This is a genomic window from Halomonas sp. R57-5 (assembly GCF_900070345.1).
Lineage (GTDB): Bacteria > Pseudomonadota > Gammaproteobacteria > Pseudomonadales > Halomonadaceae > Vreelandella > Vreelandella ventosae_B.
The window spans coordinates 2248108-2363450 of record NZ_LN813019.1; the positions used below are offsets into that span (position 1 = coordinate 2248108).

Genomic DNA, 115343 nt, shown 5'->3' on the forward strand with positions numbered 1-115343 from the left:
CGAGGGTTGATTGTGGCGCCGCCGGGCTCTGGCAAAACGACGATGTTAAAACATATCTGTCAGGCCGTAGCAGAAGCTCATCCTGACATAAAGCTGTATGCCTTGCTGATTGATGAGCGCCCGGAAGAAGTGACCGATTTTAAGCGCAGTGTATCGGCAGAAGTACATGCATCGTCTTCAGATGAAAGCTACACACACCATGTGCGTATGGCCGATAAGCTTCTTGAGACGGCGCGTAGGCAAGCAGGCGACGGCCATAATGTGATGATTGTGATCGATTCTTTGACCAGACTCTCGCGCGTTCATAATGCCGAGCAGCGAGGTAATGGTCGCACTATGTCGGGTGGGCTGGATAGCCGAGCGATGGAAATACCCCGGAAATTGTTTGGCGCCGCGAGAAAGATCGAAAACGGCGGATCGCTCACCATTCTGGCCACCGTGCTGGTGGATACGGGAAGCCGTATGGATCAGGTGATTTTCGAGGAGTTCAAGGGCACGGGCAATATGGAACTGGTGTTATCCCGGGATGTGGCCAATCAACGGATTTTCCCTGCAATCGATATTGCCAAAAGCAGTACCCGTCGCGAAGAGCTTTTGATTGATGCAAAAGATATTGAAAAAGTAAGAACATTGCGTAGAGGTTTGACAACGCTTAAGCCAGTAGAAGGCGCGCAGAAGTTACTTGAGTTATTGGATAAATATCCCACTAATGCCGAGCTATTAGATGCGTTTTTGCCAGATTCGTGAAATATAGATAATAAAGAAGCCCACCCTTTTAAAAGGTGAGCTTCTTGGGTAAGTTTTAACGATTACTTTTTACTGAAATTCAAGTTTGATTCAGGCACTGCTTTTCGAACCGGAAAACCTGCAATCTCTTTGCGCTCAATAATACTTTTTAAGCGCCTTTCAATGGCACAAAGGTTTTTAAAGTCACTCATGTCGACTAAAGAGATGGCTTCCCCTGAGGCGCCCGCGCGGCCGGTTCGGCCAATGCGGTGGATGTACTCTTCTGGCTTAAAGGGTAAATCATAATTCACCACACGGCTCAGTTCGCCAATATCCAAACCTCGCGCGGCAACCCCCGTGGCGACCAAGTACTTTAATTCGCCGGTTTTGAACTGAGCCAGAATCTTTTCGCGCATCGCTTGGCTTCTATCGCCATGAATGGAATCCGCAGTGATGCCGCGTTTTTCCAGTTGAGCAACAAGCTTGGCTGCATTGTGTTTTTTCTCGGTAAAAATAAGCGCCTGATCCCACTTTTGTTCGTTGATCAAGTGGCTCAACAAGGCGGATTTCGTGTCTTTATCGACGGTGATGAGCCATTGTTTGACATTAGCGGCGGCGCGGACGTTGGGAGAAATGGATATTTCAGCCGCCAGATCGGTCATCTGACGATCCGAAAAATCGTAGGCGAGGGCGCGAACGTCGTCTGTGATGGTGGCCGAAAACAGTAGGTTCTGACGGTCTTCAGGCAGGCGATCTATGATTTTATGGATATCGTCGGCAAACCCCATGTCGACCATTCTGTCCGCTTCGTCCAGTACCATGACTTTAAGTTCGTCAAAATGCAGCGCACGCTGATGCGCCAAATCGAGCAATCTGCCCGGGGTGGCGACCAGAATATCCACCCCTTTGATCAGGCGTTCTTTTTGAGCTTCGGTATCCACACCGCCATACACCGCCATCGAGGTTAGGTGCGTGTGTTTAGCGTATTGAGCCACATTGGCTTCGMCCTGAACCGCTAGCTCACGGGKCGGCACGAGAATCAGCGCACGTATCCGCTTGCCACGTAACGTGCCCGCGTTACTGAATCGCTCTAGCAGAGGAAGAACAAATGCAGCGGTTTTACCTGTGCCTGTTTGTGCGGTGGCGATTAAGTCGTTACCCGAGAGAATGGCAGGAATCGCTTGTTCCTGAATGGGCGTTGGCGTGTTGTAACCTAGTTCGGTAATCGCTTGAACAAGAGGACTGGATAATCCTAGTTTTGAAAATGGCATTAGGAGCTCTGACCGATGGTCGTAAGGTGTGTCGAAAATGAAAAATGATGCAGTATAGCGTAAAAGCAGCCGCTCGTTGCTCGAACAGGGCAATTAGCTTCATAGTGCTGAGGCGGCTTTTGTGATGAAATTAAAGGCATTCATTAAATGAATGGTAAGTGATGCTTTATAGTACGCTAATATTGGTCAGAATTAGCTTTAAAATTGGAGAGATAACATGGGCGATATAGGATTCATTTTTGGAATTATGGGAATGTCGATGGGCATCTTGGGGTTTGTTTTTGGCATCATTTCATTTTCTAAAGTTGTTAAGCTAGAGAAGAAATTGGCGAAAGTGGAGTCTCAGGGTAATTGAAGTTAGATCGTGAGTGAGCGAAATAAAAATTCAATTAAATTCAATTATTTAGGTCGTTTCGCGCTTGTTCCTTGCACCATTTATAGCAAACGTTAATCAATATGCAAATGAACCCCGTCATTCAAGAAGAAAGATCCGGCTGTGGCATCGCATCATGCGCTGCTCTTGCGGGCATTAGCTATGCACAGGCGAAAGAGACAGCCAACGCCATGGGTATCTATGCCGAAGACACAGCGCTTTGGTCAGACACCGAGTACGTCCGTAAGCTCTTGCGTGCTTTGGGGATCACGGCTGCCCCTACGGAGACGCCATTTGATACCTGGGAGAGCCTTCCAGATAAAGCACTGTTGGCGATCAAATGGCGCATGGAGCAGGGCAGACCTTTCTGGCATTGGGTGGTGTTTGCTAGAAGCGAGCGGGAAACCGTGGTGTTGGATTCCAAGAAAGCCTTGAAAACAAACACCCGTCGTGACTTCGGGCGCATCAAGCCCAAGTGGTTCATCCGTGTAGTTTAAGGCTCGACAGCTATTATTGAGGACTACTCTTAAGGTCTATGAGCTAGCGCTTGGATCTTGCTGGGCTCTCGCTTTCTGTTCTGCCTGATCGAGAAGCACCGGGCCGCTACCTGATTCCGCCAGCTTGTCGTCCGGGTTGTAGAGCGGGCAACTGGTCATGCTCAGGCAGCCACAGCCTATACAGCCTGCCAGGTTATTACGGAGCTTTTGCAGATAAGCAATCCGGCCATCGAGCATCTGCTGCCAGTTTTTTGAAAGCTGTTGCCAGTCTTCAACCGTCGGTGTGCGGTTATTGGGCAGTGATTCAAAAGCTCGCTTGATCTCTTCCAGGCTCACGCCGACTTTCTGCGCGGCTTTGATCACCGAAATCCGCCTTAGTACTTCTGGTTTATAGCGGCGCTGATTGCCCGCATTACGCCAGCTATGGATCAGACCTTGCTGCTCATAAAAGTGCAAGGTACTGACGTTAATGCCGCAGCGCTTTGCCACCTTGCCAACACTCCAAATTGCCTCTGCCATCACGCACTCCTGAATCTTTTTTGCTATTTTTTTCCAAAAACAGCTTTACCTCAAGTGAAGTTGAGGTTTTATCCTGCCATTTCACTTAACGCAAGGAGACTCTTATGTACTTGGAACACGTTAATCTGGTCGTTGATGATATGGATGCCATGTTGGATTTTTACCGCGCCGTATTCCCGCATTGGCGGGTACGCGATGAAGGCCATGGCGAGTGGTATGGCAAACCGCGTAAATGGGTGCACTTTGGTGACGACGAACACTACCTGGCGCTAAGCGATCATGGCGAAGGGGCGAATCGCGATTTGAAAGGCCACAGCGTTGGCTTAGCCCATTTTGCCTATGTGACCGATAACCTTGACGCCGTTGTGGCCAGGTTAAATAACGCGGGTTATGCCATTGCGAAACCAGGAGCTGTAGAGCCGTTTCGCAAGAATGTTTATTTTGTCGATCCGGCTGGGTTTGAGGTGGAGTTTGTCGAGTATCTAAGCGATATCCCGGCCGAGCGGAATTTAAATCAAGATGCCACTTAATAAGCAGTTCAGCACCTTCCGGGGTGCTGAACCGTAATAGTTTAGCTTTGATGCATCATGAAATATCTTTAGAATAACCTGTTAAAATTCCTGGATCTTTCAGTGGGACTTGGAAGCAAAAAGGCTTTCAGGAAGTGATGAGAGCTAATTACTCCTATGGAAGGAACGGATTGACCCTAAGGAAGACAAAGCATACCGGCCTAAATTTATGAAGCTGCCTAGCGCTGGTTCAGGTGCAACCTTATCCAGGGCTAGGCAGCTTTTCAGTACCGCCTTTGGCGCCATTGACCATCGTTAGGAACATTTAGATGATTCGTAAATACCGCGAGGCGGATATTGAACAAATTTTGGATATCTGGCTTTCAGCTTCGATTAAAGCCCACTCCTTTGTTGGTTCTGAATTTTGGCAGTCAAAAGTTAGCGATATGCGGGATATATACATCCCTGCATCAGAGACCTTTGTATTTGAGGCTGATGAGCAGATTACAGGGTTTTATTGCCTCTATGGAAATACGTTAGCAGCAGTTTTTGTGCTACCAAGCCTGCAGGGAAATGGTATAGGGTCAGCGTTGATTGAAGATGCTAAGAGCAGAAGGGCGTGTTTACAGCTAAGTGTCTATAGACAGAACGCTTCCAGCATCAGTTTTTATCAAAAACATGGCTTCATTGCATTAAGTGAGCAGATTGACGAACAAACTGGCCATCCTGAATTCATCATGGAGCACTACTGTTAACAGCGTGTAGCTATTAGCTGCTGTTTGTAATCGATGGTGTAAAGCATTAAGGAATATTCGGTGAACGGTGAATGTCTGTGTGGGGAGATTAAGTTCGAAATCGAAGGGGAGATACCGAGCTTCTATCAATGTCACTGCTCTTTGTGTCGCAAAGCGACAGGGTCTGCGTCAAATACGGCCACTTTTGTAAAAGCGGATAGCTTCTGCTGGCTTTCCGGCCAATCCAAAATCAGTACTTTTCAGAAGCCAACCGGCTATCGGAATGATTTTTGTGCGGTCTGCGGCAGTCTGGTACCCAATCAACTGAGAGACTCTGGGTTGGTGTGGGTTCCCGCTGGTTTGCTGAATAATGTGACTGCGTCGCAAATATCTATTCATCTTCACCTTTCTTCATCGGCTTCTTGGGCGTCAGAATCAGAGGGTTGTGTTCGTTTAGATGGTGGCCTTGATAGTTTGGAATCGCTTAACCAGGCATTGCAGAAGCCAAGTTGTTGAATGCAGGTCGAATTTTTTGCCATTGATAGCTGAAATGTCCTCCAATACCTCTAAGGAGTGGTCTGATGGCGCGAGCCGCTAGGACGACCACTCAACCAACACCCCAGCATAAAAACCGTAAAATGATCGCCCGTAGAGCCATCCCCAAAGGGTATAATGCCACTGGTAACGGTGGGGTGGCTTCGTTACATACGTTGATTTTCAGCAGGTTTGTTTACTTGTTACTATATTTTAAATAGAGAAAAGGCAGTCGTTCATGATTAACACCAAAATATACAAGGCGGTTTACGAACTCGCCGAAAAGCTCATGAAGGCTGCCGATAAAGAGGATAGAGAGGCTTTTGATGCGCTCTATGCGGAGCTGGAAGCTATTTGCACCGAGAATGAGAGCACCGATAAAGATCATCCAGAGCAGTGGGAAACATTGGCTGACTTCACGGAAGAGCTGGATGAGGCGCTGGCCGTCTACGAAAAAGCCTTTGAAAAGGCCGTCGCCGTTAACTCGAAGGATCACATGTCATCTATCGCGTTCTCCATGGCGAAGTTGCAGGTCGAACTGGGCCAAACCGACGCGGCTATCAGTAATCTTAAAAATGCCCAAGTCACCGCCAATAAAATTGAAGATGGCGAGCTGAAAGACGAAATTGACGAGCTGCTTGGAAAGCTGACAACAGGTTAGGGTTTGTACGAAAAGACGGCTAGCGCAGGCAGTTTTCGTACAAAGCCTAGTTTATTTAAGCTGCTGGTTTTAATCATATTCACGATAAACGTAGATGCACATAAAGCCTGATTGTGCTGGGTTTGCCTAAGACTAGGGACACTATTTTGACCAATAACGATATTTTTCGCCGCATACGTTACACCTTTGATTTAAAAGACAGCMCCATCGTGGATATCTTCGCCTTGGCAGAGGTCAGCGTGGCTCAAGAGCAGGTAACTGCCTGGCTGAAAAAGGATGAAGACGACGCCTTTGTCACCATGAAGAACAAAGAGCTGGCGGCTTTTTTGAACGGCTTTATTAGCTTTAAGCGTGGTAAGCGCGAAGGGCCGCAGCCCGTGCCAGAATCGCAGTTGAACAACAATATGGTGTTTCAGAAGCTGCGTATTGCGCTGAATTTAAAGGCTGAAGATATTTTGGCTGCTTTTGAACTGGCTGGCTTCAACCTAAGTAACCATGAATTAAGTGCGTTTTTCCGCAAGCCCAGCCATAAGAATTATCGAGAGTGCAAAGATCAGGTGCTGCGAAATTTCTTACTCGGTATGCAGCTTCAATTGCGGCCAAATCAGGATACTCCAAGCACCGAGTCCTGAGCTCATAGGGTTGGAAGCGTCGCTGCTCAAATGGCTTTAGCAAATGCGGGTTTTATATTCACGACAAGAACTGAAAAGTTTTATCAGGCCCCGCAATTGAACGTCGAGTATAGGGACGTTTTCCACTACGAGTTCAGGGCTTGATAAGGCTAGCCCCGGACTACGCTCGCGCTGAGTTAGCCTTCGCAAAAATACTTCGATGTCACCAGTACTGAGTCATACGGGAGCCTTTCCAGTGATCAAGCAAGTGGGCGGAGTTAACATTCAACCTAGGCACAGGGCTACATGCCACTGCTGCGGCATGGTGGAGCTCGAACTCGATCTGCCTGATGGTCTTGTTGACCCGAAAAGGTGTAACTGCTCTATTTGTAGGCGCAAAGGCGCTGTTATGGCCTATGTGTCATTGAGTGGTCTTCACATTCTTCGCGGTACTGAGCATCTAAAGCTATATCAGTTCAATTCAGGTGTCGCAAAGCATTACTTCTGTTCAAACTGCGGCATCTACACCCACCACCAAACGCGCTCGAACCCCACTGTGTATGGATTCAATGTCGGGTGCTTGGAAGGCGTTAACCCCTGTGATTTGGATGGTGTACCGGTTAGCGACGGTATCAAACATGAATCTGATCTGTAGCATCAGGGATAGGGGAGCTATAACGTGTCCAGCATTGGATGGTTCAGCACCACCCAGCAATTCAAAATAGGCGCATTGGTAAGGTATTGAGATGGAGCATGAAGCGCTGGTAAAAAAATGGCTAATGAGTGATCCGGCCCGTATTGAGGCGCTGACAATAGCGGCTGCGCAGAAGCTGCCGGGGTGGTGTCTCGCTGCTGGATTCGTTAGAAACTTGGTGTGGGACAAGCTGCATGACTTTTCATCGAATACGGCCCTCAACGACATCGATTTAATTTACTTCGATCCTGACGACATAAACGATTCCCACGATCATGATATCGAGCAAGGATTAAGGGAAGTCTCAACGTTTCCCTGGTCAGTAAAGAATCAGGCAAGAATGCACGAGAGAAATAATGACTGTCCGTATACATCCACTGAAGATGCCATGAGTTTCTGGATAGAGCTAGAAACTGCCGTAGGCGCTGCTTTGGATGACGATGGAGAGGTTATCCTTGTCGCTCCCTTTGATGTTAAGCCACTGTTTGACTATACCATTACATTAAATCCCAAACGGCCAAAACGAACGGATTTTGAAGCCCGAATATGCGCTAAGCGATGGCTACAAACCTGGCCAAGGTTGGTGGTAAATGCCTAATCAGGCATCCCAATGGTAGCTTTTACGACGTCAGCTCCCATTAGCTTAATGGTTTAGAGGAGATGGATTTCGGCTATCGGGTTTTGCTGGATACCGAAAGATTGAGTGCTAATGTCATTAATTTTTCATTGAAGTAATTTTCGCCGCATTAATTCTTATAGCCGCTAGGTAACTTAAACCCAGCGGCTATATCAATGTCGAACGTCGACTCAATTAAATGCGCTTCTTACCAGTATTTTTCATACTCATCACGTAAATAATGAACATGATGAGTGAGCCCATTACAAAACACCATACGCCTACGGTTGCGTAGCTCGCAAAAGCGGGAAGAAACAAAAGACTGCCAAAGAAGAAAAATAAGCTTGATAAGAGACCGAGTAGGTTGGGTAGCTGTTGATGCTGCGCTATCTCACTGTTCATTTTATTTCCTTATCTGAACTATTACTTTCAAGAGCCTCACAGTGCTTAAATACTGATGTCCGGTGCAAACTGAAAGCCCACCGATACTCGATTCCAACTGTTGATTTGGACAATAATGGCGGTGAGGTCAATTAGCCCCTGCTCACCAAACGCAGCTAGGGCGTTTTGATAGTCGTTGTCACTCACAGTTTGCTGGCTGACCAGTGTTAGTGTTTCGGCCCAGGCGAGTGCGGCGCGTTCTTGTGTGCTGAAGCAGGGCGCTTCACGCCAAGCAGGCAATACGTCTAAGCGAACCTGGTGTTCGCCATCGTCTCTGGCCTCTTGCGAATGCATGTGCTGACAAAAGCAGCAGTGATTAATTTGCGAAACACGTAGGTTGACCAAGTGGATTATCGAGCGATTAACCGTTGAGTCTGGGGCAACGTCGCCTAGTGCCGTAAGGTGCTTAGCTAGGCGGGGGTAAAGGCGATACACAGACTGTTGAGACATACGAGTAGACATGTGGGGAACCTCGGTGAGTAAGTTGAGAACTCAGCTTAACGTCGAGGTTTTTTTACGCCTTGTAAATTTGCGACAGTTTGCGCTTGCGATAGGCGGCGGGTGTTTCATAGGCGAGTGATTGGAAGGCATGGGTGAAGTGAGCTTGGTCATAGTAGCCGCATTGTAGGGCTATTTCCGTTAAGGGCAGCGTGGTTGCAAGCAGTCCATGGCGGGCTCGGTTCAGTCGGGCATAGGCTACTAATTGGCCTGGGGTAACGCCCACTTCACGTTTTAATTTGCGCTCCAGGGTACGTCGGGTAAACCCGAGCGTGGCGCCTAACTGTTGGGGCGGAAGCTGTAGTTCTCCAATGGCTTKAACAATCGTAGTGATACGGCTATTGGCGGGTGACTGGCTTTCTAGTCGATGTAACAACCATGTTTCCAGCAGGCGTAAACCCTGTTGCGAGTCCGACTGGTAGAGGCGCTCTACCACGGGCATTAATCCTTGCAATCCTAATGGTTCAAGCTCGTTCTCCAAACGGTAGTGTGTATCTGTGAATGCTTCGGGTAGCAAACCCAGCAAGCAGTGGGTGCCGGCTGCCTTAAAACGAATGCCCAGACAGGGCGCGGTGGTGTCGAGTGTCTCTATCAACGTGGTTTTGTTGAAACAGAGCGTGATAATGGGGTGGGGGCTGGTGAGCTTGATGCTGAGGCTAGCACCGGCATCTGGGTAGAACTTTTCGGTTCGGGGATCGGTGAGATGCCCTGGGCGACCCATTGACCAAAGGCACTGCACCCACGGGGCTAAGCGTTTATCAGGCAGGCGATGCCGAAAATTAAGATAGTTGGCGTTGCTTGGCAAGATGAATTCGGTCATGGCGTCAACCAATGGTATGTTTTTTAATGATGGCTCACATTAACTCAATCACGCAGCGTCTGGGAGCTGGCCCGGCGCCATACACTAGGCGGCGCTTTTTCCTGGCGAGCCCAGTTGCGCCTTAGCTGCCGCTCATCCCCGAATCCGGATGCTTCGGCGATGCGTGCTAGCGTCCATGTCGTTTCGGTCATTAACGCTTTGGCTCGCTGCAGGCGCAACCCCATAATGTAGTCGCCGACCAGCATGCCGGTGAGGCTTTTGAATTGGCGCCGAAAATGACGCTCGCTCATGGCTGCCTGAGCCGCTAATGTCTCGATACGCCAGGTTTGCGAAGGGGCGGCGCAAATTGCATCTTGAACGCGATGCAGCCGTTCATCCACATGATTGCGGCCCTCAAGCCAGGCGCCCAGCTGAGGCTCCTGACCACTACGGCGAAGATACAGCACCATCTCCCGCGCTACCGCTAGAGCCAGCGAGTGGCCGCAAGCGCGGGTTAGCCAGTACAGCATGGTATCAATGCCGGTCGAAATCCCCGCGCTGGTTAAATAGCGCCCGTCCTCGGTAAAGATACAATCACGTTGTACCTTTGCTTGTGGGGCTTTGGCTTGTAGCTGTTCAATTAGCGTGTGGTGGGTGGTACAGCGTCGCCCCTCTAACAGGCCAGCATCCGCCAGTAATAGCGTGCCCGAGCAAACGGTCATCAGCGTATCTGCATAGTGGGCATTCTCCTTGAGCCAAGCGACACATTCTTGCTGCACCAATGGCTCAAGGCTATTGCGGTACTGCCCCGGAATAAGCAGTAAATCTTGAGTAGGAAGCTGTTCAGGCAAGGGATCGATGCCGCTAAGAGTAAGCGGCCCTAGCCACTGCATGGCCGCTTGGGGGCCGAGATAGCGCACCTGAACGTCTATCGAAAGTCGGTCTGCACACTGCAAGACCTGTAGCGGGCCAATCAAATCAAGCGGCACCTGGCCGGGCATCATCAATACCGCCACACGCAAGGTGGTGGCTCTTGCGGATGGCGGCTGGCTATGTTGTTGCTCTTCACTCACGCGTGTTTTGCCATTCGTTGATCATGTCTTGTGTACTGATAATACGCGCAAAGCGGTCTTCAAGTACCAGTTCGGTGCGTGCCTTAATATCCTCAGCTGACCAAGTGGTGCCATGGCGCGTCATGGGGAACGTTAGGGTAGCATCACTGATAAAGTCGACGCTAAACCCTAAATCCGACGCCACGCGTGCGGTGGTTTCGCAGCATTGCTCGGTACGAATACCGCTAATCGCCAGCCGTTCAATGTCTCGCTCCCGTAACCAGCTTTCTAGTGAGGTATCGCTGAACGCGTTATGCGCACGTTTATGGAAGGTCACCGCCACTTCATCGTTAAAGTCATCGAGCGGACGAATAAGGCCATTATCAGGGTCGAAAGCCCCTTGGCTGCCAGGTTCTTCATGCAGAACGCGCACAACCGGTATAGCGTTGGCCTGGGCTGCATTTAGCACTGCACGCTGCTTGGGGCACCACGCCTGAGCCAGTGATTCTACCCAGTAATCGCGGGCGGGAAAGGAGGCTTGAACATCAATTAATAACAATGCGGTTTTAGGCTGGGCCATGGCTAATCTCATCGTGGTGAAGTGAGGCTACAGATTAGCTGTTACGCATTCAGCCAACGATGCGTTGACCGGTCACAAAGGGGACAATTTCGGCCATGTATGGCCAACGTTTTCTGACGGACAGCACGGGAGATGGTGATTTTCAGGGGCAAGCAGGGTTTATTTCTTCACACAGACAAAAATAGAGTTTCCTGAGGCGTTATCCCAGGGGATGATCTTTTCATAGTTGTGCTCAAACACATGAACCTCAAAGTGAGGCGCTAAGAGTGCGCTTAACTCTGCAAAGCTGACGGCTACCATGGGGTGTTCGTCGTTCCATAGCAGTGTTCCTTCAGCGTTGGCTTTTTCAATGCTGAGTCTAAGCGACTGCTTTTCGCCTTGGCCGCTGTAGTGCCATCCGGAGCGGAAGGTGAATAAATCGTTTGCTTGTTTGGCGCTGTGCTTAACAGATAAAGCGTTATCGATTTTGTCTTTATCGACGGCGTTAAAACAGAAAATGCCATCAGACTTGAGTGCACGATAAACACTGGATATACACGCTTTGAGCTTTTCAATGCCATCGCTGTAGTGGATTGAGTATAAAAAACAGGTGATTAAGTCTTGAGGTTCGTTGGCTTTGAAGTCGCTCATGTCTTGCAACGTGAAGAGCGCTTCTGGGCAGCGTGTGGCGGCGATATCCAGCATGGGTTGGTTGATATCCAACCCGCTGCTGGCGTATCCAAGATCAATGAAATGGCGCACGTGTGGGCCGGTGCCACAGGCTAAATCTAGGTGTGTCGTACCGCCGTTACCGAAAATCTGATGCAGCCTGCGAATGGCGTGACTTTGCGCTTGATAGTCGATATCTACGCACATCAAATCGTAGTAGCCAGAAAGGTCGGTATAGAGGACGTTGACGGGCATGGTGACCTAAATAGTGGCAACTGAAAGATTGTGGGTGGCGCATAGTAAACGAGCGGGTAGGGTTTGAGAAGCAGAGCCATAGCTAGGAGCGTTGGTGTTCATCAAATACCTTCTGGGACCCTAAAGAAATCCTGACGTTTACCGATATATAGCAAAGGCCATGAAGATTTCTCTGGTCGTTGTTAAATGCCAAGAGACCCTGCTATGCCCAAAAACCTGATCTTTATCTTTGCCACCTTGTTTCTCTCGCTATCCTCCCAAGCTCATGCAAACAGCAGTGATGCAGAGGCGGCGGCGTTGGCGTGGCTAGAAGCCATCGATAGCGGTCAGTATGAGCAGGCATGGGAAACTTCGTCTTCATTACTAAAAAAGCCGCTTTCACCGCACATGTTAGAACGGACGATTGGTGCAGCGCGCCGTGACTTTGGTGCGGTTCAATCCCGTCGGCAAGTAAGCGTCGTTCGCGAAACCTCTATGCCAGGGGCTCCAAGAGATGACTACGCGGTTTTGACGTTCCAAACAAGTTTTGAAAACAGGCCGCAGATTACGGAAACCATCACCCCTCACTTGGAAGAGGGGACGTGGAAAGTGAGTGGTTATTACTTGAACTAACCGATTCCTCAAAATATTTCGACCACCTCTGGCCTTCAAAATCGCTAACTTGGTTCAGGCTCTTTTTACCCACGAAGCTTGCCTTCACGTTGTTCATGACGAAGCTCAAAGTGGCTGCTACGTTGAGTAGATAGCCTTGTGTATGTTGCTATGGATAAGCTTCAGATTCAGAGGGGAATGTTCAGGCGTTGAATGCGAGGAGTGGGTATGCAAACCCTTTCTCTCAAACCGCACTGGCTCTGGTTGATAGTTGCCGGTTTGCTAATGGCTACCATGTCGTTGACCTGGCAGGCCATGGCGCAGTCCTCTTCTTCCAGCGCGCTGGTGCTCAATATCGAAGGCGCGATCGGCCCGGCGACCAAGGATTACTTCGAGCGCGGCTTGGATAAAGCCCGCGAGCAGGGCAGCGAAGTGGTGATCGTCGAGCTCGATACCCCCGGCGGRCTGGKCGACACTACCCGCGACATGATTCGCGAGATGCTCAACGCTGATGTCCCCGTCGTCATGTACGTATCCCCCAGCGGTGCGCGCGCGGCAAGCGCGGGCACCTATCTGCTTTACGGCAGCCATGTGGCCGCCATGGCCCCCTCGACGCATCTCGGTTCGGCCACGCCCATTCAGATGGGCGGCGGGCTGCCCGGCAGCAATGAAGGCGACGATGACAGCGCGGCTGACGAGTCGGAAGGCGAGGGTAGCGCCATGGAACGCAAGGTGATGGAAGACGCGGTGAGCTTTATCCGCAGCCTGGCGGAACGCCATGATCGCAATGCCGATTGGGCAGAAGACGCGGTGCGTGATGCCGTCAACCTCACCGCCAGCGAGGCGCTGGAGCAGAACGTCATCGAAGTGGTGGCGCGCGATCTCACCGATCTACTTGAACAGATCGACGGCATCAGCGTGGTTATGCAAAGCGGTGATGCCACCCTCGAGACCGCCGACCTCACTATCGAGCGCTTCGATCCGGATTGGCGCACCCAGGTGCTGTCGCTGATTACCAACCCCAACATCGCCTTCTTTTTGATGATCATCGGCTTCTACGGGCTGGTTTTCGAGCTTGCCAGTCCCGGTAGCTTGTTTCCCGGCACCATTGGCGTGATTTGCCTGTTGCTCGCCCTGTTTGCATTTCAGGTGCTGCCGATCAACTACGCTGGTCTGGCGCTGATTGTCGTCGGGCTTGCCTTGATGGTGGGCGAGGCTCTGATGCCCAGCTTTGGTGTGCTGGGGCTCGGCGGCATTATTGCTTTTGTACTCGGGTCGATCATGCTCATGGATGCCGAGTACATGGCGATTTCATTACCGCTGATTGGCGGCGTGGCGCTGGTATCCGGCGGCCTGATGCTGTGGACGTTGACGCGCTTTGCCACGCTGCGCCGTCGCCCGGCGCATACCGGTATCGAGCAGATGATAGGTGCTAGTGCCGTTGCCCTGGAAGATTTTGAAACCAACGGCCACGTTTGGCTGCACAGCGAACGTTGGAATGCGGTGAGCGATGCTCCCGTCAAGCAGGGTGAGGAGCTGAAGGTAGTGCGTCTTGAAGGCTTGACGGTCTATGTCTCACATCCCTAGCGACCCTGGCCTTGGTGGCTGTCGTTGGGTAATTGATCATCCGCTAAACGAGGTGCCCCATGATTCTTTCGTATCTTGTCCCAGTCGTATTAGTGGTGCTACTAATCGCCGCCTCCATTCGCATACTGCCGGAGTACAAACGCGGCGTAGTGTTCTTTCTGGGCCGCTATCAGAAGGTGAAAGGGCCGGGCCTGGTCATCGTGATCCCCGCGATTCAAAAGATGCAGGTGGTCGACCTGCGCGTCATCACCATGGACGTGCCCGAGCAGGACGTGATCTCCCAGGATAACGTCACGGTGAAGGTCAACGCCGTGCTTTACTTCCGCGTGGTGGATCCGGAAAAAGCGATTATTCAGGTGGAGAATTTTACCCAGGCCACCAGTCAACTGGCCCAGACCACGCTGCGTTCGGTGCTGGGTAAGCATGACTTGGATGAAATGCTCTCCGAGCGCGACAAGCTCAACGACGATATCCAGGAAATCCTCGACGCCCAGACGGACTCCTGGGGCATCAAGGTGGCGAACGTCGAAATCAAGCACGTGGATCTTGACGAGAGCATGATCCGCGCCATTGCCCGCCAGGCCGAGGCGGAGCGCGAACGTCGCGCCAAGGTCATCCATGCCGAGGGTGAACTGCAGGCTTCCAAGAAGCTGGTCGAAGCGGCCAATGTGATGCAGGAAAACTCCGCCGCGCTGCAGTTACGCTATCTGCAGACCATGAGCGACATGAGCAACAAGAACGCGTCGACGATCGTCTTCCCGCTGCCCATGGACATTATGGAAGCCTTCAAGGATATGAAAGCCAAGCATACGGCAGCACCGCCTGGTAAGGCGCAGGATGACGCCTAGGCTAGCTCTTCCCACTGCCTGTGGTACGGTTTGGCGGCAGCTGGCAGTGGGCTCCCTGAATACATTTTTTGTTTCATGGGATATGCTTCGAAGCCCCTGATCCAAGAAACCCGGTGATGCCATGTCCATGATTGCCACTACCCCCGAACCGCCTTACTACGCCGTTATTTTTACTTCACTACGCACAGAGGTCGATAACGGCTATGACGAGATGGCGGCAAGAATGGTTGAGCTTGCAGCGCAGCAGCCGGGATTTTTAGGAGTGGAGTCTGCCCGCAATGAAGTGGGTGTAACAGTTTCTTACTGGGCCGACTTGGCGTCTATTAAAGCGTGGAAAGCCCATGCTGAGCATCAAGAGGCTCAGCGGCTAGGCCATCAGCAGTGGTACCAACACTTCAAAACCCGTATCGCTAAAGTCGAGCGAGATTACGGTATTTAGCTGGTTGGCATCGATTCACGGCTTACACCACCAGCCCAGCCAGTGCCTGCATTCCTAGAGCCACCGCAAGTACAACAACCCCTGCCACCAAACTGGTTACCAAGGCATGGCGTTTCCACAGTACCAGAACACGGTGGCCAAAGCGGTGAACCAGCCAGGCAAGGCCGAAGTAGCGCAAGCCACGGGCGATTAATGTCGCTACTACAAACATTACGATTGGGTAGCCGGAAAGCCCGGCGGTAATCATCGCCACCTGGAAGGGAATCGGTAGTATTCCAATGGCCAAAATAGCGGCAAAACCGTACTGATCGAAAAATGTTTGAAATGCCTGGTAGCTATTCTGCATCCCCATAGACTCAATAAACCAGGTGCCCACCGACTCATAAAGCACTAAGCCAATGCTGTAGCCCACCAGCGACGCGACGAGGCAGCCCGCAGTAGTGACCAAAGCCAGTAACCACAGCCGCTGCCTATTAACGGCCATCAGCGGTATCAACACCAGCTCAAGAGGAATGGGCAGAATAATAGTCTCCAAAAAGGAGAGGGTGGCGAGTAGCCACAGCATATTCTTCGAGCCGTTAATACGCTCAAACCACTGCTTAGTGCGTTTGGATGCTATGGCCATGCAGGTCTCTACACTTCGGGATTAATGCGGCGATAGACAGCCGCTAATAGGCTGTAGAGACCAAACGCGAAGAGTCCCAGTGCGACAAACCCAAGTAGCCACTGACCGAAAGGCTGGCTTCGCAGCGTGCTAAACACTTCGCCCATACCGCCAGCTTCATTGGGATTGATTTGATAAGCGGCGATGATAAAAAAGCTACCCACGATCACAAATACAAGACCACGAATCACTAAGCCAAAACGGCAGATAGGATAGGCCCATTGTTGAGTTTTGGGTGGCATAGCAAAGTGTTTGTCGAATTTGGCTTTGTAGCCTTTAAGCGCGTGGGCGATACCTACGCCAATCATGATGAGGCCGACCCCGCCTACCAGCCAGCGCCCGAAAGGCTGCTGCATCAGCCAACCTGCGACGCCTTGTGAGCCGCCACCTGAATCACCTGAAGAGCCCGCAAATTGCAAGATGAGCGTGGCGGCAAAAAAAGCCAACAACGTGTGGGTAATGGCGCTGGCCAATAAGCCCGCACGAATTGCCAGCCCCTTGGCACCGTTGCCGTGATGGTCGGTGTCTTTAACTGCTTGGATGATCCGCCACATCGCGTAGCCCACCAAGCCGATGGCCATAATGGCTAACAAGACTTTTCCGAAGGGAGCAGTGAGCACGCGTTCTAAGGCGCCCCGACTGCCTTCTGTTTGGCCGCCTTGCCCAAAAGCTGCCAGCGCTGCAAGGCCGCCTACTAATACATACACAATGCCCCGAGAGGCGTAACCCATGCGGGCGAAAAGGGTAATCGCATCACGGTGGTCGGGGTTATTCATACTATTGGCCATGGTGTCCTCCTGACATATTAGGCGTTGCGCATCCCTATGCAATCTAGTTCATATAGCGCTTATCAGTGGCCCATACTGGGCGTGTGCTGTGCTATTGTCCAGCCTAGGCCAAGCCGAAGCGTCAAAGGCTATTTTTGAATAACAAGAGCAGAACATGAGTACAATTTCGTCACCTATCTTCTGGCGGGATACGCGTATGTCCTATGTGGAGCTGCGCAAGATTAGCGATGCGCGACAAGTTTGCTATGCGCCGCACAGCCATACGCATTGGTCGCTGGGGGCCGTTACCGCAGGTAAAAGCACTTTTTGCTATCGTGATGCGACGCATCAGATTAGTACGGGAGACATCGTTATGATGAACCCCCACTGGGTGCACGCCTGCAACCCCATTGAGAACCAGCCCTGGGCGTATATGATGCTCTACGTCGATACCGAGTGGCTGACTGAATTGCGTTACCAATTGGGTCTGCTAAATACGCCTTACTGGCAAGATATCGCCACCGCCGTCATTACCCAGCCAGCGCTTTATGCCGGGTACTGCGATATGGCTGCTTGTTTGCTGGATGGGCACCGCGACATTAGCGATAAGCAAACGGCGCTAGTCGAGTACTTGTCTACCATGCTGCAAGTGCTTGCTCAAGAATCCCCCGCGGTATTGCCCCAAGCGCCCAGTGCGCTAGAACAGGTCGCGGCCTATTTGCGTGCCAACTGTAGCGCTGATATATCGCTAGAGCGCCTATGTGAGCAGTCCGGCTATAGCGCTGGGCACTTGATTCGCGCCTTTAAACAGCACTTCGGACTAACGCCTCATGCTTACCTGATTAATCAGCGCATTCAGATGGGGCAGCAAGCGTTAAAACAAGGGCAACCTATCGTTGAGGCGGCTTTGAACGCTGGCTTTAATGACCAGCCCCACTTTCAAAGAACGTTTAAGCGGCTGGTAGCAGCGACACCCAACCAGTACCGCTATCCGTTACTCAACCAGTAAGACAATAGCGCTAGCCGCCAGGCAGATAGCGAGTGCGCGGTTAATCGTCAGTAAGATGATAGGACGATGAACATAGCGTTTCAGAAAAGCGCCTGCATATACCCAACTGGCCAGCGATAGCCAGCAAATAGGCAGATAGAGGCCGGCGAACAGCCATAGCAGATGGGGCTCATTAGCAGTGGTGTAGGCGCCAATGCCAGCGGCAGACGCCAGCCACGCCTTGGGGTTGAGCCACTGCATCATGGCGCCTGTCATAAACCCTGGCGCTTTAACGCCGCCTCGCTCCTGCAAGCGCCCGTCGTGCTGTAGCAGTTGATAGCTGAGGTAGAGTAAAAACAGAATACCTGCCCAGCGTAAAACCGTTTCCAGCAGCGGCGCCACACTCAGCAAAGAGTAAAGGCCAGCGCCGATGGCTAAAAATAGCGCGATAAACCCCAGCGTAGCGCCGGTTACAAAAACAAGCCCTTTAGCGATAGGGTAGTGCGTACCGCTACTCAAACAAACGATGTTGACCGGTCCCGGCGAAATAGATGCGGCAAGCGCAAATGCGGACATGGGCAGAAGTGTAGGCAGCAGTAGTGTAGCGCTCATTGTCATCCTCCTCGGTAGTGCAAGGAGTTTGCAATGGCCACTGGTGGCGGTATTGCACAAAATTGAGGTCGTTGCTTAAAGCGTTGCCCTGCTAATGGCCAAACACCGACCAGCCGGTGCGCTGCACAAACATTTCGAGCGCCTGGGTGCCCAGCAAACTATTGCCATAGGCATCCAGCCCCGGCGACCAAACGGCTATGGAGCCATGGCCGGGTGCAATGGCCAGAATGCCGCCGCCCACGCCACTTTTACCAGGCAGGCCGACGCGAAAGGCGAACTCCCCCGAGGCGTCGTAGTGTCCGCACATCATCATTAATGAGTTGATCCGGCGGGCCCGCTGGGGGGCTACCACGCGAATGCCGCTGGGTTTGTTGATACCATCCGAGGCCAAAAACAGCCCGGCATGGGCCAACTGCTCACAGCTCATGGCGATAGCGCACTGGTGAAAATAGGTGCCTAGCACCTTATCGACATCATGGCGTAAGCGGCCAAAGGCTTTCATAAAGTGAGCCAACGAGGCGTTGCGGTCGCGGTGGGCCATTTCTGAAGCGGCCACTGCGTGGTCGAAGTAAATGCTGTCATCATTGGCGATATAGCGCACAAAGCTAAGAATTTCGCCCAGCGTCTCTTTGGGCTCGTGGCCCATCATGATCGCATCGACCACCGCAATGGCCCCGGCATTGATAAACGGGTTACGCGGTTTGCCGCTTTCATGCTCTAGTTGCACGATGGAGTTGAAGGGATCACCTGAGGGCTCGCGGCCTACTTTTGACCACAGCGAATCACCCACTTGCCCTAGTGCAATGGTCAGCGTAAATACTTTAGAGATACTCTGAATCGAGAAGGGCGTGGTAGCGCAACCCGCCGAGTACACTTTGCCATCCACCGTGGCGAGCGAAATGGCGAACTGCTGTGGGTCAACATGGCCAAGCTCGGGAATATAGTCTGCGACCTTACCGCGTTCTTCGGCGTTTGCCATGGCTGCGGCAATGTCATTGATCAAGTCTTGCATGGGCGTATCGTGTACCGTCAATGGAGGCGGGGCATTACCCTAGCGAAAACGAGGGGAAATGTCTGTTAAACATAGCGTCTCTTTTAAACATAAACTGTCTGAGTACCCGCCAGTGCGCAAGATTCGGGTCGGCAACTCGCCCTTAAAAGCTTAGGCTGAAAGGAACTAAGCAGCCCCGCTAGAGAGATTACCCAATGAATGACTATGAGCGTATCGAAAAAGCCATGGCCTATATGGTGGCTCATGCGGCGGAACAGCCCAACCTGGAAACGGTAGCTGCTCATGTTCATTTGAGTGCCTTCCACTTCCAGCGGCTGTTTTGTCGCTATGCGGGGATTAGTCCCAAACGCTTTTTGCAGGCACTCACCTTAGAGCGCGGCAAGCAGTTGATGCATTCGTCCACTTCTTTGTTGGATATCGCCCATACCCTTGGGCTGAGCGGTGGCTCGCGGCTTTACGACCACTTTGTTCAGTTAGAGGCGGTCACTCCCGGCGAGTATAAGCGCCAGGGCGAAGGAGTGGAGATCGCTTATGGCGTTCACGAAACACCTTTAGGTCGCCTATTCGTCGCGGTAACGCCCCGGGGTATCTGCCGAATGGGGTTTGTCGATACGACTAATTCGGAGGAGTTACTGGCAAGATTGGCCAAAGAGTGGCCGCGCAGCACCTTTCAACATAGCACTGAGGCCACCCGCTACGCGGTGGAGAGGCTGTTCTCTCAGTCCGAAGAGGGAGCCGCCGCTGTGTCCCTACACGTGACCGGCACCAACTTCCAAATAGCGGTTTGGCGAGCGCTGCTGACGATTCCCGAGGGGCAGTTTGCCAGCTATTCCCATATTGCCCAGGCGCTAGGGGCACCTAAATCGTCCCGTGCAGTGGGCAATGCGGTGGGGGCTAATCCCATCGCGCTATGGATCCCCTGCCACCGGGTGATTCAACAAAGCGGCGCACTCGGCGGTTACCGCTGGGGATTAGAGAAAAAGCAGATGGTACAAGCTTGGGAACTGGCGCTGGCTCACACAGACAACACATCGCCCGCTCCCAGTCTAGCGACTTAATCAATCAACCCATTAGCATCATAAAACGGGAAAGGGCCAGGGTAGCGCTCAATAAACCCTTGGTGAGTCACCATACCGTTAGTCGCCGACCACTGGTGTAGCAGGTAACCGGGGGGCTCTAGCTGAAAGCTGGAGGGGCCGTCTGGGCTTAGATCCAAACTCACCTGATGGGAAACCCCAGGGCAGCTAATCGCCAAAGTGTTAGCAAAGCGGGCCTGGATTGAACGGTGCAGATGCCCACAGAGCACGCGCTCGACCTGGGCATGTTTGCCAATGACGTCGGCTAGCGCGTCTGGTCGCTTAAGCGGCTGGCGATCCATATGGTCGATGCCACTAACGAAAGGGTGGTGATGCACCATGACGAGAGTCGGTTTCTCGGGCTGCTCTGCCAGCGTAGTGTCTAGCCMCTGCAGGCTTTCATCGCTTAACTCACCGTGGGGCTTACCGGGCACTGATGAGTCGAGCCCCACTAGGCGCACCGGATAATCCTCTATCACCCACTGCAGATAGTCGCGGTGCTGAAACAGATAACGGTGCTCGGGAAAGGCGGCGCGCAGATGATCGCGGTCATCATGATTGCCAGGAATCACGTACACGGGCAGCGTTAATTCAGCCAGGATCTGCTTAAAGGTGGCGTACTCGTCAGAATGGCCAAAATCGACCAAGTCACCGCTAATCAGCACCAGGTCGGGCCGCGGCGCTAGCTGATTGAGCGTGCTAATTGCTTGGCGCAGAGCACTAGCGGTATCTACCTGGCGGTAAGAGAGTTTACCGCCCGCCTTGATATGCGGATCGCTAATCTGGGCGATAAGGCATTGCTGGGCATGCGGGGCTTTCTGAATGTTGAAACCTTGATCAGCCATTGGCCATCTCCTTGGCATTAACAGGGGCGGTGGGCTTATCTGGGTGAAAAAGCACCCTGGAGGGGAGTGCCAAACCAATCGCGGTGCCGTTTGGCCAGCGCTGGCGGGAGGGTGCCTCAATCTGGAGCGGCGAAGCGCCGCCCGTGTCCACCATCAGGCGCTGGGTCTGGCCCAGGAAAATGCTTTGTACCACTTTCCCCTTTACATCGGCTTGGTCAACGGAAACCACCTGGATATCTTCTGGACGGCAGTAGACAGTGGATACTCCCTGCAAATGGGCAGCGATGAGTTCACCTCCATGGACGACCAATCCTCCATCGGCGCGTGTGCTGATCACGTCCAGGCAGTTAACCGCACCAATAAAATCGGCCACAAAGGCATTAGCCGGCTGATGATAAATCTCTTGGGGGGTGCCCAACTGCGCGATGCGTCCGGCTTGCATGACCGCGATGCGGTCACCCAGGGCCATCGCCTCGTCTTGATCATGGGTGACATAAACCGCCGTGGTGCCTAGCTCCCGTAGAAGCTGGCCAATTTCGATGCGTAAGCGGTCGCGCAGTTTGGCGTCGAGGGCTGCTAACGGCTCATCAAACAGCAGCACCTTGGGGCGAACAGCAATGGCGCGGGCGAGGGCGACGCGCTGCTTTTGCCCACCTGAAAGGGCGTCGATGCGCCGGTCACCAAAGCCTTGTAAGTCGACCATATGCATGACTTCGTCAAGCCGATGGGCGATCTCGGCACGTGGCAAACGCTGTATTTTTAAGCCGTAGGCAATATTGTCGGCAACGCTCATATTGGGAAATAGCGCGTAGTTTTGAAACACCATTCCCACGTCGCGCTGCTCAATCGGCAGAGCGGTGACATCACGCTCGCCAAACAGTACTTGCCCGCCTTTGTCGGGGCTTTCCAGGCCGCTAATAATGCGCAGGGTGGTGGTTTTGCCGCAGCCGGAAGGGCCCAGCAGTACCAGGGTTTCGCCCGCATTAACTTGCAAATCAAGCGGCTGGAGCGCTGTGTTGCCGCCTGCGAAGGTGCGGCTGCATTGGTGTAGCGTAATGCTGACAGATGAACTCATAACGGATTCTCAAATAAAGCAATCGAATGTTTTGAAAGCGCAAGGCGCTTAGCGACGCTGCTCGGTGAGTCGTCCCGCCCACTGAATCGCCACCAGCAAGGGCACCACCATCACCAGAAATATCAGCGTGTAGGCTGAGCCAATTTCCAGTCGCATCGAGGCGTAGCTGTCGGCTAAACCGACCGGTAGCGTTTTGGTCAAGGGGGTATGCAGCATCCAGGTAATGTTGAATTCACCGATCGATAGGGTGACCACCACCAGCGCTCCTGCCAAAATGCCGCTCATACAGTTGGGGATGACCACCCCGAAAAAGCGTTGCCTAAAGCTGGCACCTAAGCTGGCGGCGGCTTCTTCCAGTTGGGGAAGCTTGGCGGTTTGCATCACGGAGAGCACCGCGCGCACCATAAAGGGCAAGGTAAACAGCACATGGCCAACCAGAATAAATASCCAGCTGCCGCGAAATTCACGGTAGCTGCCATAGGCGAGCAGTAGGGCAAGCGCGGTGGCCAGCCCAGGCACGGCAACCGGCAGCAGCAGGAGTTCTTCAATCGCATTGGCCCAGCGGCGACGGCTGCGCAGCAGGCCATAGGCGGCGGGTACGCCAATCAGGATAGTGATCAATAAACAGGCGAGCGCCAGTTTAATCGACAGCCAGATGGTATCGGCGTAGAGCTGCCACACCTCATTTACCCAGCGCAGCGTTAAGCCACTCTGCAGGCCAACAAAGTAGTTCTCGGTTAGCCCCGCCATGACTGACATTGCGACAGGCACGATCATGAACAGGCACACCAGCAGGGTGAAGCCCAATTGCAGCGTAAAGCGTAGACGCGATTTCATACGGAGGCTCCCAAGTTGCCGCCTGCCAGCCTGCGGGCAAGGCTCAATGCCATCCACGTAATCACACCCAGCACCACCGAAAGCGCGGCGGCCATGGCGAAGTTAGCGTAGTTGGTGAATTCGCCGTAGATATTGAGCGGTAGAATGCTCAATCGCGTGCCCAGGGTAAACGCCGTACCAAAGGCGCCCATGCTGGTAGCAAAGCAGATGGCACCGGTTGAGAGCAGCGCGGGTGCAATGCCGGGTACGATGACATCCTTGGTGACCTGCCAGGTGTTAGCACCTAACGAGCGAGCTGCCTCTTCAAGACTTTGATCCAGGTTGTCGCAGGCTGCCATCACCGTGGTAATGACGCGAGGAATGGAGAAGTAGAGGTAGCCAATAAATAGCCCGGCCAGTGAGTAAGCGAACATCCAGCGCTCGCCAAACAGCCACAGGCTGGTCTGCGCCAAGGCACCTTGACGCCCTCCCAGCATGATGACCAAAAAGCCCACCACCACACCTGGAAAAGCCAGCGGAAAGGTGAGGATAGCTACGAGTATGGACTTGCCAAAAAAACGCTGGCGGGCGAGAAAAAATCCGGCAACGCCCGCAATGGCAACCGCTACCAGTGACACTACCAGCGAGAGACAAACGGTGGTGGCCAGGCTGATTAAGTACTGACGATGGGTAAGAATGGTCAGGTAGGCGCTAATACCGCTGCTTGGATCAGCCTCTGCGCCCATCATGATTAGACGCGAAAAAGGCAGTAGCCAAAAGGCGCAGAAAACCACCAGAGCTGGCAGTAAGGCGAACATTGCTATAAGGCTTTTTCGACGCGCGGGCCCAACCTTTATCTGACGGCTATTAACGTAAGAAGCAGCCCCGGAGGGCTGCTTGGATGCTGCTGTCATGATTAACGAACCTCCGACAGATACCGCTCAGAGAAGCTACGCTGAGCAGCCGCCATAGCGGGGTAGTCAAGTGCCTCGGCACGGGCGTACTCGCTATCGGGCAGAAAGACTTCGCGCGCTTCAGGGGAAATGGCGTTGGCGCGCACGGGACGTAGGTAAGCATCTGCCCATACCGCTTGGCCTTGGTCAGAGAGCACGAAATCAAGCACTTGCTGGCCGTTCTCAGGGTTCGGGCCATCTTTTACCAGGCTCATAACATAAGGCACTACTACGCTGCCCTCTGCGGGAATCACAAACTCTACATTGGCACCATCGCTATGGCGTGCGCGGTAAGCGTTGAAGTCGTAATCGAGAAGAATCGGGATCTCACCAGAAAGTACTCGAGCGTAGCTGGTTTGCTTGGGCACAATTGGGTCGTTTTCGGCGAGCTGATTGAAGTAGTCGATCGCCGGGGTGAAGTCATTAAGATCGCCACCCATGGCTAGATTGACCGCCACGGCACCGACGTAGCCGACAAAGGCGCTGGCTGGGTCAAGGTAGCCCACCATGCCGCGGTACTCGGGCTTGAGCAGATCTTCCCAGGAAGTGGGCACCGGCGCGCCATCCAAGGCGTCGACGTTGACCATAAAGCCGAGGGTGCCGGAGTGAATGGCAAACCAGTTGCCTTCGGGGTCTTTTAGACCTTCAGGAATCTCATCCCAGTGTTCGGGCTGGTAGGGCGTCACTACGTCCTCTTCCATGGCTTGAATGCCGAAGGTCACCCCGTAGTAAACGACATCGGCCACCGGGCTACTGGCTTCGGCAACCAATTGGGCTAAGGATTGGCCGGAGTTTTTGTTGTCTTGCGGCACGCGAATGCCGGTCTCCTGTTCGATCAAACGCAACTGAGTGCCCCAGTCCGCCCACTCAGGCGGGCAGTTGTAGCAGATAGCGTTGTCGCTTGACTGGGCAGTAGCGACCCCTGACGCACTGATAACCGCCGTGGCCAGTAACGCTTGATAAAGACGCTTAAGGTTCATGCGTTTAAGACTCATACCAAGTTCCTCTATAAAGTGCTTAACGTGGACTTGCGGGATGCCGGGATTCCGACACTTTCGCCCTTACGCAATGCGTGGGGCAGGGGAGCGGGTGTGCATTTTTCTCCCCGAATCATGGCTAACAAGGTGTGAACCGCGGTGCGCCCAATGTCGGCGCGAGGCTGCTCAATAGTGCATAGCGATGGGTAGAGGTGCTTGCCTAAGGCAATGCCATCAAAGCCCATCACAGAAAGGTCGCCAGGCACGTTAAAACCTGCGCGTTGTAATTCGCCCATCAGGCTGATGGCGAGCAGATCATTGGTACAGATCACCGCGCTGAGAGCCTCTGGCCCTTGCAGTGCAGGTGTTAGGCTTTTCAGGTCAGCTTGGGTATGGCGGGTCATCTCAACCAACGGGCGTGCGATCAGGCCTGCCTCGCGCATAGCGTGGCAGTAACCGTCAAAGCGCTGCCGGGCGCGGTCTGACTGGAGCAACGGGCCAGCAACCATGCCAATTCGCTGGTGCCCTAGAGTGATTAAATATCGCGTGGCATCAGCGCTGGCGGCACGGTTATCGACGCCGATTGAGGGGAAACCACTATTACCGGGTGGGTTGTAGACCAGTAAGCAGGGCGTCTTTTCCAAACGCAGCTTCTCTAGCACGGCGCTGCTATCCGCTTCAGCCACGGTCAGCACCAAGCCGTCCACGCGCTGGCGCAGCATCTCCTCAACAATGTCACCCTCGCGGCTGGGCGAGTATTCGCTGGTGGTCACGATCAGTGAGTAACCAGACGCACGGGCAGCCACTTCCATGGCTTGTAGCTGCTCGGCAAACACCGGGTTATCAAGGCTGGGCACCATCACGCCAATCATCTGGGTGGCTTGCGAGCGCAGCTGCTGTGCGACTTTATTCGGCCTAAACGCCAACTGCTGTGCAGCGTTAAAAACGCGTTCTCGGGTAGCGGGTCGTACCAAGTCGGGGTTTGAAAAAGCCCGCGCCGCGGTTGCCCGGGAAACCCCGGCGAGTTTGGCGACACTAAGTAAATCAGCCATGCGAATACCTGTTGTAGATGCAATGAGATCGATCTCATTTATTAGGTATCAGCCTAGAGATGGCATATGACGAATTGATGGCGATAAAAAGTATTTTTGATTATTAAAGGAATTAGGGTGCTTGAGCGGAGACTGAACACATTGCGCCACTTAGCGCCTCCCGCTAAAGTCTTGCTCTTGTTCACCTGGGCGAGACCACTTTATGGCCACACTGATGATTCAAGGCACCACCTCGGATGCGGGTAAAAGCACCGTGGTGGCAGCCCTTTGCCGCGCGCTGGCAAGGCGTGGGATATCAGTGGCGCCATTTAAACCTCAGAATATGGCGCTGAATAGCGCCGTGACTGAGGACGGCGGCGAGATTGGCCGTTCCACTGCGTTACAGGCGCAAGCCTGCTATTTAGCGCCCCACAGTGATATGAATCCGGTACTGTTAAAGCCAGAAACCGATCGTGGCGCTCAGGTGATTTTGCGTGGCAAGGTACATGGTCATATGGATGCTCTGGATTACCACGCTTTTAAACGCACCGCTAAAGAGAGTGTAATGGCCGCGTGGCATGCGTTAGAAAGCCGCTTTGATGTGATTATTGCCGAAGGCGCGGGCAGCCCGGCTGAAATCAATTTGCGTAAAGGCGATATCGCCAATATGGGGTTTGCCGAAGCGGTAGATTGCCCGGTATTACTGGTGGGTGATATTGACCGCGGTGGTGTCTTTGCCCAACTGGTAGGTACGTTGGCGCTGTTAAGCGAGAGCGAACAGGCTCGCACCAAGGGTTTTATTATCAACCGCTTTCGGGGTGATATTGCACTGCTCAATCCTGGGCTCGAATGGTTGGAGGAGCGCACTGGAAAACCAGTGTTTGGAACATTGCCTTATCTGCAGGGGCTGGTACTCGATGCCGAAGACAGCATTGGTTTAACCCACGCTGAAAAAGCCAGCCAGACGCTCAAGGTGATCGTGCCCGCGCTACCGCGCATCAGTAATCACACTGACTTTGACCCCCTGCGGTTACATCCCCAGGYCTCGTTGTCGTTTATCCGGGCCGACCAGCCGATTCCTGCCGCCGATGTGATTATGCTGCCCGGTAGTAAAAGTACCGCAAGCGATCTGGCGTGGTTAAAACGCCAGGGCTGGGATATCGCCATTCAGCGTCATCTGCGCTATGGCGGCACGGTGCTAGGTATTTGCGGTGGCTTCCAAATGCTGGGCGAATGGGTGGATGACCCGGAGGGCCTGGAGGGGAAACCTGAAAAAGTAGCGGGGTTAGGACTGCTTCCCCTGACCACGCGCATGGTGGCGGGTAAGCAACTGCGCAATGTGAGTGGTTTAACGGTGGCGGAGGGCGCTACCGTTACCGGCTATGAAATCCATAACGGTGTAAGCGACGGGGCAGCGCTTAGTTCACCGCTATTTGAAATAGACGGACGTCCAGAAGGCGCCGTTAGCAAAGATGGCCAAATTATCGGCACCTACCTGCATGGGTTGTTTGACCACCCCGAAGCCTGCCAAGCATTGTTAAAACAGCTGGGCCTCGTGAATGGGGAGGAGAGTGATTATCAAGCCCACCGTGAACGCGAGCTCGATCGCTTAGCCGATATGCTGGAGGAGCACATTGATATTGAGGCGGTTATTGCGCTGATTGATGCTGGCGTGATGAAAGCCGTTAAGTAGATTCTTTGACCCAGTGCTCCAGCAGTAAATCAATAAATAACTGAGCGGTACTGGAGAGGCTGTGGGTATTGCTGCGTACAAGACCAATGGAACGCTGAATGCGTGGCTCAGGCAGATCTCTTGAGCACAGTGTGTCGTGATCTGGGCCAGGCATGGTCATACGCGGCAAAATAGCCACCCCTAAGCCTGACTCTACTAAACCCAAAGAGGTCGACAAGTGCTGAACCTCGTAAAAGCTGTTGAGGTGGATGCCCTCTGCCGAAAGCGCATTATCCAGCAACGTGCGGTTACCACTATCGCGGCTCACGGTGATGAGTCGCACATCTTCTAGATCGCTCCACTCAATCTGCTTTTTGCTGGCGAGCGGATGATCCGAGCGTAGTGCCAATACAAAGGGGTCGCGCAGCAGCGGGGTAAATCGCACCTCCGAGCTTTGCGCGCTGATCATGTTGATACCGAAGTCTGCCTCGCCATTAATGACTTTTTCCAGCCCCTCGTTGGCGCTGACATCCAAAATTCGGATGCGAATGCCCGGCCAAGCCTCGCTAAACACACGAATGACACTAGGCAAAAAGTAGAATGCCGCCGTCGGCAAGCAGGCAATCGTCACGGTTCCTTTTTGGTGCGTGACCAACTCCCGAATCCCCAAGATAGAGGACTCGTACTCCTCAAGCATTCGCCTGGCCCGGGGCAAAAAATCGGCCCCAATAGGCGTCAGTCGAGTACGCCTAGTGGTTCTCTCAAGTAGTTCAACTTCAAGGAGTTCTTCCAGCTTTTGGATACGGCGAGTGAGGGCCGGTTGCGACAAATGCAAGCGCTGCGCCGCCTCATGAAAGGTGCCCAATTCAGCGACCAAAATGAAGGCCTGGAGGTCAAGAAATTCGAGTCTATGCAGCATAGGATTGTTGCGCTAAGAAGGTGGATTAATAATCAAAACACATTAATGCAAAAAACGGATTTATAACAACCTATATTTGCATTTGAGACATTAAAGATTGGCTGACATTCTCCGTGCATACAGTCATCGCGAACTATGGCGGAACGATATGAACAGCATTCCTTGTGTCATTATGCGGGGCGGAACCTCTCGAGGCCCCTTTATTCGCATGAAAGACCTGCCCAGTGATCAGGCCCAGCAGGCTGATATCTTGCTGAGTTTGATGGGCTCCGGCCACGCGTTACAGATCGATGGTATTGGGGGCGGCGACCCGCTCACCAGTAAAGTGGCTATTGTAGAGCGCTCATCGCACCCTGGCGCCGATGTTGACTATCTGTTTGCTCAAGTGGATGTAGTGAACAAGCGTGTCGACTTTAACCCTAACTGCGGCAATATGCTCTCTGCCGTAGGGCCATATGCTATAGAAACGGGGCTGGTAGAACCGCAAGACGGTACCACCGTGGTAAAAGTCCATAACTTAAACACCCAGCGGTTGATCGAATGCCATGTCCCAACACCGGGGAAGCAGGTGCAGTACGAAGGCAGTGTCACCATTAGCGGCGTTCCGGGAAGTGCTGCGGGTATCCAGCTTAGCTTTTTAGACATCATGGGCAGTAAAACGGGTCAGCTGTTACCCACGGGAAACGCATGCGATGAGATAGCAGGGGTTGAGGTGAGCTGTATTGATGCGGCTACCCCGATTATGCTGCTGCGCGCTGAGTCGGTCGGATTAACCGGCCATGAATCGCCTGCCGAATTGGATGATAATGCGCCGTTGTTAACACGTTTAGAAAACCTGCGCCGCGCAGCGGGGCTACGGATGGGAATGGGTGATGTTAGTCAGAGCGTTCTTCCCAAGGTCGTGCTGATTTCAGCAGCTGAAGCGGAATTGAGCACGCTGAATGTTCGCTATTTTGTGCCTCATCGCTGCCACAAAGCCATTGCCGTCACCGGGGCGATGGCCGTTGCCGCCGCGATTAATTTACCCGGTTCTGTTGCCAATGATATGGCCATCAGCCATCAAAAGCTTTCGGCTGGGCAGCTTCTATCACAGATCGTCCTGGAGCATCCTTCTGGCTCTATTGAGCTGACGGCAGAGTATCGCCAGCAGAATGCGTTTGACCTGGCACGTGTGTCGCTTATCCGAACGGCCCGCAAAATTATGAGCGGGCAAATTTTCTACGCGACCCCTTTAAAGGCAGCGGGTAATCACGCCATCGAAACCATTGATTGAATCACGCTACCACTATTAACAACCGACAATAATCAATAACAGGAGTATCGCCATGACTACCTCGAAGCACACACCGCTTAACAAGTTCAAAAAAGCGCTACTTGTCGTTGCTTGTTCCACGCTGGGCGCCATCAGTGTGAATGCCCAAGCGAACGATGTGAACGTGCCCGACACGATCCACTGGACCATTCCTTTTGGTGTAGGCGGTGGAACCGATGTATGGGCACGCTTCTTCTCTACCTGGATGAGTGACCATATTCAAGGTAACCCTACGCTGGTCATCGATAACGTGCCCGGCGGTGGCTCCATTAATGGCAGTAACCTGTTCGCTATGCGTGCGGACTCAGATGGCAGCCAATGGATAGGCACGTCTGCTTCCACCCAGTACCCCGCCATGCTGCAAGACCGGCGTGTACGTTATAGCTACGACGATTGGACACCGATTTTAGCGACCCCCACAGGCGGTGTGGTGTATGCCCAACCTAGCCTGGGCGATAGCGCAGAAGAGGTGCTGAGCGCGGTGACCAACCAGCGCGTTAAATTTGCCGTGCAAAGCCATACAGGGCTGGAGCTGCCGGTATTGATTGCGCTTGATCTGCTGGGTGCTGATGTACAGGCCGTCTCTGGCATGCGTAGCCGTGGAGAAGGGCGGTTAGCCTTTGAGCGCGGCGAGGCGGATATCGACTTTCAAACTACTTCTGCCTATTTCAGCAGCGTAGAACCTCTGGTAGAGAGCGGCCGAGCGGTGCCGCTGTTTTCGCTAGGTGTGCTTAACGACAGCGGCGAGATCGTGCGTGACCCTGCCTTCCCTGACTTGCCAACCTTCAATGAAGTTTACGAAACCTTGCATGGTGAAGCGCCTAGCGGCCCTGCCGCTGAGGCGTATCGCAAGTTCTTTGCCTCCGGGTTCACACTTCAAAAGTTGATCCTGCTACCCAGTGACGCGCCAGATGAACTCATTCAAGAGTATCGCGAAGCGGCACAGCGTTTTGTGGATACAGAAGCGTTTAAAGACGCGGCGGAGGCCCAGCTTGGCCCCTACACGCCGGTGGTGGGTGAGGTCGTCGAGCAGCATCTGCAGGAGGCCATGTCACTTGATGATGCCACGCGACAGTGGTTGGTCGAGTGGCTGCTAGAGCAGCACGGTGCCCGTATTTAACACGCCAGTTAACACAAAAAAGCACTGCTTAAGCGGTGCTTTTGGGCTCCCTTACACTAAACAACATAAGAGCCATGACAATGATAGATGTCTTATTTTCCAGTTTGGGGCAGTTGTTTACTGTTCCCCATATGCTGTACATGGTTATCGGTGTCCTGATTGGGCTGATTGTGGGCATCATCCCTGGACTTGGCGGTATTGCCGGTATGTCGCTTCTGCTGCCTTTCCTCTATGGTATGGAGCCTTCTGTCGCCCTGGGTATGTTGATGGGGTTAGTGGCGGTGATCCCCACTGGCGATACGTTTGCCTCTGTACTGCTTGGGATACCAGGCTCGAGTGCTTCCCAGGCCACCGTGGTGGATGGCTTTGCATTGGCTAAGAAAGGGCAGGCTGCACGAGCGCTCTCTAGTGCATTTCTGTCGTCAATGATTGGCGGCCTGTTCGGTGCGGTGGTGCTCACGGCCTTTATTCTCATCGCCAGGCCTGTTGTGCTGTCATTTTCATCGTCAGAGCTATTTATGTTGACGCTGCTGGGGCTCTCCATGGTGGCGGTTTTGTCTGGTAAGGATGTCTTTAAAGGCATTGCTGCCTGCGGCGTTGGCTTACTGGTTGGCACCATTGGCATGGCGCCAGCTACCGGAGAGTTTCGGCTGCCGTTTGAAATTGACTACCTCTATGACGGTTTGCCGTTAGTGGTGGTAGGTTTAGGTATTTTCGCACTGCCTGAAATCATTGATCTATTGGTGAAGCGTGGCGCGATTGCCGAACAGCCCTGCCAATTGGGCAAAGGCTGGAAAGAGGGTGTAAAGGATGTGGCCAGGAGGCCTGGATTAGTGGCTCGCTGCGCGGGGATTGGCAGCTTGATGGGGACTATCCCAGGCTTGGCGGGCTCGGTGGTGGATTGGCTCMCCTACGGCCACGCGGTGCAGAGCGCCAAGGACAAATCGCAGTTTGGTAAAGGCGATATTCGCGGCGTGATTGCGCCGGAGTCTGCTAATAACGCATGTGCCTGCGGGGCGATGGTGCCTACTTTACTGTTTGGGATACCCGGTTCGGGTACGGCGGCGGTGTTTTTAGGTGGTTTGCTTCTGCTTGGCCTGCAGCCCGGTGTCAGTATGTTAGAGACGAACCTCGATCTGACGTACACCATTATTTGGTCATTAGCGCTGGCTAATATTTTAGGCGCGGCGCTTTGTTTAGGGTTAGCTAGGCCCGTGGCCAGCTTAACCCGGGTGCCATTCGTGATTTTAGCGCCGCTGATTACCATCTTGATCCTCTTCGCCGCCTATCAAGCGACGCGTTCGCTGGGTGATCTATTTGCACTCGGCATTATTGGCGCAATTGGCGTGCTGTTTAAGCAGGCAAACTGGTCTCGCCCCGCCTTTTTGATTGGCTTTGTGCTAGCTCCCGGTGCAGAAGCCTACTTCTATCAAGCCGCTCAGTTTCAAGGTGCAGAAGCCTTTATGCGGCCTGGGGTACTGATCATTGGTGCACTGATTGCGGCATCACTGATTGTCCCCCCTTTACGCAGCTACTTGCACAAGCGCCGCCCAACCGAGAACTCTGCTAAACATGCGCTTCAAGAAGAGGTGGCGCCGCTGTCGCTGGGTGTGATCGATGTGGCATTGCTTGGCAGCCTGTTAGCGGTGGCTGGATATATGTGGTGGGCGTTTGCTGACCTTTCCATGCTAGGGGGCATTATGCCGAGGCTGGCGATTGCCATTATCGTGGCGGCGTGCGTACTGGAAATTATCAGAACGGTCATAAAACCGATGAAGTGGCAAATTCAGACATTAAGCCAGCAGTTGCTCTGGGTAGCCGGTTTCTTTGCCTTGATCGCAAGCGTTATGGTGCTCGGCTTCCTATTTGCCGCCGCGCTATTTTGCCTTGGGTTCTTACTGGTGGTAGCGCGTATGAAGCCCGTTGCTGCCGTGGGTTTAGCGGCTGGCGTGACACTCTTCTTAATGGGGATGGCGAATCTGTTAACGCTTACCTATCCCACAGGGATGTTGGCTGGGTTATAAAATTGACTGCCTCTAAACAAACACAAAAAGCCATTAAATTGGCTTTTTGTGTTTAAAGAAACTAATGATTTGCGCGCTTCGCCATCACAGTGATTTCAATACTGCTTCCGCCGTAGAGGTTAGGGGATTCGGTGCAGGTGCGGGCAGGGTAGCGGCCAGGTTCAAAGTACTCCGCGTAAACAGTGTCCATGTCTTGGATAGCGTGTAGATCCGTGAGGTGGATATCAACCCGCACTATATCCGCTAAGCTGCCGCCTTCCATTTCAAGCATGCGCGAGAGTGCGCGCATCACGAGGCGAGTCTCCTCTTTAACGTCGCCCCGGGTTGCGTGGCCGTTAGAGAGATCGCCAACGGTCAGTCCTGAAATAAACACATAGTGATCATCGACTACCATGTGGCTACCGGGGAAGCTTGGTGTGGGCATGGTAGGGTCATTCATAAAGGTGGGCATACTAGCTCCTTCTAAGTGATGTTCACGCTTACAGTTCTCTTCGACAGATAGTTAACAGTAGTGTTCAGTATCAGTAAAAATGAATGGACGTCGTGGTGAGGCACGTCGCGCTGTCAAAACGGTGATGTTTGCTCTAGGCTTGCGGGTTTTTAGTCGCTGAGGATGATTCAAATGAAGGTCGTACACGTTAACGCAGAGGCCCAGCGCAACGCCTGTCTGGCGCGATTATGCGCTGAGGTTTACGGACAAGAGGCTGGTCTTACGCCGCTGGTTGTATTCACCGGCACCTGCAGTGTGTTTTTTCCGCAAGAAGCAGCGCGGCTGTTTGCTGCTGTTGATAGACAGGGTAAACCTCAAGCGCTGGCACTACTAGTGCTGGACGAGGAGGGCGAGGGCATGACGGTGACTCACGCCTGCGCGCTTGACCAGGCAGATGCCCCGCAGCGTTTGATCAGCGAACTTACTTTGAAAGCCCCACTACGTGTCGAAGTGGATAACGCCGAACAAGAAGCGTTCTATCAAAAAAGTGGCATTAAGCGCTGGTTCGGCGGGGTGGATGGAAAGCGTATTGGCTTGGGCGCTCGCCACCCTGCCAAGAGTATTCGCGAATTAGCGCCTACCCTGGTGTTGGATGAAGCGCTTATCCTGCGTCGCTTTAAACATGACCCTAAGGCGTTTGAAACGGCCAAACAGGCATTTTTGAAGGGCTTAAACGATTTCCCGCAGTCGCTTTAATAGCCCTTGGAAACGCTGCGTTCCAGTTTGTGCAACTAAGTTGCACGTTGTTGCCATGTTATTTACGTGTTGCCCCGATAAAATAAGCATCACGACTAGCTCATTAAAAGAAGGGAGAAGCTGCATGGCATTACCGATAATGGATAACAGTCAACGTTACGGTGCGATTAGCCGCTTGTTGCATTGGGGGATGGCGCTACTGTTTGCTTGGCAGTTTACGAGTGCCACGGCGCACTGGCTTTTTCCCGACACTCCCTTTGAAGAGTTCTTCTGGGGAACCCATTACCCAGTGGGTGTATTGCTACTGACCTTAGTCGTACTGAGAGCGATATGGGCGTTAGCCAATGCGTCGCGTCGCCCGCCATCGGTGAGCGTTATGGCAAAGCTGGGCCATCTTGCACTCTACGGCTTGATGATCGCGATTCCGACGATTGCACTTATTCGCCAGTACGGTTCGGGCCGTTCGCTTGAGGTGTTTGGAATTAATCTGATGTCAGGTTTTGAGGGCGAGGAGATCACCTGGATGACGGATCTCGGCGGTTTGCTCCACGGTGAGCTGGGCTGGACTCTGCTGGCGCTGATCGTAGGGCACATCGTGATGGCCATTTTGCATCGCAAGCTGACCCACCACGATGTGCTGACGCGCATGGCCAGATAATAGCCGGATAATTAGACTACTTCTTTGCTAGCTCGCGCATGGCGGTTTCCAGACCCTCCATGGTCATGGGGTACATGCGGTCATCGATGATCTCGCGGATCAATTGGGTCGAGTAGGTGTACTCCCAGGCTCGGGTCGGCATAGGGTTAAGCCACGCCAGGCGAGGAAACGTTTCGCATAAACGCTTAAGCCAAACGCCGCCCGCTTCGTCGTTAAAGTGCTCGACGCTACCGCCGGGGTGGGTGACCTCATAGGGCGACATGGCCGCGTCACCGACGATCACTACCTGGTAATCCGCGCCGTAGGTGTGCAAAACATCCATGGTCGGGATCCGCTCGTTACCCCGGCGCATGTTGTTACGCCAAACCCCTTCGTAAAGGCAGTTATGGAAGTAGTAGTGCTCCAGATGCTTGAACTCTGAGCGGGCGGCAGAGAACAGTTCTTCGCAGACGCGAATATGGTCATCCATCGAGCCGCCTACATCCAAAAATAGCAGCACCTTCACCGCGTTATGGCGCTCTGGGCGCATCTGCACGTTGAGTAGCCCTGCGTCCTTGGCGGKTTCACGGATGGTGCTATCCACGTCAAACTCATCTAACGCCCCTTGGCGGGCAAACTTGCGCAGGCGACGCAGCGCCATTTTGATGTTTCGGGTGCCCAATTCCAGAGAATCATCGTAATCACGGAAGCGCCGCTCGTCCCAGACCTTGGTGGCACGGCGGTGACGAGAGCCATCCTGGCCAATGCGAATGCCTTCCGGATTGTAGCCGTAGGCGCCAAAGGGGCTAGTGCCGCCGGTGCCGATCCATTTGTTGCCGCCCGCGTGGCGCTCTTTTTGCTCCTCCAGGCGTTTCTTGAACGTTTCGATGAGTTCTTCAAGCCCGCCCAGGGATTCGATTTTGGCTTTCTCTTCATCCGTTAGCTGCTTCTCAAACTCCCGGCGTAGCCAATCATCAGGTATCAGCGCCTCAATGGCGGCGTCCATGTCCTCAAGGCCTTTAAACCAAGCGGCGAAGGCGCGATCAAAGCGGTCGAAGTGACGTTCGTCCTTGACCATCACCGTGCGGGCCACCTGATAGAAAGCTTCCATATCGGCGAACACCACGCCGCGTTCCACCACGGCGTGAAGATCCAACAGCTCGCGCAGCGATACCGGAACGCCCGCGCGCTTTAACGTCTCAAACAGGCCGATAAACATGGCTTAGCGGCCTGTGCCTTTCTGGCGACGGATCATAAACGCCAGGCGTTCCAGCAGTTGAGTGTCCTGCTCGTTTTTGACCAGTGCACCCGCCATCGGCGGCAGCGCTTTGGCTGGGTCGCGGTTGTAGAGCGCCTCTTGAGCAATATTGTCAGCCATCAGTAGCTTGAGCCAGTCGACTAGTTCAGACGTAGACGGTTTTTTCTTCAGGCCTGGCGCTTTACGTAGTTCGAAAAATACCTCTAAGGCCTCGCTGACCAGCCGGGGGGCGATATCCGGGAAGTGAACATCGACAATCGCCTGCATGGTCTCGCGATCAGGGAACTCAATGTAGTGGAAAAAGCAGCGGCGCAGGAACGCATCCGGCAGCTCTTTTTCGTTGTTTGAGGTGATGATTATAATCGGGCGCTGTTCGGCGCGGATGGTTTCGCCAGTTTCGTAAACGTGAAACTCCATACGATCCAGCTCTTGGAGCAGGTCGTTGGGAAATTCGATATCGGCCTTGTCGATCTCGTCGATCAATAACACCACGCGCTCGTTAGCGGTAAAGGCTTCCCACAGCTTGCCGGGCTTGATGTAGTTGGCGACGTTCTCTACACCTTCAACACCTAGCTGGGAATCCCGCAGACGGCTGACGGCATCGTACTCGTATAAACCCTGGGCCGCCTTGGTGCTGGATTTGATATGCCAGGTAATCAGCTGGGTATCGAGAGACTCGGCCAACTCTTCAGCCAGCAGGGTTTTGCCGGTGCCTGGCTCGCCTTTGATCAATAGCGGCCGCTCAAGCACCACGGCAGCATTCACCGCCTGCTTAAGCGCATCAGTTGCGATATAGGAAGAAGTGGATTCAAACGCCATGGGAGAGCCTCGGCTTGTCGAAAGCGGGGTTATAAAAGGATAAACGAATTCAAACAAGTGTACGTGAGGGTCACCCTCAAGGCCAAGAGGTAGTGATAGCTGGCATTCTGCACAACACTGTGCCGAGTGCAGGTTTCCGCGAGGGCGCTGTTAACCCATCCGTGGGCGCTACTTTCGCCATCCATGGCGAAAGACTCTCGCTTCAACCTGCCCTCGCACCGTGTTCTCAAGATATGTTGCAGTTATTTCTAAATCAAAAGCCCTGAAGTCGCTTTTTTATCACCCCTGCCAATTCGGGGGCACTATGCCCTGGCGCTGCATTTGCCGGTATATCGTGGGCCTTGAAACCCCGAGAGCGCGAGCCACGGCGCTAATGTTCCAGTGCTGCTCCTTGAGCATTTCCAACAGTGTGTGATCGCTGTCGCTACCAGCGTCTGCAGGCAGGGGAGTTGCCTGCCGCGTGATGCGTTGGCTTAGGCACTGCTCGGGTAAGTCATGAACGGTGATTTCTTCGTTTTCTGAGGTGGCCAGTGCAAAGGCCAGCGCATTCTTTAGCTGACGGATATTACCGGGCCAGGCGTAGGCGAGCAGGGCGCTAATGGCATCGGCCCGCAGGCGCGGTGATTGGCTGCACCCCCGCTCTTGGATGATGTCATCAAAAACACGGCGGATAACGAAGAGCTTATCGGCGCGGTCGCGTAGCGCGGGAAGGCGCAGTTGGGCCCCGTTAAGGCGGTAATAGAGATCTTCGCGGAACTCACCCTGCTGAATCATCGCATCGATATTGCGATGGGTGGCGGTAATCACCCGAATATCAACCTTTTCAGGCTTATTGGCCCCAAGAGGCATCACTTCTCGCTCGGCCAGTACGCGCAGCAGGCGGGTTTGCAGGGCCAGCGGCATATCGCCGATTTCATCTAAAAACAGTGTGCCGCCGTGGGCTTGGGGAATCAGCCCGCGCATGCCTTTGGCGCGCCCGCCGGTAAAGGCACCGGGCTCGTAACCAAACAGCTCGCTTTCGATTAGCGCTTCGGGAATGGCGGCACAGTTGACCGCGATAAATGGCCCCCTGGCACGGTTGCCGCTGTCATGTAGGGCACGGGCAACCACCTCTTTGCCGGTGCCGGTTTCACCGCTAATCAGCACATTGACGCTGGCTTCGTTGCGTAGCCGCTCAGCCAGCTTCTGCACTTTGCGCATGGCGGGGTCGTCGGCGCCGAGGCGTACCAGTGGTTCAGGCAGACTGGAGGGGAGCGATTGTGCATGCTGAGCAGGTCGCGGGCGGCGGGGCTCCAGCAGACTAATAAAGTAAATGGTGTTGTCGACCCTGGCACGAAAAGCACGCAGTTGATCGTCGGTGGCGCTATTAATGCTGAGCACATCGCCGATCTCGCACTCGAATAGCTCTCCCAGCATGGGAGTGTGATGGGCTGACCAGGGTGGCCAACGGCGCTGGTGTTCACTTATCAGATCACGACCCACTGCGTTGGCGGCAATCACTTGCCCGTTCTCTTCAATGGCGATGAGTCCGCGCCCGTTTACATGCACAAACTCTCGTGAGGTATCCAGCCGCACCATCAGGCAGTCACGGTAGCGCTGGAGAAAATAGGCGTCCTCGATCATCCGTGCGTAGAGCGTTACCAGCGAGAGGCTAAAATTTTGGCTCTCATGCTGGGTGGGTGATTGCAGCGCTGAGATGTCCAGCACGGCCATGACGTTGCCTTGCGGGTCGGCGATGGGCGCGGCAGTGCAGGTAAGCGAAATATGCGAGGCGTCGAAGTGCTCCTGGCGGTGGCAAATGATTGCTTGTCGGTCATGCAGGCAGGTGCCTACTGCACAGGTGCCTGCAAAGCGTTCGTCCCAGTCAGCACCCAGATAGAGGCCTGCCCGGCGCAGTTGCTGGTCTTGGTTAGGGTCGCCGCGAAACTCGACGGTTATCCCGCGGTGGTCGGTGAGTAGCAGCACGTAGCCTAGCTGGGCGATTTGTTGATAGAGCTGGTCAACCCCAGCGCGTGCCACGTGTAAAAGTTCATCGACAGATTCCCGGTGCTCAATCAGGGTTTGCTGGGGCACCACCCGAGCTGGGCGTGGCTGGGTGGGATCGAGTTGGTACTCGTTTAGACAGCGCAGCCAGGAGCGTCGAATGGTTTGCTGGGCCGGTAGCTGCGGAACTTCCAGGCCTTCGCCGAGCTGGAAAATATGCTCAATATGCTGGCGCTGGACGGATTGCAGCCGTGCAGGCAGAGGCGATTGAGTAGGCATGGCGTGGTTCACCGTGGGGCTTGTTATTGTCCTTCCAGCCTATGCGCTCTGGCGTGGGTGTCAACGCGGCGCTATTACGCCGTTAGTCGTGCGTTACACCTGTAACGCCGTTTACAACTAAACGTGACAGGTGTACGCCTTGTGCGACGCCTAATAGATATCTGCTTTTTTAGAATTGTTTATATTTTTCAGATGCTTGTGGTTTATATGAAATGATTGGCACGGCGGGTGCTTAGAGTTGGGTGTCTCAACAGCAATTCAACAATAACAAACGATGGAGTACTCGCTATGTCCGAAATATCGGCACAAACCCAGCAAACCGCCACGGCCACTGTCCAAGGGTGGCTGAGTGATTTTGATAAAGCGCTGCAAGGCCAGGATATCCAGCGTGTCTTGTCGCTATTTAATGAGGAGTGCTACTGGCGCGACTTTGTAACCTTTACCTGGAATTTAAAAACCTGTGAGGGAAAAGATGCTATTCAGGCCATGCTCAATGCAACCCTGGAGAACGTGCGTCCTTCGAACTGGCAGCTAGAAGGCGAAGCTACCCAGAACGGCGATACCAGTGAGGCGTGGTTTACCTTCGAGACAGCGGTCGCCAGCGGCAAAGGCTACCTGCGCCTTAAAGACGGCAAGTGCTGGACGCTGCTAACGACTATGCAAGCGCTCAACGATTTTCCCGAACCGCGTAATCACAACCGTCCGAAAGGGGCCGAGCATGGCGCCAACAAACAGCGTGAAACCTGGCTAGAAGCACGGGAGCGCGAAGAGGCAGAGCTTGGCTATACCCAACAGCCTTACTGCGTAATCATCGGCGGAGGCCAAGGTGGGATTGGCCTTGGGGCCCGGCTGAAGCAGATGGGCGTGCCGACCATTATTATCGAGCGCAACGAGCGAGCCGGGGACTCCTGGCGCAAGCGCTATAAGTCGCTCTGCCTGCATGATCCAGTCTGGTACGACCACCTTCCCTATATTCCTTTCCCTGAAAACTGGCCGGTGTTTGCCCCCAAAGACAAGGTGGGCGATTGGCTGGAGATGTACACAAAAGTGATGGAGCTCAATTATTGGAGTTCCACTGAGTGTCAGAATGCACGTTATGACGAAGCCGCAGGCGAGTGGGTGGTTAACGTTAAGCGCAACGGCGAAGAGATCACGCTACGCCCGAAACAGCTGGTAATGGCCACCGGGATGTCGGGCATGCCCAATGTGCCGACATTTCCGGGCGCAGAGAGCTTCGCAGGCGAACAGCAGCACTCCAGTCAGCATCCAGGGCCGGATGCTTACGCGGGCAAGAAGTGTGTGATTGTAGGCTCGAATAACTCTGCTCACGATATTGCCGCGGCACTTTGGGAGCACGACGCCGATGTGACCATGCTGCAGCGTTCATCCMCCCATATTGTGAAGTCGGATTCATTGATGGAGGAAGTGCTGGGGCCGCTCTACTCCGAAGAGGCGGTGGCCAATGGCTTAACCCACGACAAGGCTGATCTGATTTTTGCCTCGATTCCCTACAAGGTGCTGCCAGATTTTCAGCGTCCGGCGTTTGAGGCAATCAAACAGCGCGACGCCGAGTTCTATCAGAAGCTGGAAGATGCGGGCTTTCTGCTCGATTTCGGTGACGATGGCTCGGGGCTGTTTTTGAAGTATCTACGCCGGGGCTCAGGTTATTACATCGATGTGGGGGCCTGCGATTTGGTGGCCAACGGCGATATCAAGCTACGCAGCGGCGTAGGCATTGAGCGCATCAATCCCCACTCCATCACACTCACCGATGGCAGTGAGCTAGCGGCAGATTTGATCGTTTACGCGACTGGCTATGGCTCCATGAACGGCTGGGCGGCCAGGCTTATCTCCCAAGAGGTGGCGGATAAAGTCGGCAAGTGCTGGGGCCTGGGCTCTGACACCACCAAAGACCCCGGCCCTTGGGAGGGCGAGCTGCGCAATATGTGGAAACCCACCCAGCAAGAGGCGCTGTGGTTCCACGGCGGCAACCTGCACCAGTCGCGGCACTACTCACACTATTTAGCGCTGCAGTTAAAGGCACGAATGGAGGGGCTGGAAACGCCTGTCTATGGGCTGCAGCCGGTTCATCATACGTCTTAACAGGAAGGGTAACCCATGAGTCAATCAAGCATGCAGGCAGCTGTGTGGTACGCGGCAAAAGATCTTCGCGTTGAGCAAGTTTCGGTTCCCACTATCAGCGACCCCCATGAAGTGAAGGTGAAAGTCGCCGCCTGTGGCATTTGCGGCAGTGATCTGCACGAGTATGCTGCCGGGCCGATTTTTATTCCGGTAGGTAAGCCGCACCCGATCAGTGGCGAGCAGGCGCCGATCATTATGGGCCATGAATTTGCCGGGGAAGTGGTCGAGGTCGGCGATAAGGTAACGCGAGTAAAAGTGGGCGACCGCGTCGCCATTGAACCGATTCTCTCGCCCAATAAAGACGGCGCCTACCAAATGGAGCGCTATAACCTGACGCCCTTGCTTGGCTTTCATGGCCTCTCGGGCGGTGGTGGTGGCTTCTCGGAGTTCACCGTGATGGGTGAGCACATGGTACATAAGCTGCCGGATGAGCTTAGCTACGAGCAGGGCGCTCTGGTAGAGCCCGCGGCGGTAGCGCTGCATGCGGTGCGCCAAAGCTGCCTGAAAGCCGAGGATAGCGCGGTAGTATTTGGCGCTGGACCAATCGGTTTGATGACTATTGAGGCTCTTAAGGCCGCAGGAGCTGCGCAGATTTATGCAGTGGAAGTGGCACCATCTCGTAAGGCCAAAGCTGAAGCGCTAGGGGCCACTGTGGTTGATCCGCAACAGGAGGATCCAGTGGCGAAATTACAAGCCTTGAGCGGTGGCGGGGTAGACGTGGCGTTTGAGGTGACCGGAATTCCTGCCGTGCTCAATCAGGCGCTGAATAGCACCCACGAAGGGGGTGAAGTGGTGGTGGTGAGTATTTGGGAAGGAGAGGCCAGCTTTCAGCCTAACGACCTCGTCATCAAAGAGCGTACCATGAAGGGCATTATCGCCTATCGCCATGTTTACCCAGCGGTGATGGCGTTGATGCAGCGGGGCTACTTCCGCGCCGAGGATATGGTCACCCAGCGCATTCCACTGGCGGATATCGTGGAGGAGGGCTTTGAGGCGCTGCTAAGCGACAAAGCCCAGGTGAAAATTATCGTGACACCCTAGCCACTATCTTGAGGATTTTTAAGCGCTAACGAACTCACATGATTCTTTGTGATGCACAAAGGCTGAAAATTGCGCAATGGTGGTGCACTTTATTTGTTGCAGTGCGAAAAAGATCAATGCGAATCAAGTGGTATTATATTAAGTTGTTGTTTTATAGGTTTTTTTTAAAAAGTGGCACGCAGATCGCAATATATATGGCAAAGGGTGATTGAATAGAGAAGCACCATTCACTATCTAGCTTCTCTGCCTTCTTCATCCACGTTGTTACCACCTGGTAGCAACACACCGAGTGAGCTGGCGTGCTCCACCTGGGTCCCCTTCGGGGGACTTTTTTTATGCCTGTATTTTATGTCTTAGTTTGATGTTTGAGCTTTATGACCGAGTTTTATAAATAGAAAAACTATCAGGGCGCACTTTCTTATAACAATATTTCACAAGACATTTGGAAACAGTGTTCGTATACTACAGTCTGTATAGGAAAGTTGGATAGCAACTACCGCAATCCCCAAGCGCAAGGAACTGCGCGCTGCATAGAGGATGACCCTGATGAGTAATATGAAACTGATTTCTGCTGCTGTTATCACCGCTAGCTTTGCACTGGCAAGCCAAGCGGCACTGGCTTATAACGCTGGTGACGTATTTGTTCGTGGCGGCGTTGCCCAAACGGATACGGGTTCAGGTAATGGCAATCTGAATGGTGATTCACTGAACGTGCAGAGCGCTCGCGGCTTCACCTTTGGTGCTGGTTACCTGTTCACCGATAAGGTGGGCGTTGAGCTCAACAGCTCTGAGAAGTTCGAGCACGATCTGAATACATCTGCTTTGGGCGATGTGGGTAGCGTAGATCGTCTGCCTGTTAACCTATTAGTTAACTATTATCCAATGGGTGGTCTGGATTCCAAAGTTCAGCCTTACGTGGGTGCTGGCCTTAACTACACACGCTTCTCTGGCGAGCCTAGCGGTGTAAACGTTGATGAGAGCTACGGCGCCATCGGCCAAGTGGGCGTTGATCTGGCCGTGACTGACAATATCATGCTCAATGGCTACGCCAGCTATGCTGACGTAAACGCTGATATCAATGTGGGCGGTGAAGTCGACATTGAACCCGTCACCATTGGCGGTGGTGTTACTTACCGCTTCTAAGTTTCGTTTCTAAGTTCCATCTGGCTTCTCCTGATAGCCAGACACAATTCAACGCCCGGCCATGTGCCGGGCGTTGTTTTTTGCGCTTGGAAAGAGGGCTTAGGGCGTGAGGTTCGCAAAACCACTTTCAGTCACCGCCACATTATCTTCAACACGAATACCGCCACAGGGCGTAAGTTGGTCGACGAGTTGCCAGTTGATGGGTAGGTCAGTATTGCGCAGCGGAGCGAGTAGCATATTGATAAAATACAGCCCAGGCTCGATGGTGACGACCATGCCTGGACGCAGTGTGCGTGTAAGCCGTAGCGCTGGGTGCTGCTCTGGGGCAGGGGCKGGTGTGCCATCCGGGTGGCGCAACCCGGCCACATCGTGTACCTGGAGGCCCAGCGAGTGTCCCAGCCCATGAGGGCAGAATGCCCGTGTAACGCCTTCGGCCACCGCTTGTTCGGCGGAACCTTTAAACAGGTCGTTAGCCACCAATATTTCACCTAGCTGCTGATGCATCTGCTTGTGGAGTGTCAAAAAGCTAACCCCAGGCGCAACGCCTCTCACTAGTTCTTTCTTTAAACCCTGCATAGCGGTAACCAGTTCGCCAAACGCGACGGGGGCATCGGGGCCTGCATAGGTACGGGTAATATCGGCGCAGTAACCGCGAAAGCGGCGGCCAGCATCAACTAGCAGGCTGTAGCGCTGTTTCGGCGCGGTAAGGTCGTAGTATTGATAATGCAGCACGCCTGCGTGCTCATTTAAGCCAATAATATTTTGGTAAGGCACGTGTGATTCGCGCTGACGGCTAGCCCCCAGGTACGCCAACTGAATATCCAGTTCAGCGGATGCACCAATAAAAGCGGCTTGCGCCGCCTGATGGCCTGCTATCGCTAAGCGGTTGGCTTCACGAAGACAGGCGATCTCGTAGGGCGTTTTAAATAGCCGTAACTCATCAAGCGCCTTTATAACTGGTTCGGGCTGAATATCAGCCTTTGACGCCAGTTGGGCGCCGGAGGTGAGTCGCTCAATATCGCCAATAACGGCGGTATTGCCGGTCAGTGGGGGGGAGACTTTATCGCTGCATAAGTGAATATCGAACGCCGCTACCCAGGGCTCTTCAGGTAGGTGAGTGGGCAAGTGCCAAAAATCAGCGGGTGCATATAAGTAGAGCTGTGGGCGCTCTCCCGGCTGAATAACCAGCCAGCTATGCTGTACATCGGCTAAACCCACCCAGTGCATAAAGTGCCCATAGGTTTGAAAAGGCGGCGTATGGTCATCAGCAAAGTGGTCGCTGGCGTGACCGCTATAAATCGCCAGACTATCCAGCTTGTGGTCAGCCAACATTTCTGCATAAGCATGCTGCAGGTGCGCTATATGATCGCGTTGCAAATTAAATAAGGTAGTTGACATATAAAGCTATGCCCTCTGTTAAGTAAGCTTTCTCAAATACGCTTTTTCAAATACGTGTTCAGGCACGCGGCGGAGTAAGCTCACTCCAGAACCCGTCGAGCTCAGCATGGTGATGGCTTTGGTGGCGGTATAACCGTAGCTCCATGGGTACATCCCAGCGGCTATCGCCCGCTCTTACCAGGGTGCCTTGAGCAAGCTCTGCGGCCACGTTGCGTTCTGGCAACCAGCTCATTCCATAGCCCAGTAGCACCAGCTCTTTAATACCCGCCGCGTAGAGGTTTTCACTCTGTGCGGTTAAAAAGGTGGTTTGCGGAAGCCTGGCTAAATGCGCTTTCACCGCAGACCCCAACAACCCGCGCTTGGGATAGGCAAGCCAGGGCAATGGCTGAGAGCGCGACCCTGGCAACAGCGCGCGGGGTTCTCCCTCTGGGCTTAGCCCGGTCACTGGAATCAGTCGTTCATGCCCAATCACGCGATAGTTGCAGGCACTGGTATCGATATCCAGATCGCAGCGACCAATTGGCCAGTAACAGATCGCCAGGTCGCACTCCGCCCGCGCTAAGGCTTGAAAGTAATCATTGGCCACCCAGCCGGTCGCCCGCAAATAGGGCTGCACGCGATCTTGCCAACCCGTGGAGGCCAGCCATTCAGGTAAAAAGTGCGGCAATAGGCTCTGCGGTGCGGCAACCATAATACGTCGCTGCTGGCCTGCGTTAATCTCACGCACCCGGTCACGGGTCAGCCGCACGCGTTCTGTCACCTGTTCGCACAGGGTCAAAAACTCCTCCCCAGCAGGGGTGAGCGAGAGCGGTAGCGTTTGCCGATTAATCAGCGTTACGCCCATCTCCTCCTCAAGCAGTTTAATCCGCCGGGAGAAGGTGGGCTGGGTAACGTGTTGATCATCTGCTGCGCGAGAAAAATGCCGTGTTCTGGCCAGGGCGATAAAATCTTCTAGCCAGCGAATTTCCATGCGCTACCTCTTAATGCAGGAATCAATAGCCGCCTCACAGGCGCCCCTCCTCAACAGCGTGGCACGCGACACGGGTTCCGTCATCCTGGGTTTGCAGTACGGGAATCTCTTGCTTGCAGCGTGTGTTGGCATGGGGGCAACGGCCATGGAACACGCAGCCGCTGGGTAGATTAACCGGGGTCGGCACTTCGCCGGTTAGCCGAATATGCTGGGGGCGGTCGTCCTTCAAGCGCGGAATCGCCGAGAGCAGCGCCTGGGTATAGGGGTGGCGCGGCTTTTCAAACAGCGTTGCCGTGGTAGCAATTTCACACACCGTGCCTAAGTACATCACTGCCACGCGGGTACCAAAGTGCTCTACAACGGCTAGATCGTGGGTGATAAACAGATAGGTCAGGTTGCGCTCTTGCTGGGCTTCCATTAGCAGGTTGAGCACCTGGGCTTGAATGGAGACGTCCAGTGCGGAAATGGGCTCATCGGCAACGATAAACTCAGGGTCAACGGCCAGGGCACGGGCAATGGCGATACGCTGGCGCTGGCCGCCGGAGAACTCGTGGCCAAAGCGCTTACCCCAGTCCGGGTCGATACCCACCGAGCGCATTACCTCTTCCACCTTGTCGAGAATCTGCGGCCGTTTCCAGTCAGGGTGGTGCAGACGCAGCGGCTCTTCCAGGGTTTGCTGAATCGTCATACGCGGGTTGAGCGACGCATAGGGGTTCTGGAAGATCATCTGCATGCGCTTGCGATACGGCAGTAGCTGGCGGGAGCTTAAGTTATCAATGCGGTTGCCGTCGTAGCGTATCTCACCTTCAGACGGGGTTAGCAGCCCCATCACGGTGCGTGCCACGGTGGACTTACCGCAGCCTGACTCGCCCACCACACACAGCGCTTCACCGCGTTTGATATCCAGGTTGACGCCGTTAATTGCGTGAACGTGCTCCTGGTGGCGTACCAATTTGCCGCCCTTAAAGCGCAGCTGATCTAGAAAATCCCCGGAGAGAGAAAAACGCTTTTTTAGATCGCGAATTTGCAGCAGCGAATCAGCGCTCTCTTCATTCTGCGTGTGAGGAGCGTTAAGCGTTTCTGCCTGTGCACTCATAAGGTTTCCTCTTTCAAACGGCGATCTTCGAGCATTTCAGCGACCATATGACACGCCACACGGCAGTTGCCGGATTCAACAAATTCAGGCACCTGCTGGGTGCAGGCGGGGCGGGGCTGACCATCGGCACGATTGATGAAATCGCAGCGCGGATGAAACGCGCAGCCGCTGGGGAGGTTGGAGAGCGATGGCATGCTGCCGCGAATCTGATTGAGCCTTTCGCCCGGCGTTGCCATTTGCGGCAGGGCGTTGATTAACCCCTGGGTATAGGGGTGCTGCGGGTCGTTAATAATTTCCCGGGTTGGGCCTTGCTCAATGACTCGACCAGCGTACATAACCAGCATGCGCTGGGTGACCTGGCTAACCACGCCCAGGTCGTGGGTGATCAGAATCAGTCCCACGTTATGCTGCTCGCAAAGGTCCAGCAGCAGCGCCATGATCTCGGCCTGGATCGTCACGTCGAGTGCCGTGGTGGGCTCGTCGGCGATAATAATGTCCGGGTCGAGCAGCAGCGCAATGGCGATAATAATCCGCTGACGCATACCGCCGGAAAGCTCGTGAGGGTATTGATCCAAGCGCGTATCCGGCGAGGGAATTTGCACCTGACGCAGCTTGTCCAGGGCAATCGCGCGAGCCTCTTTGGAAGAGATGCGTCGGTGCGCTTTTAAGCACTCGACCATCTGCTCGCCAATGGAGAGCACCGGATTCAGTGTCATCATCGGGTCTTGAAAGATCATTGAAACGCGATTGCCGCGCACTTTTCGCAGGCCACGTTCAGACATGCGGTTAAGCACCTGGCCGTCAAACGTCACCGTGCCACCGGCGATAAAGCCGGGTTTGGCAATCAGGTTGAGTAGCGAGAACGCGGCGACGGATTTACCCGCGCCGGACTCACCGACAATGCCCAGGCGCTCACCACGCTCAAGACTGAAACTAATATCGCGCAGGGCGTGTACGTCACCTTGGCGCAGCGCAAAGCGGACATCGAGGTTGTTGACTTCAAGTAGTGCCATGGTGTCCTCAGCCTTTGTAGAGTCGTGGGTTCATGACATCACGCAGCCAATCGCCGAGTAGATTGATCGACAGCACCAGCACCACCAGTACGGCACCCGGAATCAAGGTGATCCACCAGGAGCCGGACTGGATATAGTCAAAGCCTGATTTGATCAATGAGCCCAGCGACGGGTGCGTCTCTGGCATGCCCAGCCCCAAAAACGACAGTGCCGCTTCAGAGATAATCGCGTTGGCAATCTGCACGGTGGAGATAACAAAGATCGGCGACATGGTGTTGGGCAGCACGTGGCGGAACATAATCCGTTTGCTGCGTAGCCCCATCACTCGGGCAGCATCAACGTACTCTTTGTTTTTCTCTGCCAGCACCGAGGCGCGCACGGTGCGCGCATATTGGGGCCATTCGGCCAGGCCTATAATCAGGATCAGCATCATCACCGCGTACTGGCTATAGAAGGCGCTGCCCATGGTTGCTTTAACCAGGGCACCCACCACGATAGCTACCATTAAGGTCGAGAAGGAGAGCTGAATATCTGCCAGGCGCATCAAGATAGAGTCAMCGCGTCCGCCCAGGTAGCCTGCCATGAGGCCAAAAGTGACCCCCAGCAGTGCCTGCAAAATAACCGCGCCGAAGCCGATCAGTAGCGAGACACGGGTGCCATACAGCACCACCGACCACAAATCGCGCCCCTGAGCATCGGTGCCCAGGGCAAAGCGCTCGTCGGCGCCGTTGATCCAGAAGGGCGGCAGCTCGGATGACATGATGTCGATCTGAGAGAGATCATAAGGGTTCGTAGGCGCCAGCAGCGGTGAGGCAAAAGCTGCGATCACCATACAGATAAACACGGCCAGGCAGAGCTGGGCAGTGTAATCACGTTTAAAGCTGTACCACATATAAGAGTCGCGTAGGCGTGCCCAGCGGCTGGGGGTGGCGCTCGCGGAGGAATTCGTTGTCGTACTCATGCGGGCTTCCCAGTCAGTTTAACGGTGGGGTTCACGAAACCGTAGATCAGATCCACAATCGTATTGGTGACCACAAAAATAACCCCGACAATCATCAGGTAGGTCACGATCAGCGGGATATCGGCGCGGTTAATCGCGTCTAGGAACATCAGACCCATCCCCGGCCATTGGAAAACGGTTTCGGTCAAAATGGTGTAGGCCACCATGGTGCCGATCTGCACGCCGCCCACGGTAATCACCGGCAGCATGGTGTTCTTTAGGGCATGCACGAAATAGACCCGGCGCATCGAAATGCCTTTAGCACGGGCATACTTCACGTACTCCGACTGCAGGACTTCCATCATTTCGGCGCGAATCAGGCGGATAAACAGCGGTAGCATGATAGAGGCTAGCGATACGGCCGGTAGTACTAAGTGTTGTAGGCCATCCCAGGTGGCCAGATTGGTATCCCAGTGACCCACCACATTGACCAAGTCATTGCCACGCCCAAAGGAGGGCATATTGCCTTGGGTAGAGAAGAAGTCATTGAGCCACGCACCCCAACCGGTACTTTCGGGGAATAGCGTAACGGTGACGCCAATGGCAAAAATTTGAATCAGTACAATGGCGGTCAAAAACACCGGAATCGAAATACCGATGATTGATATGCCCATAAACAGTCGCGATATCGGCGAGCGTGGCTTGATTGCGCTGTAAACCCCTATGGGTACTGAGAAAATCACAATAATTAGCGTTGCCGCAAATACCAGTTCCAGGGTGGCGGGTAAATGGCGGGCGATCACTTCTAACGCCGGCTCGCGGTAGAAGTACGAGTAGCCAAAATCACCTTGCACGGCATTTTTGGCAAAGCGGACGTACTGCACCAGAAACGGGTCATTGAGGCCAAAACGCTCGCGAATTTCCGCACGCTCACTTTCCGGCACAGACTGGCCGACCATCTGCTGTATAGGGTCACCCAGGTTATCCTGAATGGCGAAGGCCAGCACGCTGATGACAAACATCACCAAAATCGCGTGCATCAGCCGCTTGATTAAAAAGGCAATCATGGCGTACGCCACCTATGTGAAGGGTTCATCAAAGGGAGTAGGGGCATGTAATACAGAGTTCTCAGCAGCGCGAACCGCCATGCAAAAGGCTTCGCCCCCTAAACGCTTAGGGAGCGAAGCATCCTTGCGGTTAACTTACTTGCCGTTAACTCTCAGGCGGTTAATGCTGCAGTGACTCTGTTAATTTAATGCTTAGTCGTCACTGCGATTAATCACCAGGTCACCCAGGTAGGGGAAGTCAAGAGCATTTACCACAGGCTCAATCTCAATGCCATCGGCGGCAGCGTAGGCAAGGTTCTGCCAATGCAGCGTGATGTAGCCGACATCTTCGTAGAGCATGGCTTCGGCTTCACGCAACATTTCGTTGCGTTTTTCCAAATCGGTTTCGCTGTCGGCTTCGGTGACCAGTGCATCGATCTCTTCGTTGCAGTAGCCACCGTAGTTGTACTGGCCCGCACCGGTTTCTTCATCAATGCAGAAGGAGAGGTATTGGAAGAAGTTAGCGGTGTCTTCAGTGTCAGCGTGCCAGCCGATCATCGCCATATCGGATTGGCGTGTATCGTACTCCGGCCAGTACTGCGCCAGCGGCATGGTACGCAGGTCAACGTCAATATTGATCTGTGCCAGCATGTTGGCGACCGCTTGGGCAATCTGTGCATCGTTTACGTAACGGTTGTTAGGGGCGATCATCTCAACGCTGAAGCCCTCTTCGTAGCCCGCTTCGGCCATCAGTTCCTTGGCGCGCTCAATGTCGTAGCGAGGTGTCAAATCCGGGTTGTGGCCGGAGTAGCCCTTGGGTGAGAACTGCCCCGCTGGTATGGCGAAACCACGCATCAAACGATCGGCAATGGCTTCCTGGTTAATGGCCAAATCAACTGCTTGACGAACGCGGGCGTCCTGGAAGGCTTCAACGCGCTCTTCGTTCATTTGGAAGCCAATGATACGGGTACCGTCAACCTCTACCAGATTGACACCATCGGCCTCGCGTACGCGATCCAGATCATTGGGCGGTACGGCATCAATAAAGTCGACGCCGCCGGAGAGCAGTGCGGCAACCCGTGAGGCATTCTCAGCGATGGGCGTCAGTACAATGTTGGAAACATTGCCTTCGCTTTCGGTATCCCAGTAGTCTTCAAAACGTTCTAAATCGACCCGTACACCCTGGCGGCGGTCAGTCACCATGAACGGGCCGGTGCCTGAAACGTTGCGCGAAGCAAAGGAGTTGCCCGCTTTAACGATTTCCGCTTTGTCGTTGCCGCCGTCGGTTTCACCGCTATAGAACTCGCTATCCATCGGGAAGATGTAGGTAGCCAGGTTGAGTAGCAGCGGGTAAGGTTCGCTGGTGACGATCTCAACGGTGTAGTCATCAACCGCTTCAGCGCTGGCCACCGGCTCAAAAATAGCGCGGTAATCGGGGCTCTCTTTTAGACGCTCAATGGTCCATACCACGTCTTTGGCGGTGAACTCGTTACCAGAGTGGAAGGTAACGCCTTCACGCAAGGTCATGCGCATGGTGGTTTCGTCGACCTGCTCCCACTCGGTGGCTAAGCGTGGCTCAAACTCAAAGTCTTTTGTCCAGCGTACCAGCGGGTCAAATGCCATATGAGAAAAGCGCAGCACGCCGCCAGATAGCTGTTCGTGGAGATCCAGCGTTTCTGGGTCAGCGGTGTAGCCAATGCGCAGGGTTTCAGCGCTTGCGGTCATCGGCAGTAATGTCGTACCCGCTACCACTGCACCAACAACGGAAGCCAGTATGGTTTTCTTGAGCGTCATTATCGTTCCCTTAGGTCATTGTTTATTGTTCGTTTTGCCGGCATTTACCTGGTTAGAAGTATGCTTACAATCAGGTAAGCGTCAGCAAAACAGACACGGTCAGTTGGTAAGCTCTATTTACAACACAAGCATACAACCTAGGCTTACAACATAGAGAGTGCCTATCGCGTCATACAATCGAAATAATGACAGGCATCATTCGTCTGCTGAATGATGGGGCTAAGAGCGGCACGCTGCTGGCTTTTTTTAAGACGAAAGTCGTAAGCAAAAAGCCATGCATAACAGGACGGAAAAGCATTATGTGGAAACAAGTTGGGATAGCGTTGTTGGCTGCTTGGCTACCTACAAGCGGTTTTGCCACAGAGCTAAGCGGTTCTGAGCCAAGTACTTCTGAACCCAGTACTTCTGAGCACGCGGCGCCTGAAATCACAGGGGCGCTGGATGGTGAGCGACGCGAGTGGTTTGTGCTAAGTCAAGGTAGTGACTCCAACGCATCCTTTGTTGAACTGGGCGACGATATCAATATTGATATCACGGGCTCAGTTGACGATGAAGTATGGGAAGGCGAGGAGGCGCTCTCTATTAGCCTGTCCATGAACGCAGAGCAAATGATCAATGCGGTTGTTATGTATTCCATTGGCGCTTCTATTGTCCCCCCGCTGTACACCTCTGAAGGCGGTGAAGTGGCCATAACGCTGACGCGCTATGAACGCACCAGCCAAACGGTGCACGTGGCGGGCAGAATAGAAGGGATACTGGCGTTGCAAATTGAGCTGGGTGAACCGTCAAACCAGGCAGAGGGCATCGAGATTGACGTGGCGTTCGATGTAGAAGCACAAAAAGTAGAGTTTTAATCCAGCAGGCCGGTTTTTGCCGACCTGCTGAAAGCGCTTAGCAGCCAGTTTTTGTACAAAGATTAGCCAAACTGCTGGTGTAACCAGGCATTAATAGTGTCCGATTCGTACATCCACTCTTCACGCCCATCGTCGTGGGTGATTTTCAAGCAGGGCACTTTGACTTTCCCGCCCCCTTCCTGCAGCGCCTGTTTATGCGCAGGGTCAAGCTGGGCATCGCGTCGTTCAATGTTCAGGCCTAAGCGTGCCATTTCTTTGCGCACCTTGATGCAAAAAGGGCAGGTGCGAAATTGGTATAGTGCCAGCTTCTGGCAGGCTTGATCCACGCTAGCTTGCTCTTCAGGCGTACGCTCTACGGACTTGGGTGTGGAGAGCTTCTCGGAGACCAGCATGACCGGGGTAAGCACCAGACGAAGACCACGGAAAAAATAGCGAATTAAAACGCGCATCGAAAGACTCCTTTGCTGATGTGTCGGCTTACACCAGCGTGACGAGTGGGAAGGAAGTGATAGCCACTATTCATAAACAGTGGCCGCATCCTGCAACAACTGGAAGGATTTGTCACTTGAGCGGCGTTTTGCCAGCGTTTATAGCGATGAGGTGATGAGCAAATTGCGTCAACATGCTAGGCTAGTCAGCTATTTTTACGCCATTTTTTGGCTTTTAGTGAATGAGTTTACGGGCGATTAACGGGGCGAGAGCCATGCATCTGCATATTATGGGTATCTGCGGCACCTTTATGGGTAGCCTAGCACTACTGGCGCGTGAAATGGGGCACCAGGTGAGTGGCTCTGATCAGAATGTGTACCCACCGATGAGCACCCAATTGGCTGATGCGGGCATCACTTTAATGCAGGGCTACCATGCCGAGCATCTGTCGCCATCACCGGATCTTGTTGTGGTGGGCAATGCGCTGTCACGGGGCAATGACGAGGTTGAAGCGCTACTCAACAGCGGTTTGCCGTATACCTCGGGTGCGCAGTGGTTGGCGGAACACGTACTGCCTGGTCGGCGGGTGATTGCGGTGGCAGGTACTCATGGCAAAACCACCACCGCGAGCGTATTGGCTTGGCTGTTAGAAAGTGCAGGGCTAGCGCCTGGGTTTTTAATCGGCGGGGTGCCGCGTAATTTTGGCGTGTCGGCGCGTTTAGGTGATCCGCAAGCGCCGTTTGTGGTCGAAGCTGATGAGTACGACACCGCCTTCTTCGATAAACGTTCCAAGTTCGTTCACTACCGCCCGCATATCGCCATCCTCAACAACCTTGAGTTTGACCACGCCGATATCTTCCCCGACCTGGCCGCTATTGAGCGCCAGTTCCACCACCTGGTGCGGTCTGTGCCCAGCCAGGGCCACTTGCTAGTCGCCGATCAGCAGCCCGCGCTTGAGCGTGTATTAGAACAGGGCGTTTGGACGCCGGTAGTCCACTTTGGTGACCAGGACGCGTCCGAATGGCAGCTTAAGCTAGAGCGTGCCGACGCCAGTCGCTTCCAGGTCATTTATCGCGGTGATAAGCAGAGCCAGGCGGTGAGTAGTCAAGAGCAAGATGGGGTCGTTGAGTGGCCGCTCACCGGCGAGCATAACGCCCGCAATGCGCTGGCAGCGCTGGCAGCAGCCCATTGGTGTGGGGTGGATTTAGCCCGTGGCTGCGCGGCGCTGGCGCGTTTTGAAACGCCCCGGCGGCGCCAGGAAGTACGCGGTGAGATCAATGGCATCCAGGTCATCGATGATTTCGCCCACCACCCCACGGCGATTGCCGCCACGCTCAAAGGGCTGCGTGCAGCAACCACTAAAGGCCGCCTGCTGGCGGTCATTGAACCGCGCTCTAATACCATGCGTTTAGGCGCACTGCGCGAGCGGCTAATGGAGAGCGTGGCAGACGCTGATGGCGTGTTCTGGTTTCAGCCCGCCGGGCTTGACTGGTCGATGGAGGAGCTGGTCGCCAGCCAGGGCGCGCACGCCCAGTTGTTTAGCGAAATTGAGACGCTGGTGGCGGCAGTGGTCACTCAAGCGTCACCGTTAGATCGCATTGTGGTGATGTCCAACGGTGGCTTTGAGGGGGTGCATGAACGGCTGCTGGCCGCCTTAGCGATAGCCAAAGAGGGGAAAGCGTGACAGATAGAGCAGATGCAGCGTTTAAAAAGCCGATTACCGTGGCGCTCACCGGCGCTTCGGGGGCGCAATACGGTTTACGGCTGATCGATGTATTAGTCGCCGCGGGCCATGAAGKGTGGGTTATGATTTCGAAAGCTGCACATATGGTCATTGCCACGGAAACCCCTTTTTCGTTACCCGCACAGCCCCAGCGTTTAGCCGAGGCGCTGAGTGAGCGAAGCGGGGCGCGGCCCGGTCAGATTCGCTGTTTCGGCCGCGAAGACTGGATGGCGCCGGTGGCGTCAGGTTCCGGTGCGCCCTCTGCCATGGTGGTGTGCCCGTGCTCGACCGGCACGCTTTCAGCCGTGGCCACGGGGGCCAGCAATAACCTGATTGAGCGGGCGGCGGATGTGGCGATTAAAGAGCGCCGCACGCTAGTTCTGGTGCCCCGGGAAAGTCCGTTTTCACCGATCCACTTGGAGCATATGCTGGCATTGAGCCGTTTGGGTGTTGTGATCTTGCCCGCTGCACCTGGGTTTTATCACTGCCCACAAAGCATTGATGATCTGATTGATTTTATTGTGGCACGGATCCTTAACCAGTTGGGTATCGAGCATACGCTGGTACCTCGCTGGGGAGAGGTCGGTGACGCTGCAGCCGTTAAGGATGACTGAGCTATGATGTCGTGGGCTACGCTCTCGGTTTTTGTGCCAACGTTTCTGTTTGTCTCGCTGACCCCCGGTATGTGCATGACGCTCGCCATGGTGCTGGGCATGACCCAAGGCGTTAAACGTACGCTGTGGATGATGATTGGTGAGCTGCTAGGCGTTGGCTTGGTAGCTGCAGCCGCTGGCGCAGGCGTGGCGGCGTTAATGCTGCGCCAGCCCGAGCTGTTTGTGCTGTTTAAGTGGGTGGGCGGCGCTTACCTGGGCTATTTGGGTATTATGATGTGGCGCTCCCGCGGGCGCATGGCGATTCCCAGTGAACTGGATGCGGGCCCTCCCGCAAGCCCCCTGCAGCTAGCCATGCAAGGGTTTGTTACCGCAGTGGCGAACCCCAAAGGGTGGGCGTTTTTTATGGTGCTGCTGCCGCCCTTTTTGGATAGTAGCCGCCCATTGCCAGGGCAGCTCAGCCTGCTGATCGCGGTCATCTTGACCATTGAGTTTGCCAGCATGCTGGTCTATGCCACTGGCGGAAAAACGCTGCGCAGTGTGCTCGGCAAAAGTGGCAATGTGCGCTTGCTTAATCGCATCGCTGGCACGCTGATGATTGGCGTTGGTTTGTGGCTGGCGCTGGGATAGATGGCCTCTACACCGGTGGCAACAGCCCGACGCGTGCGCTGATAAGCGCGAGTGAGGCGATGCTGAGCAGAAGCCATGGGCAGGGGCGCATTGAAGGGCGAGGCTGTTGCTGCCAGTGCAGCAGCGTAAGTGCGCAGACGACCAGACCCAGTAGCGCACCGCCCACCAGGTCACTGAGCCAGTGCACGCCCACTACCAGTCTTGATAGGGCCATGGGCAGGGCAAGGGCTAGGGCAATCCAGTAAACCCAAAAACGTTTTTGTCGGGGCATCTCGGCAGCAACGAATGCTGCGGTAAGGCCAAATAACACCACGGCAGTTGAGGTATGGGCGCTGGGGTAGGAGAACGACCCGATCAGGTAGTCCGGTGTGTCTGGGCGCGCGCGCCCAAACAGGCCTTTACCGACAGTGTTCAGCAAGGCGACGCCGGCAAAAGCGCCACACCAGTGCAGCAAGGCCGCCCATCGCTTAGTCACTAGCATCCACATCGCCCAGGGAAGTATTAAGGCGATAATGCCCAGGGTGTCACCGATGCGCGCAAAAATATTCCCCGCCAGATAAGTAAAATCACTTTGCAGCCGGGTGAACAATTGCTGAATAAGCAGATCCATTTCCAGCGGGCCATGGTGAGCGATGACCAGCAGTGTCCAGCCCGACAGGCTGCCTAGTGCGATGACCAGCAGTAGTAGGGAGGCCAATGGAACATCACCGCTTTGGCTCATGGCGAGCCATGGTCTGCGTAGCAGCGGAACACGGCGAATGCTTCCGGCAATCGCCCGGTAAAGTCGCCCATGCCGTGTCGCCTGGTGTCGGCCCCAGGAAAAAATGACCGCGAGCACGACAATGATCGCGGCAAGGGTTAGTAATGCCGCCTCTAAGCCTGGCGGAAGGTTTAAATGGTGCTGCCAGGTACGGCCCAGCAAATAGCCGGGCAGCACATAAGCAGGAGCCCACAGTGCTGCAGAGGTGACGTTGGCCCAAACAAACGTCCGTGGTGACATCCGCATCATGCCTGCTACCAGCGGAATAATAGGCCGCACTGGGCCGACAAATCGGCCGATAAACACTGACCATATGCCATAGCGTTCAAAGAATCGCGCCCCGCGGCCTAACCATTCGGGATGCTGCGAAAGTGGCCATCGCTGTGTGACCTTTTCTCTATGCTTAAAGCCCAACGAAAAGCTGATCCCATCGCCTAAAATAGCGCCTATAAAAGCGGCGCCGATTAACCACGCCAAGCCAATATCCTGGTGCCCCGCCAGGGATGCAGCGGTAGTGATTAACACCACTCCCGGCACCAGTAACCCCACTAGGGCAAGTGATTCTACCAGTGCAATCACCAATACCAGGCAGACGATTAGTGGAGGTGATGGCGTCAATGAGTGGAGCATATCGACTAGCAGCACTGAGTACTCCGGCAGCAAGTAATAGAAAGTGATAAAAGCGAGGCCTAGACGTTGGCAAGGGCCGTGCCGCGGGCTACCAGGCGCTTTAGGTAGGGCTCAAAGTGTTCCGTACGGCTGGGTAAGCAGGCGGCAATGCGTGCTTCCAACTGACCGGTCTCTACCAATACACGCTGAGAGAGTGCTCGCTGCAAGCGTTCGCGTACCAGCAGGGCGCCGCTTTCACTGGTGTCCGGTAGCACAAGCCAAAAAGTCGCGCTGTCCGCGCGGCCAAGCACGTCATGGTCGCGACAACGGATATTGACTTCACTGCACAGCGCGCCCAGTAGAGCTGTTTGGGCGCGATGTCCAAACTGCTCTTCTGCCATATCCAGCTGAGGTAGATGTAATACCAGTACCGCCAGTTGCTGATTGAGCATGGCCGCGCGTTGAAATTCGCTGTGTAAACGCTCTTTTAGCGTGTCAATGTGATAGGCCTCGCAGTCGCTGTCGTTAGGGTCAGTGGCGCGCAGGAGTGCGCGTCGACGGGCGTGTTCCCAGCGGGGGAGCGCGAGCAGTAGCGTTAAGGCCGCATAGCCAACGATAATCGCCGGTGGCGCGGCGGCGACTGAGGGGAGCAACCACCATAACGGTCCAATGGCAATATTAATCAGTAACGCGGCCCATAGCGGCAACAGTAAAAAGGCGGCGGTAATCGGCAGGCCTAGCCAAATAGGCGACACCTGGGGCTGATAATAGAAAGCGCCCAATACTACCGAGTAGGTGCCGCAAAGTAGAATAATACGCGGTAGGTAGCTTTTAACGCCTTGCCCGATATGCATTAGCAGGGCTGACAGCAACAGCAGGGTCATAAAGGTGGGAATCAGCAGGTCGCGATAATCGCCCATGGCATATAGCCATAGCGCGTAGCCCACCATCAGCGCGATGCTGGCGGTATAAGCAAGCGTCATTAACCGCTTGGGGATGTGGTGCTCGATCATACCGTCTCCCGCACCCGCTCAGTCGGTAGCTTGCTGATCTCATGCACCGACAGCGTTGCCGGTTCGATATCGATTAGTTCAAGGTGCTCACTAGTGATATTGTCGGGTAGATTGGTGAACAGTAGACGGCGTCGCTGGGAAGCTTCCTTAGGTGAGCGGGCGAGAATTAACGTCACCAGCGTTGTGCTGCTTAAGCGGTAAACATTTTCAAAATCATAGGTAAGCTCGCACAGTTTTTGCGCCGTTGGCCACAGTTGGTGGCGTTTTACATGCAGAATAAACAGTTCTGCATGAACGCCTTCGCGCTCGCAGCGCGTTTGTTCCCGGGCGATATCGCGTAGCAGTTGCTCGCCAGCCCATAGGTTAAGACCCGGAATCAAGCGCAGGCGATGACGAATCGAGCCGTTGATATCGATAAGCTGCTGCGCTCTGGACAAGGCCAGCAGGCCAAGTACCAGCAGAGCGCAAATCAGCAGAATAAATGCTGGCGCGTCCAACTCAGGCGCTACCATGACAGCGCTAACCAGCGCAGCGCTGAGATTGAAAGCAGCTACCCAGTTATTTTGTGGCAGCATCAGCATCGCGGCCCACGACCAGATTAAGATGCCATGGCGTTCTGGGGCGGCGGCGATTAAGCCAACCAGCAGCGCACCCGGTACAATTTGCCATGGCAAACCCCGTGAGCGGCGGTGGCTAAAATCAAGCATTAGCGCGGTGATAAATAGCCAGCCGACGGATAGCCACAGCACTAGCGCCGCAGCGGGTGGCGTGGCAGGTGTCCATAATGCCAGGGCAACGGCAGCGGCTAAAAGGTTGGCTCGTAGCAGGCTGATTTTGTACTTGCTTTGCATGGTGACTTACTATTCGTCCTGAATAACCAGATGTATCCCATCAAGTAGGGTAATTGTAGGATATTTAACGTACACGACCCACATTAGTGCCTTAAGCGTCCTGAGTATAACGGCGAAATGGCGTAATATAAGCAAAACGTTTAAATCGGCGACACTCGGCTAATTAAAAAATTAAAGCACCCTTCTGCACGGAGACACTATGAGCGCTTCAACACCGTTCCAAGACGAGGCACATCAGCACTTATCTGCCGGCAATGTGCCCGCCTATATGCAGGCCTTGGGGCAGGCGGCCCGGCGCGCAGCCAGCGAGCTGCGTCGGGCGGATACTGGGTTGAAAAACCGCGCTTTAATGGCCATGGCACAGCGCTTGGCAGAAGCGCGTGGGCAAATACTAGCCGCCAACGCTGAGGATTTACAGCGTGGCCGTCAGAATGGGTTGGAGAGCGCGCTGCTGGATCGTTTAGCCCTCGACGACGCGCGTATTGACGCCATGATTGAAGGGCTGCAGCAGGTGGCGGGCCTGCCCGACCCGGTGGGCGAAATTGGCGATATGCGCTATCGGCCTAGCGGCATCCAGGTGGGCAAAATGCGCGTGCCGTTAGGCGTTATCGGCATTATTTACGAGTCGCGCCCCAATGTGACGCTGGAAGCCGCCAGCCTGTGTTTGAAATCGGGCAACGCCTGTATTTTGCGCGGCGGGTCGGAAGCCCGTCAGTCAAATGCCGCCATTAGCGCCTGTATTCAAGCGGGGTTAGCTGATGTGGGTCTGCCTGCCGGGAGCGTGCAGGTCGTCGCCACCACTGATCGCGCAGCGGTGGGGGAAATGATCAGCATGCCGGAATATGTCGATGTGATTATTCCGCGCGGTGGAAAGTCACTGATTGAGCGTATTAGTCGTGATGCGCGCGTGCCCGTTATTAAGCATCTCGACGGCGTGTGCCATGTTTACATCGATACCACCGCCGATCCCGCCAAAGCGTTAGCCATCGCCGTTAATGCGAAAACCCATCGCTACGGCACCTGTAATACCATGGAAACGCTGCTGGTTGATGCACCGATTGCGGATCTGCTATTGCCGGAATTGGCCCGTGCCTACGCCGAACATGAAGTTGAACTACGTGGTTGCCAGCGCACACAGGCGCTGTTGCCACAGGCAGCCGCCGCCGAAGAGGCGGATTGGTATGCCGAGTATTTGGCCCCTGTGCTGGCCATAAAAGTGGTCGATGGTATCGACGAGGCGATTGCCCACATTGAGCAGTACGGCTCTCACCACACGGATGCGATTGTCACCCAGGATTATTCACTGGCGCGCCGCTTTATGGCGGAAGTTGATTCCAGCTCCGTGATTGTTAACGCCTCGACCCGCTTTGCCGATGGATTTGAGTACGGGCTGGGCGCCGAGATTGGCATTTCCACCGACAAGCTTCACGCCCGCGGCCCTGTTGGGTTAGAGGGGCTCACCACGCAGAAATACGTAGTCTTTGGTGACGGTCAGGTGCGTGAATAGGGTGTTGGTATGAATAGAGAGCTGGTATGAGTCAAACGGAGCAACGTATTGGCATGTTAGGTGGCACCTTTGACCCTGTTCATTTGGGTCATTTGCGCAGTGCGGTAGAGCTGCATGAGGCGCTGTCGCTTGATCGGCTGCATATGATACCCGCCCAGCAGCCGCCGTTACGTGGGCAGCCCCAGGTTTCCGCACAGCAGCGTCTGAGATTGTTAGAAGCGGGCATCGCGGGCACCCCGGGGCTGGTCGCCGATGACCGCGAACTGCGCCGCGATGGACCTTCTTATAGTGCCGATACGCTGGCCGAGCTGCGCGCCGAATACGGTGAACAGGCGCGTTTGGTGATGGCGATTGGGGTTGATGCTTTCTTACGACTCGCCCAGTGGCATCAGCCAGAGCGCCTGTTTGAGCTTGCCCACCTGGTGGTGATTGCCAGGCCTGGCTATGGCGATGCGCTGCCGGCATCATTAACGGAACTGGTGGAGCATCGCAGAGTCGATAGCGTAGAGGCATTAATGCAGCGGCCCTACGGAAGCTACCTACCGTTGGAACTGCCATCGTTGATGGCGATCTCTGCGACCTACATTCGTGAGTGTTTGGAGGCGGGTAAAAGCGTGCGCTATTTGCTGCCAGACCCCGTCGAACAGGCCATTGAGCAGGGCGGTCTTTATCGATAGCGCGAATAGCGCTGGCAGTCATCAAAGAAGCCGTTACAATGGCCGGCTTTATTGACCGATTAACCAATAAGGTTGTCTTTAGGAGTCATGCACATCGATACATTGAAAAATCTAGCGGTTGACGCGCTAGAAGAACTGAAAGCACGTGACATTACGCAGTTGGATGTCGCTAAATTAACCGAGGTTACCGACCTCATGTTGATTGCCAGCGGCACTTCAACACGCCATGTGGCGGCGCTGGCACAAAACGTCGTGGAAAAAGCCAAGGCCGCAGGGCTTGGGCCGCTGGGCGTTGAAGGTGGCGATAACGCTGATTGGGTGCTGGTTGACCTGGGCGATGTTGTTGTCCACGTAATGATGCCTGAGGCACGCACTCTCTACGACTTAGAGCGCTTGTGGGCCGACCTACCCAGTGACTCGGGTGCCATTGGCGAGTCCCTTGAGCGCTTTCAAGAGCGAGCCGGCATGTCATGAGGATCCGGCTGTTGGCGGTGGGAAGTAAAATGCCTGGGTGGGTAGAAGAGGGCGTCGATACTTACCGCAAGCGGCTGCCAAGAGATTTTAATCTCGAGATAGAAGAAATTGCCCTTGGCCAGCGTGGTAAAAATGCCGATATCGCGAAAGCGCGTGCCCAGGAGGCACAGCGTATTCGCGATAAGCTGCGTGGTGACGAATACATAGTTGCCCTGGAAGTCAAAGGTAAGCCCTGGACCACCGAACAGCTGGCGCAAGAAGCCGATGCCTGGCGCATGGCTGGGCGCGATATCGTCTTGCTGGTGGGTGGGCCTGATGGTCTTGAGCCTTCGCTCTCTGCGAAGGCTGATAAAACGTGGTCGATCTCTCCGTTAACGCTGCCACACCCGCTGGTGCGGATTATGCTGGCCGAGCAGCTCTACCGCGCCTGGACACTACTGATAGGTCATCCTTATCACCGCTAACGGCTGACTGAGACGGTGAGCGATCACTGTTGTAGCCTGCTGTGCCCTTTGTTTGATTTGATTGTTTGATTTGAGAGTCATCGTTGCCATGCTCAAGCGCCCCAACACGCTAAAAAACTCCGAGCAAGAACTGCGTATTTTTCGTGTTAGAGCGTTGCTGGCGGTGTTAGTGGTGCTGACGCTTGCAGGTCTGCTTACGGGACGCCTAATCTATTTACAGATCGTTCAGCATGATATGTACAGCACGCGTTCCGAAAATAACCGAGTGCGCGTTGAGCCGTTACCGCCCAATCGTGGCTTGATCTATGACCGTAACGGCGTGCTGCTGGCTGAAAACCGGCCCACTTACAACCTTACGTTGGTGCGCGAGCGTGTCGATAACCTAGATGAAACCCTGGCGCTGTTGGTCGACCTGCTCGAACTGCCTGAAGAAGAGATTGAGGCGTTCAATGTGCGTTCTCGCCAACGCCAGCGCCCCTTCCAGCCCGCGTTACTCACCAGTGACCTAAGCGAAGAGCAAATTGCCCGCCTTGCAGTAAACCGCTACCGCCTGCCTGGCGTTGAAATAGAGGCTCAGCCGCTGCGTTTTTATCCCGATGCCGAAATCATGGCGCATACATTGGGCTATGTTGGGCGGATCAATGCCGAAGAGATGGAAACACTGGATGCGGGTCGTTACGCGGGTACCCACTTTATCGGTAAAACCGGTGTTGAGCGCTTTTATGAAGAGGAGCTGCACGGTCAGGCAGGCCTGCGCAAAGTAGAAACCAACGCCCGAGGCCGGGTATTGCGGGAGCTTAGTCGAACCGACCCGGTGCCAGGGAAGAACCTGACCTTAACGCTGGATAAGTCGCTGCAGACGCTGGCCTATGAATTGCTGGATGGTCGTCGCGGTTCTATCGTGGCTATTGCGCCAGCAACGGGTGAAATTCTTGCCATGGTATCGACGCCGGGGTTTGACAGTAATCAGTTTGTCACCGGAATTGATGTCGCCTCCTACCGCGGCTTGCAGCAAGACCTTGATTTGCCCCTTTTTAACCGTGCGACACGTGGTCACTATCCGCCGGGTTCTACCATTAAGCCCTTCCTGGCGCTGGCCGGTTTGGTCGAAGGGGTTATCACCCCAGACAGTACCATCAACGATCCTGGCTATTACCAATTACCCAATGATTCCCGCCGCTATCGCAACTGGTTGCGATGGGGGCACGGGCGGGTAGATTTAGAACGCGCTTTAGCGGTATCTAATAACACCTATTTTTATACCCTTGCGCACGATTTAGGCATCGATGATTTACATGATCAAATGAGCAATTTTGGTTTTGGCCAGCGTGTAGCCCATGACGTGCAGGGCGAGAGCGGCGCGTTAATGCCTTCGCGAGATTGGAAGCGTGGGCGTTTTAACCAGCCCTGGTACCCCGGTGAAACCCTCTCGGTGGGGATCGGGCAAGGCTATTGGCAAGTGACGCCTCTTCAGCTGGCCAGCGCTACGGCAACCCTGGCCAATCGCGGCCACTGGGTGAAGCCGAGGCTGGCCCGTGAAATTGGTGATACTCCCGTCCCGCATGATCTGCCGGATACGTTAGATGATATTCAACTAGCCAACGACAGCTGGTGGGATCGAGTTTTCAGCGGCATGGAGAAAGTCATTAGCGGCACGGAAGGCACTGCACGTCGCACCGGKGTGGGCCTTGAGTACCGCATGGGCGGTAAATCGGGGACAGCGCAAGTCTTTTCGCTCGGGCAGGATCAGCGTTACAACGCCGATGAGCTGGCTGAACGGTTACGTGACCATGCACTATTTATGGCCTTTGCGCCGCTGGAAGATCCTCAGATTGCCGTGTCTGTCATTGTCGAGAACGCCGGCGGTGGCAGTACCCACGCGGCCCATTTGGCCCGTGCAATGACTGATGCCTGGTTACTTGAGGATGAGGCTCCTGACGTCGAGGAAGTGCGTGAAGTGTTAGAGGAAGATGATGCCAATGTGGAGGGTAACTAAGCCATGCCTTGGCATTACATAGCCCGCTCGATGCGTGGTCMCCCTGTACGCCCGCCCGAAAGTGGCATCGCCCGGCGCAAAAGTATTTGGGAGCGGGTCCATCTTGATCCCTGGTTGCTTGGCTTGCTGCTACTGCTCATGGGAAGCGGGTTAGTCGTTCTGTACAGCGCGTCCGGTCAATCCATTGATGCGGTGATAGCCCAGGGGGTGCGCTTTTGCATTGCATTGGTGGGAATGGTCATTATTGCCCAATTTTCTCCGTCTACCTTTCTACGCTGGGCGCCGCTGGCCTACGGCGTTGGCGTCGCCATGCTGGTGGCCGTTGATGTGGTCGGCGATGTGGGGATGGGGGCGAAGCGTTGGCTAGAGATTCCTGGGGTGATTCGTTTTCAGCCATCGGAAATGATGAAACTGGCGGCCCCGTTAATGGTCGCGGCCTATCTTAATCGCTGCGAATTACCGCCGCGCCTGCGCGATATTGTGGTGTGCGGGGTCATCATTGGCGTTCCTGTGGTGCTAACGGCGATCCAGCCTGATTTAGGTACCTCTTTGCTGGTGTCTAGCGCTGCCCTGATTGTGGTGCTGCTGGCGGGCTTGTCGTGGCGTTTAATTGGCTTTATTACCGCGTTGGGGGCGGCGGCTGTGCCGCTGCTGTGGATGAATATGCATAACTACCAGCGCCAGCGGGTGTTGACGTTTCTAAACCCTGAAAGCGACCCGCTAGGCTCTGGTTGGAACATCATTCAGTCGACCACGGCCATTGGCAGTGGCGGGCTATGGGGCAAAGGTTGGCTGCAGGGTACCCAGTCACAGCTTGAGTTTTTGCCTGAACGGCACACGGATTTCATCATTGCCGTCTTGGGTGAAGAGTTTGGCCTGGTGGGTATGTTGGTTCTGTTGTGCCTGTATTTATTAATTGTTAGCCGTGGACTTTGGATGGCGAGCACGGCTAAAGACACCTTTGGTCGTTTGGTGGCGGGCAGTATTATTTTGACGTTTTTTATTTACGTGTTTGTCAATATGGGCATGGTCAGTGGCATTCTACCTGTAGTGGGCGTGCCGCTGCCGTTGGTCAGTTTCGGCGGCACCTCAAGCGTGACCTTGTTAGCGGGTTTCGGTATTCTCATGTCGATACATGCGCATCGTCGGCTGCTGTCGCGCTAGCGACATTGCCCTGCTCAAACGCCTTTGTTGCTCGTCAATGGAAAGCTCAGGCATGGATGAATTCTGGAATGAATAGCTCAGGAGTGGAGAACCAATGAACAAGGTGCAAGGGAAGACGAGCTGTTATGTGTTGGCCGCGCTGATGTGTTGGGTAACGACCGCGGCGTTTGCCGATCAGGACTTTGCACCCCAACAAAATGCTGACAGTCAGGCGCTAATGGAAGAGCTGGTCGAGCAAGGCCTGCCTCAAGCTTGGCTCGAAGAAACTCTGCAACAGGCGAATTATACCCAAAGCGTGCTAGATGCGATGGAAGGGGCCGCTGAGCGCCGCCTAAAATGGCATGAATACCGCGCTATTTTTCTGACTCAGCAGCGTATTGACGAAGGCGTAGCGTTTATCGACGCGCATGCTGACGCCCTGGCGCGAGCGGAAAGCACCTACGGCGTACCCGCTGAAGTGATTACCGCCATTATTGGCGTTGAAACCTACTATGGACGGCACAAAGGCGAGCATCGCGTGTTGGACTCGCTGGCCACGCTGGCGTTTCATCACCCGGCGAGAGGGGCCTTTTTTCGCGGCGAGCTAGCGGCCTTTTTGCGCATCGCCTATGAGCAGCAGGTCGMCCCTACCGAGCAGCGGGGCTCTTACGCGGGCGCCATGGGCTACCCACAGTTTATTCCCACCAGTTATCAAGCTTATGCCGTCGATTTTGACGACGACGGACGGCGGGATCTTTGGGAAAATCCGGTCGATGCCATTGGCAGCGTTGCCAATTACTTTGCCGAGCACAACTGGCAGCCGGAGGGTAATATCTACCACCAGGCCAGTGGGCCCGACGTCATGCCAGCTGAACTTCTGCAGGAGCTCTCTTTTAATCAAACATCGCCTCCCGCGGTGAGTGTTGCACAGTTGGCCACGCATGGGCTTGAGCCTGACGAGCCACTCGATGATAGTTTGCGGGTGGTGCCCCTGGCGCTTGAATTCGCCGATGGGGAGACGCGTTACCGGTTTGGCGAGTATAATTTTTATGTGATTACCCGCTATAACCATAGTCACCTCTATGCCATGGCCGTCGCTGAGTTGGCCGAAGCGATTGCCGAACGGCACGATAAGCTACACGAGGACGGGGCATGAAAAGCAAACTGACGATGACCCAGCGAGCGGGCGGCGCGATTGCCTTATTAGCGCTGGTCAGCGGCTGTGCTAGTAATGATACTCAGCGAGTAGACGCGCCCAGCTCCGCTAATCAAGCGTCAGCACCTGCTCCAGCGGCGGCCAACACTAGCGGTGGACGCTATGCCATGAGCGGTGACGCCTACCCGCTCGAGCCACCGGATGTTGCCAAGGTGCCTGACGCTGAGCCACGTATTGAGCAGCCTTCCCGTGCAGGCAATCGATCAACTTATGAAGTGTGGGGTAAAACCTACCACGTGCTGCCAGATGCAACGGGCTATGAGAAACGCGGTACGGCATCCTGGTATGGCGAAAAATTTCATGGTTACGCAACGTCAAACGGTGAAATCTACGACATGTATAAAATGTCGGCGGCGCACCGTTCGCTGCCTCTGCCCACCTTTGCGCGGGTGACTAGCCTGGATACCGGGAGATCGGTCATCGTCCGAGTGAATGATCGTGGTCCCTTCCATAGTGACCGGGAGATTGATCTCTCCTACGCTGCCGCTGCACGCCTGGGCTTTCTCGATAATGGTACCGGATCCGTTAAAGTTGAAGCGATCAACCCTGAGCAGTGGCTAGCCGAACATGGTGGGGGTGGCAACGCTGCTCCTCAGCCAAGGGCATCCGAACAAGCAAGGGTATCTGAACAGGCACGGCCATTGGCTGCAAACACTCCCCGTGAGGCTGATCGCCCAGCGGCGCCTACAACAGATTCGGCCGCTCCATCGCCACAAGCACCAGCACCTCAGTCGCCGCCAAGCCAAGAAGAAGCAGGCGACGCTGTGTATTTACAGATTGCGGCGCTGGGTAATTCTGAAGGCGCTCAGCAGTTGCAGCAGCGTTTGCAAGGTGAGCAGCCCCACGCGGTGCGCATTATGAGCGACGCTGACGTTTATCGTGTTCAAGTGGGGCCCATCGCTCCAAGCCAAGAACCTCAAGCGCGAGAAACACTGCGCCAAGCAGGGTTCCCCCAGGTCTTTGTTGTGCGATAATTCACCCCCTGTTTATTTCCTGTGGCGCGTCTTACGCGCCACCGTTTTTTACAAATAAGCTTTTCAAGTAAGCTTTCAAGTAAGTGAGACTGACGTTATGAACGTGTTTACATCCATTGGTCGCTCTGCACGGCTGTGCCTCTTTGCTGTTATGGCGACTGTTGCCGTGCCCGCCAGTGCCCAGTCAACGCCTCAACCGGTAATTCCACAGCCGCAGAACATTATCCCTTCAGCCCCTCAGTTAGCGGCAAGTTCGTGGATTCTGATGGATGCTAACAGTGGCCGTATCTTGGCCGAGCACAATTCCGATGAGCGTTTGCCACCGGCGAGTTTGACCAAACTGATGACCGCTTACTTGGTTGAGCGTGAGCTCAATCGTGGCACCATTAATCTCACCGATATGGTTAATATTAGCGAGAATGCCTGGCGCACCGGTGGCTCGAAAATGTTTATTGAGGTGGGCGATCAAGTGTCGGTGGACGATCTCCTCCACGGCATCATTATTGTCTCTGGTAACGATGCCAGCGTTGCCATGGCAGAGCATTTGGCGGGTGGTGAGGCGCCGTTTGCCGATCTGATGAACCAGCATGCCACGCGTTTGGGTATGAATAACACCAACTTCCAGAACGCCACTGGCTTGCCCGCCGAGAATCACTACTCAACGGCCCATGACTTGGCACGTTTATCTCAGCACATCATTAACGATTACCCCGATCACTACGAAATTTACTCCCATCGAACGTTCTCTTATGGCGGTATTGATCAGCCCAACCGCAACCGTCTGCTGTGGCGTGACCCGTCCGTGGACGGTCTGAAAACCGGTTGGACAACGGAAGCGGGTTTCTGCTTGGTATCATCAGCTAAGCGTGACGACATGCGCTTGGTTTCAGTGGTAATGGGTACTAATTCTGATGAGGCGCGCGCCCAAGAAACCCAAAAGCTGCTCAGCTACGGTTTCCGCTTTTTCGAAACCATGAAGCTCTATGAGCGCGGTGCCGTACTGGCAACGCCACGGGTTTGGGGTGGCGATATCAATGAACTGCGTGTCGGTGTCGATGAAGAAGTGTTTATGACCCTGCCTCGCAACCGCAACGAAGAGCTGCGTGCGCGTCTGAACCTCAATCCAGACCTGCAGGCACCGATTGCCATTGGCGACGAGGTTGGTACGCTGGAAGTGCATTTAGGTGACGAAGTGGTCGGTGAGCGTCGCTTAGTAGCGCTGGAAAACATCGAAGAGGGCGGTCTTTTCAAGCGCCTGTTCGATCAGGTGCAGCGCTTCTTTAGTAATCTGATTAGTAATTTTACCGATTAATCCGCTCTACGATCTGAACACTGATGAGTTCCATCGTGTCTCTGTAGTGAGCGGTATCTTTGCGAAATAGGCTTGTTATGAAAAAAGATGCTCCTCAGGGGCTGCGTGATTTGCGCCAACCGGCGGCTCAGGAGCCGCCTAAGATCACTTTTCCCTGTAATTACTCGTTAAAAGTTGTCGGTGATGCCGCCGAGGATTTTCCTGCCTGTGTGTGCCAGGTAATTGTGCGTCACGACCCCGACTTCGATGCAACAGCGATGCAGGTGGTCGACAGCCGCAATGGCCGTTTTCAATCGGTACGTGTGGTGATTAGAGCGACCGGAGAGCAGCATATTAAAGATCTGTTTGAGGATCTCAAAGCTACTGGCCGTGTGCATATGGTGGTGTGAGCGTGGACAACGCCGTGCCGATTGAGTTATACGATTTGGGACACCAAGCCTACCTGCCGGTTTGGCAGGCGATGCGTACGCTCACCGATACACGGGATGCGCAAACCCCTGATCAGTTCTGGCTGGTCGAGCACGACCCGGTGTTTACCCAAGGGCAGGCTGGCAAGCCTGAGCATCTTCTGCTGCCCGGTAATATTCCGGTAGTGCACGTTGATCGCGGGGGGCAAGTCACTTACCACGGGCCTGGGCAGGTGGTGCTGTATCCACTGCTGGACGTGCGGCGGGGTAAAATAGGTGTGCGTGATTTAGTCACTGCATTGGAGAATGCCGTGATTGATGTGTTGAGCCACCATGGGGTGAGCGCCCGAGCACGGCCCGATGCGCCCGGTGTTTATGTGATGACGGAAGCAGGTGAGGCGAAGATCGCTTCACTTGGCCTGCGTATTCGGCGGGGCGCTAGCTTTCACGGCGTGGCGTTAAATGTAGACGGTGACTTAGCGCCTTTTTTGCGCATTAACCCCTGCGGCTATGCGGGTATGCCGATGACGAAGTTGGCTGACTTGGTGGTATTGCCAAGCGACCATCGGGTAGGGGAACAACTGGCCGAAGCATTAGCGATGCGTTTAAAGCGTGGTTTGGTAACAGGTCAGGAATGGCCACTATAAAGAAGGGGTTGCCCTCTTTATAGTGGTTGATAGCGGCTTGAGCGGTTGGGTTTTAGCCCACGTTCATTGCCGGAATCAGGTTGGGGTTCGCTTCCTGCTCCTGACCGGGAATCGCTGCAGGTGAAGCGAGCCCTAGGTTGTTTTTCTCAAACACGCGATCCGCGCGGTAGCTGGAGCGTACCAGCGGGCCAGACGGCACTTCCATAAAGCCTTTTTCCAGGCCAATCTCGCGGTAGCGATCAAACTCTTCAGGCGTCACCCAGCGCTCCACCGATAGGTGGTTTTTGGTCGGACGTAGGTATTGACCGAGTGTGACGATATCCACACCGATCTCACGAAGATCGTCAAAAGTTTGCAAAATCTCTTCGTCGGTTTCACCCAGGCCCAGCATCAGGCTGGTTTTGGTGATGATGTCAGGGCGGTAGCGCTTGGCATGGGCGAGTACATCGAGGGTTTTACGGTAGCCCGCACGCCGGTCACGCACGCGGCCGGTTAGCCGTTCGACGGTCTCCACATTCTGGGCAAATACCTGCAGGCCAGAATCGACCACGCGTTCGATCGCGGTCAGTTCACCGTCAAAGTCGGGCGTTAAAGCTTCTACTACCACTTCTGGCGTGCGCGCCTTGATTGCACGAATGCAGTTGGCGTAGTGGTTGGCACCGCCGTCGTCGAGGTCGTCACGGTCAACCGAGGTGAGTACGATATAACGCAGCCCCATGAGCTCAACCGACTTGGCAGTGTTCTCAGGCTCTTCGTGGTCTAGCCACCCCTGGGGATTGCCGGTATCCACCGCACAGAATCGACAGGCGCGGGTACATACCGAACCCATTAGCATGATAGTGGCGGTGCCGTTGCTCCAGCACTCACCCATGTTAGGGCAGTGGGATTCGGCGCAAACGGTGCTTAGCCGATGGGTGGCGACGTTTTTCTTGACCGCCTCAAAGCGTTCGCCCCCTGGGATCTGTGCCCGTAACCACTTGGGTTTGCGTTCAAGCTCAACAGAAGGGGCCTCTGGCTGCGCTTTGCGCTGCTTCATGCCATCCTTGATCACCGACATGCCATGTTCATTACGGTATTTTTCACCGCTGGACACGCGCTGCGAGGGGTTATTGCTCATAGGGACAGAGCCTCTCTTCTGTGCGGTATGCCGAAGGCATGAAAGGGCGTTGACCTTTCCAAGCCTGCCAATTGTTACCTAATTAATACGAAGTACGCCCGAGATTTAATCGCGCTAGTTACCACTAATGTAACATATCTCGTTGTCTACAAGACACCGTAAACCGTTACTCGCCTTCAAGGTGAAAGTATCGGTAAACAGGCGACACCGTGGCTGGGCAAGGGGCTTGAAGGTGCCTGGAAATGGCGGCGGTAGTCGGGTAAGTGTTCACGAACAAAGCTTAAAAAAAGCTCGGCAACCGGAGTAGGTAAACGCTCCCGCGTATAGACCGTGCACCAAGAGCGGTGGATGGGGAAGTCGGGTAGCCCCAGCTCAAAAAGCAACCCCTGCTCTAGCTCCAGCTGTACCGCCAAACGCGGCAGTACGGCGACCCCCAAGTGGGCCATAACACCGCCTTTGATCGCTTCATTGGTGCCTAGCTCAATACAGTGGGGAAGGGCGATCTGCTGGTTGGCGGCCATTTGCTCAAAGGCATTGCGCACGCCAGAGCCGGGTTCGCGCATTAGCACGTAGTGACGAGCGAAGTCTGCTAACGAGGGCTGGGGCATTGAAAGCAGTGGATGCTCTGGCCAGACAACGGCGATCAGTTCGTTATCAATAATCGGCATGACGACTAAGCGGTCATCTTCAGGAACCATTGCCATAATGACCAGATCATCCTGCTGCTCGGTCAGCCGTTCAAGTGCCTGGCGGCGGTTGCACACCTTTAAGCGCACGTGCACCTCAGGGTAGTGAGCGCGGAAGCGGGCGAGTAGGTAGGGCACTACATATTGGGCCGAGGAAACCGCGGCGATATTAAGTTCGCCACTTATTTTGCCGTTAATGTCCGATAAGTTCATTTCCAGCCGCGACAGCTGGCCAAAAATTTCTCGCGTCGAGTGGGCGAGGGTGTCGGCGGCAGGTAGCGAGTGGAGCGTTTTGCCCGCGTAGTTAAACAGTGGCTGGCCCAGGGCCTGCTCAAGCTGGCGTATTTGCGCGCTCACCGCCGGCTGGGTTAGCCCCAGTTGTTCAGCCGCGCGCGAATAGGAGCGCTGCCGATGCACTGCCTGGAAGACCTGTAGCTGTCTAAATGTGAGGCGATTGAGCAGATTAGGGGATGACATGGCAACCTCGTAGTCAACGTCCTATATCGACGTAGGAATTAATATCAAAATCAGGCTTCATCGCCAGGGCAAAGCATGCTACCACTGAATCTTTGGCACTGCCTAAACAGGGCCTCATTAGTCGCATAAGGCGTAATTGTCAGGGTTAATGATCGACGCCGCGCACGTAGTGGCCTAGACTATATTGCATTGCAGCATCATTGCTTTCGGGTCTGGTGCCTGTGCATCAACCCAATGGGAGACCCTATGAACTTTCTTGCCAATCCTCTGACCAGCTCTTTGTTTCCAGCCAGCGCTTTTACAAGCGCGTGGTCGAAACATCAAAATGCTTCCACCGCGGTGCCAGGTGGCGAGGCGCTCTCAGCGTTGTTCGACCCATTCGGATTTGGGCGCGCTGCCTTTGGTTACTGGCGCGATAGCATGGAGCGCAGCGTTCTGTATCTGGACGTGATGCGCGAACGGGGTAATCAATACCTTGAGCACATGGAGCAAACCAAGCCCAATGTGTTGGGGTTTGATACCGAAGTGCTGATGGATGGCCGAACGCTACCCCGGCCAACCAACTACGAGCTGCTGCGCGTGCTGCCCCACGAGGGGACGGAAATTGATCCACAGAAGCGTCCTTTTGTGGTGGTAGACCCACGTGCGGGGCACGGGCCAGGGATTGGTGGATTTAAGCCGGACAGCGAGTTGGGCGTGGCGCTCAAAGCGGGGCACCCCTGCTATTTTATTGGTTTTTTGCCGTTTCCAGAGCCGGGCCAAACCGTCGAAGACGTAGTTGAGTCGGAAATTGCCTTTCTTCGCCATGTGATTGAGCTTCATCCCGAAACCACCGAAAAACCGATGGTGGTGGGCAATTGTCAGGCGGGCTGGCAAATCATGATGGCGGCGGCGTTAGAGCCGGACGTTTTTGGGCCTATCCTGATTGCCGGCGCCCCGCTTTCCTACTGGGCGGGTGAGCACGGCAAAGCCCCCATGCGCTATACCGGCGGTATGGCGGGGGGCAGCTGGATTACCGCGCTGACGAGTGATATTGGTGACGGCCTGTTTGACGGCGCGTGGCTGGTTCAGAACTTCGAGCGCTTGAACCCGGCTAATACCTACTGGAAAAAGCAGTACCACCTTTACGACAACATCGATACCGAAGCGGGCCGATACCTCGATTTTGAACGTTGGTGGGGCGGTCATGTCGTACTGGGCGGTGAAGAGATACAGTATATTGTCGATAACCTGTTTGTCGGCAATAGACTCTCTACCGCACAGCTGGTGACCCGTGATGGGCGCCGCATCGACCTGCGCAATGTGCGCTCGCCGGTGGTCGTGTTCTGTTCGCGTGGCGACGATATTACCCCGCCGCCTCAAGCGTTGGGCTGGATTCGTGATCTATATGAAAACACCGATGACATCATTGCCAATGAGCAAACCATCGTCTATTGCCAGCATGATACGACCGGCCATCTAGGTATATTTGTTTCGGGCAGCGTATCGCGCAAAGAGCATACCGAATTCACTGCCAATATGGATTACATCGACGTGCTGCCGCCTGGGCTGTACGAAACCTCCATATCTCCGGCAGAGAAGGGCGAAGACGCTGAGTTGTTCGAGCGTGATTATCTGCTTGAATTTATGCCGCGTAACTTTGAAGAGTTAGATCAGGCAGTAATGCACAAGCCGGAGGATGACCGTCGTTTTGCCACCGTGGCGCGGATCTCGGAAATCAATTTGGGGATGTACCGGCTCTTTCTGCAGCCCTGGCTAAAAGCCATTATGACGCCGGAAGCTGCCCGCTTTATTCGTCGTATGCACCCGATCCGCTTGGGCTATAAGCTGCTTTCTGACCGCAATCCGCTTTCAGTGCCGCTACCGGTAATGGCGGAAGCTGTGCGTAAAAATCGTCATCCGGTATCTCAAGACAATCTGTTTAAAGCGCTTGAGACCATGGGTTCTGACCAACTGGTCGCAGGCCTCAACGCGATGCGCGATCTGCGTGATAGCAACACCGAAAAAATGTTTATGGATATCTACGGTCAGCCGTTGTTGCAGGCTGCCGTTGGCCTATATGGCGATGCCCATGTGCATCGTCGCCGCCCAGGGGCCGAGCCTGAGCATCGTCGCTTCATTGAGCAGCGTCAGGAAGAGCTGCGTGAGAAAATTGCCAAGGGTAGTGCCCATGAAGCGGTGATGCGCTCGCTTATCTACGTGCTGGGCGGTGCTCCAGCCACGGATGAGCGTAACTTTAAGCGTTTGAGAGCTTCGCGCGCAGAACTTGAGCCTGGTATTGAACTGAGTGATTTTAAAAACCTGGTACGTGAGCAGTTCTTTATCTTAAAGCTGGATCGCGAACAGGCGTTGAATTCGCTACCTGATTTGCTCTCAGGGCAGAGTAATGACGATATCGATGGCCATATTAGCCACCTGGAGCACGTGTTCGCCGCTAGCGGGGAGCTATCAGAGCATACCGCTGAGCGCTTTGCCCAAGTTAAAGCGCTGTTTGATAAAGCCAGGCCCAGTAAGCCAGTAGCAACTGCTAAACCCGCCGCTGCCCAGAAGACAGCCGACAAGGTTGAAGCCGTGCCTGCTAAGCCTAAAGCGGCCACAAAGCCTAAAGCGACTACAAAGCCTAAAGCGGCTACAAAGCCTAAAGCGACCGCTGCGCCCGCTAAACCAGCAGCCAATAAGCCCTCAGAAGCTAAGCCTGCAGAAGCTAAGCCCTCAGAAGCTAAGCCCGCAGAAGCTAAGCCCGCAGAAGCTAAGCCCGCAGAAGCCGCTAAGTTGGCATCAGTTAAGCCAGCCGCTGAAACGACCTCTAAGTCTTCTTCCAATGGCGAGGAGTCAGCTGAGCCAACGGCAAAGCCCGCTAGCACTACCGGTCGTCGAAAGACCCCGCGTAAGCGCTAAAACAGTGCGTTAGCTCACTGCGCCCCCGCCTATTTGGTGGGGGCGCTTTGTTTGTCTCAATCGCTTTTGGGTTGCTGTAATGCTGGTGGCAGTCTAGTGTCTAGCTACTATTTACCTGAAATATAACCTTGGTTGTCTAAAATCTACGGATTCTCCCTACGCCATGGTTGCTACTGGCGCTTAGCTTAGGGCTGGGGTAGGGTAGGCGCATTTTTTCATCCGTATCTTTTTGACGGGCGGTTTCATCCCGGCGATACGGCACCGAATTCAGAGCACGCGCTAGACAGCCCGTGCATTAGGAAAGTGGAGCACTATGGGCAAGTCACTGGTCATCGTCGAGTCGCCAGCGAAAGCGAAGACGATTAACAAATATCTCGGCAACGATTTCATCGTGAAGTCGAGCGTGGGTCACATTCGTGACCTGCCGACCAGCGGCTCAGGTAAGGCAGCCTCCGATCCCAAGGAGCGCGCGCGCCAAGCCGCAGCGACACGCAAGATGTCGGCGGAAGAGAAAGCAGAATATAAAAAGCGTAAAAGCCAGGATCAGCTGATTCGGCGCATGGGGATCGACCCCAACAACGGCTGGGAAGCCCACTATGAGGTGCTGCCCGGAAAAGAGAAAGTCGTTGCCGAACTAAAGAAGCTGGCTGAAAAAGCTGACGCTGTCTATCTCGCAACGGATTTGGACCGCGAAGGGGAAGCCATTGCCTGGCACCTGCGCGAGACCATCGGTGGCGATGACAGCCGTTACAAGCGCGTAGTGTTTAACGAAATCACCAAAAACGCTATTCAGGACGCCTTCAAGGCACCTGGGGCACTCAATATACCGCGGGTGGAAGCGCAGCAAGCAAGGCGCTTCCTGGATCGTGTTGTGGGCTTTATGCTCTCGCCTCTATTGTGGGCGAAGGTGGCGCGTGGGCTGTCGGCTGGCCGTGTACAGTCAGTTGCGGTACGTCTGATTGTCGAGCGCGAGCGTGAAATTCGCGCCTTTATTCCTGAAGAGTTTTGGGATGTGCACGCGGATTTAGCCTCGCCCGAGGGTGAGCTGGTGCGTTTTGCCCTGGTACGCCAGGATGGCAAAGCCTTTAAACCCACCTCCGAAAAAGACACCTTGGCGCGTATTGAGCAGCTTCGCAAAGCCAAGCTGGCAATTACCTCCCGGGAAGATAAGCCGACTAGCTCAAAACCCACGGCGCCCTTTATTACCTCTACGCTGCAACAAGCGGCGAGTGGCCGGTTAGGCTTCTCAGTCAAGAAGACCATGACCATGGCTCAGCGCCTCTACGAGGCGGGCTACATCACCTATATGCGTACCGACTCAACCAACTTATCGAAAGATGCGGTTGAAGGTGTGCGCAGTTATATCGGTGAAGAGTTCGGCAAGCGCTACTTGCCAGAAGCGCCGAACCGCTACAGCAGCAAAGAGAGTGCCCAGGAGGCCCACGAGGCAATTCGCCCTTCCAGCGTTGAACGTAAAGCGTCCGACCTGGCCGGAATGGAGCGCGATGCCGAACGCCTTTATGAGCTGATCTGGCGTCAGTTTGTGGCTTGCCAAATGACACCTGCAGAGTACCTGTCGAGTACGCTCAGTGTGGAAGTTGATGGCTATGAACTGCGTGCAAAAGGTCGCGTGCTGAAGTTTGATGGCTACACCCGGGTGATGAAGCCCAGCGGTAAAAATGAGGATCAGAGCCTGCCTGACTTGCCTAAGGGCACGCCCATGGCGCTGGAAGCACTCGACCCCCAGCAGCACTTTACCAAGCCTGCTCCACGCTACACCGAAGCAAGCCTGGTGAAGGAGCTTGAGAAGCAGGGGATCGGTCGTCCTTCTACCTACGCTTCGATTATCTCGACGATCCAGGATCGCGGCTATGTGAAGTTGGAAAACCGCCGCTTCTATGCCGAAAAACTGGGCGATATCGTTACCGAGCGGTTGAAAGAGTCCTTCCCTGATTTGATGGACTTTTCGTTTACCGCTCGCATGGAAGATGGCCTGGATGAAGTCGCTGAAGGCGAGCGTAACTGGCAGGCCCTGTTGGATGCCTTCTACGGCGAGTTTCGTGAAGAGCTGGCTAAGGCAGAGAGCGAAGATGGTATGCGGCCTAATCAGCCGGTGCCAACGGATATCGACTGCCCGAGCTGTGGCCGTCATATGCAGATTCGTACCGCTTCTACCGGTGTTTTCCTGGGGTGTAGCGGTTATAACCTACCGCCCAAAGAGCGCTGCAAAACCACCATTGACCTGATTCCAGGCGAAGAGGCGGTGGCCGAAGACGCGGGCGAAGAGGCCGAAACGGATGCGCTGCGTGCCAAGCGTCGCTGCCATAAGTGTGGCACGGCGATGGACAACTATCTGATCGATGAAACGCGTAAGCTTCACATCTGCGGTAATAGTCCCGATTGTGACGGCTACGAAGTGGAGAGCGGGAAATTCAAGATCAAGGGCTACGACGGCCCAATTATCGAATGCGACAAGTGTGGTTCTGAAATGCAGTTGAAATCTGGCCGCTTTGGCAAGTATTTTGGCTGCACCAACAGCGAATGTAAGAACACCCGTAAGCTGTTGAAGAGTGGTGAAGTGGCGCCGCCGAAAATGGATCCGATTCCCATGCCGGAGCTGGCTTGTCAAAAAGTTGACGMCCACTATGTGCTACGTGACGGAGCAAGCGGACTGTTTTTGGCCGCCAGCAAGTTTCCGAAAAATCGTGAAACGCGACCGCCGCTGGTGAAAGAGCTTAAAGCGCACGCCGATGAGCTGCCTGAGAAGTACCACTTTATTCTCAAGGCACCCAGCGAAGATCCCGATGGCCGCCCGGCGCAGATCCGTTACTCGCGTAAGAGTAAAGAGCAGTACGTGATGACCGACGAAGATGGCAAGGCCACCGGCTGGAAGGCTATGTTTGRTGCCGGTAAATGGCACGTGGAGGACAAGCGCAAGTGAATGCACGGTCTCGAACCAACCAGCTGCTCTACCAAGCGGAGCTATTAGCTGCTTTGCCGGCGGGGGATGATGAACATGCCCCGGCGCGGCAAATGGCGCTGGAGGAGAGTGCTTTAGCGCTTTTTGAGCTGGCACTGGAGTCGCTGCTGCGAGAAGTTACTGAGCACGCCCGCTTATCTGACCACCGTTGGACGGTGTTGCTAGCCCAGGAAGGCCCTGCTTTAGCCGAATTACAGCGTCTGCGCGACTTAGCGGCTCAGCCGGAAAGCTGGCTGAATTGGTTGGTGGTGCAGCTTGAGCGTCTGCATAGTGACGATGGAGCCGCGCGGCGTCCGACGCACAACCCGGCTATGATTGCAGTGGGTAACTCAACCGGTTTGCGTCAGCCGCTGCTGGATAATCTCCAGGCCGCCAAGCGTGAAATTGATGCGCTGCGCGAAACCAGTTTGGAGTGGTGAGAGTTAGGCAACGCTCAAGTAGTCAGGAAAGGAGATCATAATGCGCTACAACCAAGTCAAAGATTTAGTCGAATGGGCCGCTGGTTTTCATGCGCGGATGGCGGAACAGTATAGCGAGGCCGCTGGTAAAGCGGACAATGAACGCCTACAGATGGCCTTTAATTACCTGGCCAGCCGCGAGCTAAAGATGAAAACGGGCCTTGAAGAGCTCTTTCATGACGGCTCTGATCAGTCAGAGGTGCTGGAATTATGGTTCGATGATTCGAGCGATTTTCCCCAGCCGCCTGAACTGGATCGCCTGGCAGAGCAAACGATAGCCGGCTCCTTAGAGGATGCGATGAGGACAGCAACGTCCTCGCACCAGCGCCTTCAAGGGCTTTACGAACATCGCGCTTCGCGTGCGAAAATTGAGCCTGAAGAGGAATTCTTCAACGCTCTGGCTCAAGGGCATAATTCTGAAATACGCCATATAGTGGCCAGTATGGAAGAGTTGCAGGGCGTTTAATGGGTCTCTATCAGTCGTTTGTAGCTAATGGCTTATGGGGTGCGTCAGGCGTGACCATGACGAAATTACTAACGGCGGATGTGGGAATAAGGTATAACAGCCACCAGATGTGCCCAGTCGGTCAATCACGGGCTAACCTGTTTCGAGAGCTTTCATGTTTTTAGTTAATCGCCGCCGATTTTTAGCCATGGTACTGAGTTTGCCGGCCGTGGCCAGCGCTGCCGTCACCGCGCCTGCCGGGCCCGGTCAGTCTGCCTCAACTGATCTTATAGAGACAATGCTTAGCCGCGCCCATGTGCCGCGCCATAGCAACGAGCTGTGGGTGCTGGTGGATGATAAAGAGGCGACTCTTAGCGTCTTCCGTGGCAATGCGCTACTGGAGCGGTTTGCGCCCATCTCGCTTGGCCGCGCGGGGGCTAAAACCCAGCGTGTGCGCGGCGATAATGTGACCCCCATGGGCGAGTTTCATGTCAATCGTTTTAATTATGAAAGCCAGTGGCGTACATTCATTGGCATTGATTACCCAACGCCGTTGCATGCGAGAATGGCGCTGGAAAAAGGCATTTATTCCCAAGCTGACTATGATGATTACTTCGACTACTATCGACGTTACGGCCACCCGCCGCAAAACACCGCACTGGGTGGAGCGATCGGGATACACGGTCTGGGTAGCGCGGATCCCGATATTCACGGGCGCTATCATTGGACCCAAGGGTGTGTCGCTGTGACTAACGAGCAAATTGATCGCTTGACCGAGCTAGTGGGTGTTGGCACACGTGTAGTGATCCGTTAAGCTGTTGCCGTTGATGGAAGTTCGAGGTTTTAAATAAGTGGCTATAGACAACCGCTGTAGTCTATTATAAAACAGCGTTTGACTTGCGTGCTTTGCAGCACAAGTCACTGAAAAGAACCTGCACCGCAGGTAGACAAATTTAAGCTAAGAACTTATTCTGACTTAAGTGACTAGCCTTACCTTTGTCATACCCTTAACGTAGTACCCAAGGACGACTCAAGGAGAACATTATGACTCTGAAAACTACTCTGAAGATGACTGCTGCTGCCGCTTCACTGGCAATTCTTGCTGGTTGTGCTTCTACCAGCGCGCTGGAAGAAGTTCGCATGACTGCTGAATCTGCACAGGCTGACGCTGCAGAAGCACGTAGCATGGCTTCACAAGCAATGAACACTGCAAACCAAGCCCAGCGCGATGCGCAGGCTGCTCTGCAGATGTCTGAGCAGAACCGTGAAGAAATGAACCGTATGTTCCAGCGCTCCATGCAGAAGTAATTCTGCTTGGGCTGCTCAGGGGGTCGCCCGGCTCTCTTCGCAGTTGCTGGAAAATGTAGTTAGTGGATACATCGAAAAGAGGGCGCTGTAAGTTAAGGCGTCAGACAATTAGGTTATTTTACTAGCTACGCAAAAAACCCCGCTTCGGCGGGGTTTTTTGTTGCTTTTATACTGCAGGGGCGTCGTTTAGGCGTCTTTATCAGTGTCCTGATTGACGCTGAGCTTAAGTTCGTCGATCAGTTCAACAGGCTCGGGTTCTGGCTCAGGAGCCTGCGGGCCGAAGAGGGCGATAAATTGACCGTCAGGGGCTTCTACGGCGCGKTGAATCCGTTCGGCGTCTATTTCAGCGTCGTTGTCAGTCAGCTCTGTGACGCGCTCCAGGGCGTTAAGCAGTGGCTCGAAGCCTTCCACATTCTCTTCCAGCTGCGGAAACGACTGTACAAACAGCGTGCCGTCGGCAGCAAAGCCCGCTTTGAAGGGTGCATCCATCAGGTTGACCTGAGTGCCGCTGGGCAAGCGCTCATAAAGCGATTTGATATCTTCCGGGTACATGCGAATGCAGCCACGGCTAACTCGCATGCCCACGCCATCGGGACGGTTGGTGCCGTGAATCAGATAGCTCGGCATCGCCAGCAGGATCGCGTGCTCGCCTAAGGGGTTGTCAGGGCCAGGTGGCACTACGGAAGGCGCTGGGTCGCCGCGTTCGGCTGCTTCGCGACGCATAGATGCCGGTGGAGCCCAGGCGGGGTCTTTAACTTTAACCGTGGTGCGGGTGATGCCCACAGGGGTGGCAAACTCTTCACGTCCTACGCTGACCGGGTAGGTTTCGACGATACCGGGCTTGTCGGCAGGGTAGTAGTAGAGGCGCAGCTCAGAAAGGTTGATGACAACGCCTTCGCGCGGCGCGGGCGGCAGAATGTATTGGGTGGGGATCACCACCTCGGTGCCTACTCCCGGTACCCATAGGCTGACGCCCGGGTTGGCCATGCGGATCTCTTCATAGCCAATGTTGTGGCGGCGGGCGATATCAATCAGCGTTTGCTTGGGGTCTTCAACGACGACCGTGTAGCGTTCGCCAATCACATCGCCATTTTCAGGGAGGCGAAAGTGGCCACGGGGCAGCTCGTCCCGGTCGGCAACCTGAGCAGCGCTATCGACGGCGTCGAGACTGACTTCCTGTGCCTGCTCTTGTGAGGCCTCTTCTGGTTGTTCCTGCGTCTGCTGTTCTTGCGCCTGGGCTGAGTTATCGGCTTGCTCGTCAACCGGCTGCGCATAAGCGGGGCTAATCAGGCTGGCGGCTAATAGCACGGCCAAGCTGGTGGGGCCCCAAAGGGTAAAGGTATTGCGAATGTTCATGGTCGTTCCTAATGTGTTGATTCACTGCTGCTGCGCGTTGTGGGGCCACTATTGCTAATTAGCGGCTGGCTACTGGCAATTTTGCCCCATGCGTCACGCCGCCGCTACTTTTTGATTAAGGGTGCTAAGTAGGTTCTCAAGCTGCTGGAAGCGCTTGTCGACACTTTCCATTGGTAATTCAAACCGTAAGGTGTCAGAACCGTCTAAACGGTAATGTGCTGGAGAGGTCTGAATTAGTGTCACCAAGGTTAATGGATCCACCTGGGTGCTGCTATCAAACAACACCCTGCCGCGGCTTTCACCGGCCTCAATCTTGCTGATACCCAGCTGCTCTGCACGGTGACGCAGCTTGGTCTGGCGAATCAGGTTTTTCAGCGGGTTGGGTAGCAAGCCAAAGCGGTCGATTAGCTCAACCTGTAACTCTTTAAGCTCGCTATCGCTCTGGGTGTTGGCAATCCGCTTATACATCACCAGCCGCTGCTGGACATCGTGAATGTAATCATTGGGGATCAGTGCGGGCAGGTTGAGGTTAATCTCCACGCCGGTATTGAAGGGTGCATCGATATTGGGCGTTTTGCCGGCGCGAATGGCCTTCACCGCACGATCCAGCATCTCCATATAGAGCGTGTAGCCGATGGTTTCCATCTGGCCGCTCTGTTCATCCCCTAGCAGTTCGCCTGCGCCACGGATTTCCATATCGTGGCTGGCCAGGGTAAACCCTGCGCCTAAATCGTCCGAAGCGCTAATCGCTTCCAGGCGTTTGATGGCATCGCGGGTCATCGCTTTGGGTGGCGGGGTCAGTAGGTAAGCGTAAGCCTGGTGGTGGCTACGCCCAACCCGGCCCCTCAGCTGATGCAGTTGCGCCAGGCCAAATTTATCGGCGCGCTCAATAATAATGGTATTGGCACTCGGCACATCAATGCCGGTTTCAATAATGGTCGAACATACCAGCACGTTAAAGCGGCGGTGGTAGAAGTCCGACATTATGCGTTCCAGGCTGCGCTCGGGAAGCTGGCCGTGGGCAACGCCCACGCGTGCCTCGGGGATCAGCTCACGGATCTTTTCAGCACTGTTCTCAATGGTTTTGACTTCGTTATGTAACACATAAACCTGGCCCCCGCGGAGTATTTCGCGCAGCAGGGCTTCCTTAATGATGCTGGCGTCGTGCTGCTGGACAAAGGTTTTGACCGAGAGGCGTCGAGCGGGTGGCGTGGCAATGATCGACAGATCACGGATGCCGCTCATGGCCATATTCAGCGTGCGCGGTATGGGGGTGGCGGTCAGCGTTAAAATATCGACTTCAGCGCGCAGCGTTTTGAGTTTCTCTTTTTGCGCAACGCCAAAGCGGTGCTCCTCATCGATGATCAGCAGGCCCATTTTGGGCAGCTCAACGCTTTTAGCGAGCAGCTTGTGGGTGCCGATGACGATATCCGTTTGGCCGCTTTTAATGCTCTCGAGCGTCTGGGTGACCTCTTTGCCGCTGGTAAAGCGCGAGATGAGGCCAATATTGACGGCGGTATCGGCAAAGCGGTCGCGGAAGTTCTCGAAGTGTTGGCGCGCCAGCAGGGTAGTCGGTACCAGAACCACCACCTGACGGCCAGACTGCACGGCCAGAAACGCCGCCCGCATGGCGACTTCGGTTTTACCGAAGCCGACGTCGCCACACACTACGCGATCCATGGGTTGTGGCGAGGTCATGTCGCTGATCACCGCTTCAATTGCCGCGTGCTGGTCGGGGGTTTCCTCAAACGGGAAGTTGCCTGCAAAGCGCAGGTACTCCTCGCCTGGCGCTTCGTAGACCACCCCTTGCTGGGCTTCCCGGCGGGCGTAGACATCCAGCAATTCCGCGGCGGTATCACGAATTTTCTCGGCGGCTTTACGGCGGGCTTTTTCCCACTGATCCGAGCCTAGTTTGTGCAGCGGCGCCAGTTCATCACCGGCACCGCTGTAGCGGGAGATCATATGCAGGCTGTCGACGGGCACATAAAGCTTGGCGCCATCGGCGTAGGAGAGCGCCAGGAACTCATTCGCCTGGCCACCGGCCTCTAAGGTTTCCAGTCCTAGGTAGCGGCCAACGCCATGGGCCTGGTGAACCACTGGCGCGCCTTCGCGCAGCTCCGACAGATGACGTACCGCAAGCTCGTTGTCGTCGGTGGCTTTTTCGCGCCGTCGACTCTGGCGTACCACGTCGCCAAACAGCTCGGTTTCACTAATCACCGCAACGCTTGGGTTATTCAGCCATAGGCCGCTATCCACCAAGCCTTCGGTGATGGCATAGGGTTGGCCGCTGGCAAGAAAATCGTGGAAGCTATCGGTATGGGGTAGTGCGAGTCCGAGAGGCGCCAGGATCTCTTCGAGCGCTTCACGCCGGCCCCGCGACTCCGCCACAAACAGCACCCGGGTTTGAGCGTGGGCGTGCAGAAACGCCGACAGCTCGGCTAACGGCTGTTTGGCGCGAGCATTAATAGACAGCGTAGGGAGCGGCGCGGCTTCAGGCTGCTGCGCGTGGCGCTGCTCGGTATCCTCAGTAAGTTCGATACGTGGTCGGGCTTTAATTGCCGAGAATACGTCATTGACCGGAAAAAATGCCCGGTGCGGGGGCAGCAGCGGTCGTGTGGGGTCAACGCCCAAGTTAACGTATCGGGCGTCAATTGATTGCCAGTGCTGCTCTGCGGAATCAAAAACGCCTGGCAGTAGCGCTACCCGGGTATCGTCCGTCAGGTGGTCAAACAGTGATGCGGTCTGCTCGAAAAACAGCGGCAGGTAGTGCTCAAGCCCCGGTGACGGAATGCCTTTCAGGGCATCGTTGTAGAGCGGGCACTGTCGGGGGTCAACGTCGAACAGGGTCTCAAACTGCTCGCGAAAACAGGCAATAGCGCTGCGGCTTAACGAATATTCGTGTGCGGGTAGCAGCTCCAAGGTGTCTAGTTTGTCGGTAGAGCGCTGGCTGCCGGGATCGAAGTGGCGCAGGGAGTCGATCTCATCATCGAATAGATCAATGCGGATCGGTTCGTCCATGCCCATGGCAAACAGATCGATTAGCGCACCGCGCATGGCGTATTCGCCGGGCTCATACACGGTTTCGACAGCGCGATAGCCCGCCCGAGAGAGCGATTCACGAAACCCTTCGCGATCCAATCGCTCGCCGGTTTTAAGCGTCATTACCCGACCGGCGATATATTCAACTGGGGGTAAGCGCTGCATCAGCGTATTGATCGGCACCAGCACAATGCCGCGCACGCCATCTTGCAGCTGACGCAGGGTGCGCAGCCGGGCCGAGACAATATCCTGGTGGGGAGAAAAACTGTCGTAGGGCAGCGTTTCCCAGTCGGGGAAAGGCAGTACCGGTACATCGCTATAGAAGTAGAGATCTTGTTCCAGGCGCTGGGCGCTGGCCGTATTGGGAGTGATCACCAATAGGGGGGCTTTAGCAGCAACGCGGGAGAGTGCCAGCGCCGTCGCGCTGCCCGGCGGCGATGTCCAGTAGAGCGTATCGCGAGTCCCTTGAGGCTGGGGCGGTTCGAGCAGTGAGAATGTCGGCATAAGCAAGATATCGTTTTGCGCTGAAACGGAAGGGAGATCATACACGATCACCCGTTTCAGTTAGAGTGCCGCGACGGATGGTAGCGGCTGAATCTTTTCCCATAAGGTCGTTTTGTAGTGAGATCGGCGTTTCTGTAATACCCCTACATGGTGTGCGACTATCCATTCATTGCGGCCGCGTAGCTCGCCCCGGATAATACACCCACCGTTTCCACTATCTGATGAGGCCGCACGTGAGTCAGCAAGCGCTCGAAAACGTTTTTCAAGAATGGCAAGGCAACGAAGCCTTGGCGGAGCAGATGATCCCGTTAGTAGGGCAGCTCTATCGTCAGAATAATGTCGTTGCCACCATGTTCGGACGTTCGCTGATCAAACGCTCGGTCATTCGTATCCTTAAAGACCACCGCTTCGTGCGTAAAATAGAAGGCACTGAGCTCTTGGTTGAGGATACTTACCCCATTGTGAAGGGCATGGTCGCTTTGAACCTTGGCCCCGCCCACGTGGATGTAGGCAAGCTGGCGGTGATGTTCAAGAACCAGGGCGGTGGCGATGTCGACGCCTTCCTGCGTAAAGAGCTCCACGAAATTATTGATGGCTACCAGCCAGGTGCCAGCACCGGTGAGCCGCAAGATGTGGTGCTCTACGGTTTTGGCCGCATTGGCCGTTTGCTGGCACGGGTGATGATTGAGAAAGCCGGTGGCGGTAACTTGTTACGCTTGCGCGCTATTGTGGTTCGCGGCCGTGGCGATGTAGCCAAAGACCTGGAAAAACGCGCTAGCCTGCTGCGCCGTGATTCCGTGCACGGGCCCTTTGATGGCACCATCATGGTCGATGCCGATGCCCGCACGCTGACGGTCAACGGCAATGTGATTCAGGTCATTTACGCCGACTCGCCCAGCGAGATTGACTATACCGAGTATGATATCGATAACGCGGTGATTGTTGATAATACCGGTATCTGGCGCGATGAAGAGGGTTTGGGCCAGCACCTGAAGTGTAAAGGCGCTGCCAAAGCGTTGCTAACGGCACCGGGTAAAGGCGATATTAAAAACATCGTTTACGGTATTAATCACGAATCCATTGGCGACAGCGATCTCATCGTCTCTGCTGCCTCTTGCACTACCAATGCGATCGTTCCGGTATTGAAGGTGCTCAACGATGAGTACGGTGTGGTGAATGGTCATGTGGAAACCGTGCATGCCTATACCAACGACCAGAACTTGATCGACAACTACCATAAAGGCGACCGTCGCGGCCGTAGTGCGGCGCTGAACATGGTATTGACCGAGACAGGAGCCGCCAAGGCGGTAGCCAAAGCGCTGCCTGAGCTTGAAGGTAAGTTGACCGGTAATGCTATTCGCGTGCCGATCCCCAATGTCTCAATGGCCATTCTTAACCTGACTCTCGATAAAACCACCGACGCAGTCGCACTTAATGACTACTTGCGGCGCATGTCGATTGAGTCCGCCTACCAGAAGCAAATCGACTTTGTCGACTCTGCAGAGGTGGTGTCATCGGACTTTGTGGGCAACCGCCATGCCGGTATTGTCGATGCTAAAGCGACTATCGCTAATGGCCATCATGCGGTCGTATACATGTGGTACGACAATGAATTTGGCTACAGTTGCCAAGTCGTGCGTATTTTACAGCAGATGTCTAACGTGCGTTTTTTGAAGCTGCCGCGCTAACCTCAGGGGCCAGATTGCCCTTATGCGGGGCTGTCCGGCTCATTGCGTTTACCAACGCCACCTTAGGGTGGCGTTTTTTTTACCTCAATAAAGCCTTTTTTCGTTGTCTATAACACTTTAGGTGGCCCTCAGGGATGTGGTCATTGGACGCGCTTATCTTTATAATACGATGGATTTTTCGGGGTGGTTCAAGTGCTGCTTGGGCCGGACTGGTAACGATCTGAGCAGAAAATAACAATTCACTGAGCAGAACATAAGCATTCGAACCCCATACCTTCGTATATCCGATCCAACAACTGGGCGAGACTATGATCGAAGTCAAAAAAGGCCTGGATCTCCCCATCACGGGAGCGCCCGAGCAGCGTATTGAAGATGCGCAGGCTGTGCGCCATGTGGCAATCCTGGGAACTGACTACGTTGGCATGAAGCCGACAATGGAAGTCCAGGAAGGGGATAAGGTCAAACTAGGCCAATTGCTCTTCACCGATAAGAAAATTGATGGTGTGCGCTATACAGCGCCCGCTGCCGGTGAAGTGCTTGCAATAAACCGTGGCGAAAAACGTCGTTTACTATCTGTCGTGATCAAAGTCGACGAAACTGAGGAAGCGGTTGAATTCGCGGCTCACGATCGTAATGCCTTAGTGCAGCTTGAGCGTCAGGTCGTTGTCGACCAACTGGTAGAGTCGGGACTCTGGACTGCATTACGCACTCGTCCTTTCTCGCGCACGCCGGCCATTGATAGCACGCCGGCCGATATTTTTGTAACTGCCGTGGATACGCATCCACTTAGCCCTGACCCTGCCCTGATCATTAATGAACAGGCGCAGGCATTCGAGGATGGCCTCAAGGTGTTAGCGCGCCTGACCGAGGGCAACGTCTTCCTATGTACAGGCGAAAACGGTACAGGCGAAAACGCCTCAATTCCGGGCGGTGATGTGGATGGCGTAAAGACAGAAAGCTTTGCTGGACCGCATCCGGCAGGCCTTGTCGGCACCCATATTCATTACCTTTCGCCGGTCGCACTGCATAAAAAAGTGTGGCACATCGGCTATCAGGACGTTATCGCGTTCGGTAAGTTCTTTGTCGAAGGCAAGTTGGATATGAGCCGAGTGGTCGCCATTGGTGGCCCGCGTGCTGAAAACCCTCGCTTGGTCCGTACACGTGTCGGCGCCAGCACGGATGAACTCTTGGCAGGCGAAATCATCAAACCCGATGACACCCGCGTTATCTCTGGTTCAGTATTCTCTGGTTTTGCCGCTGAAGGTAAGTTGACCTACCTTGGCCGCTTCAGCAATCAACTAAGTTTGCTGGAAGAAGGCAACAAGCGCACGTTTATGGGATGGCTCTCTCCCGGTGCTAATCGCCACTCGGTCTTAGGTATCTACATCTCTAAGATTAAAGGCTTAAGCAACTATGCGCCGACCACCTCTACCAATGGCTCCGAGCGTGCTATGGTGCCGGTAGGTGCTTATGAAACGGTGATGCCGTTGGATATCATGCCAACTCAGCTACTGCGTTCGTTGATCGTGGGCGACATTGAGGTTGCCATGCAGCTTGGGTGTTTGGAGCTGGACGAAGAGGATCTGGCGCTGTGCACGTATGTTTGCCCCGGCAAATACGAATATGGCCCCATCCTGCGTGACAATCTCACCATGATCGAGAAAGAGGCCTGATGATGGGTATTMAACAGACACTCCAAAATATCGAGCCGCATTTCCACAAAGGCGGAAAGTACGAAAAGTTCTATCCGCTATTTGAAGCGGTAGATACCATTTTCTATACACCGCCGAGCGTGGCTAAAACCACTGCGCACGTGCGTGATGGTATCGATCTAAAGCGCATCATGATTACCGTATGGATGTGTACCTTCCCAGCCATGCTGTTCGGTATGTGGAACGCAGGCTGGCAGGCTAACACCGCCATCGACGCAGGCTATGCCTCTATGGCTGGCTGGCGTGAAGCCATTATGATGACGTTGGCTGGTGGACATGACCCAAGCAGCTTCTGGGCTAACTTTGTCCTCGGTGCTACCTACTTCTTGCCCATTTATCTTGTCACCTTTGTGGTTGGTGGCTTCTGGGAAGTGCTCTTTGCTATCAAGCGTGGCCACGAAGTTAACGAAGGTTTCTTCGTTACCTCGGTGCTGTTTGCGCTGATCCTGCCGGCTACTATTCCGTTGTGGCAGGTGGCTCTGGGCATCACCTTTGGTGTGGTGATCGGTAAAGAGATCTTCGGTGGCACGGGTAAGAACTTCTTGAACCCCGCGCTAACCGGCCGTGCATTCCTTTACTTTGCCTACCCAGCGCAGATCTCCGGTGACTCTGTATGGGTGGCCGCCGATGGCTATACCGGTGCGACGGCACTCTCAATGGCGTTCCAGGACGGTATGTCTGCGCTGACCGACGCCTTTAGCTGGTGGGATGCCTTCCTTGGCTTTATCCCCGGCTCAGTGGGGGAGGTCTCGACGCTGGCGATCTTTATCGGCGCTGCAGTGCTACTGTGGACGGGGATTGCCTCCTGGCGAATCATGCTGGGGGTGTTCCTGGGCATGGTGGTAACCAGTACGCTGTTTAACCTGATCGGGTCTGACTCGAATCCAATGTTTGCCATGCCGTGGTACTGGCATCTGGTCATCGGTGGTTTCGCCTTCGGTATGGTATTCATGGCGACTGATCCGGTGTCAGCCTCGATGACCAACCAAGGTCGTCTGCTGTTTGGTGCGCTGATAGGTGTGATGACCGTCTTGATTCGCGTTGTGAACCCGGCTTTCCCGGAAGGCATCATGTTGGCAATTCTGTTCGCTAACCTGTTTGCACCGCTGATTGACCATTTCTTCGTCCAGGCCAACATTAAGCGTCGCGTGAAGCGTACCGGCGTTCCGGCCGAGGAGACTGCCTAATGGCACAAGGTAACAACTCCATCAAAAAAGTCCTGATTGTGGCGTTCTCACTGTGTATCGTGTGCTCCGTCATCGTCTCGACCGCTGCGGTCGCTTTGCGACCCATGCAGCAGCTTAACCAGGAGCTTGATCGTAAAACTAATATCTTAAACGTTGCCAAGCTTTATGAGCCGGGTATGGACGTTGAAAAGGTATTTAGCGACGAGATCACTGCTCGAGTCGTTGACCTGGATACGGGCGAGTACTCTGATGAGTTTGATCCCGATACCTACGATAGCTTTGAAGCTGCTCGTGATCCCGCCTCGGGTCGCACGCTTTCTGGCGAGCAGGACATCGCGGGTCTATCACGCGTCGAAAACTACGCCACGGTTTACCTGATTGGTGGTGAAGACGACCCGGAACAGATCGTGCTGCCGATTCGTGGTCAAGGCCTGTGGGGCTTAATGCGCGGCTTCCTGGCCGTAGAGGGTGACGGCAATACCATCGTCAGTATCACCTACTACGAGCACAGCGAAACGCCAGGCCTGGGTGCTGAAGTTAATAACCCGCGCTGGCAAGCACAGTGGGAAGGTAAGAAAATTTACGATGAAGAGGGTGACCTCTCACCGGAAATTCACCTGACCAAAGGCGGCGCCAGTGACGAATACGAAGTCGATGCGCTATCTGGCGCTACGCTAACCAGTAACGGCGTCACTAATATGCTGCAGTTCTGGCTAAGCGAAGAAGCTTTCGGTCCCTATTTGGCTAAATTCCGCAGTGGTACAGAGCCGGAAGACGCCGAAGAGACCGATACCAACTTCGAAGACGTTGAGGGGGCCTGATCATGGCGGACGTAAATGCAAAAGGCGTTTTAACGGCGCCGATTTTTCATAACAACCCCATTGCGCTGCAAATTCTGGGGATCTGTTCAGCACTGGCGGTAACCMCCAGCATGAGCGTATCGCTCGTTATGGCGCTGGCGGTTATCTTCGTAACGGCATTTTCTAACCTGTTCGTATCGTTGATCCGGAATCATATTCCCTCTTCGATTCGTATTATCGTACAGATGACCATTATTGCCTCGCTGGTTATCGTGGTTGATCAGATTCTCAAGGCGTATGCCTATGAGATGTCTAAGCAACTCTCGGTATTTGTGGGCTTGATCATTACCAACTGTATCGTCATGGGGCGTGCGGAAGGTTTTGCGATGTCCAATACCCCGGGCATGTCGTTTTTAGACGGTATCGGCAACGGCCTCGGTTATGGCTTTGTACTCATGGTGGTGGGTTTCTTCCGTGAGCTGCTGGGGGCAGGTAGCGTATTCGGGATTACTATCCTCCAGACCGTCCAAAACGGTGGCTGGTACGTTCCCAACGGTCTGCTGTTACTGCCGCCTTCCGCGTTCTTTATTATCGGTCTACTGATTTGGGTGATGCGTTCCGTTAACCCTGAGCAGGTAGAAGATAATGAGTTCAAAATGAAGGAAAACACCAAGCCCAAGGAGGCCGTGTAACATGGAACATTATCTGAGTCTTTTTGTTGCCTCGGTGTTTGTAGAAAACATGGCGCTGGCCTTCTTCCTGGGGATGTGTACTTTCTTGGCGGTTTCCAAAAAAGTCTCCTCAGCGATTGGCCTGGGCATTGCGGTTATTGTGGTGCTGACCGTCACCGTACCGGTTAACAACCTTGTCTATACCTTCCTGCTGCAGGAAGGCGCGTTGACCTGGACCGGTATTAGCGGTGCTGAAAACATTGACCTTTCATTCCTTGGGTTGCTCTCCTATATCGGTGTTATTGCCGCGCTGGTACAGATCATGGAAATGTTCCTTGATAAGTACGTGCCGTCGCTCTACAACGCGCTAGGGGTTTTCCTACCGCTGATTACCGTTAACTGCGCCATTCTTGGTGGCGTGCTGTTTATGGTGGAGCGTAGCTATAACTTTGGCGAAGCCGTGGTGTATGGCTTCGGTGCGGGCACCGGTTGGGCATTGGCTATTGCTGCCCTGGCGGGTATTCGTGAAAAGCTGAAGTACAGCGATGTGCCGGGTGGCCTCCAAGGGCTGGGCATTACTTTCATCACCGTGGGGCTGATGTCGTTGGGCTTTATGTCCTTCTCGGGCATTCAGCTTTAATCGGAGCCGGTTTTTCCCAGCGGTGCCAGACGCCGCTGGGTAATAGAAACCTCCAGCAATAGGAAACCGACATGGTTGATACAACAGTCATCTTGCTCGGTGTTGTCATGTTCACGGTCATCGTTATTAGCTTAACGGCGATCATTCTGGCAGCGCGCAGCAAGCTTGTGAGTAGTGGGGACGTGACCATTGAGGTCAATGGCGACCCCGAGCACACATTGCAGACCCAGGCCGGTGGCAAACTGCTAAACACGCTAGCAGCCAACGGCATTTTCCTCTCTTCCGCCTGCGGTGGCGGCGGTTCTTGTGCCCAGTGTAAGTGCCGGGTAGAAGAGGGCGGTGGCTCTATTCTGCCCACTGAAGAGTCGCACTTCACCATGCGTGAGAAGAAAGAGGGCTGGCGCCTCTCTTGTCAGGTACCTGTGAAACAGGACATGAAAGTCGAAGTGCCTGAAGAGGTCTTTGGGGTTAAGAAGTGGGAGTGCGAGGTTATCGCTAACCCCAATGTGGCCACCTTTATCAAAGAGCTGAACCTGAAACTGCCTGAGGGTGAAGAAGTCGCCTTCCGTGCCGGTGGCTATGTCCAGCTCGTTGCGCCGCCTTACGATGTCAAGTTTGCTGATTTTGATATTGAAGAGGAGTACCGGGGTGACTGGGAAAAATTTGATATGTTCAAAATTTCCCACAAGAGCAACGAGGAAGTGATTCGCGCTTACTCCATGGCGAACTACCCGGATGAGAAGGGTATCCTCAAGTTCAACATCCGTATCGCCACGCCGCCTCCGGGCACGGATCATCCGCCTGGCTTAATGTCGACTTACGTCTTTAATCTTAAAGAAGGCGATAAGGTCACTGTGATGGGGCCGTTCGGTGAGTTCTTTGCCCGTGATACTGACGCCGAAATGATCTTTATCGGTGGTGGTGCAGGTATGGCACCGATGCGCAGTCACATCTTCGATCAGCTGAAGCGCTTGAAGTCTGAACGCAAGATTACCTTCTGGTACGGTGCACGCTCCTGGCGTGAAACCTTCTACAACGAAGAGTACGACAAGTTAGCCGAAGAGTTCCCTAACTTTGAGTGGCACTTGGCGCTGTCTGATCCTCAGCCGGAAGATAACTGGGAAGGGCCGACAGGCTTTATCCATAACGTACTGTTCGAAAACTATCTGAAGGATCACCCTGCGCCTGAAGATTGTGAGTACTACATGTGTGGACCGCCGATGATGAACGCCTCGGTTATCAAGCTACTGCTTGATATGGGCGTTGAGCCGGAAAATATCCTGTTGGATGATTTCGGTGGCTAAACGGTCGGCGTAAGTCGATAGTAGCGTTAAGCGGGGCTGGCCTTTTGGGCTGGCCCCGTTTGTTTATATAACTTTGTGAAGGGAATGACTTATCACCGCGCTGATAAGAGGAGCTTGGCTAAGGTATAATCATTTTAATGATGAATGACCGTGAGGCACTTATCACTACGGCTGTTGTCGTCAGGTAAGGCCAATAATTTTAAGCGAAGCAATGTAAAGCTGGGAGGTTGATATGACAATTTGGCTACTGGTATTCGGTTTCATGGCACTGATTATGGGTGCTATGGCTGTGGGCGTCATCATGGGCCGCAAACCAATTGCCGGTTCTTGCGGCGGTTTGAATCAAATCGGCATGAAAGATGGCTGTGATATCTGCGGTGGCAAAGATGAGGTTTGTGAAGAAGAGAACCGCAAGCGAGGTGGTGTGCGTCGCCGTAGCGATGAAAGCCGTGGTGCCGATTTGGGCTATGACGCTACACGTCGCTAACAAGACTGCGGTGTATGCAGCGGGAATGATTGATCAAAAATAGCAAGGGGACGCAGAGAGCATGGCGGTTCACAATTACGATGTGGTGGTTATCGGTACGGGGCCTGCGGGGGAAAGCGCTGCCATCAACGCTGCAAAGCATGGTAAGCGCGTAGCGATCATTGAGAAGCAGGCGCAGGTCGGTGGCAACTGTACTCACTGGGGTACTATTCCTTCCAAAGCGTTGCGTCATCAGGTCAAACAGATCATGGCGTTCAACACTAACCGTATGTTCCGCGATATCGGTGAGCCACGTTGGTTCTCCTTTCCCAAAGTCATGGAGCGTTCACGCGGTACGATCGATAAACAGGTAGAGATGCGCACCACCTTCTATGCGCGAAACCGCATCGACCTGTTCCATGGCGTCGCCCGTTTTAAGGATGAGCATACCCTGGTGGTGCGTGACCGCCAGGAGGGCATGGAAGAGCTGGTGGCTAAGAAAATCGTCATTGCCACCGGTTCACGTCCCTATCGCCCTGCGGATATTAACTTCCGCCATCCGCGTATTTACTGCTCTGACACCATATTAAGCCTCTCGCATACCCCGCGTACTCTGGTCATTTTCGGGGCTGGTGTGATTGGCTGTGAATATGCGTCGATCTTTTCCGGTTTGGGCGTCAAGGTCGATCTAATTAATAACCGCGACAGCCTGCTGTCGTTTCTGGATGACGAGATTAGCGATGCGCTCTCTTACCATTTGCGTAAGCACGGTGTGTTGGTTCGTCATAATGAAGAATACGACAGTGTGGAGGGCGATGAGTCAGGCGTCGTTGTGCGCCTCAAGTCAGGTAAGAAAATTCGCGCGGACGCCTTTTTATGGGCCAATGGCCGAACGGGTAATACCGATAGTTTAGGTTTGGAGAATATTGGCTTAAACGCCAATGGACGCGGGCAACTCAGTGTTGATGAGCATTATCGTACCGAAGTTCCGCATATCTACGCCGCAGGCGATGTGATTGGCTGGCCGAGTTTGGCCAGCGCAGCTTACGATCAAGGCTTGAACTCGTGCAATGAGTTGCTCGACAAAGAGTATCGCTTCGTCAGTGATGTGCCCACCGGTATCTACACCATCCCCGAAATCAGTTCCTTTGGCCCTAATGAGCGTGAATTGACCGAAGCGAAGGTGCCCTACGAAGTAGGCAAAGCCTTCTTCAAAGATACCGCCCGGGCACAAATTACCGGTGATACCGTGGGCATGCTTAAAATTCTTTTCCATCAGGACACCCTGGAAATCCTCGGCATCCACTGTTTCGGTGATCAGGCCTCGGAAATTTTGCATATCGGCCAAGCCATCATGCAGCAAGAGGGCGATGCCAATACGCTCAAGTACTTCGTGAATACCACCTTTAACTATCCCACCATGGCAGAAGCATACCGGGTGGCTGCGCAGAACGGTTTAAACCGGGTTTTCTAACCGGAGCTTCGCTGTTCCGTCGAGGTTTAGGAGTCGCTGGGCTCGCGAATCAGGGTGTGAGCGTAAGTTAGTGGGTCGTTATAAGGTGAGGGGGCATTAGGGGGCAACAGGCTTTCAACGCGGTTGCGCCCCAGTGCTTTGGCTTGGTAGAGCGCTTTGTCGGCAAACGAGTAAAGCTGCTCAAACGTCAGCGAGCCACTTTGACACGTCGTAACGCCAATGCTAATAGTCGGATTGGCGTGTAGCACTTCATCAATCAGCGTATGAACTTCAATCTCGCGGCGCAGCCGATCGGCTACCTGTAGCGCATCATGGGTAGCAGTGTTGGGCATCAATAAACAAAACTCCTCGCCACCAATTCTCGCTAATGTATCCGATGGCCGGCATAGCAGGCGAAGCTGCTTACTAATCTGGCGTAGCACCTCATCGCCGATGGGGTGCCCATAGGTGTCGTTGATTTTCTTGAAGTGATCGATATCCAGCAGCATTAGACTCAACGGTGCCTGAGCACGCTGTGCCTGGGTGAGCGCGGCGGAGACGACTTTGACCAAGTGTCGCCGGTTATATAGCCCGGTCAGTTCATCGGTTAGCATTAGTTGATGCATGGTGTTGCGCTGACGGCGCAGGTAAATAACTGCCAGGCAGAGTGTGGTTGCCGCGCTGACCATTAACACCAGTAGCACACTCACGGCGATCGACAGGCGTTGCATAATCAAGCGCTGTTGACCAGCAATGGTGCGAACGTCCTCTAGCAGTTGATTATACAGCCATACTTGAGAGGCACCGACCTCCATGGCCGTATCCTGTAATGATTCGATAAGTTCTGGTCGCCGTTGAGCCTCGCGCGTTTGCTGGTTTAATTTAGCAAGGTGGCTATTAAGCCTATTAAAATAGTTTTTGAGATACTCAACATCCGAAATGATATAACGATGGCGTTCAATACTGCTCTGGAGGTTATCTAAATGCTGCTTGGACAGGGTAGTAAAGTAATCGATGATTTCAATATGCTCGTTGCGAGGTCGGCGGCTACCCTCTTCTAGAGCGGCCCGTAACTGAGGTGTCGCTTGTTGAGCGAGCACAATGTCGCTAATCAACGTGGTGTAGTCAGCACTGGCTTTTTGGCAAGCACTGTAGACGTAACTAGCCATTACTACGGACATTGCGCAGAGTATGGCAGCAAAAACAGACGCAAAGCGCCCGCCAGGCTGACGTAAAAACAGACGCATCATCCTGAGATAATCAACGAGCTGGCAGTAGTGACGCCCCTCTTTACATACTGCCGAGTAGGCGCAAATTCGTTGGGCGAAAAAGTGGGGTCATCAGCAGAGTGCTTCCGTTGCAAAGGGCAGTTCCGCATGGCACCTCTCCCGTTTATGGTTAGGTAATCCAATGAACAGCTTTAAAACATCATCCTTATGCAACTTAAGCACTCGCTTGCCATATGTGCCATCCCACAACTTTACTAATTGCAGGATCATACTTGTGCTCGTTATTATTAATAACGCTGTTAGTGATTGATATTTAATCGTTATTTAGAGAGTCTAAGGCTAAGCGTGCTTTTTCTCGCCAGCTACCATCAAGGGAGGCAGCGTGGGTTAATGCTTCGCGCGCGTCTTCAGGCGCATCGCTTTGCAGTAGTAAAAGGCCTAGATTTAGCCATGCCGCGCCCATTGACTCATCCAGCTCGGTTGCCCGCTCAAACGCCTTGCGTGCGTTGTAGGGTTGTTGGTCAGCGTAAAGCGCGTTGCCTAGCGCAAACTGCCCCATGGCATTGCCAGGATGGCGCTCTACAAACGCTTGCCAGCTTGAAAGCGTGGCGAGCGGCCCATGGGACTCTTCGTAGGCGCTAATCGCTTCCAGCGCGTTACGGGCGGTAATGCCCTCGGGCAGTGTGCCCGGCTCGGCGACGACAAACCCCCAGCGTTCTGTACGTGCCCAGGTGGCATCGAAGCGGCTGAACGACATCGTATGACGCTCAATTTCGCCGCTGCGCAGGATGAGCGTTTCACTGGGCAGGTCGTAGCCAATAGCGACGGCGTAGTGCCACATAGGGTAAATCGGCAGCGACAAATTCTGCATGACGACCACCGGATCGCCCGCTGCCAAATGGTTTAATAGGGCATCCATGGTGCCGCGAATAGGAAACGCCAGCTGCTTATGCCGCCGCACTGTCGCTAGCATTTCTGGCTGCACACTGCCATCGCGGCCGGGTAGGAATACCTGAGGAATCAGCTCTTCAACGTCGGTGTCGACACCCTGATGATTGAGTACCATCGCCAGCGTGGCAGGGCCGCACTGATATTCCGTTTGGGCATAAAACGGCACGTTGGTGATTTCTGCATGGGGTGGTAGCGCTTGATAGGTGCTTTGCAGTAATACCGGATTTCGCGCGCAGCCGCTAAGTAGTAGCAGCATAATAAAAACGCCCGCAAAGCGGGCGTTAGTAAGCAGGTAGGTCATGTGCTGCCTATTGATTAACGAGTAAACGGGTAAACGTCGGTCAGGCCGAGAATATCGGTTACCAGCAGGATGATGAAAACGGCAAATAAGGCGCCTACAACGCCAGCACCGGCAGGCAGTTGCTCAAGCTGTTCGGCCATTTGCTGCGCTTCAGCATCACTGAGTGATGCAACGCGAGCCTCGACTTCGTCCAGATCAACACCCTGTTTTACCAGCTGATCTTGCACATCGGCGCGGGCTAGAATTTCGTTGATACGCTCGCGATCAGCGCCAGCATGGTCAGTTGCCAAAGCAGATTGGGTAGTGACTAAATCCATGGATTGAGGCGCAGTAGGGGCCGCTGCAACGGGTAAGCTGGTAATAACAAGCGCTGCAATCAACAGGGTGGAGAGGTAAGCACGCAATGTTTTCATCGTCTTCTTCCTTATAGACTAGTCGGGGTGGTGTGGGATGAGTATAGAAACAAACGGGGCATTTTTTAAGGGCAATGTGCAAAGTGCTAATTATTTGCACTAATGCGATAGGTCCAGGCGGACTCGGAGAGCAGCCCGCGGCCCCCGGCCATGGTCATCGCCAAATCGTGCAGGCCGGGCCATAGCGGCACCGCCGCCACGCCTTTGACGGCTAAATCGAGGCGCTGCGCCATTAACAGCAATTTATGCAGTCGCTTCATAGGCAGTCGGCCAATCGCTTTCTGGTACGCCGGGCGGCGCTTATCAAAAATCATCGGCTTTTGGGTTTTGCAGGCGTGCTCAAAGCTTTGGCCTTGATCCAGGTGCTGATGCAGCGAGAGCAGGATACGTAGCTCCCGGCTAAGCGCCCACAGCACAATCGGGGCCTCAACTCCTTCACTGCGCAATCCGTTGACAATGCGCGAAGCGCGGCTGGATTCGCCTTTTAAGCAGGCATCGGCCAAGTTGAAAACATCGAAGCGGGTGCTGTCTTCGACTCCTTGGGCAATGCTCTCGACATTTAAGCGCGTGCCCTGAGGGTGAATCAGTGCCAGCTTCTGCAGCTCCTGATCGGCCGCCAGTAGATTGCCTTCGGTGCGCTCGCCCAGCAGTCGGGCGGCGTCCAGGTCAATCTGTAAACCATGAAATGATGCCCGGTCGCGCAGCCAATAACCCAACCGGGAGGCATCTACTGGCCACACCGGTACAAACAGGCCGTGTTTATCCAGCGTTTTAAACCAGGCGGTTTTCTGCTGTTTGGCGTCTAGCTTGCCCATACTGATCAGTAGTACGTCGTCGCTGTTATCCAGGGTTTCAGCGTACTGCGTCAACGCTTTACTGCCTTCTTGGCCTAGCTTGTGATTGCCTAGCCGCAGTTCCAGCAGCTTGCTGGTCGCAAACAGCGAGAGATTGCTCGACATTTCCATCAACCGGCCCCAAGCGAAATTGGGCTCCACGTCGAGGACTTCCCGCTCTTCAACGCCTGCTTGGCGCGCGGCGGCCCTCACCGCATCGCAGGCGTCGCGATGCTGTAAGGGCTCATCGCCCGCGACAATTACTACGCGGGGTAGCTTTTTTGCCAACGCAGCGGGTAGCTGATCAGCAAATACCTTCACTGCATGCCCTCAACGTAAGCCAGGCGTTCGATAATGCGATCAGAGAGCTGGCGTGAAAGCGTTTGCTCAGCTTCCATCATCAGCGTTTCACGGTTGAGCAGGTCGTCATCGCTGACCCGAATACGCGTATCCGTAGACAGGGTCTGGTTATTGATGTGATAGGCATTGGATGCTCGCTCCTGTACCGAAAGGCGAATGCTGAGCGTTAGCTCGTGTTCGCGGCTTGCCCGGCCATCGCCACCCAAGCGACGCTCGGTTAAGGCCGGCGTGCCCAGGGTAACCCGCCAGGGCGCATCAGAGGCGACCTGGGTGCCTAGCTGTTGAAGGCGTGAGGCGACCTGCTGAGCTACGGCACTGTTGGTGTCGCCCTCTAAGGCCAGGGTCGGCAGGGTAGGCAGCGATGCTTGGCCACGTAGATGAAACCCGCAGCTGCTGAGCAGCACCGCCGCCGAGGCGGCGATGCTTGTGGTTAGAAAAGTGCGTCGGTTCATCCACTCACCACGATGTTAACCAGTTTGCCGGGCACCACGATCACTTTACGCACGGTGTTGCCTTCAAGGAAACGTTGTACGTTTTCGTGTTCCATGGCGAGTTTTTCGATGGACGCTTTATCGGCGCTTGAAGGTACCTCAAGGCGAGCGCGCAGTTTACCGTTGACCTGCACCACCAGCTCAATAGAGTCGCGTGTAAGGGCAGATTCATCCACCACCGGCCAGGTTGCTTCAATCGCCGGGCCTGAGTGGCCAAGCGCTTCCCAGAGACTATGGCACAGGTGCGGCGTAATCGGCGAGAGCAGCAGCACGCAGGCTTCCAGCGCTTCGCGGCTAACCGCCAGGCCAGGCTCAGAGCTATCGTCGAACTTGCCAACCGCGTTAGAGAGCTCCATTACCGCGGCAATGGCGGTATTGAAGGTGGTACGGCGGCCAATATCGTCGCTGGCTTTTTTGATGGTCTCGTGGGTTTTCCGGCGCAGCGCTTTTTGGTCGTCGTTAAGCGCATAGCTGTTCAGCGTGCCCGGCGTTCCCGCCGCCAAGTGTTCATTCACCTGACGCCATAGGCGCTTCAAGAAGCGGTGGGCGCCTTCAACGCCGGAGTCCGACCACTCCAGGGACTGCTCGGGCGGGGCGGCAAACATCATAAACAGGCGCACGGTATCGGCACCGAACTTGTCGATCATCGACTGCGGGTCAACGCCGTTGTTTTTCGATTTGGACATCTTCTCGATGCCGCCCATCTCCACCGGCTCGCCGTCGCTCATCAAAATAGCGCTAAGCGGGCGACCTTTCTCATCACGCTTCACTTCCACGTCAGCGGGGTTAAACCACTGCTTGCCGCCGTTATCGGTAGGGCGGTAGAAGGTCTCGGCGATCACCATGCCTTGGGTCAACAGCTGCTGGAACGGCTCGTCGGAATCCACCAAACCGAAGTCGCGCATCAGCTTGTGGAAGAAGCGGGCATACAGCAGGTGCAGAATGGCGTGTTCAATACCGCCGATATAGAGATCCACCGGCAGCCAGTAGTTGGCGCGGTCATCTAGCATAGCTTCGGTATTATCCGCACAGCAGAAGCGCGCGTAGTACCAGGACGACTCCATAAAGGTGTCGAAGGTATCGGTTTCGCGCGTCCAGCCATCGCCCAGGTCAGAAAACGCGGGCATCTTTTTCAGCGGCGAGCCGGAGGCATCGACGGTGACTTCCATGGGTAGCGATACCGGCAGCTCGTCATCCGTCAACGGTACCGTCTGACCTTCCGGGCCGTATTTAACCGGAATCGGCGCACCCCAGTAGCGCTGGCGGGCAACGCCCCAATCGCGCAGGCGGAAGTTGGTTTTGACTTCGCCACGGCCCAGTTCCGCCAGCTTCGCGGCAATGGCATCGAACGCTTGCTCAAAGCCCAGCCCATCGAACTCCCCGGAATTGACCACGGTGCCGTACTCGGCGTAAGCGGCTTCGGAAATGTCTGCAGGTTTGCCACTTTCATCGGCAATCACTGCTTTAATTGGGACGCCGTACTTGGTGGCAAACTCCCAGTCGCGCTGGTCGTGGCCGGGTACCGCCATCACCGCACCGGTACCAAACTCCATCAGCACGAAGTTAGCCACGTAAACGGGCACTTCATCACCGGTTAGCGGGTGAACCGCCATATGCCCGGTGAGCATGCCTTTCTTCTCTTTGGTGGCCATCTCGGCCTCGGAAGTGCCACCCCTGGCGCACTCATCACAGAAAGCTGCAAGCTCACTGTTCTGCTCGGCCGCCTGCTTGGCTAGCGGGTGGCCAGCGGCCACCGCCACATAAGTAACGCCCAGCAGCGTGTCCGGGCGAGTGGTATAAACCGCCAGCGGCTCATTGGCTTGGCCATCAGCGCCTTTGACATCAAAGGTCAGCTCGACACCGCGGGATTTACCAATCCAGTTGCGCTGCATGGTTTTGACCTGCTCGGGCCATTCGACTTTATCCAGGTCGGCCAGCAGCTCATCGGCGTAGTCGGTAATCTTCAAGAACCACAGCGGTATCTCTTTACGCTCCACCAGCGCACCGGAGCGCCAGCCGCGGCCTTCGATAACCTGCTCATTGGCGAGCACGGTCTGGTCAACCGGATCCCAGTTCACCGTCGACATTTTCTTATATACCAAGCCTTTTTCCACCAGCTTGGTGAAGAACCACTGCTCCCAGCGGTAGTAGCTGGTATCGCAGGTAGCGAACTCGCGGCTCCAGTCATAGGCAAACCCCAGTGCCTTCAACTGATTGCGCATGTAATCGATGTTTTGGTAGGTCCACTTGGCAGGCGGCACCTGATTCTGAATGGCGGCGTTTTCCGCGGGCATGCCAAACGCATCCCAGCCCATGGGCTGCATKACATTTTTACCCTGCATGCGCTGGAAACGGGACACAACGTCGCCGATAGTGTAGTTACGCACGTGGCCCATGTGCAGCTTGCCGCTGGGGTAGGGGAACATGGAGAGGCAGTAGAACTTCTCGCGGKTGGCGTCCTCTACGGCTTTGAAGCACTGATGTTTGTCCCAGTACTGCTGGGCGTCGCGTTCGATATCACGAGGGCTGTAGTGTGCGTCCATCGGTTTATTAATGCCTTGGCGTATTCGCCCAAAAGGGGCGCAAAGTGAATGTTAGATGACATCTGTCAGATAAGTGAGGTCGATTGTATCCTATGCGGGTGTATCCTTGAACGGTAAGCCGATGATAGGAAACCGTACGCGTCGACAAAAGGAGAAGCACCATGAGTGAACAACAGAATGACAATCGCCTACGCGAAGGCTACGAACGCTTGCTGGAGCGGATGCAGGGGGGCGCTAACGAGCTAACCTGGGAAAACTTACAGAAGGATCTGGACGACGCGGTCGAGTTTGAAGCGGAGCTGGAAGAGTACACCAAAGACGAGCTAGCCCTGCTGCGTGCCTGGGTCGAGCGTGACCTGAAAGATATGCGCTACTACATGGCAGACACCGGCAAGCAGGTGGCCAGCTGGTTGGGCATTGATATCGACGGCCTTTCCCGCCGCGTGGCGGAGTCGCTGCTTTCGATTGCTGATCGCAGCGTGGTCGAACGCGAGCGCTTTGAGGAGGATTTAGAAGCTGCCCGCGCGGACTACTGCGAAGGTGAAATGGCGGCGCCCGGCCTAATGGCCTGCACCCACTGCGATGCTCAGGTAATGCTGCCATCTGTTGCCCGCCTGGAACCCTGCCACCAGTGCGGCCACCGCTACTTCTACCGTTTTCCCAATAAAATCATTGAGACCTGATCGATTAGGTAGCCAGTAAACTGACGCCTGCAATCGCCCCCAGCGAGAGCAGGCTCATGACCGCCGCGTAGAGCAGGTTATTTTTCATCATGCGGTAGCCGCTCACCCCGTAGCGACCCTGCAGTGACAGGKTGATCCCCGAAAGCGGGCCCACGCTGGTGCCCACTGCCCACGAGGTTAACGCCACAAACGCAAACACGGTTTGTTCGCCGCCCTGCAAATTGAGGATCGACGCCAGCACCGATACGCCAATAATGGGATGTAAACCTGCCAGTGCGCTCAACGTGATCCCCGCAAAGCTAAGCATCGCCTGGGGCGCACCAAAGCGGGTGAACAATGTCCAGTCGCTGCCAGCCGCGGCGGTTACCAGTGTCGAAAGGCCAATGGTTAATAACCCCGCCGCCAAAAACAGCGAAATCTCCCCGCGCATGGCGGGTAACCGCGTGGTGGTGTGCTGACGAATCCGCCGCAGGGTAAATTTGGGCCCATGGGGCAGGTTACTTAGCAGCGCAACGCTAGGTAGCAGAAAGGTAATAATACTGACGATGGTCAGGGCAGGGGKGAGCACAAAGTGAAACAGCATCACCAACGCCGCCATGCCCACCGGCATCAACAGGCTGCGCGGTGCCAGCGAGTAGCCATCCACCTCAGCAAGATCGAACCGCCGCCTAAGCTCCAGCGTGGTTAACAGCCCTGACAGCATCGCCATGGGAAAGCCCACCACGGCAATTTGCGCGTACTCAACGTCGGGCACCAGCGCGATCACCACACCCATGGAGGCAAAAAACGGCGACCACAGTGCCGCGCTGCTCAGCCCACGGTTAAGCGCCAACAGCTGCGGTGTCGTCAGCGGGCCACGCCGGGCCAGTTTATCGCCCACCATAAACACGGTAGAGAGATTTAAAATCGTACCCAGGAAGTGAACGCCCAGCCAAGTACGCAGCACGCCACCCGCCCCAGTCACTCGGCTGCCTGTCGCACCCTTGTTGCCTTGCTTACCAATCAGCGAGATAAAACTAACGCCCACCAGCATAGCCGCCACAAACGAATTGCCCTGCAACATAGCGGGCCAATCCACCTCTGCGCCATACACAAACCGCGCCACCAGCAGCATGCCAGCGCCCAGTGCGATTAGCACGGCCGCCTGGATACGCGAACGACGGGGAATATCCCGCCACAGCAACAAAACCGCCGCCCACAGCAAATAGCTCACCGCATGGGCAGTGCTCAACCAGCCGGTAAAGCCAATAATTTGTGCGATCAAACCAAGCAAAATCAGCACGCCCGCCAAGCGCTGCCGAGAAGTCGTCTCTTGCATGCCAAACCCTTAATAGTGAATTAGCAGGCTAATCGGATTTGCGAAGGAAGGCCAGCGCAACAGCGCCTCAACATTGTGGGAGGGCGCTTCAGCGCGCGAAGATTAAGCCGCAATGCTGGCGGTGTTACTGAAATGTAAGAAAGCAACCTTGTAGCGCGTGGTAACGAATCTGCGAGGAACGAGCAAATGAGGCACCCGCGGGAGCRTCGCGCAGCGATGCCAGATCCATGCAACTAACGAGCCGTTGCCCTCAGAGAGGAAACACTTTTTTTCATCGATACGTGACCTAATCCAAATTTATGAATAAGGTATGATTAATTAGTCAGATTCGGTCGCAAGCGGAGCGTTTTAACGTAACCCAGGTGCGCCGTGGCGGTAGCGTGGTTTCGTTTTAGCTCATTAGCCTAAAGGGCAGCGCACACCGGCAAATTCCTTCCTCAGGTCAGGGGAGGGCTATCAAATTCATAGGCCCACACACTCGATTTAATACGTGCATAACCTCTTAGTGAGAAAGCACAACAGGTAATCGACGCGGGCGTTTAGCTCGTGAAAAGGTACCAATATCACCCAATTGCATATCAAGGATATGGCGATACAGAAATACTAAAGCATTAAGCGCTTGGTTTTGTGTAGCTGCAGCCACATATAGCTCTCCGGCAAGGTGCTCCAGAAAAGCTTGGACTTCAGAAGGGCCCATACTGGCAGGGTGTCGCACCCCATGATAGCGAATGAAGTAACGTATCCAGTAACAGTATGTTTTTTCAGTACGTGGGCTGTAGCGCTTTACTCGCATAACAGCTTTCACACGATCCATTAGTTTCGGAGGCCTGCTTTGCATATCCATTTGGTGTCTGTCTTCTGATGGTGGATATGTATACAGTATTATTGCGTTTGGCAAAACGCGCAAGCATGCGAATTCTGCAAACGCAGCCTAATTAATGTTAATTTATTTTAAAATCATGTGGTTATGTGCGAAAAGGTAGGCTACATTTACTAAGTAAACATGCTGGCGCGTTCATCCAATTATAGGACGCGCCGTCTAATACCTGTTAGAAAAGACTATCTATGAGKATGAGTCAAAAGTACGCAGACCTTGATAATCTATGGTGTGAGTGGCCGGAGGCAACGTCTGCAATTATGCCCCACATCGAAGAGAATGAAGTGCTGCAAGGTAAGTCTAGCTGGGGCTTTCGAGAAGGCCGTGTTGTTGCGAGTCATGGTGGTGGATACTCAGTTTCGACTTCATACAGTGCTTACGATTCGTCGGCGCAGTCAATAGTCATGCTATACGTCCAAGCATGCGTTACCGGTTGTGACGAGGTGACAGTAAAAACTACCAAGCGAGAGCCGGTACAGGAGTAATCGTGCCCTGTTGGAGCGTTTCTAACCATGTCAGTCACGGCGACGGTTACTGCATTGCGGCTTCGCCTCCATTTCGTAGCCGCGCGTGCTGAGCGGCGTTATGTGGATCAAGGAGGGTGAGAGGGGCTTATGGATATCGGATCAGATCAGTTTTCGAACTTGATAGCGTGCATATCTTTGGTGATTTCTGGAATTTTGGCTGTTCTCTACGTAAGAGACAGGCGAAATGCCAAGTTTACTATCGCTAATGATTACATTAATCAGCTCTTGCAGTGGCATCATTCCGTTGTCGAAGTTCTCACTGAGCTCAGGCTTAGGGAGTTTTCTGAGCATGACGATGAAAAGCAATCTTTGCTAATCGCGCTCTCAGCGTCTATCGAAAAGGGCAGATTCTTCTTTCCAAATATCAAACCCGATGAGTATGGGATAGATAAGCCTCCAGCCTACCGAGGGTACAGGAATATAGGTTTAGACTTTCTAGTGGCATCATACAATTTGCACCACAAGCCGAGGAGCGCGAGCTTGAATGGGCAAGCTGAACAGTTGCAGCGCCTATTTACGTCGGTCGTATACGAGATAATCAGCCCAAGTGAGCGCCTTGAGACTATTCGCGAACTTACAGATAGATATTTTGTGAAGGGGTTGTCGGTAGAGGACTTACAGGAGCCAGGGCAGTTGTCTGCTGTAAGCCATATGTGGGAACGCCCCGCAAAATCCACATAATACAAATGTTATATGCATGCGTGATCTTGGGGTATGTATGAAATTAATAAATATTGATGAAGATGCACCAGATATATTCTTTATATTTGTGGACCAATTTAACCCCACTACGTATCACAACTTTAATCTAACCAAAATGTTTTTTTCAGGTTCTGTGGCCTCATGTTCGGATGAAGAGTTCGCAAGGAAATATATAGAGGGAACGGTGCGATATCTTCCCTATGAACCCTGCCACAATGACGTTCTCGCGATATCTCCGTACTTTCTAACGGCAATCAATGATTATTGAATTGAGTATGATGCTGAAGTGTTCAGGGAAAAGCATCACCCGTTATATCCATCGAGGCTGTCAGCGCTGTACGCCTTCGGCAATATGGAAGCGTGCGAGCTTGTCTCAAGAAAGTACGGATGGCCACTAGAACCTGTTCGAGAATTTAGGTTGAAAGAGTGGCCTCTAACAAGAATAGCCAAAGTCAATATGGAGCATGTTTCATTGGCGAGGCATGCCTATAAGGTTTTCATGCTTAATGATATTGATAGACTATGGGGAGGGTGCTGGTCAGGGTTTGACAACATCATTTTAGAGCTCCCATCTGCGGGTTTCGAGCGGAAAACATATGATTCGGGAATAATATGGGAGTACTTGATAGAAGGGGTTGTTGAATGCGCGCAGTGAAATCACATAACAAAGCCAAGCACGCGACAAGCGCGTGTTGGCGGCGTTAAGCCACTATGGATAGAGAGCCCCTTTAAATGGAAAAACCAGTGGTAGATGAGATATTTGAATTAATAATACGCGGCGAGCTGGAAAAACTAGATGAGATTTCGAGGCCTGAAGATGCTGTTTATATAAGATCTGCCGTTTCAACTAAAAATGATTCAGGAGCCGGGCTAAGTATTGATCTAGAAGATATTACTAATAGAGCGCCATGGGTTACTCCACTTTTTCTTGGGCCGAAAATATATTTTACTTCTGCTTCAATAGCATTGCAGAATGCAATTACAGGTGGAAAATCCAATGTAATGATCGATTGGTCATTTTCTTTTGATTCGAATGTCGCTGAAAAAGTAAGAGCATATGTCAACCATGAGAAGATCAACCAAACGGATCGTGACCGAGTAATTACCCTTTTGAAGCTGAAAAAGGAATATTCACTACAAACGGATTTGATGCCATTTTTGTTTGAGAACCTTCGACTCTCCAGAGTCGATAAAAACAATGCACGACCGCTTAATACGATCATCGCTTTTAAAAAGCTAGATTATATTGATTGGGATGCTTTTGAGAAGAATCCCAATAAGCCCAAATTTCCATGCGATGAAAACGTATTAATTGAAGACGCGAATCAGACCTACGAAAGTTTAGTAAATGAAACTGAAGTTAAAAAGCGTGAACACAAGGCGTTGTTTACACAGGTAATACTATTTGAGCTTGCTATTATCTGGCTTGGTGAAAAAGTCACACCTGAAGAAGCATTTAAAAAATTGATAGATTTTTGTGTGCTTCAGCTGAAGAAATTACCAAAATATGAACTCAAGTTCGCTTGGAGCTTTCTAAATAAACCAGCTAAGGTAAGGTTTTTCGGGCCGCTAAATGGGATCTCTAAAGATCTGGCAAAGTCTCTTCGCGGAATGGCTTGGGACATGTCGCATATGCGAACCCTTGAGACAATGGCTACAGCGACCAATTTGGGCTCATTTTTCATCCCTGTATTTGTGTCTTTTGATGATAAATTTTCTGAAATATTAAAACAAAATCAAATACAGGTTTTAGTGGTAGATGACAGGTTAAGAAAAATGCATAGCGCTGGCGTCGGAGAGGTAGAATTTCAATTAGAGCTGAACTCTTGCATGTCCAAAGAAGTTCTAGATGAAATGACAGATTTAAAGTCGGAGGCAAGGCGATCTTATGATCTTCCCTTGGTTGATTTGGAACACATCCTTTCCCATCAAACTCTGATTTTGGAAAGACTAGCTAGTGAAAAAAGGGCCGCCAGAAATACAAAGAAGATGGCTTAACAAAGCATTGCACCGGACTAGCCGGTGAATGCGGCGTTATGGGTGCTCGGCTTTATGCTTTTAGTTCGGTGCCGCTAGGTTTCGCCGACCTCGTGCCAAAAGCCAGCCTACCCGGCATCGCAGTTTTCCAGTCCATCACAGGCTTGGCAGTTTCGCTCCTGGAGGCACTCGGAAAGTAAGAGTTGTTCGGCAACATCATCGCTAACAGCGTGGTGTACCAGTAAGAAAAATTGGGGCGGTGGCAGGTGCTCAGTTTTTGCCCCGCATTGTTCGGGGTGTGGCTCCGCTAGCGCTATGCGAAGTGCTAATAGAAGGTTGGGAGCGTCGCAGCCATAACCAAGCGCAGCACTACACGGTGGACTTCCCCCAGTTCAGTGGACACGCATCGATAACTCTGCAGGAGGAGAAATACGATGCCGGAGATGATCACGGGGAAGAAAACTCAGCAGTACAGCACTGAGTTCAAGGTCAAAGCGGTGGAGTGGAGTCACCAGGCCCACCGGAGTGTGAAAAGCGTCGCCGAAGCGCTGGATATTCACCCTTTCATGCTGTCACGCTGGCGTAAGGAATACCGAGAGGGAAAGTTCGCCATGAAACGGGTAAAGAAAGCGCCAGCAGACGCCAAGAAGAAGATCCAGGAACAGGATGAGGTTGCCCGCCTGAAACGCCGGATATCGGAGCTTCAGGAGGAAAACGACATTCTAAAAAAGTTTCAACGTTTTCAGGCCGAGGAACGACGGAAGCGTTCCGGTTCATCTGGAAACACCGACGAGACTACAGTGTAAAAGCGCTGTGCAGACATCTGAAGGTGTCGTGGTCTGGATACTATGCCTGGGCCAACCGGGAGCCCAGCAAGAGAGCCACTGACAAGGCAGACTTGTTGTTGAAGATCAGGAAGATCTACGACAACAGTAAAGGCCGTTATGGTAGTCCTCGCGTTTACCAGACGCTGCGCCGAGAAGGCTTGGTGGTCGGAGAGAATCGGGTCGCGAAAATTATGCGGGAGTGGGGCATGAAGGCCCGCTCTGCTCATGTGTACCGCCGATTGAGGAAGCTCAGGAATGATCTGAAAGCCCTGCCAAATTATCGACTTGAGGCAGCGAGGCCGACTGCGGAAAACCAGCAGTGGAGCAGTGACGTCACGTATATCAAGCTTGGCAAGAAGTACGTGTTCCTGGCGGTAGTGTTGGACCTGTACTCACGCCGCATCATCAGTTGGCGCTTGGGGGCGAGTCTGAGCGCAAACTTTGCCAGAGCAACGTTGCGGGAGGTCTTCACAAGCCGTAAGCCGGATTCTGGCCTGTTGTTCCATACGGATCGCGGCATCGAATACCGAGCTCATAAGACACAAGCGCTGCTGAAGCAGTACCAAGTAAAACACAGCATGAACCGACCTGGTCAGTGTACCGACAATGCCGAGGTTGAATCGTTCTTCAAGATCCTCAAGGGAGAATTGCTGCACGCCACCAGCTTCGTGACGATGCGCCAATTACGGAATCATATAAAAGCCTATATTGAAGGCTTTTATAATACCCAACGGCTGCACAGTGGCCTTGGTTACCGGACTCCGCTAGAGTTCGAAGGAGKCAACTGATGGGGCGTGTCCATTTTATTGGGGGAAGTCCACACTATCGTGGCTGGGACGGCTTACGATGCGCTCCAGCCGCCCCAAAGCTTTGCGTTATGTTTTTTGGAGAGTTCTGAGTCATGTCCAAAAAATTCAAGTTGAGAGCTGATGAAATCAAGGATGTTGCCAAAGGGTGCGGCGGATGTATAGCAACGGATATGATTACCGTCCATGGAAAAAAGGTGGGCTACATGTATCGTGATGAGCCGCGAAACGATATGGATAGTGGCTGGTGTTTCATGTGGGGTAAGGAGTCGGAGAAATACATGGATGATCCAAGCAATCACGAAATATATGACGTAAACACAATTGCTAATTACAGTCCTGACATAGTCGAATTTCTTGATGCTCCATATGGTTCGGCATTCGAGAGAAATGCTGAGGGTAAGCTTGTTGAGATCGATGATTAAACATAACAAGCCGCTCAAATTCGTTCCGGCCACAAAAGGCGTGGCCTCCACCGGACTCGCTAACGCTCGCCGTTTAGCGGGGCGTTATAAATCAGGGAGTAGCCATCGATGGAATGGCGTAAGGACGATTACCTAATCACTGACGACAAGTCCAAAGTGCAACTGGATATTGTCCACCGCTTGCTTGCTGCAACCTATTGGGGTGACCGCCGTCCCCGAGAAACCGTAGAGCGCATGGTTGCTGGTTCCATCTGCTTCAGTCTTTACCGGGGTGCCACGCAGATAGGTTTTGGGCGGGCAGTCACCGATAGTGCTACGTTTACCTGGGTAGCGGATATTGTGATTGAGCCCGAGTATCGGGGTGCCGGTTTAGGGCAGTGGATCATGGAATGCTTGGTTACGCACCCGGCCATAAAGGGAACTCAAATGGTGTTGCAAACCCGCGATGCTCAAGGGTTGTACGAGAAGTTTGGCTTCTCTGGAAATAGTGCTCTCATGAGCACCAAAGTAACTGATTTATAACAATTCGCAGCAGTACGCGGCTTGCAGCCGCCGGACGTCCCTGACTGGCCGCCGCTGTGCTCCGTGTTATGTGTAAGGGAAGCCAAAATTAAAGGGGGCAGATCGAGTTTATTGTGATCACTTAATGAGGCAGGTTGATTTATTTTTAACCAAGCTGACTGATCTAAAATCTATCTGACCCCTTTTGGTTCATTGCCTCCCGTTCTCCGCCTAACCCCTAAACCTGCGCGTAGCCCCCGTCAACGAATACCTCGCTCCCTGTCATAAAGCTGCTATCGTCGGACGCCAGGAACGCCACCGCGCCTGCGGTTTCTTGGGGATCGCCCAGACGCTCAAGGGGTACGCTCCGTTTCATCTCGCTCAGGGCGTCGGATGGGAGCAATTCGATTAACTTGTCTGTTTTGGTTGGGCCAGGAGACATGACGTTCACGCGAATGCCGGTGCCCCTAAGATCATGGGCCCAACTACGCACCAGGTTTCGGATGGCCGCCTTGGAGGCGCTGTAGATGCTCATCGCGGGGGTGCCCATGCTGCCGACCGTGGAACCGGTGAGGATGATGGAGCCGCCGTTCGTCATCAGGGGGAGGGCCTTCTGGACGGTGAAGAGGGTGCCTTTGACGTTGATGTCAAAGATATAGTCGTAGTGCTCCCCGGTGATCTGTCCTAGGCTGGCGAATTCGCCGACGCCCGCGTTGGCCACCAGTACGTCCAGGCGGCCTTTCTCTTTCTGGACTGTCTCAAATACGCGGTCAAGATCCTCCGGCTTCGTCACATCCGCCTGGAGACCCCGGGCGTTGGATCCCAGTGCCTCAGCCGCGTTGTCGAGGACGTCCTGGCGCCGTCCGACAATGAAGACGAAGGCGCCTTCGTCGATGAGGCGTTGGGCCGAGGCCAGGCCGATGCCGCTGGCTCCGCCTGTGATTAGTGCGATTTTACCGTTTAGCCGACTCATGGTTGGGTCTCCGTGTGTGTTGACTCGATGCGCTTTCACAATATATAAACCACTTACAAATGTTCAAGTATGTACCTTTTGGTAAGTACCCTTTATGGCGAAAGAAAACTCAGAAAACCCACGTTTCATTTGTGGCCTGCATGCGACGCTGCACGTGATCTCCGGGAAATGGAAGCCGTTGATTCTGTTCTTTTTAAACAAGGGCCCGACGCGTTACGGCGAGCTCAAGCGAAGCGTCCGAGGCGTGAGCGACAAAATGTTGATCCAGCAGCTAAAGGAGCTGGAGTCCGACGGTATTGTCCAGCGCACCGACTATGGAGAGATCCCGCTGCGCGTCGACTACTCCCTGACGCCCTTCGGGGCAAGTCTGGTGCGGGCCATGGAGCCGCTTTGCGGCTGGGGCGAAGAGCACGAAGAGGACATTGCCGCGGCGATGGGCCGCCGTAAAACCAGCCGGTAGGAAGCGAAGCCGGCCTAAGACCAATCTGTGAGAGTTACCGTATGGATGCACCGTGAATTTCGAGACGATTCTGATCATCGCCTGTGCCTATCTTGTGGCTGCCTTCGTCAAAGGGGCAACCGGTCTGGGGTTCTCAACATCCGCGCTACCCATTCTCGCGCTTGGGCTGGGCCTCAAATCCGCTATGCCGCTGGTCATCATTCCCTCGCTGGTGAGCAACGCCATCGTAATGATGCAGGCAGGGCACTTTGGGGAGACGGTGCGGCGCTTCTGGCCGATGTTTCTCGCCACCATTCCCGGCCTGCTGATCGGCCTCGCCGTACTGGATCTGATCGATAGCCTAGTCGCCGGCGCGATACTGGGCCTGGTGCTTATCGGCTACGGCGCTTTTACGCTGTTTCGCCCTGGCCAACCGATGTCGGAGAGCCTGGGCCGCAAACTTGCGCCGGTTTCTGGCTTTCTCACCGGTCTGGTGAATGGCATGACCGGATCGCAAGTCATGCCGGTCTTGCCGTTCCTGTTGGCGCTTCAACTCGATCCCAAGCGGTTTATCCAGGCGATCAATATCTCCTTTACCCTTTCGAGCCTAATTATGGCCGTGGGCCTGGCGAAGCTGGGGCTCATGACGGTCGAATCGATTTGGATCTCGCTCCTGGGACTGATACCCGTGTACGTCGGCACTAAGGTCGGCGGTATCGTGCGCCAGCGGATGGATGCCGACACTTTCCGCAGAGTGGTGTTGCTGATGCTGATCGCCTTCGGTGTCGTGCTGGTCAGCAAAACCGCCCTTGCATAGGGCGGTCAGCGCCTTTCGTGGCGGCTTCAAACCCTATAACCACGATCAATACGCCATGGTGATGATTAACAACCGAGATCCGCTTTAGCCAAGTACCTTTCACGTAGCGCACTATCTGATCGAGCACTGACAGTTCTCCATCCTGAGCGATGTGCTTACAGCGAAATAATGTCACGGTAGACTTCGCATAATCATGCGCCATCTCGGAAACGGCTCACATGAATGTCCAGGCCAATATCCTCGTGATCTTATTTCCCTGCTTCATCTCTATTTCCCGTATATCAACGGCACCGAGCTTACGAATCAGCTTCTTGGCAGGCTTAACATTGTCGGTTTTTGAAACCAGGCTGCTAAACCAGCGGCATTGAGTTGCATACTCCTGGCTTTCTCTTATTAGTTTTTTAAGAAACAGCTGTTCGCCCCCCTTACACCAGAGCTCTGCCCCCAAGCCGCCAAAGTTCAGCGTAGGCGATTGGGTTGTGGTTTTTAGTTCGCCGCGACTACGAGCAAGGTTATTGAATTTACGCTGGCTACCTTTAAGTGCTTCATCGAGCGAGGCGTGAAAGGGTGGGTTGCATACACTGACGTCAAAAAACTCCCCATCTTGAATAATCCCTTCAAAAATATGGTTTTTATTGTGCTGCGTGCGCAGCGTGAAGTGATCTTTGAGCGTGGGGTTATTGGCGATAATCGTGGCGACGTTCTCAAGCGATTGAGGGTTAATGTCACTACCAACACACTGCCAGCCGTAAATTTGGCAGGCCAGTAGTGGGTAGATGCCATTGGCTCCTGTCCCTATATCGAGCAGCTTGATGCTGGGCTGTTCATGTCCAAGTCCAATTAAATCCGCCATGTGATGAATATAGTCGGCTCTGCCTGGGATCGGGGGGCAAAGCGCGCCCTCTGGAATATCCCAATCGACAATATTGTAGTATCGGTTTAATAACGCGGCGTTGAGGGTTTTTACTGCCAGTGGGTCTGCGAAACCGATGGAAAGTTCGCCATAAGCGTTAGGCTTCACATAGGGGGCTAGTGGTGGGTGGCTCTTTACGAGCACTGGGAAGTCATAGCCTTGGTTGTGTAGATTCTTCGGGTGCAGGCCTTTACGAACAGGCTTGGCTGGGCTTTTTTCMCTTCCATGGTGGTTGTTCACAGTAATAGGCCCGAGGCTTGGCGTTCAATTGTCGAGAGGGTATGGCTTAGTGCGTGATTATAATCTTCATGGTTGTGTTGAGCATACTTGGTAGTTAAATGGACGCCCATTCTCCCGGGGATGTATATGTTAGCTCCGATGCCCCTCGTCATTAATTGCGGCGGTGTTGTCGATTTTGATCAGTGGCGAACGACTACTCTATGCAGAGCGCATTATTCCGGTGCTGCAAGCCGGAGCAACGCTGAATTTACGCGAGGAAGTCCGTCATGAGTCAGATTGAATCACCGAGAGTTGTCTCCAAAGAGGAGTGGTTTCGGGCACGCAAAGCCCATCTAAAGAACGAGAAGGCGCTCACGCGTATGCGCGACCTGGTCGCCCGTGAACGGCGTGAGTTGCCATGGGTTAAGCTGGAGAAAGAATACGTCTTCGACACGCTGGAAGGGAAGAAAACGCTTGCCGAGCTATTTGGCACAAACAGTCAATTAGTCATTCACCATTTCATGTTCGGCCCTGACTGGAAGGCGGGCTGCCCGAGCTGCTCGCTGGAGGCGGATCATGCCGAGGGCGCCATCGTCCACCTCGCCAATCACGATGTCAGTTATGTTCGTGTATCCCGCGCG

At 54.1% G+C, this 115343-nt stretch carries 114 protein-coding genes (2 of these 114 only partly in view); 66 read left to right on the forward strand and 48 right to left on the reverse strand.

The window, feature by feature from the left end; all coding sequences use genetic code 11:
* A protein-coding gene (gene rho / locus HALO_RS10255) for a transcription termination factor Rho (RefSeq protein ID WP_050713393.1) crosses the window boundary here: on the forward strand, window positions 1–747 show its 3' portion. Its footprint begins 210 nt before the window's first position; 747 of the gene's 957 nt are visible here — the last part of the coding sequence; its start codon lies off the left edge, out of view; the stop codon is at window positions 745–747.
* Window positions 748–809: 62 nt separating this feature from the next.
* Here the strand turns inward: rho and HALO_RS10260 are convergent, their stop codons facing one another.
* Window positions 810–1997 carry a DEAD/DEAH box helicase gene (locus HALO_RS10260; RefSeq protein ID WP_050713394.1) on the reverse strand — a complete coding sequence of 396 codons (1188 nt, stop codon included), beginning with the start codon at window positions 1995–1997 and terminating at the stop codon, window positions 810–812.
* Window positions 1998–2214: 217 nt separating this feature from the next.
* On the opposite strand from HALO_RS10260, the gene HALO_RS23210 reads away from it, so the two are divergent.
* Both HALO_RS23210 and HALO_RS10265 read left to right on the forward strand, forming a co-directional pair.
* Window positions 2215–2352, forward strand: a complete 138-nt coding sequence (locus tag HALO_RS23210) for a hypothetical protein (protein ID WP_169331552.1) — start codon at window positions 2215–2217, stop codon at window positions 2350–2352.
* 107 nt (window positions 2353–2459) lie between these two features.
* Window positions 2460–2867, forward strand: a complete 408-nt coding sequence (locus HALO_RS10265) for a hypothetical protein (RefSeq protein ID WP_035583440.1) — start codon at window positions 2460–2462, stop codon at window positions 2865–2867.
* Between the two features lie 36 nt (window positions 2868–2903).
* Here HALO_RS10265 and soxR read toward each other — a convergent pair whose 3' ends face one another.
* The gene (gene soxR, locus HALO_RS10270) at window positions 2904–3386 is read right to left on the reverse strand and encodes a redox-sensitive transcriptional activator SoxR (RefSeq protein WP_035579981.1); all 483 of its coding nucleotides are present in this window, start codon (window positions 3384–3386) and stop codon (window positions 2904–2906) included.
* Between the two features lie 104 nt (window positions 3387–3490).
* Between soxR and HALO_RS10275 the strand changes: the two genes are divergently transcribed.
* The 7 genes from HALO_RS10275 to HALO_RS10305 all read left to right on the forward strand — a co-directional run bounded on the left by HALO_RS10275 (window position 3491) and on the right by HALO_RS10305 (window position 7727).
* On the forward strand, window positions 3491–3916 hold the full coding sequence (locus tag HALO_RS10275) for a VOC family protein (protein ID WP_035579978.1): 426 nt from the start codon (window positions 3491–3493) through the stop codon (window positions 3914–3916).
* Between the two features lie 308 nt (window positions 3917–4224).
* On the forward strand, window positions 4225–4650 hold the full coding sequence (locus HALO_RS10280; RefSeq protein WP_035579975.1) for an N-acetyltransferase: 426 nt from the start codon (window positions 4225–4227) through the stop codon (window positions 4648–4650).
* A 60-nt stretch (window positions 4651–4710) separates the two neighbouring features.
* Window positions 4711–5145 carry a GFA family protein gene (locus HALO_RS10285; protein WP_081899083.1) on the forward strand — a complete coding sequence of 145 codons (435 nt, stop codon included), beginning with the start codon at window positions 4711–4713 and terminating at the stop codon, window positions 5143–5145.
* Window positions 5146–5401: 256 nt separating this feature from the next.
* A complete protein-coding gene (locus HALO_RS10290) occupies window positions 5402–5824 on the forward strand; it encodes a replicative DNA helicase (protein WP_035579972.1) in 423 nt (140 codons plus the stop codon).
* A 146-nt stretch (window positions 5825–5970) separates the two neighbouring features.
* A complete protein-coding gene (locus HALO_RS10295; RefSeq protein WP_050713395.1) occupies window positions 5971–6456 on the forward strand; it encodes a DUF1456 family protein in 486 nt (161 codons plus the stop codon).
* 199 nt (window positions 6457–6655) lie between these two features.
* A complete protein-coding gene (locus tag HALO_RS23520) occupies window positions 6656–7090 on the forward strand; it encodes a GFA family protein (protein ID WP_197671993.1) in 435 nt (144 codons plus the stop codon).
* Window positions 7091–7181: 91 nt separating this feature from the next.
* Entirely contained in the window at window positions 7182–7727 is a 546-nt protein-coding gene (locus HALO_RS10305; RefSeq protein ID WP_035579967.1) for a nucleotidyltransferase family protein, read from the forward strand.
* A 213-nt stretch (window positions 7728–7940) separates the two neighbouring features.
* On the opposite strand, the gene HALO_RS10310 is transcribed toward HALO_RS10305, so the two are convergent.
* The 6 genes from HALO_RS10310 to HALO_RS10335 form a co-directional block, all read right to left on the reverse strand.
* Window positions 7941–8147: a YrhK family protein gene (locus HALO_RS10310; RefSeq protein WP_050713396.1), complete on the reverse strand. Its 207-nt coding sequence runs from the start codon at window positions 8145–8147 to the stop codon at window positions 7941–7943.
* Window positions 8148–8192: 45 nt separating this feature from the next.
* A complete protein-coding gene (locus HALO_RS10315; protein WP_035579965.1) occupies window positions 8193–8648 on the reverse strand; it encodes a carboxymuconolactone decarboxylase family protein in 456 nt (151 codons plus the stop codon).
* Window positions 8649–8700: 52 nt separating this feature from the next.
* Window positions 8701–9504 carry a helix-turn-helix transcriptional regulator gene (locus tag HALO_RS10320; RefSeq protein ID WP_050713397.1) on the reverse strand — a complete coding sequence of 268 codons (804 nt, stop codon included), beginning with the start codon at window positions 9502–9504 and terminating at the stop codon, window positions 8701–8703.
* Window positions 9505–9548: 44 nt separating this feature from the next.
* Window positions 9549–10556, reverse strand: a complete 1008-nt coding sequence (locus HALO_RS10325; protein ID WP_050713398.1) for a GlxA family transcriptional regulator — start codon at window positions 10554–10556, stop codon at window positions 9549–9551.
* Entirely contained in the window at window positions 10549–11115 is a 567-nt protein-coding gene (locus HALO_RS10330) for an isochorismatase family protein (protein ID WP_035579962.1), read from the reverse strand. The genes HALO_RS10325 and HALO_RS10330 overlap by 8 nt, the downstream gene beginning before the upstream one ends.
* Window positions 11116–11274: 159 nt before the next feature.
* Window positions 11275–12018, reverse strand: coding sequence for a class I SAM-dependent DNA methyltransferase (locus HALO_RS10335; protein ID WP_035579959.1), 744 nt, complete (start codon window positions 12016–12018; stop codon window positions 11275–11277).
* Between the two features lie 204 nt (window positions 12019–12222).
* Here HALO_RS10335 and HALO_RS10340 point away from each other — a divergent pair, with 204 nt between their 5' ends.
* From HALO_RS10340 to HALO_RS10355, 4 genes are all read left to right on the forward strand, one after another.
* Window positions 12223–12630: a DUF4019 domain-containing protein gene (locus HALO_RS10340; RefSeq protein WP_035579957.1), complete on the forward strand. Its 408-nt coding sequence runs from the start codon at window positions 12223–12225 to the stop codon at window positions 12628–12630.
* 207 nt (window positions 12631–12837) lie between these two features.
* Window positions 12838–14196, forward strand: a complete 1359-nt coding sequence (locus HALO_RS10345) for an NfeD family protein (RefSeq protein ID WP_050713399.1) — start codon at window positions 12838–12840, stop codon at window positions 14194–14196.
* A gap of 59 nt (window positions 14197–14255) precedes the next feature.
* Complete coding sequence (locus HALO_RS10350) at window positions 14256–15044, forward strand: slipin family protein (protein ID WP_035579952.1); 789 nt, start codon at window positions 14256–14258, stop codon at window positions 15042–15044.
* A gap of 121 nt (window positions 15045–15165) precedes the next feature.
* The gene (locus HALO_RS10355) at window positions 15166–15483 is read left to right on the forward strand and encodes an antibiotic biosynthesis monooxygenase family protein (protein WP_035579949.1); all 318 of its coding nucleotides are present in this window, start codon (window positions 15166–15168) and stop codon (window positions 15481–15483) included.
* Window positions 15484–15505: 22 nt separating this feature from the next.
* Here the strand turns inward: HALO_RS10355 and HALO_RS10360 are convergent, their stop codons facing one another.
* Window positions 15506–16108 carry a YqaA family protein gene (locus tag HALO_RS10360; protein WP_035579946.1) on the reverse strand — a complete coding sequence of 201 codons (603 nt, stop codon included), beginning with the start codon at window positions 16106–16108 and terminating at the stop codon, window positions 15506–15508.
* An 8-nt stretch (window positions 16109–16116) separates the two neighbouring features.
* Complete coding sequence (locus HALO_RS10365) at window positions 16117–16935, reverse strand: DUF1206 domain-containing protein (RefSeq protein ID WP_035579943.1); 819 nt, start codon at window positions 16933–16935, stop codon at window positions 16117–16119.
* Window positions 16936–17089: 154 nt separating this feature from the next.
* Between HALO_RS10365 and HALO_RS10370 the strand changes: the two genes are divergently transcribed.
* Window positions 17090–17923, forward strand: coding sequence for an AraC family transcriptional regulator (locus HALO_RS10370; protein WP_035579940.1), 834 nt, complete (start codon window positions 17090–17092; stop codon window positions 17921–17923).
* Here HALO_RS10370 and HALO_RS10375 read toward each other — a convergent pair.
* A complete protein-coding gene (locus HALO_RS10375) occupies window positions 17909–18514 on the reverse strand; it encodes a LysE family translocator (RefSeq protein WP_035579937.1) in 606 nt (201 codons plus the stop codon). The genes HALO_RS10370 and HALO_RS10375 overlap by 15 nt on opposite strands.
* Window positions 18515–18605: 91 nt before the next feature.
* Window positions 18606–19526: a glutaminase gene (locus HALO_RS10380; protein ID WP_035579934.1), complete on the reverse strand. Its 921-nt coding sequence runs from the start codon at window positions 19524–19526 to the stop codon at window positions 18606–18608.
* A 194-nt stretch (window positions 19527–19720) separates the two neighbouring features.
* Between HALO_RS10380 and HALO_RS10385 the strand changes: the two genes are divergently transcribed.
* A complete protein-coding gene (locus tag HALO_RS10385; RefSeq protein WP_035579932.1) occupies window positions 19721–20584 on the forward strand; it encodes a bifunctional transcriptional activator/DNA repair enzyme AdaA in 864 nt (287 codons plus the stop codon).
* On the opposite strand, the gene HALO_RS10390 is transcribed toward HALO_RS10385, so the two are convergent.
* Genes HALO_RS10390 through HALO_RS10415 form a run of 6 tightly spaced genes read right to left on the reverse strand, consistent with a single transcriptional unit; the run spans window position 20581 to window position 26320 of the window.
* Window positions 20581–21447 (reverse strand): phosphodiesterase, encoded by an 867-nt coding sequence (locus HALO_RS10390; RefSeq protein WP_050713400.1) that lies wholly within the window; start codon window positions 21445–21447, stop codon window positions 20581–20583. The genes HALO_RS10385 and HALO_RS10390 overlap by 4 nt on opposite strands.
* Window positions 21440–22522 carry an ABC transporter ATP-binding protein gene (locus tag HALO_RS10395; RefSeq protein WP_035579930.1) on the reverse strand — a complete coding sequence of 361 codons (1083 nt, stop codon included), beginning with the start codon at window positions 22520–22522 and terminating at the stop codon, window positions 21440–21442. Before HALO_RS10395 ends, HALO_RS10390 begins: the two co-directional genes overlap by 8 nt.
* A 48-nt stretch (window positions 22523–22570) precedes the next feature.
* Window positions 22571–23359 (reverse strand): ABC transporter permease, encoded by a 789-nt coding sequence (locus HALO_RS10400; protein WP_050713401.1) that lies wholly within the window; start codon window positions 23357–23359, stop codon window positions 22571–22573.
* A complete protein-coding gene (locus HALO_RS10405; protein WP_035579927.1) occupies window positions 23356–24252 on the reverse strand; it encodes an ABC transporter permease in 897 nt (298 codons plus the stop codon). Before HALO_RS10405 ends, HALO_RS10400 begins: the two co-directional genes overlap by 4 nt.
* Before the next feature lie 2 nt (window positions 24253–24254).
* A complete protein-coding gene (locus tag HALO_RS10410; protein ID WP_035579926.1) occupies window positions 24255–25286 on the reverse strand; it encodes an ABC transporter substrate-binding protein in 1032 nt (343 codons plus the stop codon).
* An 11-nt stretch (window positions 25287–25297) separates the two neighbouring features.
* Entirely contained in the window at window positions 25298–26320 is a 1023-nt protein-coding gene (locus HALO_RS10415) for a LacI family DNA-binding transcriptional regulator (RefSeq protein WP_035579924.1), read from the reverse strand.
* 202 nt (window positions 26321–26522) lie between these two features.
* Between HALO_RS10415 and HALO_RS10420 the strand changes: the two genes are divergently transcribed.
* A complete protein-coding gene (locus tag HALO_RS10420) occupies window positions 26523–27992 on the forward strand; it encodes a cobyric acid synthase (RefSeq protein WP_050713402.1) in 1470 nt (489 codons plus the stop codon).
* Here HALO_RS10420 and HALO_RS10425 read toward each other — a convergent pair.
* Window positions 27985–28890, reverse strand: a complete 906-nt coding sequence (locus HALO_RS10425) for a LysR family transcriptional regulator (protein WP_172821669.1) — start codon at window positions 28888–28890, stop codon at window positions 27985–27987. The two genes, HALO_RS10420 and HALO_RS10425, sit on opposite strands and share 8 nt — an antisense overlap.
* Before the next feature lie 148 nt (window positions 28891–29038).
* On the opposite strand from HALO_RS10425, the gene HALO_RS10430 reads away from it, so the two are divergent.
* From HALO_RS10430 to HALO_RS10440, 3 genes are all read left to right on the forward strand, one after another.
* The gene (locus tag HALO_RS10430) at window positions 29039–30163 is read left to right on the forward strand and encodes a 4-oxalomesaconate tautomerase (protein WP_035579921.1); all 1125 of its coding nucleotides are present in this window, start codon (window positions 29039–29041) and stop codon (window positions 30161–30163) included.
* Window positions 30164–30215: 52 nt separating this feature from the next.
* Window positions 30216–31322: a tricarboxylate transporter gene (locus HALO_RS10435; RefSeq protein ID WP_035579920.1), complete on the forward strand. Its 1107-nt coding sequence runs from the start codon at window positions 30216–30218 to the stop codon at window positions 31320–31322.
* 80 nt (window positions 31323–31402) lie between these two features.
* Window positions 31403–33346 carry a tripartite tricarboxylate transporter permease gene (locus HALO_RS10440; protein WP_050713403.1) on the forward strand — a complete coding sequence of 648 codons (1944 nt, stop codon included), beginning with the start codon at window positions 31403–31405 and terminating at the stop codon, window positions 33344–33346.
* Between the two features lie 61 nt (window positions 33347–33407).
* On the opposite strand, the gene HALO_RS10445 is transcribed toward HALO_RS10440, so the two are convergent.
* Window positions 33408–33797 carry a RidA family protein gene (locus tag HALO_RS10445; protein ID WP_035579916.1) on the reverse strand — a complete coding sequence of 130 codons (390 nt, stop codon included), beginning with the start codon at window positions 33795–33797 and terminating at the stop codon, window positions 33408–33410.
* A gap of 171 nt (window positions 33798–33968) precedes the next feature.
* On the opposite strand from HALO_RS10445, the gene HALO_RS10450 reads away from it, so the two are divergent.
* The gene (locus HALO_RS10450) at window positions 33969–34532 is read left to right on the forward strand and encodes a hypothetical protein (protein WP_035579914.1); all 564 of its coding nucleotides are present in this window, start codon (window positions 33969–33971) and stop codon (window positions 34530–34532) included.
* Window positions 34533–34656: 124 nt separating this feature from the next.
* The gene (locus tag HALO_RS10455) at window positions 34657–35190 is read left to right on the forward strand and encodes a cytochrome b (protein ID WP_035579912.1); all 534 of its coding nucleotides are present in this window, start codon (window positions 34657–34659) and stop codon (window positions 35188–35190) included.
* Between the two features lie 16 nt (window positions 35191–35206).
* Here HALO_RS10455 and HALO_RS10460 read toward each other — a convergent pair whose 3' ends face one another.
* The 3 genes from HALO_RS10460 to HALO_RS10470 all read right to left on the reverse strand — a co-directional run bounded on the left by HALO_RS10460 (window position 35207) and on the right by HALO_RS10470 (window position 39508).
* Window positions 35207–36388 carry a vWA domain-containing protein gene (locus HALO_RS10460; RefSeq protein WP_050713404.1) on the reverse strand — a complete coding sequence of 394 codons (1182 nt, stop codon included), beginning with the start codon at window positions 36386–36388 and terminating at the stop codon, window positions 35207–35209.
* 3 nt (window positions 36389–36391) lie between these two features.
* Window positions 36392–37246, reverse strand: coding sequence for an AAA family ATPase (locus tag HALO_RS10465; protein ID WP_035579908.1), 855 nt, complete (start codon window positions 37244–37246; stop codon window positions 36392–36394).
* Between the two features lie 279 nt (window positions 37247–37525).
* Entirely contained in the window at window positions 37526–39508 is a 1983-nt protein-coding gene (locus HALO_RS10470) for a sigma-54-dependent Fis family transcriptional regulator (protein WP_035579906.1), read from the reverse strand.
* A 288-nt stretch (window positions 39509–39796) separates the two neighbouring features.
* Between HALO_RS10470 and HALO_RS10475 the strand changes: the two genes are divergently transcribed.
* From HALO_RS10475 to HALO_RS10485, 3 genes are all read left to right on the forward strand, one after another.
* Window positions 39797–41611 (forward strand): NAD(P)/FAD-dependent oxidoreductase, encoded by a 1815-nt coding sequence (locus tag HALO_RS10475; protein ID WP_050713405.1) that lies wholly within the window; start codon window positions 39797–39799, stop codon window positions 41609–41611.
* Between the two features lie 15 nt (window positions 41612–41626).
* Window positions 41627–42691 carry a 2,3-butanediol dehydrogenase gene (locus HALO_RS10480; RefSeq protein ID WP_269449325.1) on the forward strand — a complete coding sequence of 355 codons (1065 nt, stop codon included), beginning with the start codon at window positions 41627–41629 and terminating at the stop codon, window positions 42689–42691.
* Between the two features lie 546 nt (window positions 42692–43237).
* Window positions 43238–43834 carry an OmpW/AlkL family protein gene (locus HALO_RS10485; protein ID WP_172821670.1) on the forward strand — a complete coding sequence of 199 codons (597 nt, stop codon included), beginning with the start codon at window positions 43238–43240 and terminating at the stop codon, window positions 43832–43834.
* Between the two features lie 99 nt (window positions 43835–43933).
* Here the strand turns inward: HALO_RS10485 and pepQ are convergent, their stop codons facing one another.
* From pepQ to HALO_RS10520, 7 genes are all read right to left on the reverse strand, one after another.
* Window positions 43934–45232 carry a Xaa-Pro dipeptidase gene (gene pepQ, locus HALO_RS10490; RefSeq protein ID WP_035579895.1) on the reverse strand — a complete coding sequence of 433 codons (1299 nt, stop codon included), beginning with the start codon at window positions 45230–45232 and terminating at the stop codon, window positions 43934–43936.
* Window positions 45233–45290: 58 nt separating this feature from the next.
* On the reverse strand, window positions 45291–46202 hold the full coding sequence (locus tag HALO_RS10495; RefSeq protein WP_035579893.1) for a LysR family transcriptional regulator: 912 nt from the start codon (window positions 46200–46202) through the stop codon (window positions 45291–45293).
* A 34-nt stretch (window positions 46203–46236) separates the two neighbouring features.
* A complete protein-coding gene (locus HALO_RS10500) occupies window positions 46237–47298 on the reverse strand; it encodes an ABC transporter ATP-binding protein (RefSeq protein WP_035579892.1) in 1062 nt (353 codons plus the stop codon).
* Window positions 47295–48311 (reverse strand): ABC transporter ATP-binding protein, encoded by a 1017-nt coding sequence (locus HALO_RS10505; RefSeq protein WP_035579890.1) that lies wholly within the window; start codon window positions 48309–48311, stop codon window positions 47295–47297. The genes HALO_RS10500 and HALO_RS10505 overlap by 4 nt, the downstream gene beginning before the upstream one ends.
* A 7-nt stretch (window positions 48312–48318) precedes the next feature.
* The gene (locus HALO_RS10510; RefSeq protein ID WP_050713406.1) at window positions 48319–49272 is read right to left on the reverse strand and encodes an ABC transporter permease; all 954 of its coding nucleotides are present in this window, start codon (window positions 49270–49272) and stop codon (window positions 48319–48321) included.
* Window positions 49269–50318 carry an ABC transporter permease gene (locus tag HALO_RS10515; RefSeq protein ID WP_035579886.1) on the reverse strand — a complete coding sequence of 350 codons (1050 nt, stop codon included), beginning with the start codon at window positions 50316–50318 and terminating at the stop codon, window positions 49269–49271. Before HALO_RS10515 ends, HALO_RS10510 begins: the two co-directional genes overlap by 4 nt.
* Window positions 50319–50510: 192 nt before the next feature.
* The gene (locus HALO_RS10520) at window positions 50511–52091 is read right to left on the reverse strand and encodes an ABC transporter substrate-binding protein (protein WP_035579883.1); all 1581 of its coding nucleotides are present in this window, start codon (window positions 52089–52091) and stop codon (window positions 50511–50513) included.
* 299 nt (window positions 52092–52390) lie between these two features.
* Here HALO_RS10520 and HALO_RS10525 point away from each other — a divergent pair, with 299 nt between their 5' ends.
* Entirely contained in the window at window positions 52391–52945 is a 555-nt protein-coding gene (locus HALO_RS10525) for a hypothetical protein (RefSeq protein WP_035583423.1), read from the forward strand.
* Between the two features lie 62 nt (window positions 52946–53007).
* Here the strand turns inward: HALO_RS10525 and HALO_RS10530 are convergent, their stop codons facing one another.
* Window positions 53008–53394, reverse strand: a complete 387-nt coding sequence (locus HALO_RS10530) for a glutaredoxin family protein (protein ID WP_035579881.1) — start codon at window positions 53392–53394, stop codon at window positions 53008–53010.
* A gap of 254 nt (window positions 53395–53648) precedes the next feature.
* On the opposite strand from HALO_RS10530, the gene mpl reads away from it, so the two are divergent.
* From mpl to HALO_RS10545, 3 genes are read left to right on the forward strand one after another with little or no spacing between them, the layout of a single operon-like run.
* Window positions 53649–55058, forward strand: coding sequence for a UDP-N-acetylmuramate:L-alanyl-gamma-D-glutamyl-meso-diaminopimelate ligase (gene mpl / locus HALO_RS10535; RefSeq protein ID WP_035579879.1), 1410 nt, complete (start codon window positions 53649–53651; stop codon window positions 55056–55058).
* Window positions 55055–55711, forward strand: coding sequence for a flavin prenyltransferase UbiX (locus HALO_RS10540; protein ID WP_050713407.1), 657 nt, complete (start codon window positions 55055–55057; stop codon window positions 55709–55711). The genes mpl and HALO_RS10540 overlap by 4 nt, the downstream gene beginning before the upstream one ends.
* A 3-nt stretch (window positions 55712–55714) precedes the next feature.
* Window positions 55715–56338, forward strand: a complete 624-nt coding sequence (locus HALO_RS10545) for a LysE family translocator (protein WP_170938522.1) — start codon at window positions 55715–55717, stop codon at window positions 56336–56338.
* 7 nt (window positions 56339–56345) lie between these two features.
* Here the strand turns inward: HALO_RS10545 and HALO_RS10550 are convergent, their stop codons facing one another.
* The 3 genes from HALO_RS10550 to HALO_RS10560 are packed head-to-tail and all read right to left on the reverse strand — an operon-like array spanning window position 56346 to window position 59571.
* Window positions 56346–57743, reverse strand: a complete 1398-nt coding sequence (locus HALO_RS10550) for a bifunctional DedA family/phosphatase PAP2 family protein (RefSeq protein WP_035579875.1) — start codon at window positions 57741–57743, stop codon at window positions 56346–56348.
* A 44-nt stretch (window positions 57744–57787) separates the two neighbouring features.
* On the reverse strand, window positions 57788–58720 hold the full coding sequence (locus HALO_RS10555; RefSeq protein ID WP_035579873.1) for a diguanylate cyclase domain-containing protein: 933 nt from the start codon (window positions 58718–58720) through the stop codon (window positions 57788–57790).
* Window positions 58717–59571 (reverse strand): hypothetical protein, encoded by an 855-nt coding sequence (locus HALO_RS10560; RefSeq protein ID WP_050713408.1) that lies wholly within the window; start codon window positions 59569–59571, stop codon window positions 58717–58719. Before HALO_RS10560 ends, HALO_RS10555 begins: the two co-directional genes overlap by 4 nt.
* Window positions 59572–59770: 199 nt before the next feature.
* Between HALO_RS10560 and HALO_RS10565 the strand changes: the two genes are divergently transcribed.
* The 11 genes from HALO_RS10565 (at window position 59771) to lipB (ending at window position 70388) form a co-directional block, all read left to right on the forward strand.
* On the forward strand, window positions 59771–61078 hold the full coding sequence (locus HALO_RS10565) for a glutamate-5-semialdehyde dehydrogenase (RefSeq protein WP_035579871.1): 1308 nt from the start codon (window positions 59771–59773) through the stop codon (window positions 61076–61078).
* 26 nt (window positions 61079–61104) lie between these two features.
* Window positions 61105–61755: a nicotinate-nucleotide adenylyltransferase gene (gene nadD, locus HALO_RS10570; protein WP_035579869.1), complete on the forward strand. Its 651-nt coding sequence runs from the start codon at window positions 61105–61107 to the stop codon at window positions 61753–61755.
* 87 nt (window positions 61756–61842) lie between these two features.
* The gene (gene rsfS / locus HALO_RS10575) at window positions 61843–62229 is read left to right on the forward strand and encodes a ribosome silencing factor (RefSeq protein WP_007112938.1); all 387 of its coding nucleotides are present in this window, start codon (window positions 61843–61845) and stop codon (window positions 62227–62229) included.
* A complete protein-coding gene (gene rlmH, locus HALO_RS10580) occupies window positions 62226–62693 on the forward strand; it encodes a 23S rRNA (pseudouridine(1915)-N(3))-methyltransferase RlmH (protein WP_035579866.1) in 468 nt (155 codons plus the stop codon). The genes rsfS and rlmH overlap by 4 nt, the downstream gene beginning before the upstream one ends.
* Window positions 62694–62781: 88 nt before the next feature.
* Complete coding sequence (gene mrdA, locus HALO_RS10585; RefSeq protein WP_035579862.1) at window positions 62782–64689, forward strand: penicillin-binding protein 2; 1908 nt, start codon at window positions 62782–62784, stop codon at window positions 64687–64689.
* A gap of 3 nt (window positions 64690–64692) precedes the next feature.
* Entirely contained in the window at window positions 64693–65853 is a 1161-nt protein-coding gene (rodA, locus tag HALO_RS10590; RefSeq protein WP_050713409.1) for a rod shape-determining protein RodA, read from the forward strand.
* Window positions 65854–65947: 94 nt separating this feature from the next.
* Complete coding sequence (gene mltB / locus HALO_RS10595) at window positions 65948–66988, forward strand: lytic murein transglycosylase B (RefSeq protein WP_050713410.1); 1041 nt, start codon at window positions 65948–65950, stop codon at window positions 66986–66988.
* Window positions 66985–68022 (forward strand): septal ring lytic transglycosylase RlpA family protein, encoded by a 1038-nt coding sequence (locus HALO_RS10600; RefSeq protein WP_035579855.1) that lies wholly within the window; start codon window positions 66985–66987, stop codon window positions 68020–68022. The genes mltB and HALO_RS10600 overlap by 4 nt, the downstream gene beginning before the upstream one ends.
* Before the next feature lie 97 nt (window positions 68023–68119).
* Window positions 68120–69334: a D-alanyl-D-alanine carboxypeptidase family protein gene (locus HALO_RS10605; protein ID WP_035579853.1), complete on the forward strand. Its 1215-nt coding sequence runs from the start codon at window positions 68120–68122 to the stop codon at window positions 69332–69334.
* Window positions 69335–69411: 77 nt separating this feature from the next.
* A complete protein-coding gene (locus HALO_RS10610; protein WP_035579852.1) occupies window positions 69412–69723 on the forward strand; it encodes an HP0495 family protein in 312 nt (103 codons plus the stop codon).
* 2 nt (window positions 69724–69725) lie between these two features.
* Window positions 69726–70388, forward strand: a complete 663-nt coding sequence (lipB, locus tag HALO_RS10615) for a lipoyl(octanoyl) transferase LipB (RefSeq protein WP_442906066.1) — start codon at window positions 69726–69728, stop codon at window positions 70386–70388.
* 52 nt (window positions 70389–70440) lie between these two features.
* Here the strand turns inward: lipB and lipA are convergent, their stop codons facing one another.
* Together lipA and HALO_RS10625 are read right to left on the reverse strand one after the other, a co-directional pair.
* Complete coding sequence (gene lipA / locus HALO_RS10620; protein ID WP_035579845.1) at window positions 70441–71505, reverse strand: lipoyl synthase; 1065 nt, start codon at window positions 71503–71505, stop codon at window positions 70441–70443.
* A gap of 176 nt (window positions 71506–71681) precedes the next feature.
* The gene (locus HALO_RS10625; protein WP_035579843.1) at window positions 71682–72668 is read right to left on the reverse strand and encodes a LysR family transcriptional regulator; all 987 of its coding nucleotides are present in this window, start codon (window positions 72666–72668) and stop codon (window positions 71682–71684) included.
* A 246-nt stretch (window positions 72669–72914) separates the two neighbouring features.
* On the opposite strand from HALO_RS10625, the gene HALO_RS10630 reads away from it, so the two are divergent.
* The 6 genes from HALO_RS10630 (at window position 72915) to HALO_RS10655 (ending at window position 80757) form a co-directional block, all read left to right on the forward strand.
* Complete coding sequence (locus tag HALO_RS10630) at window positions 72915–75566, forward strand: DUF3141 domain-containing protein (protein WP_050713411.1); 2652 nt, start codon at window positions 72915–72917, stop codon at window positions 75564–75566.
* Window positions 75567–75879: 313 nt separating this feature from the next.
* Complete coding sequence (gene topA, locus HALO_RS10635; protein WP_050713412.1) at window positions 75880–78507, forward strand: type I DNA topoisomerase; 2628 nt, start codon at window positions 75880–75882, stop codon at window positions 78505–78507.
* Entirely contained in the window at window positions 78504–78965 is a 462-nt protein-coding gene (locus HALO_RS10640; RefSeq protein ID WP_035579836.1) for a DUF6586 family protein, read from the forward strand. The genes topA and HALO_RS10640 overlap by 4 nt, the downstream gene beginning before the upstream one ends.
* A 40-nt stretch (window positions 78966–79005) precedes the next feature.
* Window positions 79006–79470 (forward strand): hypothetical protein, encoded by a 465-nt coding sequence (locus HALO_RS10645; protein ID WP_035579834.1) that lies wholly within the window; start codon window positions 79006–79008, stop codon window positions 79468–79470.
* Between the two features lie 154 nt (window positions 79471–79624).
* Window positions 79625–80263 (forward strand): L,D-transpeptidase family protein, encoded by a 639-nt coding sequence (locus HALO_RS10650; RefSeq protein ID WP_035579831.1) that lies wholly within the window; start codon window positions 79625–79627, stop codon window positions 80261–80263.
* Between the two features lie 230 nt (window positions 80264–80493).
* Entirely contained in the window at window positions 80494–80757 is a 264-nt protein-coding gene (locus tag HALO_RS10655) for an Lpp/OprI family alanine-zipper lipoprotein (protein ID WP_022523170.1), read from the forward strand.
* 186 nt (window positions 80758–80943) lie between these two features.
* Here the strand turns inward: HALO_RS10655 and HALO_RS10660 are convergent, their stop codons facing one another.
* Together HALO_RS10660 and mfd are read right to left on the reverse strand one after the other, a co-directional pair.
* Entirely contained in the window at window positions 80944–82113 is a 1170-nt protein-coding gene (locus tag HALO_RS10660; RefSeq protein ID WP_050713413.1) for a L,D-transpeptidase family protein, read from the reverse strand.
* 93 nt (window positions 82114–82206) lie between these two features.
* Complete coding sequence (gene mfd, locus HALO_RS10665; protein WP_172821671.1) at window positions 82207–85656, reverse strand: transcription-repair coupling factor; 3450 nt, start codon at window positions 85654–85656, stop codon at window positions 82207–82209.
* A gap of 233 nt (window positions 85657–85889) precedes the next feature.
* Here mfd and HALO_RS10670 point away from each other — a divergent pair, with 233 nt between their 5' ends.
* The 9 genes from HALO_RS10670 to sthA all read left to right on the forward strand — a co-directional run bounded on the left by HALO_RS10670 (window position 85890) and on the right by sthA (window position 95598).
* The gene (locus tag HALO_RS10670) at window positions 85890–87344 is read left to right on the forward strand and encodes a glyceraldehyde-3-phosphate dehydrogenase (RefSeq protein WP_035579826.1); all 1455 of its coding nucleotides are present in this window, start codon (window positions 85890–85892) and stop codon (window positions 87342–87344) included.
* Between the two features lie 308 nt (window positions 87345–87652).
* Window positions 87653–89017, forward strand: a complete 1365-nt coding sequence (locus tag HALO_RS10675) for a Na(+)-translocating NADH-quinone reductase subunit A (RefSeq protein ID WP_035579824.1) — start codon at window positions 87653–87655, stop codon at window positions 89015–89017.
* Complete coding sequence (locus tag HALO_RS10680) at window positions 89017–90243, forward strand: NADH:ubiquinone reductase (Na(+)-transporting) subunit B (protein WP_050713414.1); 1227 nt, start codon at window positions 89017–89019, stop codon at window positions 90241–90243. The genes HALO_RS10675 and HALO_RS10680 overlap by 1 nt, the downstream gene beginning before the upstream one ends.
* Window positions 90243–91064, forward strand: coding sequence for a Na(+)-translocating NADH-quinone reductase subunit C (locus HALO_RS10685; protein WP_035579817.1), 822 nt, complete (start codon window positions 90243–90245; stop codon window positions 91062–91064). Before HALO_RS10680 ends, HALO_RS10685 begins: the two co-directional genes overlap by 1 nt.
* Before the next feature lie 2 nt (window positions 91065–91066).
* Window positions 91067–91735, forward strand: a complete 669-nt coding sequence (locus tag HALO_RS10690; protein WP_050713415.1) for an NADH:ubiquinone reductase (Na(+)-transporting) subunit D — start codon at window positions 91067–91069, stop codon at window positions 91733–91735.
* Between the two features lies 1 nt (window position 91736).
* Window positions 91737–92354, forward strand: a complete 618-nt coding sequence (gene nqrE / locus HALO_RS10695) for an NADH:ubiquinone reductase (Na(+)-transporting) subunit E (RefSeq protein ID WP_009286984.1) — start codon at window positions 91737–91739, stop codon at window positions 92352–92354.
* A 71-nt stretch (window positions 92355–92425) separates the two neighbouring features.
* Window positions 92426–93658, forward strand: coding sequence for an NADH:ubiquinone reductase (Na(+)-transporting) subunit F (gene nqrF, locus HALO_RS10700; protein ID WP_035579811.1), 1233 nt, complete (start codon window positions 92426–92428; stop codon window positions 93656–93658).
* A gap of 232 nt (window positions 93659–93890) precedes the next feature.
* Window positions 93891–94145, forward strand: a complete 255-nt coding sequence (gene nqrM / locus HALO_RS10705; RefSeq protein ID WP_022523176.1) for a (Na+)-NQR maturation NqrM — start codon at window positions 93891–93893, stop codon at window positions 94143–94145.
* Window positions 94146–94206: 61 nt separating this feature from the next.
* The gene (gene sthA, locus HALO_RS10710) at window positions 94207–95598 is read left to right on the forward strand and encodes a Si-specific NAD(P)(+) transhydrogenase (RefSeq protein WP_035579809.1); all 1392 of its coding nucleotides are present in this window, start codon (window positions 94207–94209) and stop codon (window positions 95596–95598) included.
* A gap of 26 nt (window positions 95599–95624) precedes the next feature.
* Here the strand turns inward: sthA and HALO_RS10715 are convergent, their stop codons facing one another.
* The 6 genes from HALO_RS10715 to leuS form a co-directional block, all read right to left on the reverse strand.
* Entirely contained in the window at window positions 95625–96746 is a 1122-nt protein-coding gene (locus HALO_RS10715; RefSeq protein ID WP_231896838.1) for a GGDEF domain-containing protein, read from the reverse strand.
* Window positions 96747–97119: 373 nt separating this feature from the next.
* Window positions 97120–98058 carry a PA2778 family cysteine peptidase gene (locus HALO_RS10720; RefSeq protein ID WP_035579803.1) on the reverse strand — a complete coding sequence of 313 codons (939 nt, stop codon included), beginning with the start codon at window positions 98056–98058 and terminating at the stop codon, window positions 97120–97122.
* Window positions 98059–98072: 14 nt separating this feature from the next.
* Window positions 98073–98471, reverse strand: coding sequence for a PA2779 family protein (locus HALO_RS10725; protein WP_035579800.1), 399 nt, complete (start codon window positions 98469–98471; stop codon window positions 98073–98075).
* Between the two features lie 86 nt (window positions 98472–98557).
* The gene (holA, locus tag HALO_RS10730; protein WP_035579797.1) at window positions 98558–99625 is read right to left on the reverse strand and encodes a DNA polymerase III subunit delta; all 1068 of its coding nucleotides are present in this window, start codon (window positions 99623–99625) and stop codon (window positions 98558–98560) included.
* The gene (locus HALO_RS10735) at window positions 99622–100116 is read right to left on the reverse strand and encodes an LPS-assembly lipoprotein LptE (RefSeq protein WP_035579794.1); all 495 of its coding nucleotides are present in this window, start codon (window positions 100114–100116) and stop codon (window positions 99622–99624) included. The genes holA and HALO_RS10735 overlap by 4 nt, the downstream gene beginning before the upstream one ends.
* The gene (leuS, locus tag HALO_RS10740) at window positions 100113–102698 is read right to left on the reverse strand and encodes a leucine--tRNA ligase (RefSeq protein WP_050713416.1); all 2586 of its coding nucleotides are present in this window, start codon (window positions 102696–102698) and stop codon (window positions 100113–100115) included. The genes HALO_RS10735 and leuS overlap by 4 nt, the downstream gene beginning before the upstream one ends.
* 161 nt (window positions 102699–102859) lie before the next feature.
* Here leuS and HALO_RS10745 point away from each other — a divergent pair, with 161 nt between their 5' ends.
* Window positions 102860–103381 carry a zinc ribbon-containing protein gene (locus tag HALO_RS10745; protein ID WP_035579788.1) on the forward strand — a complete coding sequence of 174 codons (522 nt, stop codon included), beginning with the start codon at window positions 102860–102862 and terminating at the stop codon, window positions 103379–103381.
* Window positions 103382–103385: 4 nt separating this feature from the next.
* Here the strand turns inward: HALO_RS10745 and HALO_RS10750 are convergent, their stop codons facing one another.
* Both HALO_RS10750 and HALO_RS10755 read right to left on the reverse strand, forming a co-directional pair.
* A complete protein-coding gene (locus HALO_RS10750) occupies window positions 103386–104699 on the reverse strand; it encodes a hypothetical protein (RefSeq protein ID WP_050713417.1) in 1314 nt (437 codons plus the stop codon).
* 502 nt (window positions 104700–105201) lie between these two features.
* The gene (locus HALO_RS10755; protein WP_081899080.1) at window positions 105202–105543 is read right to left on the reverse strand and encodes a phage integrase N-terminal SAM-like domain-containing protein; all 342 of its coding nucleotides are present in this window, start codon (window positions 105541–105543) and stop codon (window positions 105202–105204) included.
* Window positions 105544–106190: 647 nt separating this feature from the next.
* Between HALO_RS10755 and HALO_RS10760 the strand changes: the two genes are divergently transcribed.
* From HALO_RS10760 to HALO_RS10785, 7 genes are all read left to right on the forward strand, one after another.
* On the forward strand, window positions 106191–106784 hold the full coding sequence (locus HALO_RS10760; protein ID WP_035579782.1) for a hypothetical protein: 594 nt from the start codon (window positions 106191–106193) through the stop codon (window positions 106782–106784).
* A gap of 753 nt (window positions 106785–107537) precedes the next feature.
* Entirely contained in the window at window positions 107538–108803 is a 1266-nt protein-coding gene (locus tag HALO_RS10770; protein ID WP_035579780.1) for a hypothetical protein, read from the forward strand.
* Window positions 108804–109059: 256 nt separating this feature from the next.
* Window positions 109060–109263 carry a hypothetical protein gene (locus HALO_RS23095; protein WP_157693168.1) on the forward strand — a complete coding sequence of 68 codons (204 nt, stop codon included), beginning with the start codon at window positions 109060–109062 and terminating at the stop codon, window positions 109261–109263.
* Window positions 109217–109588 (forward strand): transposase, encoded by a 372-nt coding sequence (locus tag HALO_RS23735; RefSeq protein WP_027957506.1) that lies wholly within the window; start codon window positions 109217–109219, stop codon window positions 109586–109588. The genes HALO_RS23095 and HALO_RS23735 overlap by 47 nt, the downstream gene beginning before the upstream one ends.
* Window positions 109558–110397, forward strand: a complete 840-nt coding sequence (locus HALO_RS10775; RefSeq protein WP_442906068.1) for an IS3 family transposase — start codon at window positions 109558–109560, stop codon at window positions 110395–110397. The genes HALO_RS23735 and HALO_RS10775 overlap by 31 nt, the downstream gene beginning before the upstream one ends.
* A 113-nt stretch (window positions 110398–110510) precedes the next feature.
* Window positions 110511–110840: a DUF2185 domain-containing protein gene (locus HALO_RS10780; protein WP_035579774.1), complete on the forward strand. Its 330-nt coding sequence runs from the start codon at window positions 110511–110513 to the stop codon at window positions 110838–110840.
* A 108-nt stretch (window positions 110841–110948) separates the two neighbouring features.
* The gene (locus tag HALO_RS10785) at window positions 110949–111362 is read left to right on the forward strand and encodes a GNAT family N-acetyltransferase (protein WP_009286968.1); all 414 of its coding nucleotides are present in this window, start codon (window positions 110949–110951) and stop codon (window positions 111360–111362) included.
* A gap of 217 nt (window positions 111363–111579) precedes the next feature.
* On the opposite strand, the gene HALO_RS10790 is transcribed toward HALO_RS10785, so the two are convergent.
* On the reverse strand, window positions 111580–112314 hold the full coding sequence (locus HALO_RS10790; protein WP_035579771.1) for an SDR family NAD(P)-dependent oxidoreductase: 735 nt from the start codon (window positions 112312–112314) through the stop codon (window positions 111580–111582).
* A 94-nt stretch (window positions 112315–112408) separates the two neighbouring features.
* Between HALO_RS10790 and HALO_RS10795 the strand changes: the two genes are divergently transcribed.
* The gene (locus HALO_RS10795) at window positions 112409–112774 is read left to right on the forward strand and encodes a winged helix-turn-helix transcriptional regulator (protein ID WP_035579767.1); all 366 of its coding nucleotides are present in this window, start codon (window positions 112409–112411) and stop codon (window positions 112772–112774) included.
* 52 nt (window positions 112775–112826) lie between these two features.
* Window positions 112827–113570: a sulfite exporter TauE/SafE family protein gene (locus HALO_RS10800; protein ID WP_035579764.1), complete on the forward strand. Its 744-nt coding sequence runs from the start codon at window positions 112827–112829 to the stop codon at window positions 113568–113570.
* 214 nt (window positions 113571–113784) lie between these two features.
* On the opposite strand, the gene rlmF is transcribed toward HALO_RS10800, so the two are convergent.
* The gene (rlmF, locus tag HALO_RS10810) at window positions 113785–114723 is read right to left on the reverse strand and encodes a 23S rRNA (adenine(1618)-N(6))-methyltransferase RlmF (protein ID WP_050713419.1); all 939 of its coding nucleotides are present in this window, start codon (window positions 114721–114723) and stop codon (window positions 113785–113787) included.
* A gap of 266 nt (window positions 114724–114989) precedes the next feature.
* Between rlmF and HALO_RS10815 the strand changes: the two genes are divergently transcribed.
* Window positions 114990–115343 carry the 5' portion of a DUF899 domain-containing protein gene (locus HALO_RS10815; RefSeq protein ID WP_035579755.1) on the forward strand. The gene runs 393 nt beyond the window's last position, so the window shows 354 of its 747 coding nt (coding positions 1–354); the start codon lies at window positions 114990–114992; its stop codon lies off the right edge, out of view.

Bases quoted from the DNA above. Each gene is read 5' to 3' on its own strand.
- lipA (WP_035579845.1), bottom strand. From the start codon at position 71,505: ATGAGCAATAACCCCTCGCAGCGCGTGTCCAGCGGTGAAAAATACCGT.
- HALO_RS10280 (WP_035579975.1), top strand. From the start codon at position 4,225: ATGATTCGTAAATACCGCGAGGCGGATATTGAACAAATTTTGGATATC.
- HALO_RS10310 (WP_050713396.1), bottom strand. From the start codon at position 8,147: ATGAACAGTGAGATAGCGCAGCATCAACAGCTACCCAACCTACTCGGT.
- nqrE (WP_009286984.1), top strand. From the start codon at position 91,737: ATGGAACATTATCTGAGTCTTTTTGTTGCCTCGGTGTTTGTAGAAAAC.
- HALO_RS10405 (WP_035579927.1), bottom strand. From the start codon at position 24,252: ATGACAGCAGCATCCAAGCAGCCCTCCGGGGCTGCTTCTTACGTTAAT.
- HALO_RS10525 (WP_035583423.1), top strand. From the start codon at position 52,391: ATGTGGAAACAAGTTGGGATAGCGTTGTTGGCTGCTTGGCTACCTACA.
- HALO_RS10515 (WP_035579886.1), bottom strand. From the start codon at position 50,318: ATGATTGCCTTTTTAATCAAGCGGCTGATGCACGCGATTTTGGTGATG.
- HALO_RS10530 (WP_035579881.1), bottom strand. From the start codon at position 53,394: ATGCGCGTTTTAATTCGCTATTTTTTCCGTGGTCTTCGTCTGGTGCTT.
- HALO_RS10790 (WP_035579771.1), bottom strand. From the start codon at position 112,314: ATGAGTCGGCTAAACGGTAAAATCGCACTAATCACAGGCGGAGCCAGC.
- nqrF (WP_035579811.1), top strand. From the start codon at position 92,426: ATGGTTGATACAACAGTCATCTTGCTCGGTGTTGTCATGTTCACGGTC.
- HALO_RS23210 (WP_169331552.1), top strand. From the start codon at position 2,215: ATGGGCGATATAGGATTCATTTTTGGAATTATGGGAATGTCGATGGGC.
- rsfS (WP_007112938.1), top strand. From the start codon at position 61,843: ATGCACATCGATACATTGAAAAATCTAGCGGTTGACGCGCTAGAAGAA.
- HALO_RS10745 (WP_035579788.1), top strand. From the start codon at position 102,860: ATGAGTGAACAACAGAATGACAATCGCCTACGCGAAGGCTACGAACGC.
- HALO_RS10290 (WP_035579972.1), top strand. From the start codon at position 5,402: ATGATTAACACCAAAATATACAAGGCGGTTTACGAACTCGCCGAAAAG.
- HALO_RS10645 (WP_035579834.1), top strand. From the start codon at position 79,006: ATGCGCTACAACCAAGTCAAAGATTTAGTCGAATGGGCCGCTGGTTTT.
- HALO_RS10770 (WP_035579780.1), top strand. From the start codon at position 107,538: ATGGAAAAACCAGTGGTAGATGAGATATTTGAATTAATAATACGCGGC.
- HALO_RS10495 (WP_035579893.1), bottom strand. From the start codon at position 46,202: ATGGAAATTCGCTGGCTAGAAGATTTTATCGCCCTGGCCAGAACACGG.
- HALO_RS10685 (WP_035579817.1), top strand. From the start codon at position 90,243: ATGGCACAAGGTAACAACTCCATCAAAAAAGTCCTGATTGTGGCGTTC.
- HALO_RS10725 (WP_035579800.1), bottom strand. From the start codon at position 98,471: ATGAAAACATTGCGTGCTTACCTCTCCACCCTGTTGATTGCAGCGCTT.
- nqrM (WP_022523176.1), top strand. From the start codon at position 93,891: ATGACAATTTGGCTACTGGTATTCGGTTTCATGGCACTGATTATGGGT.
- HALO_RS10380 (WP_035579934.1), bottom strand. From the start codon at position 19,526: ATGCAAGACTTGATCAATGACATTGCCGCAGCCATGGCAAACGCCGAA.
- HALO_RS10560 (WP_050713408.1), bottom strand. From the start codon at position 59,571: ATGCAAAGCAAGTACAAAATCAGCCTGCTACGAGCCAACCTTTTAGCC.
- HALO_RS10450 (WP_035579914.1), top strand. From the start codon at position 33,969: ATGAAGGTCGTACACGTTAACGCAGAGGCCCAGCGCAACGCCTGTCTG.
- HALO_RS10500 (WP_035579892.1), bottom strand. From the start codon at position 47,298: ATGAGTGCACAGGCAGAAACGCTTAACGCTCCTCACACGCAGAATGAA.
- HALO_RS10630 (WP_050713411.1), top strand. From the start codon at position 72,915: ATGAACTTTCTTGCCAATCCTCTGACCAGCTCTTTGTTTCCAGCCAGC.
- HALO_RS10375 (WP_035579937.1), bottom strand. From the start codon at position 18,514: ATGAGCGCTACACTACTGCTGCCTACACTTCTGCCCATGTCCGCATTT.
- HALO_RS10505 (WP_035579890.1), bottom strand. From the start codon at position 48,311: ATGGCACTACTTGAAGTCAACAACCTCGATGTCCGCTTTGCGCTGCGC.
- HALO_RS10735 (WP_035579794.1), bottom strand. From the start codon at position 100,116: ATGAACCGACGCACTTTTCTAACCACAAGCATCGCCGCCTCGGCGGCG.
- HALO_RS10315 (WP_035579965.1), bottom strand. From the start codon at position 8,648: ATGTCTACTCGTATGTCTCAACAGTCTGTGTATCGCCTTTACCCCCGC.
- HALO_RS10465 (WP_035579908.1), bottom strand. From the start codon at position 37,246: ATGGCGTTTGAATCCACTTCTTCCTATATCGCAACTGATGCGCTTAAG.
- HALO_RS10795 (WP_035579767.1), top strand. From the start codon at position 112,409: ATGGCGAAAGAAAACTCAGAAAACCCACGTTTCATTTGTGGCCTGCAT.
- HALO_RS10385 (WP_035579932.1), top strand. From the start codon at position 19,721: ATGAATGACTATGAGCGTATCGAAAAAGCCATGGCCTATATGGTGGCT.
- HALO_RS10455 (WP_035579912.1), top strand. From the start codon at position 34,657: ATGGCATTACCGATAATGGATAACAGTCAACGTTACGGTGCGATTAGC.
- HALO_RS10265 (WP_035583440.1), top strand. From the start codon at position 2,460: ATGAACCCCGTCATTCAAGAAGAAAGATCCGGCTGTGGCATCGCATCA.
- HALO_RS10435 (WP_035579920.1), top strand. From the start codon at position 30,216: ATGACTACCTCGAAGCACACACCGCTTAACAAGTTCAAAAAAGCGCTA.
- mpl (WP_035579879.1), top strand. From the start codon at position 53,649: ATGCATCTGCATATTATGGGTATCTGCGGCACCTTTATGGGTAGCCTA.
- HALO_RS10755 (WP_081899080.1), bottom strand. From the start codon at position 105,543: ATGGATATGCAAAGCAGGCCTCCGAAACTAATGGATCGTGTGAAAGCT.
- HALO_RS10365 (WP_035579943.1), bottom strand. From the start codon at position 16,935: ATGGCCAATAGTATGAATAACCCCGACCACCGTGATGCGATTACCCTT.
- HALO_RS10675 (WP_035579824.1), top strand. From the start codon at position 87,653: ATGATCGAAGTCAAAAAAGGCCTGGATCTCCCCATCACGGGAGCGCCC.
- HALO_RS10335 (WP_035579959.1), bottom strand. From the start codon at position 12,018: ATGCCCGTCAACGTCCTCTATACCGACCTTTCTGGCTACTACGATTTG.
- HALO_RS10275 (WP_035579978.1), top strand. From the start codon at position 3,491: ATGTACTTGGAACACGTTAATCTGGTCGTTGATGATATGGATGCCATG.
- HALO_RS10395 (WP_035579930.1), bottom strand. From the start codon at position 22,522: ATGAGTTCATCTGTCAGCATTACGCTACACCAATGCAGCCGCACCTTC.
- HALO_RS10625 (WP_035579843.1), bottom strand. From the start codon at position 72,668: ATGTCATCCCCTAATCTGCTCAATCGCCTCACATTTAGACAGCTACAG.
- soxR (WP_035579981.1), bottom strand. From the start codon at position 3,386: ATGGCAGAGGCAATTTGGAGTGTTGGCAAGGTGGCAAAGCGCTGCGGC.
- HALO_RS23735 (WP_027957506.1), top strand. From the start codon at position 109,217: ATGCCGGAGATGATCACGGGGAAGAAAACTCAGCAGTACAGCACTGAG.
- HALO_RS23520 (WP_197671993.1), top strand. From the start codon at position 6,656: ATGTCACCAGTACTGAGTCATACGGGAGCCTTTCCAGTGATCAAGCAA.
- HALO_RS10650 (WP_035579831.1), top strand. From the start codon at position 79,625: ATGTTTTTAGTTAATCGCCGCCGATTTTTAGCCATGGTACTGAGTTTG.
- HALO_RS10350 (WP_035579952.1), top strand. From the start codon at position 14,256: ATGATTCTTTCGTATCTTGTCCCAGTCGTATTAGTGGTGCTACTAATC.
- HALO_RS10600 (WP_035579855.1), top strand. From the start codon at position 66,985: ATGAAAAGCAAACTGACGATGACCCAGCGAGCGGGCGGCGCGATTGCC.
- HALO_RS10305 (WP_035579967.1), top strand. From the start codon at position 7,182: ATGGAGCATGAAGCGCTGGTAAAAAAATGGCTAATGAGTGATCCGGCC.
- HALO_RS10545 (WP_170938522.1), top strand. From the start codon at position 55,715: ATGATGTCGTGGGCTACGCTCTCGGTTTTTGTGCCAACGTTTCTGTTT.
- HALO_RS10555 (WP_035579873.1), bottom strand. From the start codon at position 58,720: ATGATCGAGCACCACATCCCCAAGCGGTTAATGACGCTTGCTTATACC.
- HALO_RS10655 (WP_022523170.1), top strand. From the start codon at position 80,494: ATGACTCTGAAAACTACTCTGAAGATGACTGCTGCTGCCGCTTCACTG.
- HALO_RS10445 (WP_035579916.1), bottom strand. From the start codon at position 33,797: ATGCCCACCTTTATGAATGACCCTACCATGCCCACACCAAGCTTCCCC.
- rlmH (WP_035579866.1), top strand. From the start codon at position 62,226: ATGAGGATCCGGCTGTTGGCGGTGGGAAGTAAAATGCCTGGGTGGGTA.
- HALO_RS10785 (WP_009286968.1), top strand. From the start codon at position 110,949: ATGGAATGGCGTAAGGACGATTACCTAATCACTGACGACAAGTCCAAA.
- HALO_RS10415 (WP_035579924.1), bottom strand. From the start codon at position 26,320: ATGGCTGATTTACTTAGTGTCGCCAAACTCGCCGGGGTTTCCCGGGCA.
- HALO_RS10330 (WP_035579962.1), bottom strand. From the start codon at position 11,115: ATGGCCCAGCCTAAAACCGCATTGTTATTAATTGATGTTCAAGCCTCC.
- HALO_RS10410 (WP_035579926.1), bottom strand. From the start codon at position 25,286: ATGAGTCTTAAACGCATGAACCTTAAGCGTCTTTATCAAGCGTTACTG.
- HALO_RS10485 (WP_172821670.1), top strand. From the start codon at position 43,238: ATGAGTAATATGAAACTGATTTCTGCTGCTGTTATCACCGCTAGCTTT.
- HALO_RS10360 (WP_035579946.1), bottom strand. From the start codon at position 16,108: ATGGCCATAGCATCCAAACGCACTAAGCAGTGGTTTGAGCGTATTAAC.
- HALO_RS10480 (WP_269449325.1), top strand. From the start codon at position 41,627: ATGAGTCAATCAAGCATGCAGGCAGCTGTGTGGTACGCGGCAAAAGAT.
- mfd (WP_172821671.1), bottom strand. From the start codon at position 85,656: ATGCCGACATTCTCACTGCTCGAACCGCCCCAGCCTCAAGGGACTCGC.
- HALO_RS10520 (WP_035579883.1), bottom strand. From the start codon at position 52,091: ATGACGCTCAAGAAAACCATACTGGCTTCCGTTGTTGGTGCAGTGGTA.
- HALO_RS10610 (WP_035579852.1), top strand. From the start codon at position 69,412: ATGAAAAAAGATGCTCCTCAGGGGCTGCGTGATTTGCGCCAACCGGCG.
- HALO_RS10605 (WP_035579853.1), top strand. From the start codon at position 68,120: ATGAACGTGTTTACATCCATTGGTCGCTCTGCACGGCTGTGCCTCTTT.
- HALO_RS10340 (WP_035579957.1), top strand. From the start codon at position 12,223: ATGCCCAAAAACCTGATCTTTATCTTTGCCACCTTGTTTCTCTCGCTA.
- HALO_RS10430 (WP_035579921.1), top strand. From the start codon at position 29,039: ATGAACAGCATTCCTTGTGTCATTATGCGGGGCGGAACCTCTCGAGGC.
- sthA (WP_035579809.1), top strand. From the start codon at position 94,207: ATGGCGGTTCACAATTACGATGTGGTGGTTATCGGTACGGGGCCTGCG.
- nadD (WP_035579869.1), top strand. From the start codon at position 61,105: ATGAGTCAAACGGAGCAACGTATTGGCATGTTAGGTGGCACCTTTGAC.
- HALO_RS10715 (WP_231896838.1), bottom strand. From the start codon at position 96,746: ATGGCTAGTTACGTCTACAGTGCTTGCCAAAAAGCCAGTGCTGACTAC.
- HALO_RS10720 (WP_035579803.1), bottom strand. From the start codon at position 98,058: ATGACCTACCTGCTTACTAACGCCCGCTTTGCGGGCGTTTTTATTATG.
- HALO_RS10760 (WP_035579782.1), top strand. From the start codon at position 106,191: ATGGATATCGGATCAGATCAGTTTTCGAACTTGATAGCGTGCATATCT.
- HALO_RS10425 (WP_172821669.1), bottom strand. From the start codon at position 28,890: ATGCTGCATAGACTCGAATTTCTTGACCTCCAGGCCTTCATTTTGGTC.
- HALO_RS10780 (WP_035579774.1), top strand. From the start codon at position 110,511: ATGTCCAAAAAATTCAAGTTGAGAGCTGATGAAATCAAGGATGTTGCC.
- HALO_RS10470 (WP_035579906.1), bottom strand. From the start codon at position 39,508: ATGCCTACTCAATCGCCTCTGCCTGCACGGCTGCAATCCGTCCAGCGC.
- HALO_RS10565 (WP_035579871.1), top strand. From the start codon at position 59,771: ATGAGCGCTTCAACACCGTTCCAAGACGAGGCACATCAGCACTTATCT.
- HALO_RS10355 (WP_035579949.1), top strand. From the start codon at position 15,166: ATGTCCATGATTGCCACTACCCCCGAACCGCCTTACTACGCCGTTATT.
- HALO_RS10370 (WP_035579940.1), top strand. From the start codon at position 17,090: ATGAGTACAATTTCGTCACCTATCTTCTGGCGGGATACGCGTATGTCC.